Source organism: Hyphomonas atlantica corrig., from assembly GCF_000682715.1.
GTDB classification, from domain to species: domain Bacteria; phylum Pseudomonadota; class Alphaproteobacteria; order Caulobacterales; family Hyphomonadaceae; genus Hyphomonas; species Hyphomonas atlantica.
In genome coordinates this window covers 110,988-223,279 of record NZ_AWFH01000001.1, presented here as the reverse complement: position 1 = coordinate 223,279, position 112,292 = coordinate 110,988, and the positions used below count along the sequence as shown (strand labels likewise).

At 59.8% G+C, this 112,292-nt stretch carries 108 protein-coding genes and 1 other RNA gene (2 of these 109 cut by a window edge); 53 read left to right on the top strand and 56 right to left on the bottom strand.

Annotated elements, in window-relative coordinates:
• From HY36_RS01115 to HY36_RS01105, 3 genes are all read right to left on the bottom strand, one after another.
• Positions 1-692 carry the 5' portion of an SDR family NAD(P)-dependent oxidoreductase gene (locus HY36_RS01115; protein WP_035547161.1) on the bottom strand. Its footprint begins 82 nt before the window's first position, so 692 of the gene's 774 nt are visible here — the first part of the coding sequence; it begins with the start codon at positions 690-692; its stop codon lies off the left edge, out of view.
• A gap of 106 nt (positions 693-798) precedes the next feature.
• Positions 799-1,389, bottom strand: a complete 591-nt coding sequence (locus HY36_RS01110; RefSeq protein WP_035547158.1) for a fatty acid desaturase CarF family protein — start codon at positions 1,387-1,389, stop codon at positions 799-801.
• Positions 1,390-1,525: 136 nt separating this feature from the next.
• Positions 1,526-1,885, bottom strand: a complete 360-nt coding sequence (locus tag HY36_RS01105; protein WP_035547154.1) for a YbaN family protein — start codon at positions 1,883-1,885, stop codon at positions 1,526-1,528.
• A gap of 170 nt (positions 1,886-2,055) precedes the next feature.
• Here HY36_RS01105 and HY36_RS01100 point away from each other — a divergent pair, with 170 nt between their 5' ends.
• From HY36_RS01100 to msrA, 3 genes are all read left to right on the top strand, one after another.
• Complete coding sequence (locus tag HY36_RS01100) at positions 2,056-7,029, top strand: alpha-2-macroglobulin family protein (RefSeq protein WP_035547150.1); 4,974 nt, start codon at positions 2,056-2,058, stop codon at positions 7,027-7,029.
• 3 nt (positions 7,030-7,032) lie between these two features.
• Positions 7,033-9,090: a penicillin-binding protein 1C gene (gene pbpC, locus HY36_RS01095; RefSeq protein ID WP_035547147.1), complete on the top strand. Its 2,058-nt coding sequence runs from the start codon at positions 7,033-7,035 to the stop codon at positions 9,088-9,090.
• 163 nt (positions 9,091-9,253) lie between these two features.
• Positions 9,254-9,907: a peptide-methionine (S)-S-oxide reductase MsrA gene (gene msrA, locus HY36_RS01090; RefSeq protein ID WP_035547144.1), complete on the top strand. Its 654-nt coding sequence runs from the start codon at positions 9,254-9,256 to the stop codon at positions 9,905-9,907.
• Here msrA and HY36_RS18710 read toward each other — a convergent pair.
• The gene (locus HY36_RS18710; protein WP_035547142.1) at positions 9,901-11,622 is read right to left on the bottom strand and encodes an ArnT family glycosyltransferase; all 1,722 of its coding nucleotides are present in this window, start codon (positions 11,620-11,622) and stop codon (positions 9,901-9,903) included. The two genes, msrA and HY36_RS18710, sit on opposite strands and share 7 nt — an antisense overlap.
• A 263-nt stretch (positions 11,623-11,885) precedes the next feature.
• On the opposite strand from HY36_RS18710, the gene HY36_RS01080 reads away from it, so the two are divergent.
• The 3 genes from HY36_RS01080 to aguB all read left to right on the top strand — a co-directional run bounded on the left by HY36_RS01080 (position 11,886) and on the right by aguB (position 16,897).
• Entirely contained in the window at positions 11,886-14,963 is a 3,078-nt protein-coding gene (locus HY36_RS01080) for a TonB-dependent receptor (RefSeq protein WP_035547138.1), read from the top strand.
• 91 nt (positions 14,964-15,054) lie between these two features.
• The gene (locus tag HY36_RS01075; protein ID WP_051602444.1) at positions 15,055-16,038 is read left to right on the top strand and encodes an agmatine deiminase family protein; all 984 of its coding nucleotides are present in this window, start codon (positions 15,055-15,057) and stop codon (positions 16,036-16,038) included.
• 16 nt (positions 16,039-16,054) lie between these two features.
• A complete protein-coding gene (gene aguB / locus HY36_RS01070) occupies positions 16,055-16,897 on the top strand; it encodes an N-carbamoylputrescine amidase (protein WP_035547135.1) in 843 nt (280 codons plus the stop codon).
• Here the strand turns inward: aguB and HY36_RS01065 are convergent.
• Complete coding sequence (locus HY36_RS01065) at positions 16,894-17,451, bottom strand: hypothetical protein (protein ID WP_162175923.1); 558 nt, start codon at positions 17,449-17,451, stop codon at positions 16,894-16,896. The genes aguB and HY36_RS01065 overlap by 4 nt on opposite strands.
• A 198-nt stretch (positions 17,452-17,649) precedes the next feature.
• Between HY36_RS01065 and HY36_RS01060 the strand changes: the two genes are divergently transcribed.
• Together HY36_RS01060 and yghU are read left to right on the top strand one after the other, a co-directional pair.
• Positions 17,650-20,100 carry a sensor histidine kinase gene (locus HY36_RS01060; RefSeq protein ID WP_035547127.1) on the top strand — a complete coding sequence of 817 codons (2,451 nt, stop codon included), beginning with the start codon at positions 17,650-17,652 and terminating at the stop codon, positions 20,098-20,100.
• Between the two features lie 117 nt (positions 20,101-20,217).
• On the top strand, positions 20,218-21,090 hold the full coding sequence (gene yghU, locus HY36_RS01055; RefSeq protein ID WP_035547123.1) for a glutathione-dependent disulfide-bond oxidoreductase: 873 nt from the start codon (positions 20,218-20,220) through the stop codon (positions 21,088-21,090).
• Positions 21,091-21,105: 15 nt separating this feature from the next.
• On the opposite strand, the gene HY36_RS01050 is transcribed toward yghU, so the two are convergent.
• Both HY36_RS01050 and HY36_RS01045 read right to left on the bottom strand, forming a co-directional pair.
• Positions 21,106-21,897: a methyltransferase domain-containing protein gene (locus HY36_RS01050; protein ID WP_035547119.1), complete on the bottom strand. Its 792-nt coding sequence runs from the start codon at positions 21,895-21,897 to the stop codon at positions 21,106-21,108.
• Between the two features lie 20 nt (positions 21,898-21,917).
• Positions 21,918-22,889, bottom strand: a complete 972-nt coding sequence (locus HY36_RS01045) for an oxidoreductase (RefSeq protein ID WP_035547114.1) — start codon at positions 22,887-22,889, stop codon at positions 21,918-21,920.
• 156 nt (positions 22,890-23,045) lie between these two features.
• Between HY36_RS01045 and HY36_RS01040 the strand changes: the two genes are divergently transcribed.
• Positions 23,046-23,645 (top strand): tetratricopeptide repeat protein, encoded by a 600-nt coding sequence (locus HY36_RS01040; protein WP_035547112.1) that lies wholly within the window; start codon positions 23,046-23,048, stop codon positions 23,643-23,645.
• On the opposite strand, the gene HY36_RS01035 is transcribed toward HY36_RS01040, so the two are convergent.
• Positions 23,639-24,148, bottom strand: coding sequence for a bactofilin family protein (locus HY36_RS01035; protein WP_035547109.1), 510 nt, complete (start codon positions 24,146-24,148; stop codon positions 23,639-23,641). The genes HY36_RS01040 and HY36_RS01035 overlap by 7 nt on opposite strands.
• Before the next feature lie 175 nt (positions 24,149-24,323).
• Between HY36_RS01035 and HY36_RS01030 the strand changes: the two genes are divergently transcribed.
• Positions 24,324-25,010 carry a GH25 family lysozyme gene (locus tag HY36_RS01030; RefSeq protein ID WP_051602371.1) on the top strand — a complete coding sequence of 229 codons (687 nt, stop codon included), beginning with the start codon at positions 24,324-24,326 and terminating at the stop codon, positions 25,008-25,010.
• Positions 25,011-25,013: 3 nt separating this feature from the next.
• Here the strand turns inward: HY36_RS01030 and ilvC are convergent, their stop codons facing one another.
• The 5 genes from ilvC to miaA form a co-directional block, all read right to left on the bottom strand.
• The gene (gene ilvC / locus HY36_RS01025) at positions 25,014-26,033 is read right to left on the bottom strand and encodes a ketol-acid reductoisomerase (protein WP_035547106.1); all 1,020 of its coding nucleotides are present in this window, start codon (positions 26,031-26,033) and stop codon (positions 25,014-25,016) included.
• A gap of 52 nt (positions 26,034-26,085) precedes the next feature.
• Complete coding sequence (locus HY36_RS01020) at positions 26,086-26,733, bottom strand: hypothetical protein (RefSeq protein WP_035547101.1); 648 nt, start codon at positions 26,731-26,733, stop codon at positions 26,086-26,088.
• Positions 26,730-27,305 carry an acetolactate synthase small subunit gene (gene ilvN, locus HY36_RS01015; RefSeq protein WP_051602370.1) on the bottom strand — a complete coding sequence of 192 codons (576 nt, stop codon included), beginning with the start codon at positions 27,303-27,305 and terminating at the stop codon, positions 26,730-26,732. Before ilvN ends, HY36_RS01020 begins: the two co-directional genes overlap by 4 nt.
• Before the next feature lie 129 nt (positions 27,306-27,434).
• Positions 27,435-29,213: an acetolactate synthase 3 large subunit gene (locus tag HY36_RS01010; protein ID WP_035547097.1), complete on the bottom strand. Its 1,779-nt coding sequence runs from the start codon at positions 29,211-29,213 to the stop codon at positions 27,435-27,437.
• A gap of 171 nt (positions 29,214-29,384) precedes the next feature.
• On the bottom strand, positions 29,385-30,335 hold the full coding sequence (miaA, locus tag HY36_RS01005) for a tRNA (adenosine(37)-N6)-dimethylallyltransferase MiaA (protein WP_035548154.1): 951 nt from the start codon (positions 30,333-30,335) through the stop codon (positions 29,385-29,387).
• 53 nt (positions 30,336-30,388) lie between these two features.
• Here miaA and serB point away from each other — a divergent pair, with 53 nt between their 5' ends.
• On the top strand, positions 30,389-31,309 hold the full coding sequence (gene serB / locus HY36_RS01000) for a phosphoserine phosphatase SerB (protein ID WP_241764108.1): 921 nt from the start codon (positions 30,389-30,391) through the stop codon (positions 31,307-31,309).
• Here serB and HY36_RS00995 read toward each other — a convergent pair whose 3' ends face one another.
• From HY36_RS00995 to hflK, 4 genes are all read right to left on the bottom strand, one after another.
• Positions 31,310-32,767 carry a Do family serine endopeptidase gene (locus tag HY36_RS00995; protein WP_035547094.1) on the bottom strand — a complete coding sequence of 486 codons (1,458 nt, stop codon included), beginning with the start codon at positions 32,765-32,767 and terminating at the stop codon, positions 31,310-31,312.
• An 81-nt stretch (positions 32,768-32,848) separates the two neighbouring features.
• A complete protein-coding gene (locus tag HY36_RS00990; RefSeq protein ID WP_035547089.1) occupies positions 32,849-33,046 on the bottom strand; it encodes a DUF2065 domain-containing protein in 198 nt (65 codons plus the stop codon).
• 12 nt (positions 33,047-33,058) lie between these two features.
• Positions 33,059-33,955 (bottom strand): protease modulator HflC, encoded by an 897-nt coding sequence (hflC, locus tag HY36_RS00985; RefSeq protein ID WP_035547085.1) that lies wholly within the window; start codon positions 33,953-33,955, stop codon positions 33,059-33,061.
• Positions 33,955-35,082 (bottom strand): FtsH protease activity modulator HflK, encoded by a 1,128-nt coding sequence (hflK, locus tag HY36_RS00980; RefSeq protein WP_035547081.1) that lies wholly within the window; start codon positions 35,080-35,082, stop codon positions 33,955-33,957. The genes hflC and hflK overlap by 1 nt, the downstream gene beginning before the upstream one ends.
• A 98-nt stretch (positions 35,083-35,180) precedes the next feature.
• On the opposite strand from hflK, the gene HY36_RS00975 reads away from it, so the two are divergent.
• The gene (locus tag HY36_RS00975) at positions 35,181-36,356 is read left to right on the top strand and encodes an Mrp/NBP35 family ATP-binding protein (RefSeq protein ID WP_035547078.1); all 1,176 of its coding nucleotides are present in this window, start codon (positions 35,181-35,183) and stop codon (positions 36,354-36,356) included.
• On the opposite strand, the gene HY36_RS00970 is transcribed toward HY36_RS00975, so the two are convergent.
• Together HY36_RS00970 and HY36_RS00965 are read right to left on the bottom strand one after the other, a co-directional pair.
• Positions 36,353-37,450, bottom strand: coding sequence for a serine hydrolase domain-containing protein (locus tag HY36_RS00970; RefSeq protein ID WP_035547074.1), 1,098 nt, complete (start codon positions 37,448-37,450; stop codon positions 36,353-36,355). The genes HY36_RS00975 and HY36_RS00970 overlap by 4 nt on opposite strands.
• A 148-nt stretch (positions 37,451-37,598) precedes the next feature.
• Complete coding sequence (locus HY36_RS00965; protein WP_035547070.1) at positions 37,599-38,333, bottom strand: SDR family NAD(P)-dependent oxidoreductase; 735 nt, start codon at positions 38,331-38,333, stop codon at positions 37,599-37,601.
• Positions 38,334-38,442: 109 nt separating this feature from the next.
• Between HY36_RS00965 and HY36_RS00960 the strand changes: the two genes are divergently transcribed.
• Positions 38,443-38,778, top strand: a complete 336-nt coding sequence (locus HY36_RS00960; protein ID WP_035547067.1) for a winged helix-turn-helix transcriptional regulator — start codon at positions 38,443-38,445, stop codon at positions 38,776-38,778.
• Positions 38,779-38,832: 54 nt separating this feature from the next.
• On the opposite strand, the gene HY36_RS00955 is transcribed toward HY36_RS00960, so the two are convergent.
• The 3 genes from HY36_RS00955 to HY36_RS00945 all read right to left on the bottom strand — a co-directional run bounded on the left by HY36_RS00955 (position 38,833) and on the right by HY36_RS00945 (position 41,449).
• Positions 38,833-39,909: an MBL fold metallo-hydrolase gene (locus HY36_RS00955; protein WP_035547065.1), complete on the bottom strand. Its 1,077-nt coding sequence runs from the start codon at positions 39,907-39,909 to the stop codon at positions 38,833-38,835.
• Positions 39,910-39,933: 24 nt separating this feature from the next.
• Positions 39,934-40,842 (bottom strand): SMP-30/gluconolactonase/LRE family protein, encoded by a 909-nt coding sequence (locus HY36_RS00950; protein WP_035547061.1) that lies wholly within the window; start codon positions 40,840-40,842, stop codon positions 39,934-39,936.
• 70 nt (positions 40,843-40,912) lie between these two features.
• A complete protein-coding gene (locus HY36_RS00945) occupies positions 40,913-41,449 on the bottom strand; it encodes a dihydrofolate reductase (protein WP_035548148.1) in 537 nt (178 codons plus the stop codon).
• 252 nt (positions 41,450-41,701) lie between these two features.
• Here HY36_RS00945 and HY36_RS00940 point away from each other — a divergent pair, with 252 nt between their 5' ends.
• Both HY36_RS00940 and HY36_RS00935 read left to right on the top strand, forming a co-directional pair.
• Positions 41,702-42,277, top strand: a complete 576-nt coding sequence (locus HY36_RS00940) for a hypothetical protein (RefSeq protein ID WP_241764107.1) — start codon at positions 41,702-41,704, stop codon at positions 42,275-42,277.
• An 81-nt stretch (positions 42,278-42,358) separates the two neighbouring features.
• Positions 42,359-42,715, top strand: coding sequence for a carboxymuconolactone decarboxylase family protein (locus HY36_RS00935; RefSeq protein WP_035547055.1), 357 nt, complete (start codon positions 42,359-42,361; stop codon positions 42,713-42,715).
• Here HY36_RS00935 and HY36_RS00930 read toward each other — a convergent pair.
• A complete protein-coding gene (locus HY36_RS00930; protein WP_035548145.1) occupies positions 42,712-43,506 on the bottom strand; it encodes a thymidylate synthase in 795 nt (264 codons plus the stop codon). The two genes, HY36_RS00935 and HY36_RS00930, sit on opposite strands and share 4 nt — an antisense overlap.
• A gap of 226 nt (positions 43,507-43,732) precedes the next feature.
• Between HY36_RS00930 and HY36_RS00925 the strand changes: the two genes are divergently transcribed.
• The gene (locus tag HY36_RS00925; RefSeq protein ID WP_035547053.1) at positions 43,733-45,274 is read left to right on the top strand and encodes a TadE/TadG family type IV pilus assembly protein; all 1,542 of its coding nucleotides are present in this window, start codon (positions 43,733-43,735) and stop codon (positions 45,272-45,274) included.
• On the opposite strand, the gene recF is transcribed toward HY36_RS00925, so the two are convergent.
• The 5 genes from recF to HY36_RS00900 form a co-directional block, all read right to left on the bottom strand.
• Complete coding sequence (recF, locus tag HY36_RS00920) at positions 45,271-46,383, bottom strand: DNA replication/repair protein RecF (RefSeq protein WP_035547051.1); 1,113 nt, start codon at positions 46,381-46,383, stop codon at positions 45,271-45,273. The genes HY36_RS00925 and recF overlap by 4 nt on opposite strands.
• A 69-nt stretch (positions 46,384-46,452) precedes the next feature.
• The gene (dnaN, locus tag HY36_RS00915; protein ID WP_035548142.1) at positions 46,453-47,574 is read right to left on the bottom strand and encodes a DNA polymerase III subunit beta; all 1,122 of its coding nucleotides are present in this window, start codon (positions 47,572-47,574) and stop codon (positions 46,453-46,455) included.
• Positions 47,575-47,765: 191 nt separating this feature from the next.
• Positions 47,766-49,229, bottom strand: a complete 1,464-nt coding sequence (locus tag HY36_RS00910; RefSeq protein ID WP_162175922.1) for a DnaA ATPase domain-containing protein — start codon at positions 49,227-49,229, stop codon at positions 47,766-47,768.
• A 544-nt stretch (positions 49,230-49,773) separates the two neighbouring features.
• On the bottom strand, positions 49,774-50,037 hold the full coding sequence (rpsT, locus tag HY36_RS00905; RefSeq protein ID WP_035547047.1) for a 30S ribosomal protein S20: 264 nt from the start codon (positions 50,035-50,037) through the stop codon (positions 49,774-49,776).
• 129 nt (positions 50,038-50,166) lie between these two features.
• Entirely contained in the window at positions 50,167-50,949 is a 783-nt protein-coding gene (locus HY36_RS00900; protein ID WP_035547044.1) for an enoyl-CoA hydratase, read from the bottom strand.
• Positions 50,950-51,206: 257 nt separating this feature from the next.
• On the opposite strand from HY36_RS00900, the gene HY36_RS00895 reads away from it, so the two are divergent.
• The 7 genes from HY36_RS00895 (at position 51,207) to HY36_RS00865 (ending at position 59,130) form a co-directional block, all read left to right on the top strand.
• Positions 51,207-52,571 (top strand): ABC1 kinase family protein, encoded by a 1,365-nt coding sequence (locus HY36_RS00895; protein ID WP_035547041.1) that lies wholly within the window; start codon positions 51,207-51,209, stop codon positions 52,569-52,571.
• Between the two features lie 50 nt (positions 52,572-52,621).
• Positions 52,622-53,095 carry a PaaI family thioesterase gene (locus HY36_RS00890; protein ID WP_035547038.1) on the top strand — a complete coding sequence of 158 codons (474 nt, stop codon included), beginning with the start codon at positions 52,622-52,624 and terminating at the stop codon, positions 53,093-53,095.
• A gap of 266 nt (positions 53,096-53,361) precedes the next feature.
• The gene (gene hisS, locus HY36_RS00885) at positions 53,362-54,843 is read left to right on the top strand and encodes a histidine--tRNA ligase (RefSeq protein ID WP_035547035.1); all 1,482 of its coding nucleotides are present in this window, start codon (positions 53,362-53,364) and stop codon (positions 54,841-54,843) included.
• Entirely contained in the window at positions 54,840-55,970 is a 1,131-nt protein-coding gene (locus tag HY36_RS00880; RefSeq protein ID WP_035547034.1) for an ATP phosphoribosyltransferase regulatory subunit, read from the top strand. Before hisS ends, HY36_RS00880 begins: the two co-directional genes overlap by 4 nt.
• A complete protein-coding gene (gene hisG, locus HY36_RS00875; protein WP_035547031.1) occupies positions 55,967-56,701 on the top strand; it encodes an ATP phosphoribosyltransferase in 735 nt (244 codons plus the stop codon). The genes HY36_RS00880 and hisG overlap by 4 nt, the downstream gene beginning before the upstream one ends.
• Before the next feature lie 400 nt (positions 56,702-57,101).
• Positions 57,102-58,292 carry an aspartate aminotransferase family protein gene (locus HY36_RS00870; protein WP_035547029.1) on the top strand — a complete coding sequence of 397 codons (1,191 nt, stop codon included), beginning with the start codon at positions 57,102-57,104 and terminating at the stop codon, positions 58,290-58,292.
• A gap of 19 nt (positions 58,293-58,311) precedes the next feature.
• Positions 58,312-59,130, top strand: coding sequence for a carbon-nitrogen hydrolase family protein (locus HY36_RS00865; RefSeq protein ID WP_035547026.1), 819 nt, complete (start codon positions 58,312-58,314; stop codon positions 59,128-59,130).
• 30 nt (positions 59,131-59,160) lie between these two features.
• Here HY36_RS00865 and HY36_RS00860 read toward each other — a convergent pair whose 3' ends face one another.
• From HY36_RS00860 to HY36_RS00845, 4 genes are all read right to left on the bottom strand, one after another.
• On the bottom strand, positions 59,161-59,490 hold the full coding sequence (locus HY36_RS00860) for an excalibur calcium-binding domain-containing protein (protein WP_155841602.1): 330 nt from the start codon (positions 59,488-59,490) through the stop codon (positions 59,161-59,163).
• An 81-nt stretch (positions 59,491-59,571) separates the two neighbouring features.
• A complete protein-coding gene (nspC, locus tag HY36_RS00855; RefSeq protein WP_035547019.1) occupies positions 59,572-60,708 on the bottom strand; it encodes a carboxynorspermidine decarboxylase in 1,137 nt (378 codons plus the stop codon).
• 58 nt (positions 60,709-60,766) lie between these two features.
• Entirely contained in the window at positions 60,767-61,474 is a 708-nt protein-coding gene (locus HY36_RS00850; RefSeq protein ID WP_035547016.1) for a sulfotransferase family 2 domain-containing protein, read from the bottom strand.
• 124 nt (positions 61,475-61,598) lie between these two features.
• On the bottom strand, positions 61,599-61,991 hold the full coding sequence (locus HY36_RS00845) for an acyl-CoA thioesterase (protein WP_035547013.1): 393 nt from the start codon (positions 61,989-61,991) through the stop codon (positions 61,599-61,601).
• Positions 61,992-62,153: 162 nt separating this feature from the next.
• Between HY36_RS00845 and HY36_RS00840 the strand changes: the two genes are divergently transcribed.
• Entirely contained in the window at positions 62,154-62,483 is a 330-nt protein-coding gene (locus HY36_RS00840; RefSeq protein WP_035547009.1) for an ArsR/SmtB family transcription factor, read from the top strand.
• The gene (locus tag HY36_RS00835) at positions 62,480-62,923 is read left to right on the top strand and encodes a VOC family protein (protein ID WP_035547005.1); all 444 of its coding nucleotides are present in this window, start codon (positions 62,480-62,482) and stop codon (positions 62,921-62,923) included. The genes HY36_RS00840 and HY36_RS00835 overlap by 4 nt, the downstream gene beginning before the upstream one ends.
• On the opposite strand, the gene HY36_RS00830 is transcribed toward HY36_RS00835, so the two are convergent.
• Positions 62,920-64,137, bottom strand: coding sequence for a saccharopine dehydrogenase family protein (locus HY36_RS00830; RefSeq protein WP_035547002.1), 1,218 nt, complete (start codon positions 64,135-64,137; stop codon positions 62,920-62,922). The two genes, HY36_RS00835 and HY36_RS00830, sit on opposite strands and share 4 nt — an antisense overlap.
• A gap of 178 nt (positions 64,138-64,315) precedes the next feature.
• Positions 64,316-64,519 (bottom strand): hypothetical protein, encoded by a 204-nt coding sequence (locus HY36_RS00825; RefSeq protein WP_162175921.1) that lies wholly within the window; start codon positions 64,517-64,519, stop codon positions 64,316-64,318.
• Between the two features lie 178 nt (positions 64,520-64,697).
• Between HY36_RS00825 and argF the strand changes: the two genes are divergently transcribed.
• Complete coding sequence (gene argF / locus HY36_RS00820; protein WP_035546992.1) at positions 64,698-65,636, top strand: ornithine carbamoyltransferase; 939 nt, start codon at positions 64,698-64,700, stop codon at positions 65,634-65,636.
• Between the two features lies 1 nt (position 65,637).
• Here argF and HY36_RS00815 read toward each other — a convergent pair whose 3' ends face one another.
• Entirely contained in the window at positions 65,638-66,945 is a 1,308-nt protein-coding gene (locus HY36_RS00815) for a hypothetical protein (protein ID WP_035546990.1), read from the bottom strand.
• A 103-nt stretch (positions 66,946-67,048) separates the two neighbouring features.
• Between HY36_RS00815 and HY36_RS00810 the strand changes: the two genes are divergently transcribed.
• Positions 67,049-67,984, top strand: coding sequence for a radical SAM protein (locus HY36_RS00810; RefSeq protein WP_035548141.1), 936 nt, complete (start codon positions 67,049-67,051; stop codon positions 67,982-67,984).
• An 11-nt stretch (positions 67,985-67,995) separates the two neighbouring features.
• Here the strand turns inward: HY36_RS00810 and HY36_RS00805 are convergent, their stop codons facing one another.
• Positions 67,996-68,205: a hypothetical protein gene (locus tag HY36_RS00805; RefSeq protein WP_035546986.1), complete on the bottom strand. Its 210-nt coding sequence runs from the start codon at positions 68,203-68,205 to the stop codon at positions 67,996-67,998.
• The gene (gene yidD / locus HY36_RS18630; protein WP_206741132.1) at positions 68,202-68,573 is read right to left on the bottom strand and encodes a membrane protein insertion efficiency factor YidD; all 372 of its coding nucleotides are present in this window, start codon (positions 68,571-68,573) and stop codon (positions 68,202-68,204) included. The genes HY36_RS00805 and yidD overlap by 4 nt, the downstream gene beginning before the upstream one ends.
• Positions 68,574-68,701: 128 nt before the next feature.
• Here yidD and HY36_RS00795 point away from each other — a divergent pair, with 128 nt between their 5' ends.
• Positions 68,702-69,634, top strand: coding sequence for an Hsp33 family molecular chaperone HslO (locus tag HY36_RS00795; protein ID WP_035546983.1), 933 nt, complete (start codon positions 68,702-68,704; stop codon positions 69,632-69,634).
• A gap of 67 nt (positions 69,635-69,701) precedes the next feature.
• The gene (locus tag HY36_RS00790) at positions 69,702-70,358 is read left to right on the top strand and encodes a CDP-alcohol phosphatidyltransferase family protein (protein ID WP_035546979.1); all 657 of its coding nucleotides are present in this window, start codon (positions 69,702-69,704) and stop codon (positions 70,356-70,358) included.
• A gap of 368 nt (positions 70,359-70,726) precedes the next feature.
• Here the strand turns inward: HY36_RS00790 and HY36_RS00785 are convergent, their stop codons facing one another.
• A complete protein-coding gene (locus HY36_RS00785) occupies positions 70,727-71,200 on the bottom strand; it encodes an NUDIX domain-containing protein (protein ID WP_035546977.1) in 474 nt (157 codons plus the stop codon).
• A 265-nt stretch (positions 71,201-71,465) separates the two neighbouring features.
• On the opposite strand from HY36_RS00785, the gene HY36_RS00780 reads away from it, so the two are divergent.
• The 4 genes from HY36_RS00780 to HY36_RS00765 all read left to right on the top strand — a co-directional run bounded on the left by HY36_RS00780 (position 71,466) and on the right by HY36_RS00765 (position 74,979).
• Positions 71,466-72,455 carry a calcium/sodium antiporter gene (locus HY36_RS00780; RefSeq protein ID WP_035546972.1) on the top strand — a complete coding sequence of 330 codons (990 nt, stop codon included), beginning with the start codon at positions 71,466-71,468 and terminating at the stop codon, positions 72,453-72,455.
• Positions 72,452-73,204 carry an SDR family oxidoreductase gene (locus HY36_RS00775; protein WP_035546967.1) on the top strand — a complete coding sequence of 251 codons (753 nt, stop codon included), beginning with the start codon at positions 72,452-72,454 and terminating at the stop codon, positions 73,202-73,204. Before HY36_RS00780 ends, HY36_RS00775 begins: the two co-directional genes overlap by 4 nt.
• On the top strand, positions 73,204-74,226 hold the full coding sequence (locus tag HY36_RS00770) for a threonine aldolase family protein (protein WP_035546964.1): 1,023 nt from the start codon (positions 73,204-73,206) through the stop codon (positions 74,224-74,226). The genes HY36_RS00775 and HY36_RS00770 overlap by 1 nt, the downstream gene beginning before the upstream one ends.
• Before the next feature lie 90 nt (positions 74,227-74,316).
• Complete coding sequence (locus HY36_RS00765; protein WP_035546962.1) at positions 74,317-74,979, top strand: DUF2959 domain-containing protein; 663 nt, start codon at positions 74,317-74,319, stop codon at positions 74,977-74,979.
• 67 nt (positions 74,980-75,046) lie between these two features.
• Here HY36_RS00765 and HY36_RS00760 read toward each other — a convergent pair whose 3' ends face one another.
• A complete protein-coding gene (locus tag HY36_RS00760; protein WP_035546958.1) occupies positions 75,047-75,439 on the bottom strand; it encodes a hypothetical protein in 393 nt (130 codons plus the stop codon).
• 194 nt (positions 75,440-75,633) lie between these two features.
• Here HY36_RS00760 and HY36_RS00755 point away from each other — a divergent pair, with 194 nt between their 5' ends.
• Positions 75,634-75,981 (top strand): DUF1428 domain-containing protein, encoded by a 348-nt coding sequence (locus HY36_RS00755; RefSeq protein WP_035546954.1) that lies wholly within the window; start codon positions 75,634-75,636, stop codon positions 75,979-75,981.
• A gap of 200 nt (positions 75,982-76,181) precedes the next feature.
• Here the strand turns inward: HY36_RS00755 and rnpB are convergent.
• Both rnpB and HY36_RS00750 read right to left on the bottom strand, forming a co-directional pair.
• Positions 76,182-76,555: RNase P RNA component class A (gene rnpB / locus HY36_RS17610), an RNA gene on the bottom strand.
• 68 nt (positions 76,556-76,623) lie between these two features.
• A complete protein-coding gene (locus HY36_RS00750) occupies positions 76,624-77,469 on the bottom strand; it encodes an alpha/beta fold hydrolase (RefSeq protein WP_035546951.1) in 846 nt (281 codons plus the stop codon).
• Between HY36_RS00750 and HY36_RS18625 the strand changes: the two genes are divergently transcribed.
• Complete coding sequence (locus HY36_RS18625) at positions 77,468-77,668, top strand: hypothetical protein (RefSeq protein WP_035546947.1); 201 nt, start codon at positions 77,468-77,470, stop codon at positions 77,666-77,668. The genes HY36_RS00750 and HY36_RS18625 overlap by 2 nt on opposite strands.
• 67 nt (positions 77,669-77,735) lie before the next feature.
• Positions 77,736-78,620, top strand: a complete 885-nt coding sequence (locus tag HY36_RS00740) for a LysR family transcriptional regulator (protein ID WP_035546944.1) — start codon at positions 77,736-77,738, stop codon at positions 78,618-78,620.
• Positions 78,621-78,647: 27 nt separating this feature from the next.
• On the opposite strand, the gene HY36_RS00735 is transcribed toward HY36_RS00740, so the two are convergent.
• Positions 78,648-79,463 carry an enoyl-CoA hydratase/isomerase family protein gene (locus HY36_RS00735; protein ID WP_035546941.1) on the bottom strand — a complete coding sequence of 272 codons (816 nt, stop codon included), beginning with the start codon at positions 79,461-79,463 and terminating at the stop codon, positions 78,648-78,650.
• A gap of 68 nt (positions 79,464-79,531) precedes the next feature.
• Complete coding sequence (locus HY36_RS00730; RefSeq protein WP_206741131.1) at positions 79,532-80,188, bottom strand: TetR/AcrR family transcriptional regulator; 657 nt, start codon at positions 80,186-80,188, stop codon at positions 79,532-79,534.
• Between the two features lie 68 nt (positions 80,189-80,256).
• Here HY36_RS00730 and HY36_RS00725 point away from each other — a divergent pair, with 68 nt between their 5' ends.
• Positions 80,257-81,780 carry an amidohydrolase family protein gene (locus HY36_RS00725; RefSeq protein ID WP_035546939.1) on the top strand — a complete coding sequence of 508 codons (1,524 nt, stop codon included), beginning with the start codon at positions 80,257-80,259 and terminating at the stop codon, positions 81,778-81,780.
• 59 nt (positions 81,781-81,839) lie between these two features.
• Positions 81,840-83,018 carry an acyl-CoA dehydrogenase family protein gene (locus HY36_RS00720; protein ID WP_035546935.1) on the top strand — a complete coding sequence of 393 codons (1,179 nt, stop codon included), beginning with the start codon at positions 81,840-81,842 and terminating at the stop codon, positions 83,016-83,018.
• Positions 83,019-83,033: 15 nt separating this feature from the next.
• Here HY36_RS00720 and HY36_RS18700 read toward each other — a convergent pair whose 3' ends face one another.
• The gene (locus HY36_RS18700; protein WP_241764106.1) at positions 83,034-83,627 is read right to left on the bottom strand and encodes a low molecular weight protein tyrosine phosphatase family protein; all 594 of its coding nucleotides are present in this window, start codon (positions 83,625-83,627) and stop codon (positions 83,034-83,036) included.
• A 106-nt stretch (positions 83,628-83,733) separates the two neighbouring features.
• Here HY36_RS18700 and HY36_RS00710 point away from each other — a divergent pair, with 106 nt between their 5' ends.
• Positions 83,734-84,678, top strand: a complete 945-nt coding sequence (locus HY36_RS00710) for a YhjD/YihY/BrkB family envelope integrity protein (RefSeq protein ID WP_035548130.1) — start codon at positions 83,734-83,736, stop codon at positions 84,676-84,678.
• Here HY36_RS00710 and HY36_RS00705 read toward each other — a convergent pair.
• Both HY36_RS00705 and HY36_RS00700 read right to left on the bottom strand, forming a co-directional pair.
• Positions 84,657-85,406 (bottom strand): peptidoglycan recognition protein family protein, encoded by a 750-nt coding sequence (locus HY36_RS00705; protein ID WP_035546931.1) that lies wholly within the window; start codon positions 85,404-85,406, stop codon positions 84,657-84,659. The two genes, HY36_RS00710 and HY36_RS00705, sit on opposite strands and share 22 nt — an antisense overlap.
• Entirely contained in the window at positions 85,406-86,308 is a 903-nt protein-coding gene (locus tag HY36_RS00700) for a DMT family transporter (RefSeq protein WP_035546927.1), read from the bottom strand. The genes HY36_RS00705 and HY36_RS00700 overlap by 1 nt, the downstream gene beginning before the upstream one ends.
• Before the next feature lie 228 nt (positions 86,309-86,536).
• Here HY36_RS00700 and HY36_RS17515 point away from each other — a divergent pair, with 228 nt between their 5' ends.
• The 6 genes from HY36_RS17515 to HY36_RS00670 all read left to right on the top strand — a co-directional run bounded on the left by HY36_RS17515 (position 86,537) and on the right by HY36_RS00670 (position 92,919).
• Positions 86,537-87,256, top strand: coding sequence for a hypothetical protein (locus HY36_RS17515; RefSeq protein WP_051602368.1), 720 nt, complete (start codon positions 86,537-86,539; stop codon positions 87,254-87,256).
• Positions 87,257-87,318: 62 nt separating this feature from the next.
• Complete coding sequence (locus HY36_RS00690; RefSeq protein ID WP_241764105.1) at positions 87,319-87,879, top strand: class I SAM-dependent methyltransferase; 561 nt, start codon at positions 87,319-87,321, stop codon at positions 87,877-87,879.
• A gap of 9 nt (positions 87,880-87,888) precedes the next feature.
• Positions 87,889-88,722, top strand: a complete 834-nt coding sequence (locus HY36_RS00685) for a heme-dependent oxidative N-demethylase family protein (protein WP_051602367.1) — start codon at positions 87,889-87,891, stop codon at positions 88,720-88,722.
• Positions 88,723-88,749: 27 nt separating this feature from the next.
• Entirely contained in the window at positions 88,750-89,187 is a 438-nt protein-coding gene (locus HY36_RS00680; RefSeq protein WP_035546921.1) for an EVE domain-containing protein, read from the top strand.
• A 122-nt stretch (positions 89,188-89,309) separates the two neighbouring features.
• Positions 89,310-92,042, top strand: coding sequence for a glycoside hydrolase family 3 C-terminal domain-containing protein (locus HY36_RS00675; RefSeq protein WP_241764104.1), 2,733 nt, complete (start codon positions 89,310-89,312; stop codon positions 92,040-92,042).
• 289 nt (positions 92,043-92,331) lie between these two features.
• A complete protein-coding gene (locus tag HY36_RS00670; RefSeq protein ID WP_035546915.1) occupies positions 92,332-92,919 on the top strand; it encodes a TetR/AcrR family transcriptional regulator in 588 nt (195 codons plus the stop codon).
• Positions 92,920-92,927: 8 nt separating this feature from the next.
• On the opposite strand, the gene HY36_RS00665 is transcribed toward HY36_RS00670, so the two are convergent.
• Positions 92,928-93,590, bottom strand: coding sequence for a 2OG-Fe(II) oxygenase (locus HY36_RS00665; RefSeq protein ID WP_035546912.1), 663 nt, complete (start codon positions 93,588-93,590; stop codon positions 92,928-92,930).
• Between the two features lie 34 nt (positions 93,591-93,624).
• Entirely contained in the window at positions 93,625-94,806 is a 1,182-nt protein-coding gene (carA, locus tag HY36_RS00660) for a glutamine-hydrolyzing carbamoyl-phosphate synthase small subunit (RefSeq protein WP_035548122.1), read from the bottom strand.
• 131 nt (positions 94,807-94,937) lie between these two features.
• On the opposite strand from carA, the gene HY36_RS00655 reads away from it, so the two are divergent.
• From HY36_RS00655 to rpoD, 4 genes are all read left to right on the top strand, one after another.
• Positions 94,938-95,450, top strand: a complete 513-nt coding sequence (locus HY36_RS00655; protein ID WP_241764103.1) for a GatB/YqeY domain-containing protein — start codon at positions 94,938-94,940, stop codon at positions 95,448-95,450.
• A 94-nt stretch (positions 95,451-95,544) separates the two neighbouring features.
• On the top strand, positions 95,545-96,333 hold the full coding sequence (locus tag HY36_RS00650) for a PRC-barrel domain-containing protein (protein ID WP_035546909.1): 789 nt from the start codon (positions 95,545-95,547) through the stop codon (positions 96,331-96,333).
• Between the two features lie 123 nt (positions 96,334-96,456).
• Positions 96,457-98,364 carry a DNA primase gene (gene dnaG / locus HY36_RS00645; RefSeq protein WP_081805961.1) on the top strand — a complete coding sequence of 636 codons (1,908 nt, stop codon included), beginning with the start codon at positions 96,457-96,459 and terminating at the stop codon, positions 98,362-98,364.
• 412 nt (positions 98,365-98,776) lie between these two features.
• A complete protein-coding gene (gene rpoD, locus HY36_RS00635) occupies positions 98,777-100,729 on the top strand; it encodes an RNA polymerase sigma factor RpoD (RefSeq protein WP_035546901.1) in 1,953 nt (650 codons plus the stop codon).
• Between the two features lie 69 nt (positions 100,730-100,798).
• On the opposite strand, the gene HY36_RS00630 is transcribed toward rpoD, so the two are convergent.
• Together HY36_RS00630 and HY36_RS00625 are read right to left on the bottom strand one after the other, a co-directional pair.
• A complete protein-coding gene (locus HY36_RS00630; protein ID WP_035546898.1) occupies positions 100,799-102,082 on the bottom strand; it encodes an O-acetylhomoserine aminocarboxypropyltransferase/cysteine synthase family protein in 1,284 nt (427 codons plus the stop codon).
• A gap of 47 nt (positions 102,083-102,129) precedes the next feature.
• Positions 102,130-102,966 carry a neutral zinc metallopeptidase gene (locus HY36_RS00625; RefSeq protein ID WP_035546896.1) on the bottom strand — a complete coding sequence of 279 codons (837 nt, stop codon included), beginning with the start codon at positions 102,964-102,966 and terminating at the stop codon, positions 102,130-102,132.
• 121 nt (positions 102,967-103,087) lie between these two features.
• Between HY36_RS00625 and HY36_RS00620 the strand changes: the two genes are divergently transcribed.
• The gene (locus HY36_RS00620; protein ID WP_035546893.1) at positions 103,088-103,510 is read left to right on the top strand and encodes a secondary thiamine-phosphate synthase enzyme YjbQ; all 423 of its coding nucleotides are present in this window, start codon (positions 103,088-103,090) and stop codon (positions 103,508-103,510) included.
• Here HY36_RS00620 and HY36_RS00615 read toward each other — a convergent pair.
• From HY36_RS00615 to HY36_RS00605, 3 genes are all read right to left on the bottom strand, one after another.
• Positions 103,499-104,104, bottom strand: a complete 606-nt coding sequence (locus HY36_RS00615; protein ID WP_035546891.1) for an NAD(P)H-dependent oxidoreductase — start codon at positions 104,102-104,104, stop codon at positions 103,499-103,501. The two genes, HY36_RS00620 and HY36_RS00615, sit on opposite strands and share 12 nt — an antisense overlap.
• A gap of 69 nt (positions 104,105-104,173) precedes the next feature.
• Positions 104,174-104,839 carry an FAD-binding oxidoreductase gene (locus tag HY36_RS00610; protein WP_035546888.1) on the bottom strand — a complete coding sequence of 222 codons (666 nt, stop codon included), beginning with the start codon at positions 104,837-104,839 and terminating at the stop codon, positions 104,174-104,176.
• Positions 104,840-104,899: 60 nt separating this feature from the next.
• The gene (locus HY36_RS00605) at positions 104,900-106,237 is read right to left on the bottom strand and encodes a hypothetical protein (protein WP_035546884.1); all 1,338 of its coding nucleotides are present in this window, start codon (positions 106,235-106,237) and stop codon (positions 104,900-104,902) included.
• A gap of 272 nt (positions 106,238-106,509) precedes the next feature.
• Here HY36_RS00605 and panD point away from each other — a divergent pair, with 272 nt between their 5' ends.
• On the top strand, positions 106,510-106,866 hold the full coding sequence (gene panD, locus HY36_RS00600; protein WP_035546879.1) for an aspartate 1-decarboxylase: 357 nt from the start codon (positions 106,510-106,512) through the stop codon (positions 106,864-106,866).
• Positions 106,867-106,889: 23 nt separating this feature from the next.
• Here the strand turns inward: panD and HY36_RS00595 are convergent, their stop codons facing one another.
• Positions 106,890-107,873, bottom strand: a complete 984-nt coding sequence (locus tag HY36_RS00595; RefSeq protein WP_035548115.1) for an LLM class flavin-dependent oxidoreductase — start codon at positions 107,871-107,873, stop codon at positions 106,890-106,892.
• A gap of 162 nt (positions 107,874-108,035) precedes the next feature.
• Here HY36_RS00595 and HY36_RS00590 point away from each other — a divergent pair, with 162 nt between their 5' ends.
• Positions 108,036-109,994, top strand: coding sequence for an alpha/beta hydrolase family protein (locus HY36_RS00590; protein ID WP_035546875.1), 1,959 nt, complete (start codon positions 108,036-108,038; stop codon positions 109,992-109,994).
• A 5-nt stretch (positions 109,995-109,999) separates the two neighbouring features.
• Here the strand turns inward: HY36_RS00590 and HY36_RS00585 are convergent, their stop codons facing one another.
• Positions 110,000-111,046 carry a class I SAM-dependent methyltransferase gene (locus HY36_RS00585; protein WP_035546871.1) on the bottom strand — a complete coding sequence of 349 codons (1,047 nt, stop codon included), beginning with the start codon at positions 111,044-111,046 and terminating at the stop codon, positions 110,000-110,002.
• Positions 111,047-111,052: 6 nt separating this feature from the next.
• Positions 111,053-112,009 carry a prolipoprotein diacylglyceryl transferase gene (gene lgt, locus HY36_RS00580; protein WP_241764101.1) on the bottom strand — a complete coding sequence of 319 codons (957 nt, stop codon included), beginning with the start codon at positions 112,007-112,009 and terminating at the stop codon, positions 111,053-111,055.
• Positions 112,010-112,094: 85 nt separating this feature from the next.
• On the opposite strand from lgt, the gene HY36_RS00575 reads away from it, so the two are divergent.
• Positions 112,095-112,292, top strand: the 5' portion of a protein-coding gene (locus tag HY36_RS00575) for an accessory factor UbiK family protein (protein ID WP_035546869.1). The gene runs 54 nt beyond the window's last position; only the first 198 of its 252 coding nucleotides appear in the window; its start codon is at positions 112,095-112,097; its stop codon lies beyond the right edge, outside the window.

The window sequence follows — 112,292 nt, the reverse complement described above, 5'->3', positions numbered from 1 at the left end:
GATCCGATTTCTTCCGGTCTGCCGAATCGCTGGAGTGGCACTTCGCGCTTGATCCAGCGTTTCCAGGCGTCGCCGCGGTCGCCATTGATGCGCTCTTCCCATTCGCCATCCGGGAAGATGATGTTGCCGGGTGCAATGGCGTTGATACGCACATTGTTGCGACCGGACACCCGGGCGAGTTCCTTGGTCAGGTGATTCATCGCGGCTTTCGACGTGCCATAGGTAAGCGGCGTGCCGAGCCCGGTGAGGCCGGCGATGGAAGAGATCATCAGGATTGAGCCTTCGCCGCGAGGATCCATCCGTCGAAGGGCCGAGCGGGCGAGGAAGAATGCCGAATCCAGATTCTGGGAAATGCCTGCGTCCCAGGTTGAGTCATCAACCTCGAATCCCGGAGGGCAGGGGTGGAGGCCGACATTCGCGACGGCGCCCCATAGCTCGCCGAGTTCGTTCTCGATCGTGTCGATCATCGTCTCGACAGTGCGCGAATCTCTGAGGTCTCCCGCGCGGGCCCAGACATTGTCTTCGCCATACACCGCGGCAAGGCGCGCGCGTTCCTGTTCAAGTTTTTCCTCGCCGCGCGCTGCCAAGGCGACTTTCGCCCCTTCGGCCAGCAAAGCTTCTGCGATGCCCAGTCCGATGCCGCGGCTGGCGCCAGCAATGAAGACTGTCTTCCCGTTCAAGCCCAGATCCATGGTGTTTTCTCCCTGTTTTTGTTTGCTGCGCAGATTACGGGCTGGCGTCGCAATGAAAATCCCCGCCCTAGAGGAAGGCGGGGAGGGGTAGGCGCGCGGCTCTTGCTCAATTGGCCTGGCGGAAGCGGACATTTACGCTTTCGTCGAGGCGGGGAGTGCGTCCGGTCACGCGCTTCACAATTCGCTCCAGCGCAGGGAAGAAGCCGATCCGCTCCAGCACGGGATTGGTGTAATTGGTGATGACGCAATAATGCGTATCCTTGCCCAGGCGATGGTGCGCGGCGTGATGCTGGAAGGACTGGGCCAGGCCCGTTTTCTGAAGGGCTGTGATCAGCTTTCCGTTTTCTTTCGGACTGCGATGCGCCGCGCGGTGAAACTCGTTCGAGAACGCCCCGAACAGGACGGCTGAGCCGGTGAACAGGTTGAGCGTATCCGTTGCCCAGAAGGCGATCAGGAACAGGGCACCTATCACGAGCACTTCCCGGTTTCGCGACAGGAATGAGCCCTTCAAAAATGCACGCGGGCGGAAATGGTGCTCCTGGTTGGCGCGGATTGTGTGTCCGAGGACGGGCCAATTCGGGTTCCCATAGCGATCTTCGAACCAGTGAATAATCCCTGAGACAAAGTCGGCGAGCAGCAGCCCGCCAAAAATGGAAGCTACGGATTTGAAAGCTGTAACGACAATCGTGACCGGCATGGGCCATCTCCTTCTTGCTGTCGAACTAGGATAGCTGGACTAGCAAGTAAGCGTTTGCTAACTAAATGCGGCCAGAATGCGGCAAGTGAGGAAGTGAACACTTACTTCTTGCGTTTGTAAGTCCCGTTGAAGGCTCTCAGTCTCGCAAGGGTTTTCGCGTAATGACGAAAACGGCCCCGATTGCGATGAGGCCGAGTCCGAAACCCAGCATCCAGGGATTGCGATAGCCGAAGATGACAATGAGGCCGGCGGCAATGGACATGCCGATGAGGGCAGCAATCTTTGCTTCCCGCCCCATGGCTCCGGTCTCAATGAAGGCCTTGATGGTTGGTCCGACGCCGGGCTGTCGATAGATCCAATCGGCCCAAATGGGGTTGGACTTGGCGAAAGCGAGTGCGGCCACGATCCAGAAGATAGTGGTTGGCCATACCGGGATGGCCAGTCCAATCGCGCCGAGCACGAAGGCCAAACTTCCGATTGCGCGCCAAATCCACATACGGAACCAATTCCCCGCGCGTCACCGACTGGCAACCCCCAAATGCGGTGTCGGTCGCGGGATTGTGGTCGGAATTTGTAGAATTTTCTTTGATTTGACCCATTCGCGCCCTGTTCGCGCCGCGGCGAAGAGGTGTAAGAGTTGTAAGAAAGCTCAAAGGAGAGGGTTCCATGTCGTACTTCGTATCGGGCAAGCGGGGATTTGGTCGGACACTGGTTGCTGCCGTCTTGATCGCTGCGCTGGCGGCGTGCGGAGGGGACAAAGCTGACAAACCGTCTGACGTCGCCAGTGAGGAAGGGACGATTGTTACCCGGTCACCGGCAGACAATGTTGCGGCCCGCCAGCGCGAACGTCGTCGTCAGGCCGCGCAGGCAGAAGCCGAGCAGGATTTCTCCTATTTCCGGTACCGTATCGACACGTCGACCGAACAGCCTCTGGCCTGTTTTGTGTTTTCAGCGCCACTTGATCCGGAAGCGGACTATTCGCCCTATGTCGAGTTTCGACCAGCCTTCCGCCCGGCGCTGAGCGTCGAGGGACGCGAACTTTGCGTGGGTGGCCTGACATTTGGATCGGAACGGTCGGCCACTCTGCTGTCTGGGCTTCCTGCCGCAGATGGACGGACGTTGAAATCCGAAGAGACCGTGCCGATCGATTTTGCCGATCGACCACCCTATGTCGGCTTCAAGGGAGCAGGGGTGATCCTGCCGCGCGAAGATGCGGATGGCCTGCCGATCGAAACCGTGAATGTCGACGAAGTGGAAGTCACGGTCGCCCGCGTGAATGATCGCGCGCTGGCCTTCAAATCCATCTCTCAGGGGCGGACGAATGCTCAAGGCAGCTATGGATACACTTGGGGCGAAGACAATCCGGACGATGTTCAGGAAACACTGTTCACTGGACGCATGCCGATTGCGAACGAACAAAACGCACCGGTCATTTCGGTGTTTCCGTTGCAGGATGTCGTCGGCCCATTGGAGCCGGGCGCCTACTACGTGACCGTGAAGGACGCAGCCGATCTCAGCAGCGCTGAGCAGCCACCTGCCTCGTCGAGTCGCTGGATCATGATGACCGACCTTGCCATCACGGCGTATGAGGGCGGCAACGGGCTCGATATCACACTGCGATCCCTGCAGGATGGGCGACCTGTACCAGATACGACCGTGCAATTGGTCGCCCGCAACAATGATATTCTTGCCGAAGGACGCACAAACGAGGTTGGACGCATCGCCTTCGACGCGCCAATCACCAACGGGCAAGGCAATATGGAGCCGAAACTGATCCTGGCCTATAGCGCCAAGGGTGAGTTGGCCGTTCTGGATCTGACACGCGCTCCGGTCGATTTGTCAGAGTACGCCGTGGGCGGACGTCGTATGTCCGGTGACATCGACGCTTATATGTATACCGAACGCGGCATCTATCGTCCCGGCGAAACGGTTCGCCTGACAGCCTTGCTGCGTGATCATACGGGCAAGGCGATTGAAGACCGCAGCGGCAATCTGGTGATCTATCGTCCGAATGGGCTGGTTGCAGAAAAGATCCGCTTTGATGATCCAGAGGGATCGGCCGTTGTTGAAGGGTATGAACTGGCGAAGGGCGCATCGCGCGGCCAGTGGCGCGCAACAGTTGAAATGGATGGCGTTTCGGGCACATCTGGTTCGGTAAGTTTCTCGGTAGAGGATTTCGTGCCTCAGCGTATCGCAGTCGATCTGGATACGGACGAGGAGACACCGATTCTGCTGGGTGGAACGCGCGCAGTTGAGGTGGCTTCCCGCTTTCTCTACGGCGCACCCGGCGCGGGCCTTACCGTGAAGTCCGAAGCACGGATCGAAGCGCAGGCGAATCCATTCCCGGCTTTCAAGGGTTTCAAGTTCGGTCGTCATGACGAGAACTTCCGCGAACGCATTCTGGAAATGGATGATCGCACAACGGATGGGGCAGGGGTGACGACAGTCACGCTGGCACCTGGAAATGCCGGCAGCAATGCGGGCGTGCCACTGCGGATCAATACGGTTGTTAGCGTACTTGAGCCGGGCGGCCGGGCTGTGACGGAGAGCGTGCGTATTCCGTATCGTCCGGAACGGCTCTATGTCGGTCTCAAGCCCGGGTTTGAGTATTCGGTCGAGGAAGGCCAGGACGCGGCTTATGAAGTCGTGGCCATGAACGAGAAAGGCCAGGCGATTGCCCAGCGCCTAAACTGGAAATTGCTTGCCATCGACTACCATTATGACTGGTACCGCGATGGGGATCGCTGGCGCTGGCGTCGGTCCCGTACGGTGACCAAGGTCAATGAGGGAATTGTCACGACGCCAGAAGGCGGCAGCGCAGAGATTCGCGTTTCGGGTCTGGACTGGGGAAGCCACGAATTGGTGGTTGAGGGCACTGATGCAAATGCGTCTGCAGCCTCCAGTGATGATTTCTATGTGGGTTGGGGCGGCGGTGTCTCGGAAGATGGTGCGGAAGCGCCGGATCGTGTCCGAATCATCGGCCCTGAGAAGGCGCCGTCGGCAGGCCAGAGCGCTGACATCACCATTGTGCCGCCTTATGAAGGTCAGGCCCAAGTCGTGGTAGCGACAGACCGTATTCTGTCGGTTCAGAATTTTTCCGTCAGCGAGCAGGGAACGAATGTCACCTTGCCGGTTACGGATGAATGGGGCGAAGGCGCCTATGTCATGGTCTCGGTCTATACCGAGCGCGACCCGATCCTGCGGGCGAAGCCGCGCCGTGCTGTGGGTGTCACCCACATCCCCGTTGATATGGGAGAGCGTACATTTGAACTGACGCTGAATGCGCCAGAAATTGCCCGCCCGGTTGGCGAACAGGTTGTCGAGGTTGAGTTTGATGGTGGCCCGCGTGAGCCGGTCTTCCTGACGCTGGCGGCTGTGGATGAGGGCATCCTCAGCCTGACCAAATTCAAGAGCCCGGACCCTGTCAGCTACTATTACGGCAAGAAGGCGCTCGGTGTTGAGATGTATGACGACTATGGTCGCCTGCTTGATCCGAACATGGGGTTGCCAGCGGAAGTTCGCTCGGGCGGTGACCAGCTTGGCGGCGAAGGACTTTCGGTTGTCCCCGTGAAGTCGGTTGCTCTGTTCTCCGGCCTCGTGGATGTAGGCCGGTCCGGCAAGACGAAAGTCCGTCTGGAACTGCCAGAGTTCAACGGTGAACTTCGCCTCATGGCTGTGGCGTGGTCACGCTCTGGGCTTGGTTCGGCAGAGGCCAGCATGATCGTGCGCGAAAAAGCGCCGTCCGATCTGATCATGCCACGCTTCCTGGCACCGGGCGACGAGGCCCAGATCACGGCCAGTATCGACAATGTTGAAGTTGGCCCTGGCGCGTTTACCGCAGAGATCACTGCGGACGGCCCGGTTGATGTCGCCGACGGCAAGCTGACGCGGTCCCTGGCGACCGGTGTGCGCGCCGATGTGCCGGTGCGCGTCGATGCGACGTCGGAAGGGATTTCGACGGTACGTCTTGTTGTCAGTGGACCAAATGATTTCGAGACGGAGCGCTCCTACCAGATCCAGACGCGTTCGCCCTATCTGCCGGTCACGCGCATCAGCCGCGCGCTCATGGAGCCAGACGACACCTACACCGTGTCTGCCGATTTACTTGACGGATTGGTGCCGGGATCAGCGTCGGTGAGTGTTGGCTATTCGACGTTGCCTATGGATCCCGCGACGCTATACGCTTCGCTTGATCGCTACCCTTATGGCTGTACGGAACAGACGACGAGCCGGGCCTTGCCGTTGCTCTATTCGGAGCAGTTGATTGCAATGGGCGCACCTGAGCGCCGTGACGATCCGAAGACGCGTATCCAGACCGCAGTGAACACATTGTTGAACCGTCAGGGATCGGATGGAGCCTTCGGTCTGTGGCGGGAAGGGGACGGCTATGCGTCGCCTTGGCTTGGCGCATATGTGACCGATTTTGCCTATCGCGCAAAGCAGGCTGGATATGCAGTGCCGGATGAAGCGCTGGAGCGCGCCTATGGGGCACTTCGTGCGATATCGACCGGAGATTCCTGGCGCGTGTACGGCTACGACACGGATGTGTATGAGAGCCGCTATTCCAACGACACATCTGAAAAGATGATGCAACGCTCTGCCGCCTATGCGCTCTATGTGCTGGCCAAGGCGGGTAAGGCAGACATCTCTCGCCTGCGCTATCTGCATGATCGTGAGCTGACGGAAATCGACAGCCCGCTGGCGCGTGCACATATTGGCGCGGGACTGGCGATGCTGGGTGATCGGTCACGTGCAGCATCGGCCTTTGCGGCTGCGGAGGAGGCGCTCGGCTACGAGAATACGGGCGACTATTACCAGACGCCTCTGCGCGACGAGACCGCGATCCTCGCACTCGCCTCCGAAGCCAACATGCTGGATGTCGTTGAACGTCTTGCGGCGAAGTTGAGTGAAGATGCGCCTGACCCGAGTGGTCTGACCACGCAGGAGAAAGCCTTCGCGCTGCTTGCGGTGGACGCCCTGAACAAGGGTGGCGATGGCTTCCGCCTGAAAGTCGAGGGACTCGGCCGTGGCAATAACAATGACCGCCAGTATGCCCTGACCGAAGCACAGGCCGAGGAAGGCGTGACATTCACTCTTGAAGGCAAGGCGCCGATGTTCCGGACTGTAATGGTTTCTGGCTCGCCAGAAACTGCGCCGCCTGCCGCGACGTCGAAACTGAACGTCGACAAGAGCTTCTTCACGCTGACGGGTGGCCGCGTAAACCTGGCCCGCATCAGTCAGGGGGACCAGCTGGTCGTGCGTCTGACTGTGTCGCCGCAGGAACGCCGCCTCAATCCGGTGATCGTGGCAGACCTTCTTCCCGCTGGCTTTGAAATTGAGTCGGTGTTGCGACCCGCAGACGGGCGTCGCCAGTATGGCAGCTCAGGGGCGTTTGCATTCCTTGGTGAGATCGCCAACGCGCAGACTGCGGAGGCTCAGGATGACCGGTTCGTGGCGGCGGTAGATGCTTACGCCCAACCTGTAACGCTGGCCTATGTGGTGCGAGCCGTCACGCCGGGCGAATTCGCGATGCCGGGCGTGGTGGCCGAAGACATGTACCGTCCGGAAGTGTTCGCACGGTCGCGGCCGGGCCGGGTGACGATCAGTGCCCAACCGGGGACAATGGGGGGCGGCCAGTAAGCCATGCTGACGCCACGGCGGATCGTCATCGCGATCGCCGCATTGTTTGCGGCGGTCGTGCTTGCGGACCATGTTCTGCCGCCACCATTAGAACGCGCCGGAGAGATTTCGGCGCTTGTCACGGATCGCGAGGGAAAGCCGCTGCGGGCTTTCCCGACTGATGATGGCCGTTGGCGGTTTCGCGGCGACCTGGACAAAATTGATCCTGAATTCATAGAGGCGCTGATCCGTGTGGAGGACAAGCGCTTCTACAGTCATCGCGGAACCGACTGGGCCGGGCTCATGCGCGCTGTGGTCGATTCAGCGAGGGCGGGCCGTGTAGTGTCCGGTGGCTCCACGATCACCATGCAGACCGCTCGCATGCTGGAGCCGCGGGATCGCAATGTAGGCTCCAAAATAATTGAGATCGCCCGTGCCTGGCAGATCGAGCGCCGATTATCCAAGGATGAAATTCTTGAACTCTACCTGACGCTGACCCCCTATGGAGGAAATCTGGAAGGGGTTCGCGCGGCTAGCTGGAGCTATTTCGGCCATGAAGCAGATCGTCTGTCTGATGATGAAATTGCATTACTGATTGCATTGCCGCAATCCCCTGAAGTACGCCGACCTGACCGCCGCCCAGAGCAGGCCAGAAAAGCGCGCGACTGGGTTGCGACCAAGCTCAATCGGTACGGCGTTTTCAGTGATGCGGACGTGGAGGAGGTGATGCTGTCCTCTGTGCCCACACGCCGGAGGGACTTTCCGATGCGTGCCTGGCACGGCACGGAGAAGGCACTTTCGAGTGGCCCGCGCGAAGATGTGCAGTCCACACTGGATGCCGGGCTTCAGTCTGAACTTGAGGCGATCGCCCTGCGCAAGGCTGAAGCGGAAGGGACGGATGTACAGGTCTCCGCCATCGTGGTGCATATCCCCACGCGGGGCGTGCGGGCTCTGGTTGGGTCTGCGTCACGTGACAGGGCAGGGGGGTGGTTGGACCTGACAGCGCGGGCGCGATCTCCGGGATCGACACTGAAACCTTTTGTCTACGCCATGGCGTTTGATGACGGGCAGGCGGTGCCGGATACGCGAATTGCCGATTTGCCAAAGCGGTTTGCGTCCTATCAGCCAGAGAATTTTGATCGCTTGTTTCGCGGCGACGTTCGCGTGTCGGACGCGCTTCAGCATTCCCTGAATGTGCCTGCGGTTCTGATGCTGGACCGAGTGGGGCCAGAGCGCTTTGCGGCGCAACTCGCGCTGGCAGGTGCGCGCCCCCGGATCAGTGGCAGTGCCAGTCATGAAGCCGGGCTTGCCTTGGCGCTTGGTGGTGCTGGCCTGACGGCGCGGGAGCTTGCCGTGCTCTATTCGGCGCTTGGGGACGAAGGTGTGGCCAAGCCGCTGGTCTGGCGCGCCGACGGGGAAACGGCAAGTTTTGAGCGAACGGGGCGTAGGCTGGTCAGCGCGGAGAGTGCTTCAGACATCATCCGTATCTTGCAAAATGGTCCCATGCCTGAAGGGCGTATGCCGGGGCGCTTGACGGAAGGGGCACCGCAAGTCGCTTTCAAGACAGGTACGTCCTATGGGTTCCGTGACAGCTGGGCCGCGGGTGTGTCCGGTGAGCATGCCATCGTGGTGTGGGTAGGCAGGGCGGACGGAGCGCCACGGCCCGGAAAGACCGGACGGACCACTGCTTTGCCTATTCTGTTTGAAATCGCAGATCGTACTGCACACCATTTGCGGGACGAGGGCGAGGCCCGCACGCGATTGACCACTCAGAGCAAAATTGAAACGCGTGGTGCGTTGCATGACTTTTCGCCTGCGGCGCCGCCTGAAATTCTGTTTCCGCCAGCCAATGCGGAATTATGGGCCGGCAGTGTGGATGGCAGTTCGGCCCGGCCTTTCGTCCTTGCGGGGCGAGGTGAGGGAAAGCTCAGCTGGTACATCGATGGCAGTCCGGCCGAGACCGACGATGCCGGTGCGCCCATCTGGAGGCCATCGCAGGCAGGGTTCTATACGGTCACAGCGGTAGATGGCAGCGGCCGGTCCAGCCTGGTTCGTGTCCGCGTTTTAACGGGGCCGTCGTGATGACACAACTGCGCACACGACTGACACCAATCGGCAACACGGCTGAAACACATTTCTGTCAACACTGCCTTTGCGGCCTTCACGGCGACCGGGGGACAGCCATATGAGGGACTGGAAGCGGCGTGTGGTTTTGCCGCGAGAGTTTAGAGTACCGGGTTCAGATATGCGTTTACCGTCCGCCCCCACATTGACCGTTGCTGCCGGCCTGGCCGCAATGGCGCTTGCCTTCTTTTCCAATGCCGGCGCCGAGAATCAGCCTGTTTCAGAGCCAAGCGCGAAACGCTTGTCGACCGCGATTTTTGCGGGAGGGTGCTTCTGGTGTGTCGAGGCAGATTTCGACAAGGTTGAAGGCGTGTTTGATACGGTCTCGGGGTACACGGGTGGCGAGCTTGCCAATCCGACCTATGAACAGGTTTCAAAGGAAAACACCGGACATTATGAGGCGGTGAAAGTCACCTATGATCCGGACGTTGTGAGCTATGAAACGCTCGTCGATTTCTTCTTCCGGCATGTGGACCCAACGGATCCCTACGGACAGTTCTGCGACAAGGGCGACAGCTATCGAACAGCTGTGTTTGTTGCCACGGCGGATGAGCGCGCCATTGCGGAAGCCGAGATCGCCGAGATCGAGGAGTCCGAAATTCTGAAAGACCCTGTTGTCACGCCGGTGCTCCAGGCGAGCACCTTCTGGCCAGCCGAAGGCTATCATCAGAATTATTACAAGAAGAACCCACTCAAGTACCGCTATTATCGCGCGTCATGTGGCCGTGATGGCCGGGTTAAGGATCTTTGGGGCAGTAGCGCTTCTGATCACTGACCCGGAACAGGCGGGCAGGGGGCCGGCTTGAATTCGGTCTGTCCGTCAAATTTGGCTTCCCATTCCTGCGTGCGCTCCTGACGCGCATATCCCGTCCCGATATAGAGTTGGAATTCCCGAACGATGGGGCAGCCATTGCTGCGCGTGCCGAGTGGTATTGTCACCGCACCAACATGTTCGAAAGATCGGAAATCACTGCGCAGCTTGGGTCTCATGCCGGAGTGAAGTGAGGCGACAAGAACACGTTCGGCGAGGTCGCCTTCCAGAGGCTGGGCTTCGGAAAAGCTCTTCGGCCCCGCATAGCGCCGCCAGGAGATCATCGGCGTAGTCCGGTCACGGGCGTAATAGTCTAGCCCGTGCCATGCTTCGCGTTCATCCACGAGGACGGAAGTCGCGTTGAATTCGTCAGCGCGGGCAAATACCTGCTCCGCTGCGGCGTCCCAGCCGCGTGTGCGTTTCAGCGCATTGTCAAAGCCGAGCGCGGTCGTTGTCGATGCTGGCAATAGCGCGATCGTCATGAAGGTCACCATCAGAACGCCATGCAGTGCGAGGCTGGTCCAGAGCAGGCCTGAGGGCGAGTGGCGCATGAAATGACCGAAGCCAAGAATGGACACCGCGACAACCGAACCAATCAGCATGCGCGTGAGGAGCGACACGTCTGGCGCGAGCAGGAAAGCAAGGAAACTGACAGCGGCAATGATGTACCAAAGATTCCGGTTCGGCTTTGCGCGAGCGAGCCAAGCGGCAACCAGCACGCTGGCGGCCGGATAGGCGGTTGCTGCCCAATTCGCGTTTGCGCGAGACAGGACGGCTTGCCCGAGAATGATGATCAGGACTGGCAGGATGAAACAGAGCAACCAGCGATCCCGGCCCATGATGCCGTCATCTTCGCTGCGCATGACGAATATGCCGAAAAATAGTGCCAGGAAGCTGATCGGGCCGAATACGCCGAGTTGATCAACCAGGAAGGTGAGCGCGTTCTCGGGATTTATAAGGTCACCACCGAGATTTGCATTGTCGACCGTATGGCTGACGGTCTTGAAATCATTTGCCGCATTCCAGAGGAGGTGCGGCGCGAAGATGGCCGCTGCAATGCTGAGCGCGGCCAAGCCTTTAAACGATATTAGTGCGCGGCGACTCTGTTGATCAAGCAGCAGTACGAGCAAGGTACCGATCGCGAAATACAGCATGGCGTATTTGGACAGGAAGCCAAATCCGACCGCAGCGCCAAGGCCAACTGCGCTGATCCAGCCACCATTCTCGTTTCGCAGCCTCCAGAGTGCCCACAAAGCAGCGCACCAGAAGGGCATCAGCACGCCATCTGTCGAGATGACCACAGAGGAGAGAATGACCGCCGGCATGAGTGCATAGCCAAGGCTGGAGAACATGCCCACGCGGTGGCCGTACATGTCGCGCGCAAGGAAGTAGATGAAGACTGCGCCAGCCGTGTGAAGGAAGGCCGCGGGCAGACGCACAGCCCATTCTGCATTGCCCAATACAGTCGTGACCGCATGGATGACCCAGGCGATCATCGGAGGCTTGGAATAATAGCCCCATTCAAGAGTCTCTCCCCAGCGCCAGTACTGGGCTTCGTCCGCATAGAGATTTAATGGTGAAATACCTGTGAACGTGACCCGCACCACAAGCAGCACCGCCAATGCAAAAAAGGTGGTTGCCTGCCAGCGACGTGACGAATCGAATCCTGCTGCGGTCATGGGGCGCGATTCCTTCTCATCCTGAGACTTATATTGCCGCCGTAAAGCACACATTATCCCGGATCGCACGATATCTGCGCAGGGATGCCCTCAAACCGTGTCTTTTTTGCATCGCAACAAATCGATTGCCTGCTGGAATGGAATTTAGTGCTGAACCTTCAAGATCTTGTCACTAATCTGTCATCTGGTGTCGTTATCCGACCCGCAGTACCGGCGACCCGCAAGGGGCGGTTGCTGGCGCATCACCGACTAGGGGAATAGTCATGACAAATTGGACCACATTCGGGCGCGGGGCAGCCGTATCTGCTATTGCGCTCAGCATGGCCGGCGTCGCGATGGCGCAGGTTACAACTTCTTCCATTCGTGGACAGGTCACGAATGATGATGGTCAAGCCGTCGCCGGCGCGATGGTGACGGTTACTGACCCGACCACAGGACTTACACGTACGGCTACGACCAACCAGGTTGGCCAGTACACGATCCGCAGCCTGCCGATCTCCAACGACTATGTTGTGTCTGTCACTTCCACCGACCTGCAGGGTCAGTACCTGGAAGACGTTGGCCTGAACCTCGGCGACGCAACGCAGGTCGACTTCGTGCTTTCTGCTGACGCAGAAGCTCGCCAGGACACGATCGTTGTGACTGCATCGGCTGCAGACCTTGCACCGACCGCAACCGGTCCGTCGGCCTCCTTCGGTTTGGAAACGCTTCAGAAAGCGCCAGCGATCAACCGCAACATCACCGACGTTCTGCGCCTCGACCCGCGTATCTACGTTGACGAATCTCGCGGCGACATCAACGCTGTTCAGTGTGGCGGTAAGAACTCCCGCTTCAACTCACTGACCGTTGACGGCGTTCGCATGAACGACAATTTCGGCCTGAACTCCAACGGCTACCCAACCGAGCGTATCCCGTTCTCCTACGACGCTGTTGAGCAGGTTGCTGTCGAACTGGCACCGTTTGATGTTCAGTATGGCGGCTTCTCCGCTTGTAACATCAACGCTGTTACGAAGTCTGGTACGAACGAAATCCACGGCTACCTCTTTGGTGACTACACCAATGATGGCCTGCGCGCAGACACGCTCGAAGGCGACGACATCACGACCGGTGAGTATGACGAATACCGCTATGGTTTCGGCGTTGGTGGCCCGATCATCAAGGACAAGCTGTTCTTCTTCGCTGCTTACGAGAAGCTGGAAGGTGTGAACCTGTTTGACCGCGGACCGATCGGTTCTGGCGCCGTCAACGAAGTTGACATCACGCAGGCTGAAGTCGACGAAATCCGCAACATCGCCATGGAACTCTATGGCTATGATCCGGGCACGATCCCGACCAGCGCTGACAATTCTGACGAGAAGATCCTCGTCAAACTCGACTGGAACATCAGCAATGATCACCGCGCATCCTTCACCTATAACTGGAACGATGGCTTCAACATCGCTCAGTCTGACGGTGACTCCGATGAGCTGGAATTCTCCAACCACCTCTATGAGCGTGGCGCAGAACTGACCGCTTACGCTGGTTCGCTCTATTCCGACTGGACCGACAACTTCTCCACCGAGATTCGCGTTGCTTACTCCGAACTGGACAACCGTCAGGTTTCCGTTGGCGGCACCGACTTCGGTGAGATCACGATCGAAACCGACGATGTAGACGTCTACCTCGGCGGCGACGACTCCCGTCAGGCGAACAAGCTCTACTACGAAACCCTCAGCCTCGCGCTGAAAGGTTACTACTCGGCAGGCAACCACAATTTCAGCTTCGGCTATGAGCGTGAAGCCCTCGACGTGTTCAACATGTTCGTTCAGCACGTTGAAACCGAGATCGACTTCGACGCAAACAGCGGAGCGACCCTGCCAGGCGTGTTCGATCCAGCAATCGAAAACTTCCGTCTCGGCCTTGCTGACAACGTCAACTACAACAACTCGCCAACCGGTGACCCAAACAATGCTGCTGCTGATTGGGGTTACGAAATCAACACGCTGTACGGTCAGGACGAAATCGACCTCGGCAACGGCGTTATCGTAATCGCTGGCCTGCGTTACGACTGGTACACAACTGACGACGCTCCGGAAACCAACCCGGACTTCCTGGCTGACTACGGCTTCACCAACGGTCAGACCCTGGATGGTGAAGGTCTGCTCCAGCCGCGTCTTGGCTTCGAGTGGGACTTCTCTGACAATCTCGACCTGCGCGGTGGTGTCGGCCTCTACTCCGGTGGTAACCCGAACGTCTGGCTGTCGAACACTTACTCGGGCAACAACGTGCTTCAGTTCGGTGCTGACGGTGGTGCATTCGGTCTCGAAGACGGTGTGACGTCGCTCTTCGACATCGACTATGGTCTGTGTGAAGATGGCGTACCGACCGGCCCAGGTTATTGTGTTCCACAATCCATGATCGACGCTGTTGCTGCTGGCGAAGGTTCGAACTTCGAGATCAACTATCTTGATCCGAACTTCGAAATCCCATCCGAGTGGAAGTTCGCTCTCGGCGGTACGTACTATGCTGACGCACCTGCGCTCGGCGGTGAGTATGTCCTCTCCGGTGACATCCTCTACACGGTCAGCCAGGACAGCGCAGTCTGGATCCGTGGTGACCTCGAGCAGACCGGCACGACGACAGTCGACGGCCGTGTCTACCCGACCTACAGCAGCGTTCGTGAGCCAGCCTTCGTGCTGACCAACTCGAAGAGCGATGCCAAGTCGCTGCTCGTTTCCGGTTCGGTTTCGAAGTCTTATGACTTCGGTCTCGACTGGTCCCTGGGCTATGCCTACACAGATGCAGAAGACGTTCACCCGATGACGTCTTCCGTGGCATTCTCGAACTACGTCAACCGCGCATTCGGTGACCCGCAGGATGTCAGCGCTTCAACGTCTGACTACAACACGAAGCACCGCTTCACGGCGCTCGCCAATTACGAGCGTGCCTTCTTCGGTGACAATCTGACCACGTTCTCGGCCTTCGGCCAGGCTGTGTCAGGCCGTCCGTACAGCGTTGTGTTCGGTGGTGACCCGAACAGCATCACCGGCTTCACGCCTTACCTCGAAGGCAGCCCGTTCCTTGCTGCTGGTGCAGAGCGCAACGGCGAAGAAGGTTCCTGGTGGGGCAAGGTCGACATCAAGCTGGAGCAGGAATTCCCTGGCTTCCTTGATCACAAGGCTTCCGGCTTCATCGTGGTCGACAACTTCACCAACCTGCTGAACGACGAGTGGGGCATCCTGCGCGAGCCTGGCTTCCCGTCAGTATGCGCTGTTGATGACTTCCAGGCGGGTGACTGTGAATCTCGCCAGGGCGATGCATCGCGCTACGAAATCCGCTTCGGCCTGCGTTACGAGTTCTAGTCTTCTGAACTTCGTAATTTGAAATCGGGAAGGGCGGCTCTGCGAAGGGCCGCCCTTTTCCTTTGGAACAAGCTGTGGCATGGCGCGCTCAATGTCTGATATGAAACCTCACCTCCCGCCCGAATGGGCCCCGCATGCTGCTCTTTGGGTCGGCTGGCCCCGCCTTGTTGAGGAGTGGGGCGGCAATCTGGACGGGCCTCGCGCCGATATCGCCGGTTTTATCCGCGCGGCATCTGACTTCGTACCGATCCGCGTTGCAGTGGGCTCGGATGAAGCGGAAGAAACCGCGCGCGCAGCGGTGGGTGATTGCGCCGACATCTGCCGTATTCCGACAGGAGATATTTGGCTGCGCGATACCGGACCGATCATTACCGGCTCTGGCGATGCGCGAAAGGCGCAGACGTTCCGGTTCAATGGGTGGGGCGGGAAATACCTGATGCCCGGCGATACCGAAACAGCTGTGGCGATCGCAGACTTCGAGAACATTAATACAGAGTCTCATGATCTGGTTCTTGAAGGTGGTGGGATTGATGCTGATGGCACAGGCCGTCTGTTGACGACCGGGCAGTGCCTGTTGAACGCAAACCGCAATCCTGATCTCGACCAGTCCGAAATCGAATTGGCCATTTCGCACGCGCTTGGCGTCCATGAATACATCTGGCTGGGCGATGGCCTGCTCAATGATCATACGGACGGCCATGTCGACAATGTTGCACGTTTCATCTCTCCGGGGCATGCGATCTGCCAGCATCCCTCAGGCGATGACGATCCGAATGCGGAAACCTTGCAGGAGATTGAGACAACGCTACGCAGGGCCGGGCTGGAAGTAACGACCATACCGTCACCGGGTCTTGTGAAGGATGAGGATGGTAATCCCATTCCGGCAAGCCATATGAATTTCGCGATCACGAATGGGGTCGTTCTCGTACCGGTGTATGAGGATCGTTATAGCCTGGTGGCATTGGCCGAGCTGAGCGCCTTATTTGAGGGACGCCAGGTGATTGGCTTGCCGGCGCGGCACATCCTCAATGGCGGAGGCAGCTTCCACTGCATGACCCGCGAAATTCCAGCCTGACTTTCAGGAGACAGACATGACCCGCACTCTGACCCTTGCCAGCATTCAGTTCACGCCGTCAGACGATGAGCAGGACAATATCGACCGCGTGGCCGCCTTTGTGCGTGAAGCAGCAGAGAAGGGCGCAGATGTTGTTCTCCCGCCGGAGCTGTTTACCGGCTACTATTTCTGCAAGACGCAGGAAGAAGAGCATTTTGCGCGTGCCTACCCTTGGCGAGAACACCCCGCTGTTGAGCAACTGTCGGAACTCGCAGCGGAACTCGGCGTCGTCATACCGGTCTCCATCTATGAGAAGGATGGGCCGCACTATTACAATTCACTTGTCATGATCGATGCGGACGGAACACCGCTGGGGGTCTATCGCAAGAGTCACATTCCAGATGGGCCGGGCTATCAGGAAAAATACTATTTCCGCCCGGGCGATACTGGCTTCCGTGTCTGGGACACGATGAAGGGGCGTCTCGGCGTCGGTATTTGCTGGGATCAATGGTTCCCGGAAGCGGCGCGGGCCATGTCCCTCATGGGAGCGGACGCGCTGCTCTACCCTACAGCCATTGGCGCTGAGCCGCAGGATGCGAGCCTCGACACCGCGGCGCGCTGGCGCCGGGCCATGCAAGGTCATGCTGTGTCGAACACGATTCCGGTTGTCGCAGCCAATCGCGTCGGCGATGAGGAGGGGCAGGTGTTTTACGGCACGAGTTTCATTGCCGACCCGACGGGTGAGATCGTGATCGATTTCGGGCGGACAGAGCAGGGCGTACTCGTCGCCGAGTTTGATCTGGACGAAATAGACCGGGAACGAGCAGCCTGGGGCTTCTTCCGAGACCGCCGCACGGATCTCTACGACATCCTTACCTAGTTGCGTGGGGGCCGATCTGTTTCGGTCCGGGCAAATCTCGGTTTATCCTGCCTTTCAGGTTTCGGTGCCTTCAAGTCAGCGATGTTGATGCTGCCGGACTCGCTGGCGAAATCCGCCGCAAATCGCGTCAAAACCGTTTTGAATTCCTCAAAGCTGGCCTGGCGGTCCAGATTTGGATCGAACCGCGCCGGATTGCCGAGCGTGTCGTCTCGAATTGGTTGGCTCTCGGCCCAGGTGAGCTGTTCCAGCGGGCTGAGATAACCATCTTCATTCGTGTCCGCTTCTGCGAAGGCGGCCGAAATACCAGCCGCGAGCTCGTCTTGTGTCACCTCGCCATCAAGGTCAGTGTCAAAGCTCACGATCAGGCCGCCACCGGATACCAAGCGATCGGGTGCGTGCGCATTCGGCGGGGCTTTCCGTTTGGAAGGGCCGGGATAGGCCTGTCCGGGCAAGCGCACCAGTTCATCCAGATCATCATCACCTGCGCCCGCGGCAGTTGGAGCGACGAGGGCGCATACAGCGGCGGCGGACAAGGCAAAAATCAGGTTGCGCATCGACAACTCCATGAAGGTTTGACGATGCAGAGTAAGATGGTGTGGCGTTTTTGCAACATAACGTTTCAGTTATCTTGTCCCCGAAGCCGTCTCGCATTAGCCTCTTGTTAACGCCGCCTTAACGCAAAGGGAGCAATCCGTTAACCAGTTGCGGTCGCCGTATGGTGCCCGATTCGTGCGATTTGGATTGAAGACACTATGGCAATTACGGCGGACCAGGTACCACTCATCATGTCTGCCGGCGCGACGGCGCTGGGGCTTGCGGCCCTGCTTTGGGCCTTGCGTGTCTCCGACGGCGCCCGCGGTGCTGCCCGTAAATACAAGGATCGGTCTTCGGATCTGGAAACGCTTCTGGCGGAACACCGCTCAATTCTCGGTGCGCATCCAGGCGTCATTCTGGTCTGGCAGGGCGACGCGCTTGAGCCCGACAGCGAAGAAATGACCCCGCCAGAACTGTATGGATCTCCAGTGGCATTGGCTGGGCTGCTCAGCTTTACAGATGATGCCATTTCACCAGACCCGGCGGTCCGGATCATTGAAGGCCTTGCTGATCTGGAGGCGCGCGACAGTTCCGGTCAGGACACGACGCTGCGGATTCGGATGCGCGAACTGCGCGACACAGGACAGGCGTTTTCATTGACGATCATTGGTCCGTCCGGTCGCTTCCTTGAGGCCGATGGTCGAACAGCAGGCGCGCGCGCCGTGGTCTGGGTGACTGACACAACGATCAAGGGCCTCGAAGAAAGTTCCGCTCGCGGCAAGCTGGAAGAAGCCCGGCAGGTTATTGCGCGCGACCCTACAGCGTTTCTGGATATGCTTGGCAAGGCCCCATTCCCGGCCTGGCGCGTGTCCGGCATGGGCAAGCTGCAATGGGTAAACCCGTCTTATATTGAAGCCGTGGATGGCGTGAACCTTGACCGTGTTCTGGATCGCCAGCTGATGCTGGATCAGGCCTCGGCAGACCAAGCGCGCAAGACGATTTCAGATGGCGCCGATATCGATGAAACGCGGCATATGATTATCAACGGTGAGCGCCGGGCGATGCGTGTGCTGACCTTCCCGCTTTCCGGTGGCGCAGGGGCGATGGCATTCGATGTTACTGCGCAGGAGAATGCCCGCGAGGAACTGAACCGCCATGTTCGCGCGCATGACGAGACCCTCAACCACGTTGCGGATGCCGTGGCGATCTTTGGTGCAGACCGAAAGTTGACCTTCTACAACAAGGCCTTCCGCGACATGTGGGATCTGGACGAGAGCTTCCTGCTGGATCGTCCGAACCACGGCCAGTTGCTGGACCGCCTGCGCGAGCGCCGCAAGCTGCCCGCGCGGACCAATTATGCCGAGTGGCGCGCAGAAGAACTGTCTTACTATCTCGATATCGATGGCGTGAAAGAGGACACTTGGTCCTTGCCGGATGACCGGACACTGTCTGTTACGCGTCAACGCCACCCGATGGGCGGTCTGTTGTTGCTGTTCAAGGACATTACTGGCGAGCTTGATCTGAAGACGAAATTCAACGCCATCGTGAAGACGCAAGCATCAACGCTGGACAATCTGCATGAGGCAGTCGTTGTGTTCGGCGGCGACGGGCGGCTTAAACTGTTCAACAAGGCATTTGAGCACCTTTGGTCGCTTGATCATGACACGTTGAAGGATCACCCGGACTACAGCGCCGTGATCGAAGACTGTGTGCCGCTGTTCCACGACCTCGATGTGTGGGATGCCATCAAGCGTCATATCACTGACCCCTCTGCGCGGGCGCGTCAGTCCACGACGGGCGAGATGCGCCGGTCTGACGGGTCGATCCTGACATATCTGACCCATCCGCTGCCGGACGGGAACACACTGATCGCTTTCGCGGACGTGACGGCGACACGCCGCGTTGAGTCTGCCCTTCGCGATCGCGCCGAGGCCTTCGAAGCCGCGGACCGGTTGAAGACAGAGTTCGTGCGCAACGTGTCTTATCAATTGCGCTCGCCGCTCACCGTCATCTTCGGGTATGCCGAGCTGCTGGAAACCAAGCGCAATGGAGACCTGACAGAACGCCAGTCTGATTATGTCAGTGCAATCCTTTCAGCGTCTGACCATCTGTCCAAATTGATCGAGAATATTCTCGATCTCGCCATGATCGAGGCGGGCCGAATGGATCTCGACGTCAAGGATGTCGACCTGGCCCATGTCATTGACGAGAGCGTCGAAATGGTCGTGTCGAAAGCGGAAGATACGCAGATCAATGTACGCGCTGATATTATTGGCGACCTTGGCGTGATCCGCGCAGACGAACGCCGCATCAAGCAGATCCTGTTCAATCTGATCTCGAACTCTCTGCGCTTTACCGAATCTGGCGGCGAAATCGTCGTTGCGTCACAGCGTGTGGGCGACATGGTGACCTTGTCCGTTCGCGACAATGGCCGGGGTCTTGAGGCTGATAAACGCGCGACCAGTTTCGACAGTTTTGTATCCGGAGACCAGCGCGGCGCAGGCCTGGGCCTGGCTCTGGTGAAGCACTTTGTTGACCTGCATGGTGGTATAGTCGGCATGAAGCCGGTTGATGGCGGCGGCCTGGAAGTGACGTGCTGGTTGCCTGTGAAAGTGACCAAATCGGCTCAGAACCAGGAGCTTCTCCTAACCGAAAGCGTACCAGCCTGACTGTGGCTACACAGGCTGACCGTCATGCCGTTTAGGAATTCTCACAAAGAAGTTTGCTGACAATCCCGGCTCCCTTCCTACATGTTTGCAAGACACGTTGAAGGAAGGACGCGAAACATGGCCGACAATACTTACACGCCTCCAAAGGTCTGGACCTGGGACAAGGCCAGCGGCGGGCGATTTGCGAACATCAACCGTCCGATTGCCGGGCCGACGCATGACAAGGAATTGCCAGTCGGCAAGCATCCGATCCAGCTCTATTCGCTGGGGACGCCCAATGGTGTGAAGGTCACCATCATGCTGGAGGAACTGCTCGCGGCTGGGCATGAGGGTGCAGAGTATGACGCCTGGCTGATCAATATCGGAGAAGGGGACCAGTTCGGCTCCGGCTATGTCGATCTGAATCCGAACTCGAAAATTCCGGTCATGTTCGACACGACCACGAAGACGCGGGTGTTCGAGAGTGGCTCGATCCTGTTGTATCTCGCCGAGAAATTTGGCGCCTTCCTGCCGACCGATCACAACAAGCGCACTGAGGCGTTGAACTGGCTGTTCTGGCAAATGGGCTCAGCGCCGTATCTCGGCGGCGGTTTCGGCCATTTTTATGCCTACGCGCCAGAGAAGTTCGAGTATCCGATTAATCGCTTCGCCATGGAGGTGAAGCGCCAGCTGGACGTGCTGGACCGCAATCTTGCCGATCGCGAATATATGGCCGGGGACGAGTATTCTATTGCCGATATGGCGATCTGGCCGTGGTATGGTGCGCTGGTGAAAGGTCTGGTCTACGAGGCGGGTGAGTTCCTGCAGGTACATGAGTACAAGAACGTCATTCGCTGGACGGACCAGCTTGCTCAGCGCGAGCCGGTCAAGCGCGGCCGCATGGTGAACCGGACATTCGGTGATCCGGCCTCACAGCTGCGCGAACGTCACGATGCCAGCGATTTTGAAACGCGGACGCAGGACAAGCTGGAGCCGGAAAGCTCCAACTAGCACTTTCGTTAAGCGTTAGAGCTTTTCGAATTTGAGAACGTAGCGATCCGTCTGTCTTCGGATGGACGGATCGAACACGTTGACGGTGCCGTCATCGTCAGGATTGGAGAGCAGGTCACTTTCTTCGACCAGTTTCAGCCCGACATCTTCCATCATCTCCATCAGAACATCCTGTGCGAGCCGATGCGTGTCTCCGCCTGTCGTGGGCGGTGCGCCTTCAGGTGCGCGATGATCTATCACGACGAAGTGACCGCCTTGTGCGAGGACTCTCGAAATCTCTGAAAAGCAGACTTCCGGATCACCAAGCGCTCCGGGTTCAGACCCCTCCGGTGTGTACCAGAGCTCGTGTGGTCCAAGGAACCAGGTGACGAGGTCGACTTCCTGATCGCCTATCGGCTCAAAATCATCGAACGATGTCTGGATATGCGTGACATTCCGAAGGCGGCCATCCATCCGGCGTTCTACGGCGTCGCCCAGGAATACTTCGAATTCGGGCGGGTTCTGCAGATAGACCTTACCTTCTCCGCCCACGACGAGTGAGAACAGTTCCGTATAGATGCCGTCGCCAGCCTCCATGTCCAACACCGTCATGCCGGGCTGGACGCCGGTAAATGCGAGAATCTCCCTGGAGTGACGCAACTCGTACTGCTCGAAATCGCTTTCAGGCCGACCGTCTCGAACGAAAACCGAGTCGTAGTCGAAGGACTCCTCAGCCATCAAAGCGACCGGGGGCGTATCGCCATATTCCGGTGTGCAGGCTGTGACCAGGAGCGCCGCTGCAGTCATGATCAGAAATGCGTGTTTCATGCGAGGAGTCCTTTCCGAACTCAGGCCTTGCTGAGCATGGCCTCACTGATTTCCCAAAGCCGTTCGGCTTTTTCGTCATCACAGATCCAGGGCCGGGCATGTTCCCAACGCTGGCTGTCTTCGGTGGCGAGTTTTGCAATATCACAATCTTCGCAGTAAACGCCGCCCTTGTCGGCGAGGGCGGGGGCAGTTGCTGCCCAGACGCTTGTGGATGCGCCCTGTTCCGGGGTCTTGAACATGGCCTGCACCATTGGCGGGATCGTGCCGTCTGGATTCTTCCAGCCGAGTTCGGCCATTTCTTCATCTGTCAGGTGACGCTGCAGAGGCGTGAAGATTCCCCCTGGGTGGACTGAGAATGCCCGGACGCCAATGTCCTTGCCGCGATGATCCACGCCGAGCGCAAACAGGGCGCAGGCCGACTTGGACTGACCGTAGGCTTCCCATTTGTCATAGGGGTGGCTGTCATAATTCGGATCGTCCCAGATCACATCTGACCGAACGTGCGCGGTGGAAGACAGGGCCACAAGGCGGGCACCGTCTGCACGCTCAAGGGCCGGAGCCAGAGCCAGGCTCATCGCCATATGGGCCAGATGGTTTACGCCGAGCTGGCGCTCCCATCCCGGTCCAACACGTGTTTCGGGGCAGGCCATGATGCCGGCATTGTTGATCAACATGTCCAGAGCGCGGCCTGTGTCTTCATAGTCAGAGGTGAATTTCTTCACGCTGGAAATGTCTTCGAGGTCCATGGCGGCGATCTCGATCTCGCCGGGCACATTGGCCAGCGCTTCCTCGGCAGCATCCACCCGCCGGGCCGGAACTGTGACACGCGCCCCTGCGCCCGCAAGCGCCCGAACGGTTTCAAGGCCGATACCGGAATAGCCGCCGGTGACAATGGCATTGCGACCGGTCAGATCTACGTCTGCGACGACTTCCTGTGCGGTGGATTTGGCCTGAAATCCTGATCCGATTGGTTGCTGGTCTGATGCGGCCATGTGGTTCCCCTTTGAATGTCTCTTCTCATTGATGATGAGCAAGCCTTTCCTTCGGCAAGCCCAGCCGCGCGTCGTTACGAATCTGTAAGCAGCCAATTGCGTGGACGCACTACGTGACGACACTTATATCCTTAATCAAGCAAAGGGAGAAACCGAATGCGAACTCTTGCCATCGCACTGTCCGCCGTCGCCATGTCTGTTGCGGCGCTCCCCGCCATTGCCCAATATGGTCAGGTAGAACGAACTCAGGCGGAGATTGCGCTTGAGGAGGCCAGCGCAAATCTGAAAGAGAACCGTGCCAAGCGTACTGAAGCCATTCGGGCGTGCGGGACAAACGACTATCAGGCCTGTTTCGAGCTTGGAGATATGTACCGGCGCGGTCTGGGCGGACTACAGGATTATGAAAAGGCCGCTGAGAACTATCGCAAGGCGTGCAATGGCAGCCACGCTGAAGCCTGTTCCGGGCTTGCTTATCTGACGCTGCAAGGGCGCGGAATGGACGTGGACCACGTTCAGGCGCGGGGGCTCTATGACAAGTCGTGCGACCTTGGCGATGTCAGCGGCTGCGCGGCGCTGGGCAATATGGTTTATACGGGGCAGGGCGGTCGCAAGAATGTACCTGAAGGTACGCGCCTACTTCAGGAATCCTGTGATCGCGAATATGAATGGGCCTGTGAACGCCTGTCGACATTGGGCGCCTACCAGCCGGATGATTATACGTGGGAGCGTCTTGAGGACGTAAAACGCCGCTACTGATTTTCGTTCATTGCGGCCAGTTTGCGCGCAAGGTTCGATCCGGGCAGCGGGCGTGCAGGTTGAGACGGGTCTCTCTCCTGTTCGCCAGTCAGTGAGTCTGCGGCCTGTGTCGGGTCTGGCACTTCAGCGCTTTCATGTGCGGGCAAATTGCCCTCTGTGGCCACGACAAGGTCTGCTGTCAGCAAAGATCCAGCATCGACACGAATACTGCGGGTGGTCACTTTTCCGGTTACTTTTGCATCCGTCCAGATTTCCACGCTCTCGTGGGCTGTGATGGTTCCGCTCAGTTTACCGTGCACGATGATCACAGGGGCTTCCAGAGAGCCTTCCAGCTCGCCTGTGGCCTCAATCAGCACCATTGCATCAGATTTGACGGGGCCTTTCATGTGTCCAGCGATGGTGAGGGGGCCGGAGAAGGTGAAAGTGCCTTCCAGGGCGCAGTCGGCGGCGATGTAGCTGCCCTGGCCGGAGCGGCCCTTGCTGTCGGTCTCGGTTCTGGCCATCGCCCACTCTTTCCCAGTTTCCGGTCGTGTTAACTCTACCACGGCCAGAGTGTTGAATTTATTGCCCTGATAGCTTCAATTTGTTGTATCTCACAGACGCTGGGCGAAGAAAGCCATGCAAGAAGTGGGCAAGTTTTGCTCGCCTCAGTGCCTTATTCATGTGTTGAAACAATGTATGCGCCCGTTTCTGACTGTCGTCACCTTGTTGTTCTTTGTCGCCGCATGTCGCGATGTGTCGCCATCTGTCGCTGGAAACCGCGCCATGTTGCAACCCGGATTCACCGGTCTCGACCTGTCGCACCATAATGGCCGGATTGACTGGGAGGCCTTCGAGGCGGCGCCGGTCGACTTCCTCTATCTGAAAGCAACCGAGGGGACTGACTGGAAGGATCCGCGATTCCAGGATCATTGGCGCGAGGCCAAGGCGCGGGGCTGGCTGGTCGGCGCATATCATTTCTATCGCCTGTGTCGTGCCGGCGAGGCGCAGGCCGGGAATTTCATTCAGTCCGTCGAGGTGCGGGCAGGGGGCCTGCCGCCGGCTGTCGATCTGGAATATGCGCACAATTGCGAACCGCGCGGCAGTATGTCGGAGACGCTGGCGGAACTGGATGTGTTTCTGGAGAGGGTGGAAGCCGAGTATGGTCAGCGCCCGGTGATCTATACCACGCCGGAGTTTCATCGCGACTGGCTGTCAGACGGCTATGCCGATTATCCGCTCTGGCTGAGGGGGCTGGGCGAGGTCATGCCCCGAACCCGGGACGGCCGCGCACCGGACATCTGGCAATATACGATGTCCGGCCGCGTGCCGGGAATTGAAAGCCGGGTGGACATGAACCGTGTGCCAGACCGTCCACCCGAATAGGATTTAGTTGCGGGCCTTGTCGACCAGGCGGTCGTTCTGCGCCCAGTGCATCATGCCGCGCAGCTTTTCGCCGACTTCCTCGATCTCGTGGCTGTTCATGCGCTGGCGCATGGCGTTGAAGCCCGGTGCGCCGGCCTGGTTTTCCAGAACCCAGTTGCGTGCGAAGGTGCCGTTCTGGATGTCTTCCAGAACCTTCTTCATGTTTGCCTTGGCTTCGGAATTCACGACGCGTGGGCCGGAAACGTATTCGCCGTATTCGGCCGTGTTGGAGATCGAGTAGTTCATGTTGGCGATGCCGCCTTCATAAATCAGGTCCACGATCAGCTTGGTTTCGTGCAGGCATTCGAAGTATGCCATTTCAGGCGCGTAACCGGCCTCGACCAGCGTTTCGTAACCCGCCTTGATCAGTTCGACGATGCCGCCGCAAAGCACAGCCTGTTCACCGAACAGGTCGGTTTCGGTTTCTTCGCGGAAGGAAGTTTCGATCACGCCAGCGCGGGTGTTGCCGATGGCTTTCGAATAAGACAGGGCAACGTCTTTTGCGGTGCCGGTTGCATCCTGATGGATCGCAACGAGACCCGGCAAGCCAAAGCCCATCTGGTATTGGGCGCGCAGCGTGTGGCCTGGGCCCTTCGGCGCAGACAGGGAAACGTCAACGTCCGGACGCGGACGGATCAGGTTGTAGTGAACGTTGAAGCCGTGGCCGAACATCAGGTGCTGGCCCGCACGCAGGTGTGGCTCGATTTCGTTTGCGTACAGAACGGCCTGCTTCTCGTCCGGGATCAGGATCATGATCACGTCGGCCCATTGCGCAGCCTCTGCTGGCGTGACGACTTCGAGGCCTTCAGCTTCTGCCTTCTTGCGGCTTGGGGAGCCTTCATAGAGGCCGACCTTGACGTTCTTCACGCCGCTGTCGCGCATGTTGAGAATGTGGGCGTGGCCCTGGCTGCCATAGCCAATGACGGCGACTTTCTTGCTCTGGATGAGGGCGATGTCCGCATCCTGCTCGTAATAGATTTTCATGGGCCTCTACTTGCTCCGCTGGAAGATTGATTGTGGGGGATAAGACTTCAGATCAATTGGATTGGCATACCCAGTCATCTGAAAAATTGGCGACGCCGATGACGCTGCGGTTCAGTTCGGCAATGGGATCTGTGGCTTCGGCATGGCGGGAGAACTGGCGCAGGCCGCTGGTTGTCTCGATGCTTGTAACGATGTCGTGCGAGGACAGCAGCAGTTCAAAACTGCGCGAACCATCTGCGTTCGTGATCATCTTTTCGCGGGTGCCATAGGCTGGCAATTCTGCATCGCTGGCCGTGAGCAATGACAATGCAACCTGATTGGCGACATTGGCTGGCAGTTGAGTTTGCACGCGGCACATCGGGATGCGGACATTTTCTGCAACCGGAACGGTGCGAGCGTCCAGCATCATTGTTCCGGACCAGTCAACAATGTCATAGATGTAGGCCGCGCCGCTCGGCGCAGCAGTATCCACGATCCGAAGCAGGGGAGCCGGATCGGCATCAAAGATTGTGCTGGCGCGTGCAACCAGACGCTCAGCGCGGTCTATGTCGCACTGAAGGTCGGCCTTGGCGGCTTCGTCAGGTGCCATATAGGCCGCCGACGAAACATTCCCGCGGCACGTTTCCGGCAGGTTCTCCTGCGCGATGGCAGTGCCACCAAGACAGAAGGCGGCGATGGCAAGCAGGCTTGCTTTTCTCATCCTTTCACCTTTCCGCGCTTGATCGACAGGACACCTGTCCGGCTGACTTCGACAAGGCCCAGAGGCCGCATGAGGTCGACAAATTGCGAGATCTTGTCGGAGGCACCCGTCAGCTCGAAAATGAAGCTCTCATTGGTCGTGTCTATCACATTTGCCCGGAAAATCTGAGAGATGCGCAGCGCTTCGACGCGGGCCTCTCCGATTCCGGCGACTTTTACCAAGGCGAGTTCGCGCTCAATGCCGCGTTTCGACTTGGTGATATCGATCACCTGATCAACGGGCACAATGCGCAGAAGCTGGGCTTCGATCTGTTCGAGGATGTGAGGCGTGCCCTGGGTCACGATCGTGATGCGTGAGCGGTGTTCGTTTGCATCCACCTCGGCCACGGTGAGGCTGTCGATGTTGTAGCCACGGCCCGAGAACAGGCCTACGACCCGCGCGAGCACGCCGGGTTCGTTGTCCACCATGACGGCCAGCGTACGGCGTTCGACTTCCTGATCCTCATGGGACAGGAAATAGGCCGATTTCGGATTGCCGCCGCCGGGCGGTGTGCCTGTCGATCCGTCGCTCATGCCTGTGTCTCCGTCCGATTAACCCCGATCATGCCGCCTTTTAAAGGCAGAATGGACCCGTGCAAAAGATGTTTTGCTGCATGGCTCATGATCAAACCCCGTATTCGACGGGCCCCATTCCCCTGACCGTCAGACCAGCGTCTTGCCGGCCTCTCCGATTTCGTCACCTGTGATCTCGCCGAGGATCATCTCATTGTGGGCAGAGCCCGACGGGATCATCGGCAGGCAATTCTCTGCCTTCTCGACACGGCAGTCGAACAGGACAGGGCCGGGATGGTCAATCATTTCGCGGATCTTGTCGTCCAGCTCAGCCGGATTGTCGCATCGGATGCCATGTCCGCCCATTGCTTCAGCAAGTTTCACGAAGTCCGGCAGGCTCTCCGAATAGGTGTGGGAATAACGCTCGCCATGAAGCAATTCCTGCCACTGGCGCACCATGCCCATCCATTCATTGTTCAGGATGAAGACCTTCACCGGTAGCCGGTGCTGCAGCGCGGTGGAGAATTCCTGCATCATCATCTGGATGGACGCTTCGCCGGCAACGTCAATCACAAGACCATTCGGGTGCGCGGCCTGAACGCCAACGGCGGCGGGCAGGCCATAGCCCATCGTTCCAAGCCCGCCCGATGTCATCCAGCGGTTCGGTTCCTCGAAGTGCAGGAATTGCGCGGCCCACATCTGGTGCTGGCCAACTTCGGTGGTGAAATAGGTTTCCCGGTCGCGGGTCAGCGCGTGCAGGCGTTCCAGCGCATATTGCGGTTTGATCACCTCGTCGGAATTTGTGTAGGCGAAGCAATTTCGCGCGCGCCAGATGTCGATTTCCTGTTTCCAGGGCTTCAGGTCCGGCTTCTTCTCCTTGCGGGATTTGAACTCCTTCAGGAGTGCGGCCAGCGCCTCGGCGCAGTCTGCGATCACCGGAATGTCGACGCGGACGATCTTGTTGATCGAAGACGGGTCGATGTCGATGTGGACCTTCTTAGAGTTCGGGGAGAAGGCATCAATGCGGCCGGTCACCCGGTCGTCAAAGCGCGCGCCGACGCAGATCATCAGGTCACAGTCGTGCATGGCATTATTGGCCTCGAAACTGCCATGCATGCCGACCATGCCCAGCCAGTCCTTGTGAGAGGCCGGGAAGGCGCCCAGTCCCATCAGGGTGGAGGTCACCGGATACCCGGTGGCCTTCTGCAATTCGCGCAGCAGGCGGGAGGCTTCCGGCCCGGAATTGATGACGCCGCCACCCGTATAGAAGACCGGCCGCCGCGCATGGAGCATCAAATCCACGATTGCGGAGATGGCTTCTGGCTGGGGCGTGGTGTTCGGGTGGTAGGTCGGCTTGTGGACGCCATCCTTGCCGATATAGGTGCCGGTGGCGAACTGGATATCTTTCGGAATGTCGACCACGACCGGACCGGGACGACCGGACTTCGCAATCAGAAAAGCCTCGTGGATCGTGCGCGCCAGATCGTTCACATCGGTGACGAGGTAGTTGTGCTTGGCGCAGGTGCGGGTAATGCCAGTCGTGTCGCACTCCTGGAACGCGTCCGTGCCGATCAGATGTGTCGGCACCTGACCTGTCAGGACAACCATCGGAATGGAGTCCATCATCGCATCGGCGATAGGCGTGACCATGTTTGTCGCGCCGGGGCCGGAAGTAACGAGGCAAACGCCAGGCCGGCCGGTCGAGCGGGCATAGCCCTCGGCGGCATGGCCTGCGCCCTGTTCGTGGCGCACCAGAATGTGGCTGAGCCCTTCAGTGCTGTAGAGCGCATCATAGATGGGTAGCACCGCGCCGCCCGGATACCCGAACATGACTTCCACGCCTTGCTCCTTGAGGGCCGTGATGACGATCTCGGCGCCAGTCATGGTCAAGGTTTCAGCGGCGGGCTTGGTCTTGGTTTCGGTTGTCATGGGAATGTCTCTGGTCGGGCTGGGTCTGGACTGTATCGGAAAAGAAAAAGGGCCCCGATGGAGCCCCTTGATGTGCGCGCACCCGCAATTGGCTTACTCAAAGCCAATCACGGGTGCTTAATAACGAGTACCACATTCGTGCGCACGGTGCGTTTCCTCCAACGTCGGGGATCAGGAATAATCTGCCTCAACCGGGCTGTCAATCTCCCTATACAAGGCAAGAATAACCCTCAAACGGTCTTCCGGTTCGGGTGAAGGAATGCGCGGCCAGAAGGGAAATTGGCGACCAATCCACGTGAATTGTCGCTTTGCGTAGCGTCTTGTGTCGCGTTTGGCGTTTTCTGCGGCAAATTCTGCCGTTATCTCTCCGCGCGCAAAGGCAGCCAGCCACGGCATTCCATGTGCTTTCATTGCAGGAAGTTCGGGATCGAGGTCGCGTTTTATGAGCTGGCGGGCCTCTTCCATCGCCCCTTGCATCAGCATGCCTTCAAAGCGGCGATCGATCTTCTGATAGAGTTTTGCCCGAGGTGGGGTGAGCGCAAAGCCGATCCATTCGCCATCCTTCAGGACCGGCGGCTGGCGGTTCTTCTGGAAATCGGTGATCGGCTTGCCGGTGGCCAGATAGACCTCATAGGCGCGGGCGAGCCGCTGGCGGTCTCCCGTGCCGAGACGTGCAGCTGTTTCCGGGTCCACAGGGGTGAGGCGGTTGCGCAGGCCTTCTGCCCCTTCGGCATCGGCAATAGCCCGCACGTCCGCGCGCACATCCTCCGGCACAGGTGGGATGTTCGACAGGCCCTGCGTCATGGCCAGCAGGTAGAGTCCAGTGCCGCCCACCAAAATGGCGCGTTTGCCCCTCAGTTCCAGGTTGCGGATCGTGGCGCGCACTTCTTCCAGCCAGTCGCCGGTGGAATAGCGATGCGCCGCATCGACATGACCGAACAAATGGTGAGGCACGCCGTCCATCTCTTCCTCGGTTGGGCGGGCCGAGATCACTTGCAGGTCCCGGTAGACCTGCATCGAGTCTGCGTTGACCACTTCGCCGCCCAGGCGACGTGCAACATCTATGGCGAGCGCGGTTTTTCCGCTGGCTGTTGGCCCGTGAATAAGGATGGCTGGTGTCATCTTCATAACGGTAAGGGCTTGTCAGCGGCTAGGAAACCCGTGATGAGGCGGGAATGAACGAGAAAGCAGTGAATTCGATGATCCTTGTTGCCGCCGCAAATGCCCCTGAGGACAATATCGCCTCGCGTCTCAGCATGATCTTGCGCGACATTGCACCCGCAACCCGCGTGGAGGCGATCACAAGTCTTGGCCAGATGGGAGATGTTGCGGCCGTCGAGGCCACTATACCCACTCTGCCGTCAGAAATGCTTCAGCCTGTGCTCTCAGCATTGCATGACGCCGAGATGGACGCAGCGTTCTTGCCTGGCGAAAACCGGCGCAAGCGCCTGCTGATTTCGGATATGGATTCCACGATCATTGGCCAGGAATGCCTGGACGAACTGGCAGACTTCGCCGGTCTGAAAGCCGAAGTGTCGGCGATCACCGAGCGCGCGATGCGTGGAGAGCTGGACTTCGAAGGCGCCCTGACGACCCGCGTCGCGATGCTCAAGGGGCTGGACCTCAAAGCGCTGCAGGATGCTTATGATGCGCGCATCACGCTGAATACGGGCGCGAAGACGCTGGTTGAGACGATGAAGGCGAGCGGCGCTGTCACGGTGCTGGTGTCTGGCGGGTTCACTTTCTTCACTGGCCGCGTGGCGGAAGAGGCGGGCTTTGTCGCCCATCGCGGCAACACGCTGATTGATGACGGCGCCGCCCTGACAGGGGAGGTTGGCCTGCCAATCCTCGGCCGTGAGGCGAAGCTGTCGGCGCTGGACGAAGTGTCAGCCGAGAACGGGCTTGGCCGCGCGGATGCGATTGCGCTGGGCGATGGCGCCAATGATCTTGCCATGATCAAGGCAGCGGGACTGGGTATTGCCTACAAGGCCAAGCCCATTGTTGCGGCGGAGGCGCACGCCGCCATCACGCACACAGACTTGCACACGGCCCTGTTCTTCCAGGGCTATCATGTTGATGAGTTCGTAACCGGCTGATCAGGAATTGGTCAGGTCGATAGAGATGAACTGATCGAACCAGCCAGCTTCGCCGCGACGCTTCACACGCAGCAACAAGGGCTGGTGCGGTGTGGTCATGGCTGTTTCGACCTTGCTGATCGTGTCGGATACAGTCGAGACGCGCTCAAAGTTCACTTCCATCACCACATCGCCGCGGCGCAGTTTGCCGAAGGAGCGGCCACGTGCAGACACAGTGGTCACCGCAACGCCATCAACATCATTCGGAATGCCGTAGCGCCGTCGGACATCATCATCGAGGCTGGTAAGCTCTGCGCCGAGATCGTTTGAGCTGGCCGGGGCGTCGAGCGCCGCATTCAGTTCTTCCGTTGTGTCATCATCTTCCAGCTCTCCGAGCGTGACATTGACGGTTCGCGCCTTGCCATCGCGGACGAGCGCGATTGGCACGGTTCGGCCAATTTCGGTGTCAGAGATGAGGCGGGTAAGTTCGCGCACGCTGGTGACGGTCTGGCCGTCGAAGCGCAGCACGAGATCCCCAACTTCCATATCGGAGTTTGCAGCGGGGCCGTCATCAGTGATCCTTGTGATGATCACGCCGCCCTTGCCAGTGGCCTTGTAAGCGCGAACCAGCGTTTCATCTGCGTCCTGCACATTCACGCCCAGCCAGGCGCGGCGGACGCGGCCTTCCTTGATCAGCTGGTCGGAGATGCGCTTCACCAGATTGGCTGGCACCGAGAAGCCGATACCGACAGAGCCACCTGTTGGTGAGATGATGGCCGTGTTCACGCCAACAACTTCGCCACCAAGATTGAACAATGGACCGCCGGAATTCCCGCGGTTGATGGCTGCGTCGGTCTGAATGAAGTCGTCTGAGCGACCTGCATTGAGATCACGGTTGCGCGCGGAGATAATGCCGGCAGAAACCGATCCGCCAAAGCCGAACGGATTGCCGATTGCGATCACCCAGTCGCCAACTTCGGCCTTATCGCTGTCTGCAAGGTCCACAAAGGGAAGGGGGGTCGATGACTCGACCTTGAGAACCGCAAGGTCTGTATCGCTGTCGCGGCCGATCAGTTCAGCCTTCAGCACGCGGCCATTCGAGAAATTGATGTCGATCTCGTCGGCGTTCTCGATCACATGATTGTTCGTGATGATGATGCCGTCTGGCGAAATGACAAAGCCGGACCCGAGTGAGCCCTCACGGCGGAACCCTTCTTCGTCGCGCCCAAAGAACTCATTGAAGCGCTCCATTGGCGACCCTTCCGGGAAGGTCGGCATGCCGTCAGGCGCAATGGTTTGCGAGGTGGAGATGTTCACCACGGCGGGCATCAGTCGTTTCGACAGATCCCGGAAACTTTGCGGCTGGACCTTCTGGTCAATTCCATCAACGCGTTCAGACAGGCTCGCCTGTGCATGGGCAGGCAGGGCGGCGGACGCCGAACTCATCAGGATCAAGGCAGCAAGGGCCGAAATGCGCATAGGCCGCTGAGCCTCCTTTCGAAGCACAATCTACAGCAATATTTTTAAACTATGGCGCTTTGCGGGCGTGTTGCAACAGGTTCAGAGGACGCGGACTGCAATGACAATGAGGATCGCGCCCACAGCGGCCGATCCGATGCCGGCCAGAGCGATCTCCCGCGGGGGCATGCGGGAGAGATATTCTGCCAGGCGCCGCATGAAGTCGGGGGCGGCCGCATAGGCCACCCCCTCCAAAAACAACCACATGCCGATCCCGAGCAGGATCAGTTGCAGGCTCATCTTCGCCGGGCCCTAACGGGAGCCGCCATTTGCACGGGCCCGATTGATGAACTCGTCGCACAGGCCGAGAGAATCCGGGCCAACCACGATGCGTGTGCCTTCACGGAGAGACTTCTCGCAGGCAATGAGGGCTCTCTGGAACCGGAAGAATTCCGGGTCCTTGCCATAGGCGTTGGCGTAAATCTCGGTGGAGAGGGCGTCGCCTTCACCCCGGATGATTTCCGACTGTTCGCGGGCCTGGGCTTCAATCACGGTCTTTTCACGTTCAGCCTGGGCGCGGATCAGGCGGGCACGTTCTTCGCCCTCGGCCCGGATACGTTCGGCTTCCTGCTTACGCGCTGTCTGCATCCGGCTGTAGACACCGTTTGCCACTTCGCGCGGCAAGTCTGCCTGACGAATTCGTACGTCTACGATGGAAATACCATCATCGGCGAGTTCAGCGGCCACTTTCGAGCGGATATTGTCCATCAGTTCGGCACGCTGACCGGAGATGATTTCCGGCACCGGCACGTCACCCATGACTTCACGGATAGATGCTTTGGTCACATCATTCAGCTGGGTCGAGGCGCGGCGAATGTCGCGAAGGCTCTGATAGAATTTCAGCGGATCGCTGATGCGCCACCGGACGAAAGCGTCAACATCCAGACGGCGCTGGTCCGACGCCAGGACTTCGATGTTCTCGATGTCGAGGCCGAGATTCTTGCGGTCCAGCTTTTCGACGGTCTGGATGACCGGGATCTTGAAGTAGAGACCGGCTTCATCCGTGCCGGGTGGGTTGATGACTGCGCGCGGTTCACCGACCTGAAGGATCAGGGCCTGCTCATCCTGGCGCACGACATAGAAAGAGTTCACGATGGCGACCACGACAATCGCGATCAGGGCAAGTGCCAGCCAGCTAAGGTTACGCATCAGTTCTGTCCTCCGCGGTTACCGGACTGCACCCGATCCAGCGGCAGATAGGGCACTGCGCCGGACTGGCTGTCGAGAATGGTCTTTTCAGTGCGTTCAAGCACGCGTTCCATGGTTTCGAGATACATGCGTTCCCGCGTGACGCGCGGCGCCTTGCGGTACTCCTCATAGATCTGTTCGAAGCGGGACGCTTCACCCTGGGCGTCCGCGACGATCTGGTCACGATAGCCTTCAGCTTCCTGGAGCAGGCGCTGGGCCGTACCCCGCGCCTGAGGCACGATCTGGTTGGCGTACTGCGTGGCCTGGTTGATGTTGGTCTCGGCGTCCTGTTCGGCGACGTTCACATCGTTGAAGGCCTCGATGACCTGCTGGGGCGGGTCAGCCTTGTCGATTTGGATACTCAGGATGCGAATCCCGGCGCGATAGTCATCCAGCAAGGTTTGAACCTGTTGGGCGACCTCGTTCTGAACAACGTCCCGCTCTGTGGTGATCACGCTTTGCAGTTTCGTCTTGCCGACGACTTCGCGCATCACCGATTCCGCGACCATTTCGACGGCAATGTCCGGTTGGCGCACGTTCAGGATGTAGTCCTGGGGCGCATCCGGGCGCACGCGCCAGAAGACGGAGAATTGCAGGTCGACGATGTTCTCGTCTTCGGTCAGCATCAGGCTTTCGTCGATGGTCTGGCCGATTTCGGTTTTCCGGCGCGCCTCAACTTCTACCAGTTCGTGCTGTTCGAACGGAGCGGGCAGGTGGAAGTGCAGGCCGGGCCCGAAATTCGTTTGCCATTTCCCGAAGCGGAAGACAGAGGCCTGCTGGCCCGGATCCACCATCACGACGCTGGTGGACAGCCATGCGAGCAGGGCGATACCGGCAATGACGAGAAAGCCTAGCGGACCGAAATTGGTCCCGCCACCGCCTCCGCCGCCACGGCGGTTTCCACCGCCACCGCCGCGCTGGCGAAAGCGTTCCTGCATGCGCCGCATCTGTTCTTCGAGGTCATTGCCCCCGCTGCCGCCAGAGCCGCCAGGCCGGTTCCATGGAGAGTCGCCATCCTTGCCGCCTCCATTGTTTCCACCCTCGCCGCCCCAAGGGCCGCTGGATTTAGTCTTGTCATCCCAGGGCATGTGCCCTCCCTGTATTGCTGTGCATGGGTTCTATATAGGCGCTTTGATGATAAGTGCATGCCTGTTTGCAGGCATCAAGAGCAGCGGAGTCGCAGATTTTGTTCGGATCAAAGGATAAATCACGCCGGAAACTCGAGGAAAAGATCATCCAGGCCCTCGGGCAGCCCGATTGGTTGGAATCGGTGACCATTGGTGAGGACGGCCGGGTGGTGCTGGTGATCAAGGCCGATCCGGCTCAGCCAGAGGCCGCCGAGGCGCGCCGAATCGAAGCCGAGGGCAAGGTTGAACTGATCTCGGGCGTGAGCTCTGTCAGCAGCGTCCTGACGGCTGAGCGCGCCGCCAGCGCCCCTTCAAAGGAAGTTCACTTGTCTCACACACCCGCCTCGAAACGCGTGCGGAAAGGCGCCCGGCTGTCTGACGACGCCCTGCAGCAGGGCAAGGTGCCGTCTGCTGCGCCTAAATCTTCCATTCCCGGCATTTCCCGCATTCTGGTCGTCGCCAGTGCCAAGGGCGGTGTGGGTAAGTCCACAGTCTCGGTCAATCTGGCCGTGGCCATGGCGAAGGCGGGCATGAAGGTCGGGCTGATGGATGCCGACATTTATGGGCCGTCCATTCCCACCATGCTGGGCACGGTTTCAAGCGAGCCAACCACGTCTCAGGAGAGCGGAAAACTGCTGCCCGTCGAGGCGGCAGGCCTGAAGACCTTGTCGATCGGCTATTTGTCCGACCCGGACGCACCGATGATCTGGCGCGGACCGATTGTCATGTCAGCGATCACGCAGATGCTGAACGATGCCGAATGGGGCACTCCGGAAGACCCGCTGGACATACTCATCATCGACACTCCGCCGGGCACGGGCGATGCACAATTGACCATTGCCCAACGCATTCCGGTGACCGCGGCGCTGATCGTCACGACACCGCAGGAAGTTGCCTTGGCTGATGTCCGGCGCGGCGCTGCCATGTTCGCGAAAACCGAAGTGCCGGTGCTGGGTATTGTCGAGACGATGAGCTGGTTTGAAGACCCGGCCGGCAACCGGCATTACCTGATGGGGCAGGGCGGCGGTTCGGCCACGGCCAACGCCCTCGGCTTGCCTCTGCTGGCTGAACTGCCGATGCTTCAGGCGGTCCGCGAAGGCGGCGATTCCGGCCAGCCAGCGGCGTTGACCGACGAAACAGCTGGCCAGCTGTTTCACGAACTGGCCCGCAAGGTTGCCATCGAACTGGACGGACTGGCGACCAAGCCGACACCCGACATTGTGTTCGAAGACTAGTTCTCGTTGCCGAAATAATTTGTAGCCAATGTCGCAGCCAGACCGATCATGTTCTCGTAGCCGACTGTGTTGTTGTTCAGGATGACGACTACGCCATCCTCATCCGGGACCAGCATGATCAAGCTGAGATATCCGATCAGACGTCCATTATAATAGGTGACACTAACGCTCTGTTCTTCAGAGACGGGGAGCTCCGCAACGGTCCAGGCCATTGGCGTGTCGGTATGGAACGCTTCTGCTTCCGCCGCCTCCGAATAGATCTTGCCATCGATGACAGCGTGTCCCCATGTGTTCAGGTCGTCCGCAGTGGATACCATGGAGGCAGTGCCGCGAAACAGAACCGGGTTCACGACGGGGATAATTTCGTAAGTGCCGTCACTATGCTTGAGGTAGTTTACGGCAAGTCCGTCTGGATCCTGATAGAGTTGACCGGTTGCCGTCATGCCGAGCGGATCCAGGATCTGCTTCTGCAGACTGGCCTCGTAGTCCATGCCCGAATAGCGATCAATGATGAGCGCCAACAAGAAGTAATTGACGTTGGAGTACAGATAATCGCTGCCGGGTGTGAACTTCAGATCCAGCCCTTCGACTGCTTTCATGAAGGACTTGTCTGTGAAGGCGCGCTTCACATCATTGTCGAACCAGCCGGGTATGTCGATGTAGTGTGGAATGCCAGACCGGTTTTGCAGCAGGTGGCGGACCGTGACCTTGTCAGCGTAGGGTGCGTCAAAGTCCGGCAGCAATTCAGCCAGCGTCTGATCTAAACCGAGCTTGCCCTCGTCAACCAGCGTCAGAACCAGCGCCGCCGTGAAGCTCTTTGTCATGGAGGCGATGGGAAAACGGGTTTCCAAAGTGATATCTGTGGTGTCTTCTATCGAAGACGTATTTACAGCTTCACGCAGCAGGGTGTCGTCACCCTTGCTGACGATGAGCGTGCCAGAGAAGGAGAGCTCCTCCAATAGCGTGGAGAGTTCGCTCGAGTCGGCAAACTCGACGCCGTGCGTAGTGGCGTGCGTGTCTGGCGCAGGGAGTTCGGCGGTGCAGCCGGACGCCAGCAGGGCTGCGGCGATTGTCGCGATCAGTCTGTGTTTCATGACGGTTGCAACTAGGGAATGCTCGCGGCCTAGTCCAGCCCCTGGCGTTCGGATTGCCGCTGTTTGCCGGTGGGGGCATTGAGGGCCGGGGGCCGATCCTCGGATATGGAGCAACTAACCACGTTTGAGAACCGGCCCCTGGGGCGGCTTAAACTTGTGCGAGGCCGCCATCCACGAAGACTTCGCCGCCCGTCATGTAGCTGCTGTCCTCCGACGCCAGGAAGGCGGCAACAGCAGCCGTTTCTGTCGGATAGCCCAGCCGGCCAAGGGGGCTGGAGGCACCAATCTGGTTCATGGCATCGGCCCCGATGTCACGCATGACAGTTTCGGTTTCGGTTCCGCCGGGCACGAGGACGTTGACGCGAATGCCGGATCCCCGAAGATCCTGTGCCCAACTGCGAGCGAAATTCCGAATAGCGGCTTTCGACGCACTGTAGACACTGAAGGCTGGGGTTCCCATCACGCCGGTGGTCGACCCTGTCAGGATGATTGAGCTGCCAGCTTTCAAGAGCGGTAGCGCTTTCTGAACCGTGAACAGCGTTCCTTTCACATTGACGCCGAAGGTGAGGTCGAACTGTTCCGGCGTGATATCGCCCAGCGCCGCCAGATCGCCCAGCCCGGCATTCGCAAACAGAATATCAATCTGGCCGTGCTCCTTCTCGACCTGAGCATAAAGATGATCGAGATCCTCCTGCCGGGTAACGTCGCCGGGGATGGCACGTGCATTGGGCCCCAATTGCTGAACTGCGTTCTCAAGCACGTCTATCCGACGTCCGAAAAGGTAAACGATTGCGCCGTCATCTATGAAGCGCTTTGCCGTGGCGAGTCCGATGCCGGACCCTCCGCCCGTAATGACTGCGACTTTTCCTTCAAGCTTTCCCATGTCCAATCTCCTTTTCCGCGTTGGAGATGGCTAGCTGGGGAGCAGCTTACTTTTGGACAAGTATGCACTATTTGGTAAGTATCAAAGAAACTTTGGGAGGCAGTACTCGATGAGACCCTTTATTTGCGGACTGGACGCTGCACTCCGTCTGATTGGCGGCAAATGGAAACCGCTGATCCTGTTTTTTCTTGCGCGCCAGCCCATGCGGTATGGCGAACTGAAACGCAGTATCGACGGGGTCAGTGACAAGATGCTGATCCAGCAACTCAAGGAGATGGAACGCCATGGCATTGTCAGCCGCACGGACCATGGCGAAGTGCCGCCGCGCGTAGATTATGCCCTGACCGATTTTGGAAGAGGTCTCAGTGCGGCGTTCGTTTCTTTGTGCGAGTGGGGCGAAGCGCACCAGACCGAGATCACGGAAGCCTTGTTGGAAACAAGCTAGTCTGGCGCTTGTGAAATTGAGACGTCGCAAAGGATGAGCGCGTCCCGGTGGCGTTCAATTCAATCGCCTGCGTTCAATCTTGTCAGATCCCGCTGGCAGCGTGAACATCATTCCGTCTTCGCCCATGATGATCGGGCCGTCATAGGCTTTGGCCGTGCCTTTCAGATAGGCGGGATAAAGCAGGCGGCTCGGCTGCGCCGGCACGATATGGCTGAGTGCCAGCATGCGAACATTGGCGGCGTGGGCGACTTCTGCGGCTTCAACTGGCGTCGTGTGATAGTCCAGAATGTCGTTCATGATTGCGGCCAGCCGCGTCTCTCCATTGGCCGAGAGTTCGTCGCGAACCACACTGACCATGTCGGCGTTCAGAGCTTCGTGGATCAGGAGGTCCGTGTCGTTTGCCAGCGTCACCAGCCGGTCATCTTTCACTGTATCGCCTGAAATCGTGACGGATCGACCCCGATAATCAAAGCGGTAGGCAACTGCAGGCTCAATCGGACTGTGATCCACCGAGACGGCTGAGACGGTCAGCCCATCTTTTTCGTAGACGATTTCCGGTCGGCCTGAAGGCGTGAAGGCGACGGCCTCAGCGCCCTGGCCAGAGGGTGAGATCACTTCGGCGCCATGATGCGCGATCCGATATGTCGTATCCTGAGCATAGGCGTGCGTGAATCCAGCGGCGATCCGCTCGACCCCGTTCGGGCCATGCAGCGCCAAAGGTGTCTTGGTGCCGCCTGCCGCCCAGTGCTGCAGCATCACTTCACCGAGTCCGTCGATATGGTCGGAATGGAAATGCGTCAGGAAGACGGCTTCCACATTGCCCCATGGCAGACGAAGTTCTCCAAACCGCCGGGCCGAGCCGGAGCCAGCATCTATGATGAAGATGCGATCTCCGGCGGCAACAACAGTCATCGGGCCGACGCGTCCCGGATCTGGCAGGGGAGAGCCGGTGCCGACCAGAATGGCGCTCAATCCATCAGGTGCATCGGCCAGCGCGCTCTGCCCGAGATTCGCCTTTACGGCTGAACGGAACAGGGCTTCGCCGATCTGCACGCTGAACACGGCGCGCGCACCGAGCAGCAAGGCGATCAGAATGCCTGTACCGATCAGGATGTACTTCACGATTTTCATGACCTTTCCTCCCCATTTGTCATATCAGGCATTGAAGTTCAGCTTCAGGCCGGGCTCTGGCCAACGACATTTCGCCAGCTGTCCGGTGCTGGAGAAGGTGACATAGGCATCCTGCATATCATCGCCGCCAAACGCGATATTGGTGACGATCAGGTCGGGAAAGGCCGTATGGTGATAGTCTCCGCCGGGCGTAATGGTGGTGATGCCACCATTCAGGATGGTCGCGACACAGACATTTCCTGCGGCGGTCATCGCAAGGCTGTCAAAGTATTGCAGGCCGGGCATCGTGGCCACGACACGGCCGCCATTGAAAGGCGAAGCAGGCTTGATCACACCAGGACTTTCCAGATCGAAAGCCCACATGCGACCAGTTAGCGTGTCGGCCATGTAGACCGTCTGTTCGTCAGGGGAGAGGCCGACACCGTTCGGGCTTGTATAGTGAAAGTCGAGTTCCTTTGCTTCGCTTGCCCCCCTGGCAAGGAAGAACAGGCCGCCAAAATCCCGGTGCCGGGAATAGGTCTTGCCGTGATCGGTGAAATAGAGGTTCCCAGCCTTGTCGAAGACAAGATCGTTCGGGCCCTTCAGCTTGTGGCCATCGACCGTGTCGAGCACGCGCTCGACCTTGCCGGTGGACAGATCGATCCGCTCGATCCGACCGCCATCATAATCATCCGGGCAATTGCCGGGGATGAGAAGCCCGTCCATTTCGGTGTAGATGAAGCCGCCATTGTTGCAGACCCAAAGCGCACCATCCGGCCCGATGGCCAGCCCGTTCGGGCCGCCCCCGGTGTGCGCGATGATCTCTGTCTTGCCGTCTCCCCAGCAGCGGGTGACGCATTTCTTCTCGATTTCAACGACGATGACGCTGCCATCTGCCATGACAACCGGACCTTCCGGAAAGCGCAGGCCGGTGGTGATGATCTCGAATTCCATTGGCTGTTTCCTCCTCGCCATTTTTTTGGGAGAAGGTTAGGCGTCTGATTTTCGAAGAACAATGATTGTCCTAGCGGGAAGTGAAAACACTTACCCGGTCGAGTTGGCGGATCTTGAAGGCGAAATCATTGCCATTGCCGGCGTCATACTGCTCGGCGCTGGTCTCCTGCCAGTCATTGGCATCGAGTTCCGGGAAATAGGCATCGCCGTCTGGTTCTGCATCGACTTCGGTCAGGTAGATGCGGTCGGCCAACGGCAGGGCGAGCTTGTAGATGGCTTCCCCGCCAATCACGAAGACCTTGTCGGCATCTGTACGGGCAGCGACTGCGCGCGCGGAATTGGTGGCGGCGGCAAAGCTGGAATACACGCGGGCGCCATCGGCATTGTAGGCCCAATCGCGCGTCATCACGATATTCTCGCGGCCTTTCAGCGGGCGCACAGGCAGGCTTTCCCATGTCTTGCGGCCCATGATGATCGGACAGCCCAGCGTCGCCGTCTTGAAGAACGACAAGTCGCTCTTCAGTTTCCACGGCAAGTCACCTCCGGAGCCGATCACATTGTTACGAGCTCGAGCGGCAATCAGGCATAATTTCACATCTGCCGACATACTGATCGGTTCCAATCTACTTGCATGTAATTTGGCGGCCAGCTCTTGTGACCCCATACGTCTTTGTGACTACATGCAGAGCCGAGTTTGTAGGGTGAATGCAACCTTATTTCTTCAGTTTTCAGGCAGTGAATGACAGTTCCGTTGGGGATGGTTTGGATGCAAACGTTTGTAGGAATTTTAACCAACGGGAACCCTGGTCAAATCGGCTGGGCGTTGCCTGCCATCCTGTTGTCATTATTGGCGATCTGGATGCTGAGAGGACGCGGGTGGGCGCTGATCTATGTCGCCCTGATTCCCTTCCTGAACTGGTCGTTCGGCATCATTCCGGAGTTCCAGATCATCGAGCCAACAGGTAGCGGCCTGACGGCGCAGGGGGTCTCGCTACATCCGATGACGATGGTGACCGGCATGGTGTTCGTGATCCGGGATTTCGTACAGCGGGAAATGGGCCACCGCGTGCTGATCGTGATGTCAATGGCGATTGCCTGGTCATTCTATTATGCGTGGCCGGTCATTGCGCTGGCCAGCGGGATCGCCTTTGCGATTTCTGAAGGCGTGGACTGGCTGCTCTTCACTTTCACCAAGTATCGCCTCTCCACGCGTATCCTTCTGTCCAGCGCGCTTGCGGCGCCTGTGGATACAACTGTGTTCCTGTATGGCGCGGACCTCGCCAAGCAGATGGAGTTGGGTATGGATCCCGGAAACTCGCTGCACGTCTGGAACTGGGTCGTGTTCGTGATCGGCAAGATGGTTGGCGCGGTGATCGTCTCGGCCATCATCCGACGGCGGGAAGATCTGGGAAAGGTCGACCCGGCGGCCGCCTGACTGCGCTATCCGGTAATCTCCATATTGCATGAGCCGATAGAGTTCGCATATTTGCGCAAGTATGCAAATAAGGAGTCGAGCATGGCAGACGGCAAAAAGGACTATGGCGCGATAACGGGCGCGATCAATTCGGGCATTACCGGGCTTCGCAATACAGGCGCGAAGGAAACGCTCAATCAGTTCAGCGCCATGTCCAAGGCCGCCTTGGCGGATGGCGCGCTGGATACCAAGACCAAGGAACTGATTGCCTTGGCCATTGGTATCGCAAAACAGTGTGATGGCTGTATCGGCTTTCACACCAAGGCGCTGAAACGGCTTGGCGCAACCGATGAGGAAGTTGCCGAAACGCTCGGCATGACGGTTTACATGGGCGGTGGCCCAAGCCTCATGTATGCAGGCGATGCGTGGACAGCCTGGGAGGCGCTGAAAGACGCCTAGACCGCGACCGGCGCCTTGATATGGGCGTGCGGCTCATAGCCCTCGATCGTGAAGTCTGAATATTCCCAGCCAAACAAATCAGTTTTGTCGGGGTTGAGGACAATGCGGGGCAGGGCGCGAGGGGCGCGCGAGAGCTGCAGCTGTGCCTGTTCCATATGGTTCAGGTACAGGTGCGCGTCGCCGAATGTATGTACGAACTCGCCCGGCTCCAGTCCGGTTGCGCGCGCCATCATCATGGTCAGCAACGCATAGGAAGCGATGTTGAACGGCACGCCAAGGAACACGTCTGCAGAGCGTTGGTAGAGCTGGCAGTTCAGTTTGCCGTCCATCACGTTGAACTGGAACAGGCAGTGGCAGGGCGGCAGCGCCATCTCATTCACATCGGCCGGGTTCCAGGCCGACACGATCAGGCGGCGGGAATTCGGATTGGTGCGGATCTCGTCCAGCACCCATTGGATCTGGTCGATCACGCGGCCGTCTGGCGCGGCCCAGCTGCGCCATTGCTTGCCATAGACCGGACCAAGGTCGCCATTCTCGTCGGCCCACTCATCCCAGATCGAGACCTTGTTGTCCTTCAGGTATTTGATGTTGGTATCGCCCTTCAGGAACCAGAGCAGTTCGATGATGATCGAGCGCAGGTGCAGCTTTTTCGTGGTGACCATCGGGAACCCGTCGGACAGATCGAACCGCATCTGGCGGCCAAACACGGCGCGTGTGCCTGTGCCGGTTCGGTCGGCGCGCTCATGGCCATTGTCCAGAATGTCCTGAAGGAGATCGAGATATTGCTGCATGTCAGCCTCTGTCGGGAATCGGTCTTCGGCGTCCATCGTATCACGAAATGATCCCCCACAGGCAAGTCGGCGCAGCTTGATTGCCCGGGTTCGCGGGCATGTTCATGGTAAACGCAGTCTTGTTCTGCAGGGAGCATTTAACGTCTGAACCTGAAGGCACCGGAAATCAGTTCTGCCCACTATCAGCAAAAGGCCACACCGGGCTGGTGACCATGAGGCTGGGGCAGTGAAAACCGGGCGTTTCGGGACATTCTTCAATCGCTTCGCGCGCGATGTGCATGGCAATCTGACCATGCTGACGGCGTTTATCCTGACGTCGTTGATGGTGCTTGTCGGACTGGCAGTCGACCTGGAGTTCATCTTTCGCCAGAAAGCCCGCGTGCAATATGCGATGGATTCTGCCGTCCTCGCAGGCGCTCTTTCCCGTCAGGCGGGCGCAACAAATGCAGAAGTCGTCTCCGATATACGGCAATACGTGTCGCCCCTGATCGACTCGGCAGGCGGTGGCATGAGTTGTACGACCGTTTCAGTCACATTCAGCGATGACAGCGAAGACATTCTCGGCCGCATGAGGTGTACTCAGCCGACCTTCCTGTCGAACCTGATCGGGAATGACGATATGAGCTTCACCGTCAGCTCAACCTCGACTTTCTCGGTAGGGCGGATCGACGTGTCTTTCGTGTTCGACGTGTCAGGGTCGATGAACAGCAACAATCGGCTGTCGTCTCTGAAGACCGCTGCGATCACGGCGTTCGACGAGTTGCTGCCCGATGATCAGGTAAGAGACGGAACGGTTCGTCTCGGCATCGTCACCTACAACAATGCAGTCAATGCGGGGGCCTATTTTGACAAGGTCACCCGCGGCGTGACCATTCCGGCTGACGCCACGAACAGCGGGGCCATCAGCAACTACAATTCCTATAACAGCGCCCGAATGTACGATCAGGCGACGGGCAAGCGTTTCATGTATTATCAGGACGGAACTTGCACAGAGTCCGATCCTGACGAGTGTGACCAGCATGGCGACTATGATTGGGATGTGGCCCGCTGGTTCTGGGAAGATTCAACAGCGAGAGACACCTGCGTTTACGAACGCACCGGAACCTATGCAGACAGCGACGCGGCTCCGGGCAGTTTCGCCTGGATCGGGGCGGGCAATCCGCGCTGGAACTTCTATGACAGCGACCGCGACAAGTATCGCGGCGAAAACGAGATCGAGAATGGCGGTGCGAACAGCTCGACCGGCGCGCTGGATTTCTACTACGCCACGTGCCGGGAGTCCGGACCCGTTCCTCTTACGGAAGACAAGGACGCGTTGAAGGCACATGTTCAGGCCATGACGGCAAATGGCGGCACGGCGGGTCATCTGGGTGTGGCCTGGGGCTGGTATCTGTTGTCGCCGAATTGGCAGAGCGTGTGGCCGGAAGTCTCAAAGCCGTGGGATTATGACGAAGTGAATGTCACCAAGGCGGTCATCCTGATGACGGATGGTGACTTCAACGTGAACCATCCGACTGCCAGCAAGAATTCGTTCCGCCAGGCGATGGACCTCTGTGATGCGATGAAGGCGGAGCCCGCAAATGTGCAGGTATACACAGTTGGGTTTCAGGTGCCGTCCTATGTCCAGAAGACATCCGATGGGCGCACGATCATGGAGTATTGCGCGACCAGCCCATCCTTCGCCTTTGATGCCTCCAACGGGGAGGAGCTGAAGGATGTGTATCGGGAGATTGCTCAGTCGATCTCCGATCTCCGGATCAAGAACTAGGCCTCACTCACCGCCTGGCCGTCCTCGACGCGCACCTTCTGCGCGCGGTCGCCAAAGGCTTCGAAGAGGAAGGCTTCCGTGCCAGTCAGCCAGGCCTGACCGCCAAGAGCGGACAATTCATCAAACAGCGCCGCCCGCCGGTCTGCATCAAGATGCGCCGCTGCCTCGTCTAGCAGGAGCAGGGGAGACGGCCCGGTACCATCCGCGCGAAGCGCTGAAGCCGAGGCAAGGATCAGGCCGATCAGCAACGCCTTTTGTTGCCCGGTCGACGCATCCTTCGCGGGCGCCCCTGTCGGGCGGTGGATCACGGTCAGGTCGGACCGGTGTGGGCCATCGATTGTTCTGCCGGCGGCGATGTCGCGGCGACGGGTTGTGCGGAATGTATCGATCAGCGCTTCGAAAATGGATTTGAAATCCTCGCCGCGCAGGGCCGCTTCTTCAGACTTGCCCTCAAGGGCGAGGTCAGCCTTCGGGAAATAGCCTTCAGGCCGAGCATTGATGGCGTCTTGCAGCGCTTCGAGAACGTGCGCCCGGTTGATAGCCATTTCTGCGCCGGCTTCGGCCATACGCGCCTCGATGGCATCAGCCCAGGCCGGGTCCACATGGCCCCGTTCGAGCAGGGCGTTGCGCTCACGCATCGCCTTTTCATACCGGCTGGCGGCGGTGCCATGTGTCGGCATGTGCGCCATGACCTGCCGATCAAAGAAGCGGCGTCGGTCTGACGTGCTGCCCCGGAACACTCCGTCCATCGCCGGGGTCAGCCAGACGATGCGGACAAGTTCTGCGAGATCTGAAGCCGTAGCGGATGCGCCGTCGATACGAACAGTACGCTTCGTACTTGGGCTCAGCTCAAGGCCAACGCCGATGCGCTGCTCGTCCGCCAGTATCGCCGAAACGGTCCATCCTGCTGGCGCGTCCTTCCGGACCATGTCCTGCAGCGTTGCCGAGCGCAGGCCGCGACCGGGGCCGAGCTGGCTCACCGCTTCAAGCAGATTGGTCTTGCCTGCGCCGTTCGCGCCATACAGGCAGACATGACGCCCATCCAGCGGCAGGCTGAGCGACGCGTAATTGCGAAAGTCAGTCAGGGTCAGGCGGGTGAGGGCGGTCATTCAGGCTGTATGGCGTGGCCGGGTGTCATGAGTCGAGACCGTCGTGCCGCCGGAAACGCCGTTGTTCCTTTAGACGCGCAGCGGCATCAGCACGTAGCGCGCGCTGTCATCGGACGGGTCCAGCACGAGGGCAGGCGATGCCGGATCGCTGAACATGAATTCCGCTTCGACCGCTTCGATCTGACCCGCAATATCGAGCAGGTACTTCGCGTTGAAGCCGATCTCCATTGCGTCCGAACCATATTCTGCTTCGAGCTCTTCATTGCCGACGCCGGTTTCGGCATGGTTCACCGCGAGGACCAGCTTGCCATCAGACAGAGACATCTTCACGGACCGCGAGCGCTCTGCCGATACGGTGGACACGCGGTCCACAGCCGCTTCGAAGGCCTTGTTGTCGATGGTCAGCTTCTTGTCGTTCCCTTTCGGGATCACGCGGCTGTAGTCAGGGAAGGAGCCATCGATGAGTTTTGAGGTCAGCACCGCGCGACCGGCGCGCACGACGATCTTCGTGTCGGACACTTCCACATCGATGTCGTCCTCGACCCCATCTACCAGGCGGCGCGCTTCCGCGATCGCCTTGCGGGGCACGATGATGCCTTCCAGGTTTTCAGATCCAGCCGGGGCAGGCAGCTCAGCCAGCGCGAGGCGGTGACCATCTGTGGCAACGGTTCGCAGCACGGCGCTGCCATCATCGGTTTTGGCGCCATGCAGGTACACGCCATTCAGATAGTAGCGGGTCTCTTCGGTGGAGATCGCGAAACGTGTCTTGTCGATCAGACGCGCAAACTCCTTGGCGCCGAGGGAGAATTTCGTCGGCGTGTCGTCAGAGCTCATTGTCTGAAAGTCTGAGGCGGGCAGGGTTGGCAATTCGAAGTGAGACCGGCCCGCCGTGATGGCGAGGCGCTGGCCTTCAGGCTGGACTTCCAGCTCGACCTCGGAACCTGCAGGCAGCTTGCGCACCACATCGAACAGCGTTCCGGCCGGGGCGGTCACGGCACCTTCGCGCGACACGCTTGCATCGGCGCTGTCGACGGCTTCGATATCGAGATCGGTCGCGGTGAGCTTCAACTCTCCATTGCCTGCCTGGAGCAGTACGTTTGAGAGGATCGGGATCGTGTTGCGGCGCTCCACCACATTCTGCACATGAGACAGTGCGTTCAGCAGGTCGCCGCGTTCAATCGTCAGTTTCATCGTCCGTTCCGTTCGTGGCAGGCCGCCAGAAGCGGCCCTGAATTCTTCATACTTGCTCCCGGCTCCGCCCGGAACAGCCATCCGGAACGGAATCGGCCCGCTCTGCAGGGAGAGCGGGCCGAGCACACTTACTCAAACAGGGGCAAAAGCCAAGCGCTGATCATGTTTTCAGCGTGATTGGCCTCACCTGCCTAGTTCATACCCGCTGCCTGCAGCTCGAGGATCGCTTCGCTGACGGCTTTGATGTGGGCCTTGAGCTCGACATTGTCCTTCAGGGCTTTGGTCACCTTGCGGTGCGCATAAAGGATGGTTGTGTGATCGCGCTTGCCGAAGCTGTAACCGATCTGCGGGAAGGATTTCCCGGTCATCTCGCGGCACAGATACATGGCGATCTGGCGTGGGTACACCACAGCGCGCGCCTTGCTTGGGCTCTCCATGTCAGTCTTTGTCACGTCGAAGACTTTCATTGTCGCCTTCTTGACCAACTCGATGGATGGCTGGCGTACGTCGCCTTCTGTCCGGCGCACGATCTTGCGAACCATGTCCAGCGTAGGCGTGCGGATGCCGAAGGCCGCCTCTGTGTAGAGGTTCCAGATCGCCCCGGTCATTTCACGGGCCTGACCTCGGATGCCTGCATTGAATTCAGCGATCATCTCATCTGTGACGACAAACTCTGGATGGCCCGTCTGAATGTGGTCAGCGAGGTCGCGCATGATCTGGTAGCGCATGTTGGCGTCCGGCTCGCCAACCTCGACGGTGGTCGCGCCTTTCAGCTCACTGATCATGCGGGGGCTGAACCCGGTGACGTCACCAGGGGCCTTGTCACCCGCCAGAACGACATGGCCGCCATTCGCGGTGACCTCACGGATGTTCTGGAACAGCTCCGTCTCTGTGCCCGGCTTGCCGCTGATGCGATGCAGGTCATCGATCATCAGGATGGTGGCGGCACGCAGACGCTTCTTCAGGGCGCTGGTGTCCTTTACCTTCACACCGTCTGTGTAAGAGGAGAGAAATTCTTCCGCAGTGAGGTAGACGACATTGCACTCGCCATCCCGCGCTTCAGCGGCAGATTTCAGCGCGTGAAGGATGTGCGTCTTGCCGGTGCCCTGCAGGCCATAGAACAAGGTTGTCAGCGTGCCGACTGGCAGGCCGGCCGCAATACGCTTCGCCATCTCGACGGCCAGCTCGTTTGCCTCACCCGTGACGAGGGTGCCAAACGACATGACAGGGGCGCCAGTACTAGCGGTGGAGGTCTCGGTCTCTGCCTTTGGCGCTGTATCGGCGGCCGCCTCAGTCGTTGCCCAAGGATCGTCGACGATCTCCAGCAGTTCGGCAGGCGCAGTGCGCCAGCAGACCAGCTTGATCGCGCGGCGGGCCGGGTCATGCTCACGCCAGATGCGCTGGATGGCATGGCGGTGGGCCCCATAGACGCGGTCGAATGACAGCGGATCCCGCGCCGCAATGATCATCTCATTGTTGTACTCGGCAACCAGGCGCAGACCATCGATCCAGCGATCATAGTCAGCCGTGTTGAGGATGGTCGCGAGATGCGCCTTTACGGTCAGCCAGATCTCCTTGCCCGGAGCATTCTTGCCGCCCTGTTTTTCAGTGAAGTCTACGCCAGTTTCTGAATCAAAGAGTCTGTTCCCGTCCATGCCGAGCCCCATTTTCTAGTTATATTTCACCCTGACCAACTGGCACGCAGTCCCCGCCCGAACCGTAGTCCGGTTACACATAAATACTCCGTGTCGGGAGAACTTTTCTGTTGGTGAATTCAAATTACTCAAAGGGGGTTTTGCTGACAAGTGCAACTTTTATGCGACAACAGGTTTTGCTCGCTTGACTCTTAATCCTCTTCCTCAAATCGCAATCAAATCAGGCGTTTGAGAACTGATCTTTTTTTGTGAGTGAGTCGCTCCACACTTTTGTTCGCGCCTGTTCTGTCAACAGGGGGCGGGGCATAAGCCTGTGAAATTCCTCTGAATAAGTGCGAGTTTTTTTCTTCCTCTGACAAGCCCTAACATTACTGCAACTCGGACCCTCACAGTCAGGTCAATTTCGCAATCCTTACGAGAAACCTCCAAGTGCAATGAACTTGTTTTTTGGCGGGCTACATTTTATTGTATTGAGTAGTTGACATGAAAAAAACCCGCCTGAGCAGTCAGGCGGGTTTCAAATTTTTACGCAAGAAAGTGTCGCTTAGCCCATTGCCTTGACGCGGGCTGACAGGCGGGAAACTTTCCGGGCAGATGTGTTCTTGTGCATCACGCCCTTGGTAACCGCGCGCATCAGTTCCGGCTGAGCAGAGCGCAGCGCTTCCTGAGCAGCAGACTTGTCGCCAGCCGCGATTGCTTCCTCAACCTTGCGGACAAAGGTGCGCACGCGTGAGCGACGAGCTTTGTTCACTTCGGTGCGGCGCGCAATCTTGCGGACCATTTTCTTGGCAGAACGAGTATTAGCCATATTAAACTCCTGTGGCCCGAAGGGCTCCCTTCAGGCTGAAGGCGGGGGAATACATAAACGGCGCGGGGGCGTCAACAGCCCAGATGGACCCCGGCGCAGGAAAATGCAGGTATGATCGGGTGTCCTGCATTACTTGTCTTTGAAGTGGGCCGAGCGTTTCTCGACATAGGCCGCCATGCCTTCCTTCTGGTCGTCTGTCGAAAACAGCGACTGGAACATGCGGCGTTCGAACTGGATGCCCTGGGAAAGGGGGGTCTCGTAGGCGATCTTCACTGCTTCCTTGGTCAGCATTGCAGCGGCCAGAGGCATGGAGGCGATGGTGCGCGCCAGTTCCCGCGCGGCGTCCAGCAGGTCGTCTGCGGGCACGACGCGGCTGACCAGTCCGCAACGTTCGGCTTCTTCGGCGTCCATCATCCGGCCCGTCAGGCACAATTCCATCGTCTTTGACTTGCCGATAACGCGGGCAAGGCGCTGCGTGCCGCCTGCACCGGGCATCACGCCAAGGCGCACTTCAGGCTGGCCGAACCGGGCTGTATCAGCCGCCAGGATAATGTCGCACATCAGGGCCAGCTCACAGCCGCCACCAATTGCATAGCCTGAGACGGCCGCCACAATGGGCTTCCGCGCCCGCGCGGCGCGTTCCCAATTCCGGCTGATGAAGTCTTCATAATAGGATTCAGGATAGGTCTTCTCCTGAATCTCCTTGATATCGGCCCCTCCGGAGAAAGCCTTCTTGCTGCCGGTCAGGACGATGCAGCCAATATCCGTGTCACTCTCGAACCGGTCGAGGGCGTCGGTCAACTCGTTCATCATCTCTTCGCAGAGGGCGTTCAGGCTCTCCGCACGATTGAGCGTGATGATGGCAAAGCCAGCCTCGGCATCAATCTCGGTGAGCAGCGTATTGTAAGACATTCAAAAAAATTCCTGCTGGTCGCGGTTCGGCGCTGGCATTTCTGTTGCCGCAGCCTGTAATAACAAGGACACTCTACACCCCGTGCCCATGACCGGGAAACCTCCGGGCGTTGTTCCTTTTTCGTCGCGGATATCTCGCGAAGGCGGGCCTATACATCAATCATGACGCATTTGTCATCCATTGCGAGTCATATCGGGCTGACACCTGCGACAAGTGCGGATTGGCTGTTTTCTAGGCAGAGACCTATATCTTGCCCATGACAGATGGCAGCCAAACATCGCGAGACCCGGAACGCAACCGCCTGTCGGGTCGTCTTGCACGAACCGCCAGGGTCGGGGCCAATTTGTCCGGCGCAGGTCTGACCTTTGCCACGCAGAGCCTGTTTGGCGGGGATCAGGGCGATGAGAAGATCGCACGCGCGCTGGCGGCGGCGCTTGGCAAATCCAAGGGGCCACTCATGAAAGTGGCGCAGATGGTGTCGACCATTCCGGATTTCCTGCCGCCGGAATATGCCAACGAACTCAGCCAGCTGCAGGCCGAGGCCCCGGCCATGGGCTGGCCATTCGTCAAGCGGCGCATGCGGGCTGAGCTTGGCGCGGGATGGCTGGAGAGGTTTGCCGAGTTCGAGAAGGAGGCCGCCCATGCTGCCTCGCTCGGCCAGGTTCATCGGGCCACACTGCATGATGGTCGCCAGGTCGCCTGCAAGCTGCAGTATCCTGACATGGCGAGCGCCGTGGAGTCGGATGTCGGGCAGCTCAAGACAATGCTCGGCCTGTTCAAGCGGATGGACGGATCGATCGACCCAAGCGCCATGGTCGATGAGATCACAGACCGGCTTCGCGAAGAACTCGACTATGCCCGCGAGGCGAAGCACATGGCGCTTTATGCTCATATGCTGGCAGATCGGGACTTTGTGACAGTGCCGGACCCGGTCCCTGACCTTTCGACTGATCGGTTGCTCACCATGAGCTGGGTATCGGGTCAGCGGCTCGATGCGTTCGAGGATGCGCCACAAGAGGTGCGCAACCGGATTGCGGAAATGCTGTTCTGGACATGGTGGGGGCCGTTTAACGCCTATGCCGTCATTCATGGCGACCCGCATCTGGGCAATTATCAAGTGACGGGGGAGGGCACCGGCCTCAACCTTCTGGACTTTGGCTGCATCCGCATCTTCCCGCCGCAATTCGTCAGCGGTGTCGTGGACCTCTATCGCGCCATCCTCGCGGATGATTTCGACGCAGCCTATGCCGCCTATGAAAAATGGGGCTTCAGCGGCCTGTCGAAGGAATTGGTCGAGGTGCTCAATATCTGGGCGCGCTTCATTTATGGTCCATTGCTGGATGACCGCGTGCGCTCTGTCGCCGATGGAGTTAGCCCCGGCGAGTATGGCCGCAAGGAAGCCTTTCAGGTGCGCAGGCTGCTGAAGGAGAAAGGGCCGGTGAAGATCCCGCGGGAGTTTGTGTTCATGGACCGCGCGGCCATTGGCCTCGGCGCGGCATACCTCCGGCTGGGGGCAGAGCTCAATTTCTACCGATTGTTCAATGAAAGCCTTGAAGGGTTTGAGGTGGATGCGGTGGCCGCGCGCCAGGCGAGCGCCAAGACGGCGGTCGGCCTCGACTGACGCATGGTTAGTTCTGGCCCTCGCGCAAACTTGGCGCTAATCCGCACTGCATGAGCGACGACCTTACCAGAAACCAGACTTTCGAGACGCCGGAAGGCTATTCCATTCTCCCCTGGCATCGCGGCTTCGGGCGCCAGATTGGCCCGCTGTTCGAAAAGCGGGACGAAACCGGCGTTTACCGCGCGTTCCGCGTGGAAGAATACCACACCAATGGCATGATGAACGCGCATGGCGGCATGGTCATGACCTTTGCCGACATGGCCTGGGGCGCGGCCGTCGAGAAGGATGAGGACACCTGGTGGGTCACCGTTCGTCTTCTGTGTGACTTTCTCTCCGGTGCGCCGATGGGCAGCTTTGTCGAGGGCAAAGGCGAAGTCGTCGGCCGTCAGGATGATGTCTTCACCGTTGAGGGGCGCATCTGGACGGGCGACAAATTGCTGATGCGCGGTACGGGCATCTTCAAGGTGATCGAGCGCCGCGATGGCGCGCAGAAGCCTTTCACGCGACCGACGGAAAAAGCCTGACGCCCGCCTGAAAGGTTGACTCTGTCGGGGCGTCTCAGTATCCGCCAACGCGATGAACATTGCACTGCACCACCATCACCATCATTCGTGACGCGCCGACGAGGCGCGAACCGGTCCGGCTGCGCCTCCTGCAAGTGTTCAATCTTCCGAACCAGATCAGATGAGGCAGGCCGACCTCCGGTCCGCGCTGCGTTGACGTGTTGCCTTTCCAATTCTGGCGTCTCCGTCTATGCGGGGCGCGTCGGCAACCAGGACCAGAGACGACCATGAGCGACAAGGACACACCGCCCCTCACAGGCAAGGACCTCGCCCGCAAGCCGCGCGGCTTCCCGGACAAGCGCGAAAGCCTCATCCATGCGCAGGCCGGACTGGTCGAGACCATTACTGGCGTCTACCGCCAATGGGGGTTCGAGGCGCTGGAGACTGGCGCGTTCGAATATGCCGATGCGCTGGGCAAATTCCTGCCAGATGATGATCGCCCGAATGCAGGCGTCTTCGCCATTCAGGATGACGATGAGCAATGGATGGCGCTGCGCTACGATCTGACGGCCCCGCTCGCGCGGTTCGTGGCGGAGGCGGGCCAGTCACTGGGCAAGCCGTTCCGTCGCTATGCCGCCGGGCCGGTCTGGCGCAATGAAAAGCCGGGACCGGGCCGCTTCCGTGAGTTCTGGCAATGCGATGCCGACACGATTGGCGCGCCGGGCTTTCACGCTGATGCGGAAATGATCGCGATGGGCGCTGAGGCGCTGCGCGCGGTCGGGATGGAGACGGGCGAGTTCGTGATCCGCGTGAATACGCGCCGCCTGCTGAACGGTGTGCTGGACGGCGTGGGTGCGACACAGGGCGAAACCCGTCTCGCCATCCTGCGCGCCCTGGACAAGCTGGACCGACTGGGCGTCGAAGGCGTTGCCGATCTGCTCGGCGAAGGCCGTATGGATGAAAGCGGTGACTATACAAAAGGCGCGGGCCTCGGCGCAGCTGAAGTGAAGCGCGTGCTCGCCTTCGCGCAGGCGGGCGCGGACACACGTGCCGAAACGCTCGAGAATCTGGCGACGGCTACCGGCGACACAGAGGAAGGCAAAACCGGCCTTGCCGAACTGGAAGCCATTGCAAAGGCGCTCGAAGCGCTTGGCGCACCTGAGGGCGATGTCGTGATCGACCCGTCCGTGGTCCGCGGCCTCGAATATTATACCGGCCCTGTCTATGAGGCCGAGTTGCTCCGTGAAGTGACGGGAGAAGATGGCAAGACGTACCGCATCGGCTCCATTGGTGGGGGCGGCCGCTATGATGATTTGGTCGCCCGCTTCACTGGCGAGACGGTTCCGGCGACTGGTTTCTCCATCGGAATCTCCCGGCTTGCTGCCGCGATGCAGATCATGGGCGAGACCGAGAAGCTGGACGGGCCGGTGGTTGTTCTGAATTTCGACAAGGAAGACCCGTCCGTCGCGCTGCAGATCGCAACAGAGCTGCGCCGCGCCGGTATCCGGGCTGAGGCCTATATGGGGTCCTCCGGCATGCGGCCGCAGATGAAATATGCCGACCGCAGATCGTCTCCGGCCGCCATCATGGTGGGCGAAGATGAACTCGCCAAGGGCACGGTCACGATCAAGGATCTTGAGATGGGCGCTTTGAAGGCGAAGGCCATCAAGTCCAATGAAGAATACCGCGAAGCCCGCCCCGGACAGTTTGAGGTCCCGCGTGCAGAAATGGTCGAGGCCATTCGCAAGATCGTCGAGGCCCAGAAATGACACATGATGCACTCGTCGCGGCAGCGCGCGGCGTGTTCGAAGCGACCGGGGCAGAGCGCGTAGATCCGGCCTATATTCTGCCGTCTGATATTCCGCTGGAACTGTCGGGTGAAGCCGTGCGCGCGCGTCTGTGCGTATTCTCCGATCATCGCGGGAATGAGATGGTCATGCGGCCGGACCTGACCCTGCCTGTCGCCGGGCAGGAGGCTGAACGCCGGGCCGCAGGTGGTGATGGCGCCAAAGCCTATACTTACGCGGCCCGAGCATTTCGACTGCCCGCCGCTGAAAACGACCCGATGGAGTTCACACAGGTCGGCTTTGAATGGTTCGGCAAGGACAGTAGCGCTGATTCAGATGCCGAGGCATTCGCGCTTGTCCGTGAGGCCGTTGCCGCGTGTGACGTCACGCCAGCCGCGACCGAGATGGGGGACTTGTCGATCTTCCCTGCTTTTGTGGACGCGCTTGGTTTGGCCCGGATCACAACCGATCTCTTGAAGCGGGCATTCCGGCAGGAGGGCGGGGTGAGCGATTTGCTGGCTGCCGCGCCTGAGGCTCTCGCTGATGACTTGCAACCTGTGCTGGAGGCTCCCAGCTCAAAAGAGGCCGAGGCCGCATTCCTGAATGTCTTGTCCGAACGCGGCATTCCCATGATCGGTACACGCAGTGTCGTTGAAATCGTGGCAGGTTTGCGGGGCAAGGCGGCGGTTCATGCTGCTGGCGGTGTTCCCGAGGCTGCGCGGGCGGCGTTGTCTGATCTTGCCGGCGTAAACTGCCCGGCAGGGGAGGCAGCACATGTGCTTGGCGCGATAGCGGGCAAACATGGGCTCGACAGGATGAGCAGCGCAATCGAGCGCGTTGCAAAGCGCATGGATGCCATTCTCGCTGCCGTGCCGGGTGTCGCGACAGGGGCGCGGTTCCGGTCAGGCTTCGGGCGTCGGTTCACCTATTATGATGGCTTTGTCTTCGAGACGTTCGGGCAGAATTTGACATCCCGACAGCCCATTGCCTCGGGTGGCCGGTATGACGGGCTGATCGAAGGCTTGTCCCGGTCCAGGGCCGCTGCATCCGGCATTGGCGGTGTCGTCCGCCCGGACCGCATCCTGCGCGCAAAAGGAGAGACGGCATGAGCGTCCTGTCACTGGCGATTCCGTCCAAGGGGCGGCTGAAGGAAAAGTCCGAAGCGTTCCTGATGGAGCAGGGCTTCGAAGTGCGCCAGATCGGCGGCGAACGGGGGTATCAGGCGGAGATCACCGGCCTCGGCGAAGTCGACATGCGGCTCCTGTCAGCGCGAGAAATTGCGCAGGGCATCATCGACGGCACGATCCATGCGGGCGTGACCGGGGAAGACCTGCTGCATGATCTTGCGCCGACCGGGCCGGAAGATTTTCACGTGGCAGAGCGGCTCGGCTTTGGCGGGGCGGATGTCATTGTGGCCGTGCCACAGGCCTGGATCGATGTGGACACGATGTCGGACCTGGAGGCTGCGGGCGCGGCCTTCCGGAAGGCCCATCATCGGCGTTTGCGCGTTGCGACCAAGTATATGCGGCTGACGCGGCGCTTCTTCGCGGCGAAATCGGTGGGCGAATACCGGCTCGTCGAAAGTGCTGGCGCCACCGAAGCCGCACCGGCGACCGGGGCCGCAGACGTCATCGTGGACATCACCTCCACAGGGGCCACGCTGAAGGCGAACGGGCTCAAAATTGTTTCAGATGGAATAATTTTGAAAAGCGAGGCCGTTTTGGCAGTGTCTGCGAATGCCTCCTGGAGCCCGGCGGCGCTGAAGTCCCTGTCGTTATTGCGCGGTGCAGCAAAAATTGAAAAACTGCTCACATTGAAAAATTTGAATTCACATTCTTGACACACGCCCAAAAGCGCGGCCTTATGACACGGCAAGTTTCTGGGAGGAAACGCTGCAAACGGTGGAAGGCGCGGAAGCTGGTGGAAGCTCTCCGCGCCTTTTTTCATTTCCGGTAATCAAGAGAGTCCACCGAGGCGACCCAGAGCAACGGCTCAGGTGAGGTAGGGGGCGTTTTAGACATTGACCCCGGGCCGCCTCGGCTTCTTGAATAACAATATGCATTTATCGAAAAACGTCAATCAAAATTATCGTTTTTCGATTAAATAATTTTCATGGTTCAAGATAGCTTCACTCAAGTCCGTTTCGGAAAGGGGGCTGCTGCCAGCCCGTGTGTTGACTTCGCCAGGCGGCGCGGCCAAGCGTTGGCCAAATCAGATTTTGCGAACGCATGGGAGTTATCATGAGCGATCCGCGCCAGCACATCATGCCTGTCTACCGGCCACCGGAAGAAGTTTTCGAGAAGGGAGAGGGTCCATACCTCTTCACCGAAAGCGGTACGCGATATCTCGACTTCATTGCAGGCATTGCTGTCAACGCCCTTGGTCATTCGCATCCGGCCATGGTCGACGCGCTGAAAGGCCAGGCGGAAAAGCTGTGGCACACCTCCAACATGTTCCGTGTGCGGGGGGCCGAAGAACTGGCCGACAAGATTTGCCGGGACACGTTTGCAGACCGGGTCTTCTTCACCAATTCCGGCACTGAAGCGGTTGAGTGCGCCATCAAGTCTGCCCGGAAATATCATTGGGCGAATGGCAATGAAGAGCGCATCGACATCATTACCTTCACCGGTGCATTCCACGGTCGCTCACTCGGCGCCATCAATGCTGGTGGTAACCCGAATTACCTTCAGGGCTTTGGTCCAAAGCTGCCGGGCTTTGTGCATTTGGAATGGGGTGACCATGACGCGCTGAAAGCCGCAGCGGCGCAGCCGACGACAGCGGCGGTGTTCGTCGAACCGGTACAGGGTGAGGGCGGTGTCCGCGCCATGCCGGATGCCTGCCTGAAGGGTCTTCGTGAACTGTGCGACGAACACGGCATTCTGCTGATTTATGATGAAGTCCAGTGCGGCATGGGGCGGACCGGAAAACTGTTCGCCCACGAATGGGTAGACGGCGCCGCGCCCGACATTCTCTGCTCGGCCAAGGGCATCGGTGGCGGCTTCCCGTTCGGCGCCTGCCTGACAACGGAAACCGTCGGCGAACACATGCAACCGGGCAGCCACGGCTCCACCTATGGCGGCAACCCGTTGGCGATGGCGGTTGGCAATGTCGTTTGGGATATCATTTCTGATGAAGATTTCCTCGCCGAAGTGCGCCGTGTTTCGGCTACGTTGACCCAGGGGCTGAAGAGCCTGGCCGACAGCCATCCGGACAAGGTCGAGGCCGTAACCGGCAAGGGCCTGCTCACCGGGCTCAAGATGAAGGCGAACCCGAAAAGCCTGCAGGGCGTGTGTCGCGACAAGAATCTTCTGGTCGGCGTCGCGGGTAACAACGTGCTGCGTCTGGCTCCGCCGCTGGTGATCACGGACGAACATGTCCGTGAAGCGACCAATATCATGGATGCAGCGCTGTCTGAGTGGGTGCCGGAGTAAACTGCCGGAGGCCAGCCGAATGACAAAGCTCCGCGTAGGGTGCGCCCAGCTTCGGACGGGCGTTGAGATTGAGGCGAACATTGATCACGCCACGGCCCTGATCCGTGAGGCGGCGGGGAAGGGTGCGCGTTTCATCGCAACGCCGGAGATGACCAATCTGCTGGATATTCGCCCCGGCAAGGCGCGGCCCAAGATCGTTGCCGAGTCAGATGACAAGACGCTGGCAGCGCTCCGTGCGCTGGCGGATGAATTGGGCATTTGGCTTTTGATCGGGTCCATCGCCGTGCCGGTGGAGGGCGAAGAACGGCTGGCCAACCGGTCATTCCTGATCGCGCCCGATGGTTCCATCCGCGCGCGCTACGACAAGATCCACATGTTCGACGTCGAAGTAGGCGACGGGCAGAGCTATCGCGAAAGCCGGTCCTATCGTCCGGGCGAGCGCGCCGTGCTGGCGGAGACAGAGTTCGGCAAGCTTGGCATGACAATCTGCTATGACGTCCGCTTCCCACATCTCTATCGCAAGCTTGCGCAGGCGGGCGCGGAAATCCTCACCATCCCGGCCGCATTCACGCGCGTGACGGGCGAGGCGCACTGGCACACGCTGGTTCGGGCGCGCGCCATAGAGACCGGCAGTTTTGTCCTCGCGCCTGCGCAGGGCGGGAAGCACGAGGATGGCCGCGAGACCTTCGGCCACTCCCTGATCGTTTCGCCTTGGGGAGACGTGCTGGCGGAGAAGGCAGATGATGAGCCGGGTGTGATCGTGGCGGACATCGATCTGGATGCCGTGGCGAAAGCGCGGGCGCGCATCCCTTCGCTCGGGAATGATCGGAAACTCTGACGGCATCACACCTTACTACTGAAGAGTATATTACTCGCAGCCAATTCCATCATTGTCTCGGTCAAGGTGAGGGCCATAGCCAGGATCACCCCGACGTACGGGGGCCGCACCTGCGGCGCGTGCTTCCGAGCAATTGCGAAAGGCCCTGACCTGTGGGGCGGGCGGCAAAGTATTCGTTGTCGCGCGTTGAGGTCTGGGCGCTGGGGTGGCTGAGGATGAGGATGTTTTGCCATGACAATGGTAGTCACCTGTTTTGCGATTTGTGTGACATCCTTGCGCATTGAGCCCGCCACCATGAGCAAGGGCCTCTCCCGCGGTTGGCAGTAGCATCAACAGAATTGCAGGTAACAATCTACGCATCAGTCTATTCCTCCGAAAACGGAGAATACCTCATCGTGCGCAATCATCGGTTAAAAGTGAACCGCAAATTTTTGGTGCGGGTTAGCGCCCCAACCGCCGCCGGAATTCCTCATAGCCGAAATCGGACAGGCTCTCGATGATGCCGTCTTCCCAGCGCACCGCGAGGTTTGCCAGCGGGGTGCCGTTAAACGTGTTCGTCTTGACGAAGGAATAATGCATCTGGTCGGTGAAGATGATCGTGTCGCCTGGCTTGAGTGGGGCGTCGAAGGAATAGTCTCCGATCACGTCACCCGTCATGCAGGTCTTGCCGCCGAACCGGTATGTGTGTGCCTTCTGGCCGGGCTGGCCTGCGCCGATCACGTCTGGCCGGTAGGGCACTTCCAGCACGTCCGGCATATGGGTCGAGGCGGACGCGTCGAGGATCGCCAGATCGACTTCGTTCCAGTGCAGGGCGAGGACGGTGGCATAAAGCTCGCCCGTATTGACGACAAGGCCGGCGCCCGGCTCCAGAACAACCTCGACGCCAAAGCGCGCCTTGAACACCTTGATGGCCGCGATCAGCGCGTCAACATCATAGCCATCCTTGTTGAGGAAGTGTCCTCCGCCGAAATTCACGGTACTGACCTGTTCAATGTATTGCCCGAAATTGTCGGCCACGAATTCGATCAGTCCGACAGAGCCTTCGTGCAGGCTTTCGCACAAGGCGTGCACATGGAAAATGTCGATGCGGGACCAGTCAACCTGATCCAGCTTTGACGGCACTTCGCCGAACCGGCTTCCGGGCGCACACGGATTGTACAGGTCTCCGCCCAGCGTCGCATTGGAATAGCCGGGATTGACGCGCAGGCCGACCTTGGCCCCGGCATTGCGGGCAATGTCGGCGAACCGGTCCAGCTGTTCGAGGGAGTTGAAATAGATGTGCTCGGCCACTTCGGTCAGGCGTTCCACCTCGGCCTTTGTATAGGCGGGCGAGTAGACATGCACTTCCTTGCCGAAGCTCTCATGCCCCATGATGGCTTCCTGCTCTCCGCTCGCCGTGGTGCCGTCCAGATAGTCGGTCATCATCGGGAAAGCGGCGGGCAGGGAGAACGCTTTCGTTGCCAGCAGGATCTTGCACCCGGCTTCCTCGCGCACACGTTTCGCCGTTTCCAGGTTCGCGCGCAGGCGCGCCGCGTCCAGCACGAAAACGGGCGTCTGAATATCCGTACTCTGTGTCATGACTCGCGTTCCCTTGGTCTATTTTGGTGTGTGGTATCGATAGGTGAATGCATTTGGGTCAGGCCGAACCGCTCCCAGATGTGCGCAGTTCTAGTGACTGGTCATTGAGGCGTCTGCGACAGTAGTCGTACACCAGATACTCTAGCTGTTGCCGCTCAATGAAAGATTCCCGTGTGGCTTGCGAGATTTGCTGATCACGCGGAGTCTCATTTTCTCTTGGAATGGTCATTGGCTTGAAGCCTAAGCGGGCCGCAAATACTTTAATGGTCGCTTCCAAGTGCTCAGTGGTGCCTACGGAGATGAATTTCTCCTCAATCAGATCTCGATAGTTGTCCTGCGTAACAACCGCTGGAAAGTGGTTGAGAAAATTGGGGCTCGCGGAAGCAAGGTGGCTTTCCAGGGGGACTTTTGGAACTCGGCTTTGGTCTTTCCAGTTTTGGCCCACTTTGCGTATGTAGAAGTATTCTGAGATTGCCTGTTCAATTGGTTCGCGGACAATCGTCAGATACTGTCTAACGAAATCGTACCGGCCGGGAATTCCAAACCCTCGAAGTTGGTTGAAGTGGCCGAAAAGACAGACCGGCCGTCCGCTCTCCCGCGGATGAGTTAGTTCGGTGACTTCCGGCAATGCGCCGGTGGAGGCATTGGCGTAGTGCGGCAATAACCCGTCGCCAAACCATGAATTGAAGATTTGCCGGACGGATGTTCCTGCCGTTTTCGGCACATGTATGAATATTGCAGGTTCGTGCCTTTGATATTCGATCATTCCGTGCCCCGAGCTGCCTGCAGACGCGCAATACATCGCGCGATACAGAGCGTGGAGATATTGCCAGGCAGAAGGGGCAGGCTCATGAGGGTAATCCTTCAGATGTCGCGCCTTGAAATGCCGATCAGACCGTTGGCGGGTTCACCGGCCGGGGGCGGCCATCCTCATCGACAGCCACCATGGTGAAGCGCGCTTCAGTCACCTTTTCTCGGACGGCCGTCAAGGCACGACGCGCCCATGTTTCGATGCGGATGACCATAGAGGTTCGCCCGACTTTTTCCACTTCTGTGTAGACGCAGAGTGTATCGCCGATCTGGACCGGTTTCTTGAAGATGATTTCATTCGCCGCAATCGTGACGGTGCGCCCATTGCAACGCTCATTGGCGCGCACGGCGGCGGCCAAATCCATCTGTGACATCACCCAGCCGCCGAAGATGTCACCCGCGGCATTGGCGTCGGCGGGCATGGCGAGTGTGCGCAGGGTCAGTTCCATGCCGGGCGGTGTATGCGATTCCATGAGGGCGTCCTTGTGTCGGCGTTTTGCTGCCGGGACAGATAGGACACCCAAAGGCATGCAAAAACACATGATTACGCATACGCGCGTTGCGGGGATGCGTAGGTGAGCGAACTTAGTTCAACAGGTCTTGAAATAACTAAAAAACTAGATATATAGATCTGTATGAACGACGAGATAGCCTCTTCTGCCTTCGCGGCCCTTGGCCACCCCAATCGCATTCGCGTGCTGCGTATGTTGGTGCGAGCGGGGCCGGATGGACTGACCGTAACCTCTCTACGGGAGCGGCTCGGCGTTCCGGCCACAACCTTTGCCCATCATTTGAAAGCCTTGGCAGAGGCAAAGCTGGTCATTCAGGACAAGCGTGGACGGGAGCTTTATTCCACCGCGAACTATCCGCTCATTCGCGATCTGGCGTCCTTCCTGATGGTGGAATGCTGCGTTGATTCTGCCTGTCCCCCTCAAATCATGGAAACCGAAAAGAACCTCTCATGAAACGCCTTCATATCCACGTCCGTGCGGCGGATCTCCTTGCCAGCAAGCAATTCTACACAGCGCTGTTTGGCGCGGCGCCCATCGTGTCAAAGCCTGACTATGTCAAATGGATGCTCGATGATCCGCGGATCAATTTCGCCGTCAGTTCAATGGAGGGCAATGCGCCCGGCATTGACCATCTTGGCATTCAGGTCGAAAGCGACGACGAACTCTCCGAGGTTAATGACAGCCTGCGCGCGGCGGAACAATCCACCGTGGCGGAGCCGGGTGCGCATTGTTGTTATGCGAATGGCAACAAACACTGGGCACGTGACCCACAAGGTGTGGTCTGGGAAATGTTCCACACGATGAGCGCCGCCACGACATATGGCGACACACGGGTCGAGTTGGACGCGGCAGCGATGGATGCCGCGCCCAAATCAGATGCGTGCTGTGGCTAAGTCTCGACTGCGAACAGGTCTTCCTGGTCGCCGCCGTCCACATCAATGACGTGCCAGGGCAGGCCGCGCTGGGCGACATCTTCCAGGAAAGGCTTGGCCGGGAACTGCTCAACGTTGAACACACCGTGTCCGGACCATTCCCCGCGGAAGAACATGGCCGCGCCGGAAACCGGCGGAACGCCTGTAGTGTAAGATACCGCCTGTGCTGAGACCTCATCATTGGTCTTGGCGTGGTCGGAGACATTGTAGATCATCTTGGAGACCGGCTGGCCGTCTTTCGTGCCGCGCAGGATGACGCCGATCGACGTCTTGCCGGTATAGTTCTCGGCCAGCGAGGAAGGCGGCGGCAGCAAGTCCTTCAGGAATTCCATCGGGATGATGTCCATGCCCTTGTGCTTGATCGGCTCCAGACCGATCAGGCCGATGGATTTGAACACTTCAAGGTGCTTGATGTAGGCCTCGCCAAAGGTCATCCAGAAGCGGATCTGCTTCAGGCCCTTGATGTGCTTGACCAGGCTTTCCTCTTCCTCGTGATAGATCAGGTAAGAGGCTTTCGGGCCAACTTCCGGATAGTCGATCATCGTCTTGATCGACAGGGCGGGGATCTCGATCCACTCGCCATCTTTCCAGTATTTGCCGTCCTGCGTCACTTCGCGGAGATTGATCTCCGGATTGAAGTTGGTCGCAAACGTCTTGCCGTGGTCGCCGGCGTTGCAGTCCACAATGTCGATGAATTCGATCTCGTCGAACAGGCCTTCCTGCTGGGCATAGGCACAATAGATATTGGTCACGCCCGGATCGAACCCGCAGCCGAGAATGGCGGTCAGGCCGGCATCCTTGAAACGGTCCTGATAGGCCCACTGCCAGGAGTATTCGAATTTGGCGACATCGCGCGGCTCATAGTTCGCGGTGTCCATGTAATTGCAGCCCGCTTCGAGACAGGCATCCATGATCGGCAGGTCCTGGTAAGGCAGGGCCATGTTGATCAGCAGGTCCGGCTTCACCTTGTTGATGAGCGCGACAACCTCTTCAACATTGTCGGCATCAACCTGGCTAATCTCGATCGGTGTCTGGCAGAGCTTGGCCACTTTCTCGCAGCTCTCGATACGGCGCGAGGCAAGATGGATGTGTTTGAACGTGTCGCGGTCCATCGCGCATTTCTGGGCGACGACGGATCCGGCGGCACCGGCACCGATGATGAGAACATTGTCCATGAGTGATGAGACTCCCTGTCTGGATGGGCACTGATCTGCCCGTCACATAGGGCAAACAGCGTGTGTTCGCCAGTACAGATCTGCGGGGAGCCGGGGGAGGGGAATGCCGCAGCGCAGGAGAGCGAAGGGGGAGGAAACGAGGTGGGCAAACCTCGCCCCGCGCTGCGGCAAAGCAGGATCAGGCGGCTTGCCTATGAACGTCGAGGCGAGAGATTTCCTCGCTGAGCCAGGTATAGTGCTGCTCAACGCGATTGATCATCGTGTCGGTTGTGTCAGGTCGCTCCGTTAACTCGTTCCGCCACGCTTCCAGCACGCTCTTCTGGCTTTTCAGCCAGCACAGCATGGCGGCATCATCGATCGGCAGGCACATGGGACGCTCCATCAGTTGTTTGCGAGTCGTTCTCAAAACTCTTGTTTCACACCTTGCGGCCTCTTGCAAGTCATTCTCAATTAGATTTCGTCCATGTTTGAGGATTCAGGGTGAAATCCCCCGCCGTCACTGGAATAATTGTTCAAAACGGAGTATCTGGCCCGCTTTCCCGTTTCAGGAGTTTCTCTGAATGACCTCATCCGCCACCCCGCGCCATTTCATTGACCTTTGGCATCTGGAATCCGCAGAATTGCGCGAAATCCTGGACATGGCCCATGCGATGAAGAAGGCGCGACAAGGCTGGCCGAAGGGACGGGTCGACAAGGGCGCCCCGCTGGAAGGGCACACGCTGGCAATGATTTTCGAGAAATCTTCGACGCGGACTCGCTTTTCCTTCGACATGGCCATGCGTCAGCTTGGCGGGTCGTCCATCACGGCGACATCCAACGACATGCAGCTTGGCCGCGGCGAAACCGTTGAGGACACAGCGCGCGTTCTGTCGCGTTTTGTCGACGCGGTGATGATCCGCGCCAATGATCATTCAGACGTTGAGGCCTTTGCCGAGAATGCCAGCGTACCCGTGATCAACGGCCTGACGGATCGGTCTCACCCCTGCCAGATCATGGCGGACCTGCAGACGCTGGAAGAGCACGGCCTGACCCTCAATGGCGCGCGCCTCGCATGGGTGGGTGACGGCAACAATGTTTGCGCCAGCTTCATTCATGCGGCGGCGAAGTTCGGGTTCTCACTGGCCGTTGGCACGCCGCCACGCTTTGCGCCGGATGACGAGGATATCGAGATCGCCCGCGACCTGCAGGGGCGCATCGATTTGTACGACACGGCGGAAGAGGCTGTCGCTGGCGCGGATGTGGTGATTGCGGACACATTCGTGTCGATGGGTGACGCAGATGCCGAACGCCGTCTGGAAATCCTCGAGCCATATGCCGTGACCGAGGAGCTGATGGAGCTGGCTGCTGGCGGTGCGAAGTTCCTGCACTGCCTGCCCGCGCACCGGGGCGAGGAGGTCGACGCCGAAGTGATCGACGGGCCGCAAAGCCTTGTCTTTGACGAAGCCGAAAACCGTATGCATGCCCAGAAGGCCGTGCTGCGCTGGTGCCTCGGCAAATAGCCTAGCTGTCCTGCACTTCTTCGAGACCGAAGGCGACCGGAATGGCCAGCGCGCTCATCAGGGCGAGCAAACCGATTACGACCGTTTCTCCCGCCATGTGCGCCACAACACTGAATCCGCCGCCAAATATCAGCAGCGTTCCGATGATCGTGTTCGACAGCGCCGTATAGGCCGCGCGGTTGTCCTGGCTGGCCATGTCGACCAGATGGGTCGAACGTCCCAGGCGCACGCCCTGATACGCGATCATCAGCACGAACAGGACCAGCGGCAGCGCCCAGATATCCTGCAGCAATCCTGCCGCGTTGAGGCCGAGTGTCGCGAGCAAGGCGAGCGTGGCCGCCGCAGCCGTCAGGATCAGCACTTTCCGGCTCGACCGGTCTGCCAGCCGTCCCCAGACATAGGAGCTGAGCAGGCCCGCCCCGGCTGAGGCGATGACGAGCAGTCCCAGACCCCCAAACATCTGGCTGGCCTCTTCAGTGTCCGTGCCGAGCGCCACCATGAAGGGCGGGGCCAGCGCCGTGGAGATCAGCAGGCCGCGCGTCAGGATGAACCGGCGCAGCTGCTTGTCCTCGGCGAGCAGCTGGAAATTGTCCCGGAAGGATTTGATCGGGTTGCCGCCGCCTTCGGTGGAGCCCGGCTCCTCTTTCAGCGTCGTGAACAGGGCCGCGCCCGTCATCCAGAGGCCACCGGCGAGCAGCAAGCCGCCAATGACGAGGCTCATCCGGTCGATCCAGCCGACGGTGAGCAGGCCGCCATAGACCAGCACAGCTGCGGCGCCGACCGTGCTGGCCGTTCCCGTGGCCGTGCCCCGACGCGATTTCGAGACGGTCTTTCCGAGCACATCCTTGTAGGTCACCGAGCAGACCGAGCGTGCGAGCGCCAGCACGGCCAGGGCGATCAGGATGACATAGCCTGCCGCTGCCCCATCGAGAAAGAAGGCGGCGAGGCCCATGCTGGCCGCCGCGAGGCCCTGTACCGCAGAGCCCGCCGCCCAGGCCCATTTGCGCTGAGGCAGCTCGCGCAGGGCGGCGGCGGTGAACAATTGCGGCAACAGCGCGCCAGCCTCCCTGACCGGCACGAGCAGGCCAATCAGCCAGGTTGGGGCGCCAATGGTGGTCAGCAGCCAGCTGAGCACGAGTTTGGGATCAATCAGCCCGTCGGAGATCTTGCTGGTCGACAGGCTGGTGACATGCGTGAAGAAATTGCCCGCTTCTTCCTTGCAGGCGCTGTCAGGGATGTCCTTGCAAACGCGCCCCTCATCTCCAGAGGTGAGCATTTCAAAGACAAGTTCCTGAGTGTTTTCAGCCATGAAGCGCAAAATAGCGCGGCCCTGTCAGGTGGCAACATTCACGATTGAGTGTGTTCAGACAAAACTGCTGGAAGGGCGCGCAGATCACGCTACACATGGAAGCATGGCCGATAGCGAATTTCACCCCGCCAAATTCTCTGATCCCGATGTCACCGCCAAGGGCGAGACGCGCGCCAGCGTCGGCTGGACAGGTTTGAAAACGCTGTGGCTGAACACGGGCACGCTCTGCAACATCGAATGCGTGAATTGCTACATCGAGAGTTCACCGCGCAACGACCGGCTCGTCTATCTCACCCGCGCGGATGTACGGCCGTTTCTGGATGAAATCGACAAGCCCATAGAAATCGGCATCACGGGCGGTGAGCCCTTCATGTGCCCGGAGATATTGGGCATCATGGAAGACGTGCTGGCAGACGGGCACAGCCTACTGCTGTTGACCAATGCGATGCGTCCGATGATGCGCCCTCGCATCCAGCAGGGCCTGGAGCGTTTGGCCGAGACCTATGGCTCCAGAATGATCCTGCGCGTGTCCCTCGATTCCCACGAGGCGGTTGTTCATGATGAGGAGCGCAGGTCGGGAGCTTTTGAAGAGGCGTGCAAAGGCCTCCGATGGCTTGGTGAACGCGGCGTACAGGTGGCGATTGCCGGACGCCAGGCCCTGACAGAGGATGATGCAACCGCCCGCGCCACCTATGGCGCGCTGGCCCAATCTCTGGGGCTGCGCCTCGACCCGTCCGACACCAAACAGCTTGTCCTGTTCCCGGAGATGATCGCGCGCGATGATCCGCCCGAGATTACAACAGATTGCTGGGGCATCCTGAACAAGTCACCAGACGACATCATGTGCGCCAACCAGCGCATGGTGATCCGCCGCAAGGGCGCGGGCAAGGCCACGGTGACCGCCTGTACGCTCTTGGTGGACGACCCTGCGTTCGAGCTTGGCGATACGCTGTCGGACGCGACGGCTGATCCGGTCAAGCTGAACCATCCCTGGTGCGCCAGTTTCTGCGTGCTGGGCGGCGGCAGTTGTTCGGCCTGACTTCTGCGCCTTTACGTATACGTGCTTGGCTCGTGCTCTTGTTCGAAGATGGCCAGATAGGTGATAGAGGGTGCTCCAAAACCAGCGCAGCCAGGCTGGGACACTTCCATCACACTGTGGAATTTATAGCCCTTCTCGTGCGCCGCGTTGAGCTTGTCCTCAAGCGCTTTCACGGCCTTGTCTGAAAACTCTTTGCCGATGGGTTGGATGCGATATTTCATTCAGGAAACTCCAGGTCTGAAAGGTCGGTGCCGCCTTGGTCGGGCTTGCATTTGTGAAGGCGCCTCAGGGTTAGGTGAAGGGCGGTGAAAAAGGGCTTCGTGCGAAACGCCAGCTCGCTGTAGCGGGAACAACTCGGCTCAAACACACAGCGATTGCCAATGAAATCCGGTCTCACGCGCCGATACAGGCGAAGCATCGTAACAGGCAGGAACGCACGATGGGTCAGGCCCAATTTTGGCGCCTGATCGATTTTGGCATCAAGTGCGGGTTTGACGCCCAGGCGCCTCAGTGTAGATGGGCGCAAGGTCTCTGGAATATCGAGATCGATCTCACTGATGTGCACGTCGTACCGTCCCCCAATCCCCACTTTCAGATAATGTCTTCCTTGGGTGGAATGTCAATTCCCGTTCGGCCTGATCGGGCTCGCGCAGGCGTGCCTCTTGCGATAGGGGCGGGGCGCTGCCACATGGGGACACCAATTCGAGGTGTCCTCCCATGACTGACGCAACCTACGCCGTCACCGATTTCGTCACGAACTTCCAGATCGTGGACCGTCCCATTCGCGGGCGCGCCGTTCGCATGGGCGAGGGCAGCCTGTCGGGCATCCTGCATCGGCATGACTATCCGAAGAATTTGGCCCGCATACTTGGCGAAGCCGTGACGCTTGCGACGCTGGTCGGCGCGTCCCTGAAATTCGAGGGGCGCCTTCTGGTGCAGGCCGAAGGCGATGGCCCGGTGTCCATGCTGGTCGGCGAGTATCGCTCTGATGGCGGTGTGCGCGGCTATGCCAAATTCGATGCCGAGGCCTGGGCCCATCTGGACAAGGTGAACAAGGGCGATGCCCCGCACATGCCCCAGCTGTTCGGCCCGAACGGACGGCTTGGCCTGATCATCATTCAGGACAATCCGGCGATCCAGCCCTATCAGGGCATCGTGCCGCTGTCGAAGGGCACGCTGAGCGAGTGCGCAGAAGACTATTTTGCCATGTCAGAACAAGTTCCGACGCGCCTGAAACTGTCCGTCGCCGAGCTGGACCGCAAGGATGGAAATCCGGTCTGGGTATCCGGCGGCATGATGGTGCAGCGGATCGCAGCAGATGAAACGCGCGGTGAAACCGAAGAGGCGTGGCGCGAAGCCGAAGCCCTGTTTGCAACGCTGACCGATGGTGAGCTGGCCGATGCGGACCTGCCGATGGAGCAGCTGCTCTACCGTTTGTTCCACGAACAGGGCGTCACGATGGAAACGCCGCAGGCGCTGGATGACCGTTGTACCTGCAATCAGGAACGGCTGGTCGAGACGCTGAAACAGATGCCGGATGACTCCCTGCGAGAGATGACCGAAGCGGATGGCACGCTGGGCATCGATTGCCAGTTCTGCAACCGGCACTACGACATCGCGATTGAGGATGTGACCGGCAATACGAATTAGGCTGGGAGGGCAACCTCCACAGTTTCGTGATTGCGAAGGCGCGCGGGCACTGGCAGAGGTGGCAGCCATGACTTTCAAATGGCTCCCCAATGCGCTGACCATTGCCCGCTGCGTCTTTGCCGGTTTCGTTCTGGTCGGCTTCTGGCAGGCGGGCAGCCTGGACCTGACGCTGACCGGCTTGTCGCCAGAGGAATTGTCTCGGCGGGCAACCCTGCAACAGCTCTGGTACCAGTTTGCGTTCCTGGCATTCCTCGCGGGAGCCATCACCGACTTCCTGGATGGCTGGCTGGCCCGGAAACTGGAGGCGCACAGCCGGTTCGGTGTGTGGCTGGACCCGATTGCCGACAAATTGCTGATTGCCGCAGCGCTGTTCGGGCTCGCGCTCGAATTCAGATCCTGGCTGATTTATGTGCCTGCAGCGATGATCATCGCGCGGGATGTGTTCATGACATGGTTCCGGGCAACGCCGCGCGGGCGCTCCGCGATTGTCCCGTCCAATCTGGCAAAGTGGAAAACCGGATTCGAGTTCGCGGCGATCATCGGCCTGATGCTGCCACTGGCCACGCTTCGCCCAAGTCTTGATGGCGACGTGGCGACGGGGTCCGATGTGCTGGCGATCGTGGCGATTGTGACCGTGGTTGGCCTGCTCTGGGTTGCAGCGGCGCTGTCCTGGTGGACGGCTGGGCAATACATGAAAGCTGCCGGATCGGGCTCACCTGACTAGACCCAAAGAAAAGGAACGCTGACTCAAGGGGGAGAAAGCCAGCGTTCCACACTCGGTCCGGAGCGGGAAGAGGGGGGACCCTGCTCCGACACGGGGCTCGTCTTGTAGTGGAATGCTCTGCGTTCCCATCCCACCACGATCAAGCAATAGGCGACGCGAGCAAAGGTTCCCTCAATCTGCGAATCTTTCCGCTGAACTGCAATTCCACGAAGTTTCCGACAATCTGCCCGCATTGAGACTCAATCCGCGCCGACAAGGTGTGCATGAGATCACGGCTCTCCCCCACGACCCGCCTGGTCATTGTTGCGCTGGCCGCTCTGGCTTTCCTGTGCCTACCGGCGCTGTTGGCAATGGCGGGGGCGTGACGGTTAAAGGGCCTTGCCCGACCAATAAGGTGACCGGGCCTGCCCCAGATAGAATTCTGCCAGCCTGAGCCGTGTGCCATTGGTCGTGCCGTCAGGGACATCATCAGGCGGGCACCAGCGGATTTCCGCAATCTCGGCCAGCGCCGTTGCCTTGCCTTGTGTCCAGATACCTGGGGGCACGTGATACAGCATGACGTGATCGTTCGGGAATGAGGCGTGGTTGGAATAAACGCCTGCCAGTACCGGCGCGCCATTCATCAGGATTCCCGCTTCTTCCTCGATTTCGCGCCGCAACGCCTCGACACAGGGCTCGTTCCGCTCGACCCCGCCGCCGGGCATGTGCCAGCCGGAAATGTAGGTATGGCGCACCAGAAGGATATGCCCGTCCTCATTCTCGACCAGTCCACGCACACCCATCGTCATGGGGCGGCGCAGGCGGGCATAGGCATGAAAAAGCCGGGTTCTGAGCCAGGACATGAGGTCTCCTTACGCCGTGGGAATTACAGGTGTAATGTGAAAAAACTCGCAAAGGGAATGCAAACTTCCTGAGAATTCGGGCTCGCCAAGCCCGGCAACGCACGCTAAGAGCGGTGCGAAAGCATGGAAATGCTCAAGAAAACAACAGCGAGACGGCGCCATGATCATCCATCCCTCTCTGATTGCCATTGCCGCAATTGTAATCGTATTCGGCATCCTGAACTTCATTGAATACAAGCGTCTCGACTAGGAGCGAGCCCGGCGCATGCCTGATTTTTCCCTGATCGCCGCCCTGATCGGGGGGCTCGTCATATTGGCGTTTGCGGGGGATTTCCTGGTAAGCGGCGCAGTCGCCGTGGCCGAACGGTTTGGCGTCTCCAAGCTGATCGCGGGTATCTTCATTGTCGGGTTCGGCACATCGGCCCCGGAAATGGTCGTGTCCCTGAATGCTGCGCTGGAAGACCGGGCCGGTCTCGCGCTGGGCAATATTGTCGGCTCCAACATTGCAAACATCTTCCTGGTGCTGGGCATCCCGGCGCTGATCATGCCGTTCGTGGCCGGCGGTCACGGGCAGGGACGCGCGCTGACGGCCATGCTGGTAGCGACGGTTGTCTGGATGTTGCTGACGGCGATGGGACCGCTGACCTTCCTGGGGGGCGTCCTGTTCCTGACCATTCTCGTGGCGTATTGTGTCATCACCTTCTACATGGCGCGCAAGGCCGTGGCGTCGGGCGAAGATCCCGGCATTGAGATTGAGGAACACGACCCGCTCAGCCTTGGCCGGTCGCTGGCCTATATCGTGCTCGGCATTGGGGGGCTCGTCCTCGGCGCGCATCTGATCATCGCGGGCGGTGTGGGCATCGCCGAATTCTATCACGTGCCTCAGGAATGGATCGGCCTGACCTTGCTGGCGTTCGGAACCTCCCTGCCTGAAATCGGCGCGGCCATCGCGGCGGCGCTGCGCCGGCATGGCGAAGTGGCCATCGGCAATGTGCTTGGTTCCAACGTGTTCAACATTCTCGGAGCGGGTGGAATCATCTCTCTCTTCGGGCCGATTGAGATTGCGCCGACTTTCACGCAATATGATCATTGGGTCATGGCCTTTGCGGCGCTGCTGATCGGCGGGTTCATCCTGACGCGCGCGCGCCTTGGCCGCCTGATGGGAGTGTTGATGCTGCTGATCTATGCCGCCTATATCTACGGCCTGATTCACGGGGTGAACCTGCTCGGCCTGTTCCAGAGCGCGCCGGCATGAAGCCGGGCGCGGCGCTGGTCACGGGCGCCGGGGCGCGGCTGGGCCGGGCCATGGCCGAAGCGCTGGGCGCTGATGGCTGGCAGGTAATCGTCCACTACAATTCCTCCGCTGACGGCGCAGAGGAAACCGCCAAGGCCATTCGTTCGGCCGGCGGGGACGCCGTCACAATGCAGGCTGACTTGTCGGATGAGGTGGCCACCGCCGAGCTGATCCTGCACGCTGCGGAGAAAGTCGGACAGCCCGTATCCCTGCTTGTGAACTCGGCCTCGGTCTTCGATGAGGACACGGTCTCCAGCCATACGCGGGAGAGCTGGGACAAGCACATGAATGCGAACCTCCGCGCGCCGATCCATCTGGCCCAGACCTTTGCGGATGCCCTGCCGAAAGGTGCGCCGGGCCTGATCGTCAATCTGATCGATCAGCGGGTCTGGAAGCTGACCCCGAATTTCTTCACCTACACGCTGTCCAAGGCCGCGCTCTGGCAGGCGACGAAAACCATGGCGCAGGCCCTGGCGCCAAACATCCGCGTCAACGCCATCGGGCCGGGGCCGACGCTGAAGTCGAAACATCAGAGTGAAGACGAGTTTGCAGCCGAGACCGCGGCCACGCTGACAGGGCAGGGCTCCAGCCCGGACGAGATCGTCAATGCGCTGCGATACCTGGTTTCAGCCAGCAGCGTCACCGGACAGATGATCGCCAGTGATGGCGGCCAGCACCTGATGTGGCAAACACCGGACACGCAGATCTGATGAATTTCTCCTCCGACACGTCTGCGCCCGCGCATCCGAAAGTGCTGGAAGCGGTGCTCGCCGCGAATTCCGGCCTCGAGTCGAGCTATGGCAATGACCGGGTGACAAGATGTTTGCGGGGCCAGTTGGCGACTGTGTTCGGTACAGACGATTTCGACTATTGGCTGACGGCGTCCGGCACGGCGTCGAATGCGCTGGCCTTGTCCTGCTTCTGCCCGCCGACTGGCGCAGTGCTGTGCCATGCCGGGGCCCATATCGCCGTGGATGAGCGCGGCGCGCCGGAATTCTTTTCCGGCGGAGGCAAGCTGCACCTGCTTCGCGGGCCGGATGGAAAGATCGGCCCTGCGCAGCTGGATGAGGCCCTGGCGCGCATCAATCATGACTTCGTGCATGAAACCCCAGCGCATGTCCTGTCCCTGACGAACCTCACCGAAAACGGTACGGCCTATAGCGTGGCAGAGGTGACGGATTATGCGGCCAGGGCGCATGCGTCGGATTTGATCGTGCATCTGGATGGCGCGCGTCTGGGCAATGCACTGGTCTCAACCGGAGCGAGCGCGGCGGAGATGAGCTGGCAAGCTGGCGTGGACGTGCTGACCTTCGGCCTGACCAAGACCGGGGCGATGGGGTGCGAGATCATCCTGTTGTTCGGCAAGGCGCGGGAAAAGAAACGCGAGCTGGAGGCGCGGGCGAAGCGGTCCGGCCACATGCCGCCCAAGATGCGGTACCTTTCCGCGCAGGCCGAGGCGATGCTGGCAGACGGCCTCTGGCTGGATCTGGCGGCGCAGGCAAACGGGATGGCCCGGAAGCTGGCCGATGGCCTGGTGGCGCGCGGTGTGTCTCTGGCGTTCGAGCCGCAGGGCAATGAAGTCTTCGCGATGCTGCCCGACGATCAGGTCACGGCGCTGCGCGCGGCGGGCGCGGTGTTCTATCCCTGGATGGGTGGCAGCCAGCGCTTCGTCTGTTCCTGGGCCACCGAGGACACAAAGATCGAGCGTTTCCTGAGCGTTCTGGACGCCTGACCCCCGCTTTTCCTGTCCGGACTGGACGGATGGGGCGACGCACGGCAAAGAGGGCCGGCTGGAATCTTCGGGAAGGGGTTTTTGTCCATCATGTCCAATCGCATCCGCGCGGCCATGCTCGCCGCTGTTTTCGCCACCACGACACTCTCTGCCTGTTCGACGGCCTATTATGGCGCGATGGAGCAGTTCGGATACCAGAAGCGGGATCTGCTGGTGTCGCGCGTGAACGAAGCATCGGACGCGCAGGCGGAGGCCAAGCAGGAATTCACCAATGCGCTGGCAGCGTTCCGCGATGTTGTGAATTTCGATGGCGGCGAACTCGAAGCCTCCTATGACTCCCTGAACCGGGCCTATGAACGGTCTGAAGCGAAGGCCGATCGGGTGCGTGACCGGATCAAGGACATGAAAGCCGTCTCCCGCGACCTGTTCGTGGAATGGCGCAAGGAGCTGGAAGAATATTCCGATCCCGGCCTGCGCCGCGCCTCGGCGGACCAGCTGGAAGCCACGCGAGAGCGCTATTCCGTGCTGGTCGACAAGATGGACCGGGCGGCGGCTTCGATGGATCCGGTCCTGGCCGTGTTCAAGGATCGCGTCCTGTTCCTGAAACACAATCTGAACGCCCGGGCGATTGCCGCCTTGGGGGATGAGACGCGCGACATTGAAACCGATGTGGCGGCCCTGATTGCCGAAATGGAGCGCTCGATTGCCGAGGCGGATGCCTTCATCGCGGAGATGCAGGCAGGAACCGTGTAACAAGCTGCACGTTTGACGCCAATCAAGGCGCTTTTCCGGGAACCGAATTTCAGAACACGCGTTTCTGTCACGTCTCTGGCAGGGGCAGATTTGCCGTGTTCTGCTCATTCCGGCTTAGCCCGGGATTCGGGATTGAGGGGACCATGAAGTCAATCCCGGGCTTCGTCTTCGGACGGGGCGAGCAGATCCCCACTGCCACATCCTCATCTTCGGACATGGCCATGCGAAACGCTTTTGACGGCGTGAAGCGCCACGGCGCAGCGCGGCGCTCTGCCAGGGTGTCGCCAATCGCGACGATGTGGACATTTCCGTTCCTGTCAATTCCGGTCAGGAAAGATGCCCGCGCGCCTTTCACAGCGCGGACATACAGGCGCAGCATGACCAGCTGCAGCCAGATCCAGACGCGAAAGCGCTGGAGGTGCGGTGGCAATTGCGCAGGAGGGGCAAGCAGGCCAGTCATGCGGTCAGGATACACCGGATTTTCAGGAGGGGGATAAAGTTCCTGTCCGGATCAATGCGCGCTGCAGGATGCGACCGGAATTCAGGGGGACAAGGCGTGTATGGACCGGTGAACGACACAATCGTCGCCTGTCGCCAGATGTTGCGCTATGGTGTCGTCCGTGGTGCCGGGGTGCGCCTTGAGGAGGAAATGAGATGACATTTGTCGATGGGTTTCTGGCGGCGGTGCCAGTGGCGAACAAGGCGGCCTATCTGGAACAGGCGAAGATGATGTCGGGCATGATGAAAGAGCTTGGCGCGCTGAGCGTGATGGAATGCTGGGGCGTCGATGTGCCGGAGGGCAAGAAGACGTCCATGCATTTGGCCGTCGCGCGCGAGGAGGGGGAGGGCATTGTCCTGTCCTTCGTGACCTGGCCCTCGAAAGAGGTGCGGGATGCGGCTTGGGCGAAGATGGAAGCAGACGAACGCATGCAGGGCATGTCCATGCCGTTTGATGGCTCGCGGCTGATTCATGGCGGGTTCGAGGCGATGCTGGAGGCTTAGGGGCGAAATGTCCAAGCTGCCGCCTTGCGGTATGGGCAGCAGCCTTCGCTTGCGCTTCAGGCCTTTTCTTCCTGCATTCGATCCTCGATCGAATGATGACGCGAAGCGTCACCGGGGTGTAGCCCTTGCTTACGCTGCGGGCCTTTTTCCCCTCAACTCGATCCTCGATCGAATTGTCGCGCTTTGCGCGACCGGGGAAAAAGACCAGACGGCCTGTAAGCCGGGTTCTGTTCGCCTGATTGCTCAGGTCTGGCAGCCATTCCTCTGGGATGCCTGTTGCCAGGCACCTCACGCGACACACCCGGGGCGCGGGCGGAAAACGGCCCATGCGCGCCCCCTATTCGGTCTTGCTCCGGGCGGGGTTTACCGTGCCGGTCCTGTCGCCAGTCCCGCGGTGGGCTCTTACCCCACCCTTTCACCCTTACCGCTCCATGAAGAAGCGGCGGTTTGCTTTCTGTGGCACTTTCCCTCGGCTCGCGCCGGGCGGCCATTAGCCGTCGCCCTGTTTCCCTGGAGCCCGGACTTTCCTCCAGTGCACAGTTACCCGCGCACCAGCGGCTGCCCGGCCGTCTGGTCAAGGAGCGGTATATAAGGGCAAACGCGGCCCGGCGCCAGTCGGGGAAGCTGCGCCGGGTCGGTCGATTAGGCGTTGATGAAGGCCAGCAGATCCGGATTGAGGATGTCGGCATTGACCGTCAGCATGCCGTGCGACAGGCCGGGATAGACCTTGAGTGTGCCATTGGGCAGTAGTTCGACCGCCCTCAGGGCCGAGTTGGCAATGGGAACGATCTGGTCGTCATCGCCATGCAGGACGAGCGTCGGCACGGTCATCGCCTTGAGATCTTCAGTCTGGTCGGTCTCGGAAAAGGCCTTGATGCCTTCATAATGGGCCTTGGCGCTGCCCATCATGCCCTGGCGCCACCAATTCTGGATCACGCCCTCCTGCGGGGCTGCGCTGTCCCGGTTGAAACCGTAGAAGGGACCGGAGGGCACATCTCGGAAGAATTGCGCGCGATTGGCGGCCAATGCGGCCCGGAAGCCGTCAAACACGTCCAGCGGCAATCCATCCGGATTGGCCGGGGTCTTCAGCATCAGGGGCGGCACGGCGGCCACCAGCACGGCCTTCGCCACGCGCCCGCTGGGCACGCCATGTTTCGCGACATAGCGAGCCACCTCGCCTCCGCCGGTTGAATGGCCGATATGGATCGCATTCTTCAGGTCCAGATGCTCAACGACGGCAAAGGCGTCACTGGCATAATGGTCCATGTCATGTCCGCTACTGACCTGATCGGATCGGCCATGGCCCCGGCGGTCATGCGCGACGACGCGATAGCCCTTGTTGACGAAATAGAGCATCTGGGCGTCCCAATCGTCGGAGGACAGCGGCCAGCCATGATGAAACATGATCGGCTGGGCATCGTGTGGGCCCCAATCCTTGAAGAAAATCCGTGTACCATCTTTAGCGGTTGCAAAGGACTCGGTGGTCATGACTGTATCTCCTGTGACGGGTGGGGCGGAATGCGCGGGGGTCTGGCAGCCGGACGTCATGGCGAGGGGAGCGGTGAGCGCTGCCCCGCTGATCGCGGCGCCGCCGGACAGGGCATCGCGGCGCGAAATTCCGGCAGTGGACTGTTTGGAATGGGGCATGTTCGATCACCTCGCGGGAAACTGGCTGGCGAGCGACTAACTAGTTTGCAAATGCGACACGCTGTAGTCTGATAATGTGATAGGCTGGCATATAGGATTCCGATATAATGCATCTTGGGGATGTAGCCGTCTTCGTTCTGGCGCATGATCGCGGCAGCCTGGCGTCTGCGGCGCGGCATCTGGGCATTTCTCCGATGATCGCCTCGCGCCGGCTGTCATCCCTGGAAGACGAACTGAGTGTTCGGTTGATCCATCGGACCACGCGGGCTCTGTCGCTAACAGCGGAAGGCGAGGCGTTCCTGCCTCATGCGCAGGCGATGCTTGAAGGTGAGGCGCATGCCCGTGCTTCTGTCGCCCCGGCTTCGGCCAACGCGACCGGATTGCTGCGCGTGACCGCGTCCGCGCCATTCGGACGGAAAGTGATATCGCCCATGTTGCCCGGTTTTCTGGCGGCTCATCCGAACCTGCGTGTGGACCTACTGCTCACGGACAGCCTGATCGACATTGTGGCGAATGGACTGGACCTAGCCATTCGGATCGCGAACCTGCACGACAGCACATTGGTGGCGCGCAGGCTGGCGGACAGTCCGCGTGTCCTGTGCGCTTCGCCCGACTATATTGCCCGCCATGGCCGGGTGCAGACGGTCGATGGTCTGGCAAGACATGAATGTCTTGTCCTGACGGGGACAACGCACTGGAAATTTACCGGGCCTGAAGGCGGTTTCCGTCAGCGGGTATCAGGCCGACTGACGTCAAACACGCTGGAAGCCCTGCATCAGGCTTGTCTTGACGGGATGGGCGTGGCGATCCTGTCAGGCTGGAGCGTGCGGGATGATCTGGAGGCCGGACGCCTCGTCGCCATGGCATGCGAGTCTGTCCATCCTGTTCCGGTGGATATCTGGGCTGTCTATCCGACCAATCGGCTCGTTCCGCCCAAGGTGCATTTGTTCATTGCTGCCCTGAAAGAGGCGCTTGCGCCGATCGAGGCCTGACACGGACGAGGGCGCGCCAGTCATGCGTCAGTCGCCGGCGAAATCGGGGGTGCGTTTTTCGAGGAAGGCGCGGATGGCTTCGGCCTGGTCATGGGACTGGCTGGTCAGCAGGAACTGGTCGCGGTCCATATAGCTGGTCGCGTGGGCCAGTGGCTGGGCGGCTGTGTCGATGGCCTGTTTCGTCATGCGCAGCGCGATCGGGGGCAGGGCGGCATAATCACGGGCAAGGTCTGTCGCGGTGCTGAGCGCTTTGCCGGGCGGGGTCATTTCGTCCACAAGGCCCCAGTCCAGCGCGGTCTGCGCGGTCAGCTTGCGACCCAGCATGATCAGCTGTTTCGCGCGCGACGGCCCCATCAGCGCAACAAGGCGCGGCACGGACCGCCAGCTCATATTCATGCCGAGCGGCACTTCCGGCAGGCGAAAATAGGCCGTATCCGCACAGATGCGATGGTCGCAGGCGGCGACAAGGGCAAGGCCGCCGCCAATGCAGAAGCCTTCAATGGCGGCCACGGTCACCTGTTCAAGATCGGCCCAGGCCTGGCACATGTCCGGGCCGAGCTTCAAGGCGCTGCGTTGTTCCAGCAGGGTCATCTCGCCCCGGTCCTTGCGGTCAGGGTCTTTCAGGTCTGCGCCGGCGGAAAAGACGGCCGCGCCGGTCAGCACAATGGCAGAGCTCGTATCGTCATCGGCCAGCGCGCGGGCAACATCGCGAAGTTCGGTCATGCCCTGAACGGAGAGTGCGTTCAGCCCGTCGCCGCGGTCATAGGTGACGGTGACGAGGCGGCCTGCGCGCTCCAGCGTGATGAAGTCGCTGAAGCGTTCTGTAATTGGTGAGTCCGGCATGTTCCCTCCCGTCCGGTGTCTTGTTGGAGGCAGGATCAGGCGGCGAGCGGCGTGAAGTCAACCATGCGTCAGGAGAGCAGCTGCCGACCCATCATTTCTGACAACAGGGCATCGCGCTCTTTCTTGGAGAGATTGCTGAAATTCAGGGGGCGTTCGGCCCGGCCGGAAACGATGAGGTCGGCCAGCCCGTGCGCCGTCGCCCAGGACGCCATGATGAGTTTCATCGCGCCCGGATCATCCGGCGGGTTCTCTCCGACAACGCTGCGCACACCGGATTGCAGCTTTTCGTAAGCGGCGATGGAGGCGTCTCCCAGATCCGGCACGGTGCGGTCAGGTTTCTCCGACGTGAACATCAATCGGAACAGGGCCGGGTTTTCCAGCGCGAAGTCGATATAGCCGAGGCCTGCCGCGATCTGCTGCGCATGCGCGTCGCCGCCTGCCTCAGCCTGGCGGATCTCCTGCGCTTCGACCAGTCGCCGGAATCCAGAGGCGGCCAGGGCGGTGAGCAGGCCTTTCGCATCCTTGAAATGGTGCGCGGGTGCGCCGTGGCTGACGCCGGCCCGTTTGGCAACAGCACGCAGGGAGAAGGATTCGATGCCATTCTCCGCCAGCTCTGCCTCAGCAGCGCGCAAGAGCGCCATTTTCAGGTCGCCATGATGGTAGCGGTCTTTCGAGGCGCGGCGCGAAGCGGTCTTTGATGCGGTCATGTGCTTACCATAATTCATAACTTGACACTGTCTAGATGTTTTGACTAAAGGAAAATCTAGACAGTGACAAGATAGATGGGTCTGTGATGTTGAAATGGATTGTTCGAATTGGTCTGGCGCTTTGCGCGATTGCTCTCGTGGGCATGGTGTCGACCTATGTCTTCATCGATCGCGAGCTGAACCGGATGTATGGGGCCTTTGTCAAAGTGGCCGAGCCTGACCTGCCGCCACCGGGGCCGGATGCCTATGCGCTGGTGGATGTGAACGTGCTGTCGCCGGAGGGGGATGCCTTCGTGCCGGGGCAGGCGGTCGTGGTGGATGCAGGCCTGATCCGGTCTGTCATGCCCGCAGATTCCGTGCCGGCGGGGCTGGAGACGGTCGACGGGCAGGGGCGCTATCTGATCCCCGGCCTGACGGATTCCCATATCCATCTCTGGCAAAGCGAGAATGACCTTCTGGTATATGTCGCCAATGGCGTGACACAGGTGCGCGACATGAACACGGTGCCGGTCAATCTGCGCTGGCGGGCGGAGATTGAAGACGGCCGGATCGGGCCGGACATCTTCGCTGTCGCGCCGCAATTTGCGACCTTCGGACCGATGGAGGGCGCCTTTGTCGGCTGGACCCAGCGCAAAACCATCGTGCGTACGGACGACCAAGTGCACGATGCCGTGAAGGATTTCGCGGCCAAGGGATATGACGCGCTGAAGTCGAGCAGCTATCTCGACAAGGCCGGCTATGAGGCGATGAGCGAGGCGACCCGCGCGCAGGGCATCAAACTGGTCGGGCATTTGCCGATTGCCGTCGGTCTGAATGACCTCTGGGCGTCGAACCAGAGCGAAGTGGCGCATGTTGAAGAGTTCGTGAAGGCTCTGGACCGGGAGTTTGGCGGGTACGGACCTGACGAGGCGGAGGCCTTCCTCGAATATGTCCGGGAGCGGAGCGACGAGGTGGCAGGCCGCATGATCGAACATGGCATCTCCGTGACCTCCACGATGGAACTGGTTGACAGTTTCCAGCGCCAGAAGCTGGACTTGCACACGGAACTCGATGCCGCGGAGCTCGCCTACGAGAACCCCGGCATTGCCGAAGGCACGGTGATTACCTCGCGCGGGATGGGGTGGATGCCGGAGGTGAACATCTATCGCTGGCCTGACCAGTGGGATGATGATCGCAAGGCCCGCAGCCGGATCTATTGGCAGGCCTATGCCGAAGCGCAGCACATCCTGTTCGACACATTCCGTGAGGCGGGTGTACCGATCATGGCGGGGACGGATGCCAATGTGCCGGTGCGTGTGCCGGGCTTCTCCCTGCATGAGGAATTCCTCGCACTGCAGGAGGCCGGGATGAGCCCGGCGCAAATCCTGGCGTCGGCAACGTCCGTGCCGTCTGACTATATGGGCACGAATGCCGGGCGTATCCAAGCCGGGCGAGAGGCAGATCTTGTTCTGCTGCGCGACAATCCCCTTGAGGACATTGCCGCGACGCAGGAGATCGACATGGTCGTGTTGGATGGCCGCCGTCTGGATCGCGCCGCGCTGGACGGGCTGCTGGAGTCGGTGAAAGCCGCCAATGATGAGAGCCGGAAGGTTCCGCTGGAGCAATTCTAGGGTCCCATCGCCCAACGTCAGGGCTGTGCAGAACAAGGGCGGCTGGTATAGCTGTCCCTATGTTCGATATTGAAAGTTACGACTCGATGATGGCAGCGCTGGGCGCGCTGGCACCGGAATTGGCCGAGCGGGCCGCCGAGATGGAAGAGGTGCGCCGCCTGCCAGCAGACCTTGCGGAAAAGATGGCGCGGGCCGGGGCGTTCCGCATGATGACGCCAAAAACCTATGGCGGGCTGGAGCTGTCGGCGCGGGAATTCGTTGAGGGCGTGGAGCGAATCGCGCGGGCCAATGCGAGCGCGGGATGGTGTTCCATGATCGCCTGCACGACGTCCATGAATGCGGCCTACATGGCGCCGGACATGGCGGCGGAGATCTATGCCTCGCCGATGACGATCACAGGCGGCGTGTTCGCGCCGATGGGCCGGGCCGAGGTGGAAGGCGATGGCTATCGCGTCACCGGCCGTTGGCAGTGGGGCTCCGGATCGGCCAATTGCAGCTGGCTGGCCGGGGGCTGCATGGTGTTCGAGAATGGTGAGATGAAGCGGCTGCCCTCCGGCGCGCCGGACCAGCGGATGATGGTCTTCCCGGCAAGCGATGCGACGCTGCACGATACCTGGCATGTCATGGGCCTGAAGGGGACGGGCAGCGGTGACCTGTCCGTGGACGGTATTTTTGTGCCGAAGGCGCGCTCAGTGTCCCTGGTCACGGATACGCCGCACGAGACCGGGCCGCTCTATACGTTCCCGCCCTTTGGCTTGTTGTCACTGGGCGTGTCGGCGGTGGCGATGGGCAATGCGCGGGCCAGCCTTGATGCGTTCAAGGAGCTGGCCGCCGGAAAGAAAAGCCAGGGCAGCAAGAAGACGCTGGCCGAGCGCCAGACCATTCAGGCCGCGTTTGCGGAGGCCGAAGCGAAATGGCGGGCCGCCCGCGCCTACATGATGGCAGAGCTGGACGAGACCTGGAGTGTGGCGCGTGACGTGAAGCCCGGCGAGGGCATTCCGGTGGAGCGCCGGGCGGCTCTGCGCATGGCGTGTACGCACATGACGCGCACCGGCGCGGATATCTGCCGCGCGCTGTATGACCTTGGCGGCGGCGCGGCCCTGTTTGAAGCCTCTGACCTTCAGCGCCGGTTCCGGGACTCCCACGCCATGACGCAGCACATTGTGACGGCGCCTGCGACATGGGAGCTGACCGGCCGTTTGCTGCTGGACCTGCCGACCGAAGCCGGAATGGTGTGAGCACGGCGCGCGCCCTCAGCCATTCGGGAAGATCAGCGGCTCTGATTTGTCTCGGATCAGGTCGATGAGGTCTTCGTCCATATACTGATAATCGTCCGGAATATCGAGCACGTGCAGCCGCTTGTAGGCGACCTCCTGGCGGAAGTCTGCGCGCAGGCGGTTGGCATGCTTGTCTTCCATGACAAGGATCACGTCAGCCCAGCGGATATCGCCCACTGAAACCTGCCGACGGGCGGACTTCGCCGTGCCGGCAGACCGGGTGGCCACGCCGTCCACGCGCGCGAAAACGGCCTCGCCCGTGGGGCTGCGCCATTGGTTCTTCGAGCAGATGAAGAGCACGTTGACCGGTTCGATGTCTGCCATCAGTTTCTTCCATTCCTTTGGCGGCCAGATTTTTCCGAGCTGGCGTGCACGATGCAGCTTGTTATGCCGCAGATACAGCAGTTTCCAGTTCTTTTCCTCAAAGCCACGATGGGTCGGCGCGCGCTTGCGGTCGCCATGCTTGCGAGCGGCCACGCGTCGCGCAGCCCGGTTTTCGGGGTGTGTCATTTGCTTGTCCTCGATTGTGCGGGTCAGCAGCCGCGGCAATACGAGGAATAGGCGCGTCATAGCCCGGAACAGGGCATTTCGGCAAGATGGGCAGGCGAAATCTCCCATGCAGGCTGGGAGCGGCCGGCAAATTGCCCCATATAGAAAGCGTCGCGAAGGAGGCCGCATGCTGAACTGGATCAAATCCCTGCCAGTGCCCGCGCCGATCCGGCATTGGGTGTTTGCGCCGCTCTGGTGCGCCATTGTCCGCCTGTCCAAGCCGGAAGTGCGGATCGTGACCGGGGGCATCAGCTTTTACGCGCTGTTCTCCATCTTTCCGATTGTCTATCTGACGCTGACCTTGCTGTTCGCGCTGTTGCCGGCGGATCTCAGCCGCCAGTTGGGCGATACGGTGGACCAGGTTCTGGTGTCGGCGGTTGCGCCGCTGAGCAAGGCTGATCTCGACGTGATCCATGAGTCCACGCCGCAGGGCGTCACCTTCCGGGCGTTGCTGGCAGTGATCGTCGTGTTCTACACGGCCAGCTCCGGGGCGAAGGCGGCCATCACCGGTATCCGCATGGTGGCGGGCAGTGAGCGACGGACACGGATTATCCGCTTTCAGGGCGTTTCGATCCTGATGACCGCTCTGCTCATCCTGTCCGTCTGGATCCTGGGCGCGTTGCAGCTGATCCTGTCCCTGATCACCGAGCGTGATGGTTACATTGCCTATGATGTGGCGCAGACGATTTCTGACATTGCCTCAACGCTGTGGCTGGGGAAGGGGCTCGCCTGTTTCGCAGTCTTTTACCTGATCATCGCCCTGTCCCTGCATGGGCGTATCTCCGGCAACCGGGCCAAGGCGATGGGCGCGGCGGCAGGCGCTCTGGCCTGGCTGGTCGCAACCTGGGGGTATCACCTCTACCTGAAGTTCAGTTCGCTCGACACATTCTATGGCGCGCTGGCCTCGGTCATCCTCGGCTTCATCTGGCTGTCGGTTTCGGTGTCATCGCTCTTGTTCGGCGCGGCATTGGCGGTTGAGTGGGCTGCACGCATGCAACGGGAAGAGGTGATTGCGGAGCTAGACGAGGAAGACCTCGATGCGCCAGCTGATCAGGCCGCAAACAATGCGTGAATGACGCCGATGCGGCGCAGCGTGGTCAAATCCGCCTGACCGGTGACTTGTTCTGGCAGCCAGCGGCGCTGGAAGGCGGTGACCACGTTCTCGCAGGTCTCGCCATAGATGTCTGTCACGTCGAAGCCATAGCCGATTTCTGACAGCATGGTCTGGAGACGCCAGACGCTGGAGCCGGACGCGCCGCGTTCGAGCCCCTTGCCGATGACCTCCTTCGTCGTGCCGTCGAAATCCGGCCAGAGGCTGATGCCGGCGCGGGCGAGGCGCTCCCACGGGAAGTGTTCGCCGGGATCCTGCTTGCGCAGGGGGGCGATGTCGGAATGGCCGAGAATGCGCGTGGCGGGGATGGCATGGCGGCCGAGAATGTCGTGGACGAGATCCAGCACGGCATGGATCTGCGGTCGGGGATAGGGCGGCAGGCCGCCATCCGGCGCGCGGAAATCATGCCCGCCATTGACGATCTCTATGCCGATGGAGCGGGAGTTCAGATCCTGCTGTCCCTGCCAGCTGGCGACGCCTGCATGCCAGGCGCGCTTGTCCTCTTCGACGAGCTGCGTGATGCGGCCATCTTCCCAGACCATGTAGTGCGCAGAGACTTCTGCCTTCGAATCGCACATGCGCTCCAGCGCGTCTTCCCCCGTCGCCATGCCGGTATAGTGCAGCACCAGCATGTCGAGCGGGTGCTTGCGCTCGTTGAAGTTCGGGCTGGCGACGTGTTCGATCTGCATCAGCTGCCTCCGGAGCCGAGCTTCTTGATAATGGCCGCGTCCGGCAGGGTCTTGTTCTGGCGGACTGCGATGACGAGCACACCGCTCAGCGAAATGACCGATCCGAGCACCAGCCGGGCGGAAATCGGCTCGTTCAGCAGGATGATGCCGAAGACCACACCCCAGATTGGCGTCATCAGGGTCAATGGGGTCAGGAGGGATATGTCGTACTTCTTGATGAGAGAATAGAACCCGCCATGCCCGAAGATCGACACGCCGACCACAGCGAACAGCCAGGCAAGCCCGAATTGCCAGCCGCCGCGCATAACGGATTCCAGCTGACCAGTCTCCAGCAGGCCGGACGTGATGAAGAGCGGTGCAAAGCTGAACAGGCCAACCCAGGCCTGCAGGCGAAGCGCCTTGATCGGGGGGAGCCGCTTCATCAGGATTCCGCCCACCGAGCCCACAAAGGCCGCAACGACGATGTAGATGAGGCCGATCGAGATTGAGAAACTGGACGGATCAAAGGCGATCAGCACGACGCCCGCAAAGGACAGCATGATGCCGAGCCCCCTGCGCCAACCAATCTTTTCGCCAAGGAACGCCATGCTCATCAGGGTCGAGAAGGGCGCGCCGAGCTGTCCTGTGATGGACGCTGCGGACGCCTCTGCGCTCTGCAGGCCGATAAACAACAGGGAGAAATGCACCGCGCCGATGAACATGGCGATGAGAAACAGCATTTTCAGGTCTTCAGGCTTCGGCCTCAGGAACATGACCAGTAGCGCGGCGACGCCTGCAAAACGCGTGGCCGCAAAGAAGATGGGCGGCACGCCGACATCGGCGACGACCCAGCGTGTGAAGACGATATTTAGGCCCCAGACGAGGCAGACGGCAAAGAGAAGGACGAAATCGCGAAATGACATATTCTGGGCGTTAGCAGGATTTATCCGGACTGGGCAGGGGAAATAGAACTTTCCTTTGCGTCGTTTTCGACTGCTTCAAAAATGACCATGTTCAGCTTTCAGTCAGGTGGGGACTGCGAGGGAACGGAAGGCTGCGCGATGCGCTAAACAAACGTTAAGAAGCTGTTATAGTCATTGGCAGGTGGAAGGCGGGGCCGATCCGGACCTGTTATCAGGAGGTGTGGTTGAATGGGACTGATCTGGTGGATATTGCCAGCAATCGCGGCCGTGATTGGCCTGATGCTGCTGTTTGCGGGCTTCGGAAAACTGGCAAAACTGAAAGCGGGTTCCGGGGCGTTCCGGCTGACCTTCGGGGTCGCATTTCTGGCGCTGGCGGGCGTCGTGGCCTTTGCGGGCTTGAATCTGCAGACTTATCAGCGCCTGACCAAGGAACGCTATGCAGCGAACATCAAGTTTGAAGCCGTTGAAGGCGAAGAGAACGCCTATGTGCTGGACCTGACCTTCTCGGATGGCCGCAAGCTGCTTGAAGAGAATGGCGCCCAGCCGATCCTGCGTGGCAATGAATTCGAAATCGGCGCGCAGGTGATCAAGTTCAAACCCATGGCCAATATGCTTGGCTATGACTCGATCTACCGCCTCGACTTCATCGAAGGCCGCCTGTCGCGCCGGTTCACGCCGGAAGCGGTGACCGAGGCGACGACGAATGGAATCGCGCTGGCCGCCAATCCCGGCTTCGACGTGCACCGCATGGCACAGGAGCAGGGCGGGCGGTTTGGCATTGATGCGCAATACGGCTCAGCCACCTACCAGCCGATGGGCGACGGGTTCGAGTATGTGGTGAACATCTCTCAGGACGCATTGATTGCGCGCCCCAGCGAAGCGACGAAGGTGTTGATCCAGAAACAGCGCTATCCGGGTTACAGCTCGACGCAGGAGTCTTCCCAGTGAACCCGTGGGACCGTTACGTTGTCCCGCACCTGGTCTCGTGCGCTTGCCAGACGAAGCCGATCATGAAGCAGCGTGAGAAGGTGGTGCCGCAGGCAAGCGGCCGCGTTCTGGAGATCGGGTCAGGGTCCGGCACGAATTTCGCGCTGTATGATGCCAGCAAGATTGACCATCTTTACGCGCTGGAGCCATCCGAAGTTATGCTGGACAAGGCGCGGCGAGCCGCTGGCAGCCTTGGCATTGGACACCATATTGACTTTCTCCAGACCGGCGCGGAATCCATTCCGCTCGAAGACAATTCGATCGACACAGTCGTGATCACCTTTGTGCTCTGCACCATCCCGGATTGGGAAGCGGCGCTGAAGGAAGTCCGCCGTGTGCTGAAGCCCGGCGGGAAGATCCTGTTCTCTGAACACGGTCTCGCGCCAGATGAAGGCGTCGCGAAATGGCAGCGCCGGATCGAGCCGATCTGGAAGCCCCTGGCGGGCGGCTGTCACCTGACGCGCGATACTGAGGCCATGCTGGCGACGGCGGGGTTCCGACTGGACGAAGCTGAAACCATGTATCTGCCATCGACGCCCAAGATTGCTGGCTTTGTCAGCTGGGGCAGCGCCGTCGCGGTGTAGAACACGGGCGTGCGACAGCCTCCCTACCTGCCTTTCCTGGATGGTCCACCCGGCATTGCGCCGGGGCTGAAGCCAATCGCGCCGGAAGCCTGGTTGCTGCCGGATACAGAGGCCGGGTCATGGCTCACCGAAAAACGCGCCCTGATGCGGGAGCAGCGCGATGCCGTGTTCGCGGCGCGCGATGCGGATGCGGAGATGGCAGAAGTGGCGGAGGCCGTGCTGGCCGTGGCCGGCCCTGCGCGCGATGACTGGCCCACGGCGCTGGAGGCGGCATCTTCCACCGTGTCAGATGATCTCTGCGTGATGATCCGCAGCGAAGACGGGCTATGGCGATTGAGAGCCGCCAGCCTGTGCGCGCCGACCTATTGGCGCTTGTCTGAAAAGTTCGAGCAGCCGCTCGGCGGCCTGCACAGCCCGGTGCCCGGCGGCGATCCCGGACTGGCAAAGCGCATCTCACGCATCTTTGACGGCCTGCGCCCGGATTTCATCCTTGAGCGGTGCAATTGGTCGGTCCAGCCGGGCAAGGCGCGGTTCACGCCCAGCTCTGCGCCCCTGAAGGAAATGGCGGCGGAGATGGCCGAGGCGGATGCGCTGGACCAGCTTCATCTTCGGGTGGAGCGCCAGACGATCCGCAAGATGCCGGAGACAGGCGCGGTGCTGTTCACCATTCGCGTGGTGAATGATCCGCTGCGGGCCGCGCTGGCCACGCCGGGCCATATCGACGCCTTTGCCGATGCGTGGGCGCGGGTTGATCCTGACATGTATCGCTACAAGGGCTGGCAGCTGTATGACCGGCTGATCGGCGCAGCACTGGACGCTGCCCGGAATCCCGTTAGTTCCTGATGTGACAGAAAAGACGAGGCAGGACCGATGAAATACTGGCTGTTCAAATCCGAACCCGACGCCTGGAGCTGGGACGAGCAAAAGGCCAAGGGCGATGAGGGCGAAGAGTGGAACGGCATCCGCAATTACCAGGCCCGCAATTTCATGCGCGACATGAAGATCGGCGACCGCGCTTTCTTCTATCATTCAAACAAGGGGCTGGAAGTGGTTGGCGTGGTGGAGATCTGCGCCGAGAGCGCGCCGGATTCCACGACCGATGATCCGCGCTGGGACTGCGTACACGTCAAGGCGTTGGCCGACATGCCCAAGCCTGTGAAGCTGAAGGATGTGAAGGCCAATCCGAAGCTGGAAGATATGAGCCTTGTGACCTCGTTCCGCCTGTCGGTGCAGCCGGTGAAGGCGAATGAGTGGAAAGAGGTCTGCCGCATGGGCGGTCTGGACCCCAAGACGCTGAAGCCCGTTTGAGGCCGCTTGAAAAAAGCTCGAAAAAGCGTCTGGCGCAAAAAATGTTAGCGTGCAACAATGCGCATCGATAAGGGGCGTTTTGATCCATTTCGCCCCGTGAGAAACGTCACAGGGAGAACGGCATGGCTATGCGTCGGCATGGAATACTCAACAAATTCAACCTATTAGGTGCTGTGGCCTCTGTCGCATTGCTTGCGGGCTGCGCGACGGCCCCGGCCGAGGAAGCCCAGGCAGACCTTGTCGAAGCGCCGGTCGAGGCGACGCCACAGATTCCGCCCTATATGGACGCCTCCCTCAGCCCGGAAGCGCGGGCGAAAGACCTCGTCAGCCGCATGACGCTGGAGGAAAAAGCCAGCCAGATGTATGACAAGGCCGCTGCCATTCCGCGCCTTGGCATACATGAGTATAATTGGTGGAACGAGGCGCTGCACGGCGTCGCGCGCGCAGGCCACGCCACGGTTTTCCCACAGGCCATCGGCATGGCAGCCACCTGGGATGAAGACCTGATGCTGGATGTGGCCACCGTCATCTCTGATGAGGGTCGCGCCAAGCATCACTATTACGCCTCTGAAGATGTCTACGCCATGTATGGCGGCCTGACCTTCTGGTCTCCGAACATCAACATCTTCCGCGATCCGCGCTGGGGCAGGGGACAGGAGACCTATGGGGAAGATCCGTTCCTGACAGGCCGCATGGCCGTGAATTTCATCAGCGGCATTCAGGGCGATGACGAGAAATACCTGAAGGCGATCGCGACCGTGAAGCATTACGCTGTGCATTCCGGGCCGGAGCCGTCGCGCCACCGCGATGACTATCACGCATCTGATGCCGACCTCTGGGAAACCTATCTGCCGGCCTTCAAGATGGCGTTCGATGAGACCGATGTCGGCTCTGTCATGTGCGCGTACAATGCTGTCTGGGGCGCACCAGCCTGTGGCAGTGAACGCCTGATGGTCGACCTGTTGCGCGATGAGCTGAAGTTTGACGGCTATGTCGTCTCTGATTGCGGCGCGATTGGTGACTTCTACTATGATGAGGAAAAGCATGCAGCGGGTGAAGCGCCGTATGCGGCACATGATTATGTGAACACACGCGCCGAAGCGGCCGCGCTCGCCGTGAAGATGGGCACGGACCTCAATTGTGGTGATGGCGAAGGCAACAAGATGGACGCCCTGCCAGACGCCGTGGCGCAAGGCCTGATCGATGAGGCGACCATCGACCAGTCGGTTGAGCGGCTTTACACCGCCCTGTTCCGCCTTGGCATGTATGATGACCCTGCCGATGTGCACTGGGCGCAGACACCGCACGAGGTCGTGGCCAGTGAGCCGCACATCAACTTGTCTGCAGATGCTGCGCGTCAGTCCCTCGTCCTGCTGAAGAATGATGGCATTCTGCCCCTTGCAGCGGATACAAAAGTTGCCGTGATTGGTCCGAATGCCGACAATTGGTGGACGCTGGTTGCCAATTATTATGGTCGCCCGACGCAGCCCGTCACGGCGCTGGAGGGCATCAAGGCAAAGATCGGCGAAGAGAATGTCACCTATGCGGTGGGATCTACCATCGCTGGCGACAATTACTCGGACTACAAGCCTGTGCCAGCATCGGTGCTCTTCCACGAAGACGCGGATGGCAATCTCGTGTCCGGCGTGAAGGCGGCCTATTACGACAACAAGGAGCTCGAAGGCGCACCGACGCTGGAGCAGGTCGAATCGAACATCGATTTCTACTGGGATCGTACGCCCAGCACGGGCGGTCTGAATGATGAGTTCAGCGCAACCTGGGAAGGTGTGATCGTTCCGGAGACGGATGGTGTCTATCGCTTCCAGCCCTCACGCTGGACCGAGGTGACCATCAATGGCGAAACCGTCGGCGAGATGGACAATGTCGAGATGCAGGCCGGCGAATCCTACGCTGTCCGCATGGTGCTGAAGTTCGACAGTGGCTGGCCGCGCGATCAGCTGGACAAGTATGCCTATCTCAACTGGACGGATGTTTCGCGCGATCTTGAAGCCGAAGCCCTGGCGGCAACCGAAGGCGCGGATGTGATCCTGTTCTTCGGCGGCATCGATGCCAATCTGGAAGGCGAGGAGATGGGCGTGGAGCTGGACGGCTTCCTTGGTGGTGACCGTACGCACATCAAGCTGCCGGAAAGCCAGGAAAAGCTGCTGAAGAAACTCCACGCCACGGGCAAGCCGGTCGTGATGGTGAACTTCTCAGGCTCCGCCATAGCGCTGAACTGGGAAGATGAGAACCTGCCGGCCATCGTGCAGGCCTTCTATCCGGGCGAGCAGGCCGGCAAGGCAATCGCCGAATTGCTCTGGGGCGATTTCTCGCCGTCTGGCCGTTTGCCGGTAACGTTCTACAAGTCAGTCGACGATTTGCCGGACTTCCTCGATTATTCGATGGCGAACCGGACCTACAAATACTTTGAGGGTGAGCCGCTCTACGCGTTCGGGCATGGCCTGTCCTACACCGACTTCACCTATGGTGGCTTGTCGGTGCCGGACACGCATGATGCGTCCGAGCCGCTGACGGTCAGCGCAACGGTGACGAATTCCGGCGACATGGCGGGCAAGGAAGTGGTGCAGGCCTACATCCAGCATCAGGACCGCGCGCATGAGGGTGTACCGCGCATTGAACTGGTCGCCTTTGACGTGGTGGAGCTGGCACCGGGCGAGAGCGCGGAGATTCAGTTCGATCTCTCGCCAGACCGGATCGGCTATTACGACACCGACGGCAATCCGGTGACGCCAGAAGGCAGCACGGCAATTCTCTCAATTGGTGCCGGCCAGCCTGGCTTCGTGAGCGATGAAGATGCCCTGACAGCTGAAGTGACGTTCACATCCGCCGAATAGGCGACACCCAATTCTATCCGGAAAGGGCCTGCCATCACGGTGGGCCCTTTTGTCCAAATGGCCATGTTTGTGTGCAAGAAAGCCTGAAATGGAAAAGACGATCATGGAGCCAGACAGGGTGTCTGTCTCCACAATCGTCCCGCGTCCCACTTTGGCAATGCAGTATCGGTATGCCACCCAGCCTGGTGTCTTGATGGTGGTACCGATCCAGAAACTCAGTGCTTCTGAACCTCCACATTGGTGTTTTTACATACCACTGGTATGTTAGCTCGACAACCGCAAAGCTAATATGCCCAGATCAAGAACGAGAAATGCTCCCGAAACGCGCGCCGCCATCCTGGAAGCGGCCCGGCAGCGCTTTGCCTCGGAGGGATTCGACGCGAGCCTGTCCAGCATCGTCGCTGATGCCGGAATTACGAAAGGGGCGCTGTTCCACTATTTCGAGAACAAGCAGGCCCTGTATCTTGAAGTCTGGACCAATCTGCAGACCGACATGGCGAGGGATACGCAGAAAGCTGCGCTTGCCAACCGGTCTCCGGACGATCCCTACCAGGCGATCCTGGCAGGGTGCCGTCGCTATCTGGAATGGACCACGCGGCCGGATTTCCAGCGCATTGTCCTGATTGAAGGGCGGGGTGTGCTCGGCATGACGGAATGGATGTCGAATGAGAGAGATGTCGGACGAGAAGTCGTGCGCTCGGCGATCGGGTATCTCGTTCAGCGCGGGTTGATCGCCGACGACCGCGCTTCAACGCTTTCCGTTATTGTGCAGGGGGCGTTGCACGGGGCAGGCCTGGCGCTTGCCCGCAACATAGACGGCGTTACCGTGGATTCGATTTGCTGCGCGCTGGATAGCATGCTGCGCCAGATGAAATAGTCTGTCGCTTACGATATCGGGATCGGTATGCCATCGGTCGCGGGATTGACGCGCCACCAGCCCGCAATCGCGTAGCGCAGGCGCTCGGTGCGCTGCACGGCGTGAGGGATTGTCTCTGATAGCATCATCACGACCCCGCCGCCTTCCGGCACGAGCGTGGCGACATGCGGCGCGTCTTCGCTTGCCCCTTCCGGCCAGACGAGCAGGGCGCCGCCATCGGCTGCGTCCCATGTGTCATTGAGATAGACAACCAGCGACACGATACGGTTTCGCGCGCCTTCAAAACTGTCGAGATGGCGATCATAGAAGCCGCCTTCCGGATAGACGGCGAAACAGGCTTCGAATTCGAACAGGCCCAGCATCAGATGGCGATTGAGCGCCTGTCGCCAGGTTTCGGCCCAGGCCGAGAAGGCGCGCTGCGCATCGCTTGAATCGTCCAGCCAGGTAATGCGGGTCTTGCGAATGGAGCGGTCGACCTGAAAGGCATCGTCGCGGCCAATACCGGCAGGCGCCAGCGCGGCCTCCGCATCCAGCGTCTCGATCTCTTCGCGCAGGGCCCGCAACAAGGTGTCCGGCAGCAGGCCGGGCTGCCATGACCAGCCTTTGTCGGCGAGGTCATCCACCACGCAGCCGATACGGTTGTCACCCGGGAGGGGAGGAGGGGCGATCATCGGTGGGTCAATTGTCGGGAGCGCGTTGGCCGGATCAGGCCTTGTGCGCCGCCATCAGGTCCGCAAAGCGCTGGAACAGGTAGAAGCTGTCCTGCGGGCCGGGGCTCGCCTCCGGGTGATGCTGCACGGAGATGATCGGGCGGTCTTTCACGGCGAGGCCGGAATTCGTGCCGTCGAACAGCGAGCGATGGCTTTCTTCCACGCCTGCCGGAAGCGTCGACGGATCAACTGTAAAGCCGTGATTCATGGACACGATCTCGACCTTGCCGGTCGCCAGGTCTTTTACCGGGTGGTTCGCGCCATGATGGCCTTGCGCCATTTTCATGGTCTTCGCGCCCAGCGACAGGGCCAGCAATTGGTGGCCAAGACAGATGCCGAGGATCGGCAGGCCCTTGTCGATGACGGCGCGGATCATGTCGCCGGAACGCGCGATGGTGGCCGCCGGATCGCCGGGGCCGTTCGAGAAGACCACGCCATCAGGGTTCAGGGCGAAGATCTCTTCGGCGGTGGCATCGCCATTCACGACGCTGGTGCGGATGCCGACCTGGGCGAGGTTGCGCAGGATGTTCTTCTTCACGCCGAAATCCACGACCACGACGTGATGGTCGGCGTTTTCCATGTCGCTGAAACCGCCGGCTACTTGCCAGAGGCGCTGAGCGTTTTCAAAAGGTGTGTCGGTGTCGACATCGGCCGCCAGATCGGCTGTCTCCAGCCCTTGCCAGCCGCGAGCGGCTTCAACCAGAGCATCAAGATCGATATTGCCGTCTGGCTTGTTGCAGATCGCTGCCTTCTGCATGCCTTGCTCGCGTACGAGGCGAGTGATGGCGCGCGTGTCGACGCCGGACAGGGCCACGATGTTGCGGCGGGCCAGCCAGTCGCCGAATTCCTCGCCGGAACGCCAATTGGAAGCCGGTGTGATGGGTTCGCGGAAGATCGTGCCGCAAGCGCCATTTGCGCCCGGCGCCGAGGATTCCTCATGATCGTCAGGGTTTGAGCCCACATTGCCGATGTGCGGGAAGGTGAACAGCACGATTTGGGAGGAGTAGGAGGGGTCTGTCAGGATCTCCTGATAACCTGTGATCGCGGTGTTGAAGCAGAGTTCACCCACATGAACACCTTCGGCGCCTGCGCCTGTCCCCAGGAAAATAGTGCCATCAGACAAGGCGATGGCTCCCGTGGCGGTTGTGCTGGCTTGCTTTTTGCTCTGTTCGGACATATTTGGCTTGCCTTCCGGGATCATTGTCAGACGGTTAATACCTTCTGACGACATATTTTCCGGGTAATGGGACTGAGTCCCCGCAACGTCAAGCATAGTAAGACGTTGTTGGTGTGAAAGGCGTATTTTGAATGGGCCACGAAGACAAATCTGACATGATGACCTTGAAGGCTCGTGTTGCGCAGGCGCTGAATGCGGAACGTGAGAAGGACGAAGGGTGCACGACCCGTTTGTCCACGCTTCGTCTCATCGACGCTGCCATTCGGGACAGGGATGTCTGCGCGCGTGGGCGCGGCGACACCGAGGGTTGCCCGGACGCCGATGTGCGCAACGTGCTGGAAACCATGATTGCCCAGCGTGAAACAGCCGCGCGCGAGCATGATGAAGCCTGCCGCATTGAAGATGCGATGCGCGAGCGCGAAGAAATCGAGATCATCCGGAAATTCCTGCCGGAGCCATTGTGCACCAAGGCGCTGGAAGCCGCCGTGGAAGAAGTGGTCGAGGATCTTGGCGCGACCAAGCTGAAGGACATTGGCCGCTGCATGTCTGCGCTGAAAGAGCGTTATCCCGGCAAGATCGAATCCGGCCCCGCCGGAAAGGTGATGCGCAAGGCGCTCACGGCAAACAAGGAAGCGGCGAAATAAGCCGTACAGAGCTGGTTAATTCTGCGAAAGGTTGGAACTAAGGCCGGGAGCGGTCCGTTTGTTGTGTGTTGATAGACAACGAAAGGACTTTGAAATGAAACGGCTTTTTCCGACTACGAGTGCTGCTGCCCTGATGCTGGGTGCTGCAGCGTGTTCCGGTGCTGAAACCCACACGAAAACCGCTGACAATGACTCGGCTGTGATGACCGAAACAGCGGCTTATGACGCTGAATATGCGAGCGGCGACGCAACCGAGGACGATTTCGATGTCGATACGCGGGTCGCTATGGGCGATGCAGACCAGGCTGAGATCGAGCGTGACGATTACGTGCTCGCCTCCGACGAATTCCTGACATCTGAGCTGATCGGTGAAGACGTCACTGATGCCAATGGCGAGGAAGTTGGCGAAGTTGAAGACGTGCTTCTGGCGTCAGGCAACATGCAGCCAATGCTGGTCATCCGCGATGGATTTGCCGGCGATCTCCACACGGTTTCTTTTGATCAGGCCGAGATCTGGTTTGACGAGGAAGGCGAGCCTGAAGCCCGCATGGACCTGACAGAGGACATGCTGGACGATCTGCAGGAGTTCGAACAGGAAGGTCTGAACGATTATCGTCTCGCGTCCGAGCTGACCGGTACGAATGTCCGCCTCGGCTTCAATGACAAGGATGTTCGCGTGACGGACATGATCATGAAGACGGATGGTACGGCCAAGTACGCCGTGGTTTCGAACGGCATCGTCGATGCTGTCACGGATGAGCGCTTCCTGATCAACCCGGCGAAGATCGTCGTGTCGCAAGGCGACAGCGATGGTGAAATGATGATCGACCTGTCTGAGGAAGAATTTACCAACGCGATGAGCTTTACCGCTGACATCGACTAATTGATCTGACATTTGATCAAAGAAGAGGGCCCTGCTGGCGCGGGGCCCTTTTTCTGTTTTTCCACCGACACATCTGGGCGAGAGCGTTTCCCCGCCGCGCCAATGAAGGTAAACTGCCAAACCATGAGTTCGACTGTCCGCATCCCTGATGGTTTTGTTGATGAGCTGAAGGCCCGTATCCGGCCTTCGGACGTGATCGGCCGCAAGGTGAAGCTGACAAAAAAGGGCAAGGAATGGGTCGGCCTGTCGCCATTCACCGCAGAGAAGACGCCAAGCTTTTACGTCAACGACCAGAAGCGCATCTTCAAATGCTTCTCGTCCGGCATGGGCGGCGACGTTATCAGCTTCGTGATGGAAACTGAGCGCCTGTCCTTCATGGAGGCGGTCGAGAAGCTGGCCGAGGAAGCCGGCATGGAACTGCCCAGGGCAGATCCGCGCGCTGCCGAAGCCTATGATCATCGCAAGCGCCTGCAGGAGGTCTGCGAGGCGGCGGCGGCCTATTTCGAAGAGAGGCTGCAATCCTCTGAAGGTGCCGGCGCGCGGGAATATCTTGAAGGGCGCGGGTTGAAGCCTGCCGCCTGGAAGCGTCACCGGCTGGGCTATGCGCCGGATGATTGGCGCAAGACAAGCGCACACTTGAAGGCCGAAGGCTTCACACAGGCCGAGATTCTTGAAGCGGGCCTGACCAAGGAAAGTGATCGCGGCGGTGAGCCCTATGACGCATTCCGGGGGCGCCTGATGTTCCCCATTCCGGATAGCCGGGGCGGGATCATCGCCTTTGGTGGCCGTGCGCTGACGCCGGATGCGAAGCCGAAATACCTGAATTCTGGCGATACGCCGCTATTCCACAAATCCCGCGTGCTCTACCGCTACAAGGCTGCCCGTGAAGCTCTGGGGCATGGCGAGGGCGGCGGCCTGATTGTCTGCGAAGGTTATATGGACGCCATCGCATTGACCGAAGCCGGTTTCGGACAGGCGGTTGCCCCGCTCGGCACGGCGCTGACCGAGGAGCAGATCAGCCTGCTCTGGCGCGCCGGTCCGGAGCCCGTCCTGTGTTTTGATGGCGACCGGGCGGGGCTTGGCGCAGCCTATCGCGCGGTGGATCGGGCGCTGCCGCATGTCGAGCCGGGGCGGTCATTGTTTTTCGTGCTGCTGCCGGATGGCATGGATCCGGACGACCTGATCCGTGAACGCGGGCCCGTGGCGATGGGCGAAGCGCTGGAGGCGCGCATTCCATTGTCAGAACTGCTCTGGCTGCGCGAGCGCGATGCGGAGCCGCTGGACACGCCGGAGCGTCAGGCGGGACTGGAGGCGCGCCTGATGCAGGCAGCGGCACAGATCAAGCATCCTGGCGTGAAGGCGGCCTATGAGCGCGATCTGAAATCGCGGATGCGAGACCATTTCTGGCAGCTGCGCCAAGCCAAGCGGCAGAATGGATTTACCAAGGGCAAGCCCGGTGGCCGGGGGCAGGGCGGCGCGCCGGCCTTTGGATCGCAGCCTGGCATTCAGGCAAATAAGGGCGGCCGCCAAAACCCCGGCGTGCTTCTGCTGATGCAGGCGGTGATGAGCCCTGCCATCCTGTCCGGCATGGAGGAGATCCTGATTGCAGCCGATTTCCGCAATCCGATGTCGAACCGGCTGCGCGACGTGATTGTCGACTTCCTGATCGAGGATGAGGAGCTCAGCCTGCAGGCCGTGTGTGACCTGCTGGTGCGCGAGGGGCATGAGCATGAGCTGTCGCAGATCGACATGACCCGCATTTCTCGTATTCGCACAGACGAGCCAGCCTACAAGTCCTGGAAGGCTGCCATCGAGGTCTTCATTCCCGTCGACACGGCCCCATCTGCGGACGACGAGGTGCGCCGCCTGAAACTGAAGCGGCGACTGGTGGCAGAGCGGCGCAAGGCGCATGAGGAGCGGGTGCTGGTCGACCAGCAGGAAAAGGCGATGGGCAAGGCCAATATCGGCGATTTCTGGAAACAGTTCGAAGAGAAAAACCCCTGGTTCAAGCAGGATGGGTCCAACGAGTAGGCAATCCGGACCGAAACGCAGGAAAACCTATTGACCGCAACGCATTCCGTGCCCATTTATCGTAACCTGGGAACATGCGCGCTGCCAAATTGCTCAACGACGATCCAAAGACGCCTCTGAACGCGGTCAAAGAACCCGAGGCAAAGGACTGGCCCAAGGCCACCGAGCACCACATGGTAGACGGACGTTCACACGCGGCTGGTTCTGACCGTGGCATGAAAGATGCTGCGTGCGATGGATCGACCCTGTTGTCACCGGTATGGCACAGGCGTCTCAGGCCCGTTGAGAACCGAACGGCCCCACGGGGCCGCATGAACAAGGCAGCAGGATCAGTCAGCGAAAGCTAACAGGGCAGGCAATATTTCGGGAGGGTTCCGGCAGGCGCAGCCGGTTCCTCACAGGAGAGAATTGAATGGCAACAGCCACCAAGAAAAAGAACGTCTCAGGTGACGGCGACCGTGAAGACGACAAGGACAATGAAAACGGCCTGGTCGACTTCAGTGCGACAGACGTCAAGAAGGTCCTGAAACGCGCTCAGAAGCGCGGCTTCATCACGCATGATGAAATCAATGCCCTTCTCCCCAATGACGAGATGACCTCGGACCAGATCGAGGACGTGATGTCCCAGATTTCCGAAATGGGCATCGCCGTGGTCGAGAACGAGGAAGAGGCCGAAGCCGAGGGCAAGGCGCTCACCAAGATCGAAGACAAGAAGGTCGTGGCCAAGAAAGGCAACGCCCGCGGTTCTGACCGGACCGATGACCCGGTGCGCATGTACCTGCGCGAGATGGGCGCGGTGGAATTGCTGTCCCGCGAAGGCGAGATCGCCATTGCCAAGCGCATCGAGGCTGGCCGCGACGCGATGATCCGCGGCCTGTGCGAAAGCCCGCTGACCTTCGAAGCCATGATGGTGTGGCGCGACGAGCTCGTGAATGAGCGGATCCTGCTGCGTGACCTGATCGATCTTGAGGCGACCTATGGCGCGGAAAACCCGCCGCCTGAGCCCAAGCCCAAGGAAGAGGAAGACGAAGCCGACGAAGCGAAAGCCGAAGGCGAAGACTCCTCAGACGATGATGACGAGGATGAGGATGATGCTGCGGCAATGTCCATGTCCGCCATGGAGGCCGAGCTGCGCGATGGCGTTCTGGCCAAGCTGGACGAGATTGCTGACGACTTTGCGAAGTATCGCAAGCTGCAGGACAAGCTCGTTACCCGCCGGCTGGAAGGCAAGGACCTGACGCCGAAGGCGCAGGAAGAGTATGACGAGCTTTCCAATTCCATCGTCGAAAACCTGAAAACGATCCACATCAACAATGCCCGGATCGAAGCGTTGGTCGAACAGCTCTATGCCATCAACAAGAAGCTGATGGGCATGGAAGGCAAGCTGATGCGCATGGGCGATGCCTATGGCGTGCCGCGCAAGGAATTCCTCGAAAACTATTTCGGCCGCGAGCTGGAGCCCGACTGGCTGGACCAGGTCAAAGGCCTGTCTGCCAAGTGGAAACGCTTTGCCGAGGGCAAGGAAGCCGAGATCACCGAGAGCCGGGACAATATCTCCGAGATTGCCCAGGAAATCGGTATTCCGATTGATGATTTCCGCCGCATCGTCCAGACGGTGCAGAAGGGCGAGCGTGAGGCCCGTATCGCGAAGAAGGAAATGGTTGAGGCGAACCTCCGCCTCGTGATTTCCATCGCGAAGAAGTACACCAATCGCGGCCTGCAATTCCTCGACCTGATTCAGGAAGGCAATATCGGCCTGATGAAGGCGGTGGATAAGTTCGAATATCGCCGCGGTTACAAATTCTCGACCTATGCGACCTGGTGGATCCGTCAGGCGATCACCCGGTCCATTGCGGACCAGGCGCGCACGATCCGTATCCCGGTGCACATGATAGAGACGATCAACAAGATCATCCGTACCCAGCGCCAGATGCTGCACGAGATTGGCCGCGAGCCGACCCCGGAGGAGCTCGCCGAGAAGCTGGGCCTGCCGCTGGAGAAGATCCGCAAGGTTCTGAAGATCGCGAAAGAGCCGATCTCCCTGGAGACGCCAATTGGCGACGACGAGGATTCAAACCTTGGCGACTTCATTGAGGATAAGATGGCGCTTCTGCCCGTCGACGCCGCGATCCAGTCAAACCTGCGCGAAACAACGACGCGCGTGCTCGCCTCGCTCACCCCGCGTGAAGAACGTGTGCTGCGCATGCGGTTCGGTATTGGTATGAATACCGACCACACGCTGGAAGAAGTCGGCCAGCAGTTCAGCGTGACCCGCGAGCGTATCCGTCAGATCGAAGCCAAAGCGCTCCGCAAGCTGAAGCATCCGAGCCGCAGCCGCAAACTGCGGAGCTTCCTGGATACTTAAGAGCAGAAGTGTGCCGAACATGAAAAAGGCGGCCCGTCGAGGCCGCCTTTTTTGTGTTTTGTGAGGCGTCTAAGCCTTCAGCGCCTGATCCAGATCTGCGATCAAATCGTCGGCGTCTTCGATGCCGATGGAGAGGCGGACCGTGTCAGGGGCGGCGCCCGCGGCGATCTGCTGGGCCTGTGTCAGCTGGCGGTGCGTGGTCGAGGCTGGGTGGATGACCAGGCTGCGCGCGTCGCCAAGGTTCGCCACGTGGCTGAACAACTGAAGATTGCCGACAAATTTCGTGCAGCCCTCATAACCGTCCTTCAGCTGGACGGTGAACAGAGCCCCTGCGCCTTTCGGGCAGATCTTCGGCACGCGATCTTTGTAGGGTGAGGAGGCCAGCCCGGCATAGGTGACGCCTGCCACAGCGTCATGGCCTTCCAGCCAGGCGGCAATCTTCTTCGCATTTGCGACATGCTTTTCCATCCGCATGGAGAGCGTTTCGATGCCCATCAACGTATAGTGCGCAGCTTGCGGGTTCAGCGTCATGCCAAGGTCGCGCAGGCCGATGGCGATGCCGTGGAAGGTGAAGGCCGCCGGGCCGAACGTCTCGTGGAAATTCAGGCCGTGATAGGCCGGTTCCGGTTGCGACAGAGACGGGAACTTGTCAGAGGCGGACCAGTCGAATTTTCCGGAATCGACAATCGCCCCGCCGGTCACCGTGCCATTGCCGGTCATGTATTTCGTCAGAGAGTGAACAACAAGCGTCGCGCCATGTTCGATCGGGCGGCAGAGATAAGGCGTGGCTGTCGTATTGTCGACGATCAGCGGGATGCCTGCGCCGTCGGCGATTTCGGCAATTGCGTCCAGATCAGTGATGTAGCCGCCGGGATTGGCGATGGTCTCACAGAAGATGGCCCGCGTGTCGTCATTGATCGCAGCCTTCACGGCGTCGAGATCGTCAAAGTCCACAAAGGTGGCGGACCAGCCGAAGCGTTTGAAGGTCTGGCTGAACTGGGTGATCGTTCCGCCATAGAGGCGGGTGGAGGCGACGATGTTGCGGCCCGGCGCCATCAGTGGGAACAGCGCCATGATCTGGGCCGCGTGCCCAGAGGAGCAGCAGACTGCGCCAGCGCCGCCTTCGAGCGCGGCGATCCGGTCGCCAAGCGCGCCAACCGTCGGGTTGGTAAGACGGGAATAGATGTAGCCAACTTCCTGAAGGCCGAAGAGCGCGGCGGCATGGTCCGCGTCGCGGAACACATAGGCGGTCGTCTGGTAGATCGGCACCTGGCGGGCGCCGGTGGCCGGATCCGGGTTTGCTCCGGCGTGAATTTGCTGGGTGTCAAATCCCAATGGCTTGCCGTCGGTCATCGCGGCGTCTCCCTTCCTGTCTCGGCCCTCCGCCGAAACGGGTGGGCTCAGTTGAATGTGTCACACTGGCGTGGATCGCCGGTCTGATAGCCTCGGCTCAGCCACTCCATGCGCTGTTCGGCAGAGCCGTGCGTGAACGCTTCTGGGGTGACGCGACCCTGAGAACGCTTCTGCAGCATGTCGTCGCCAATGGCATTGGCTGTTTTCAGTCCTTCTTCCATGTCGCCGCGCTCCAGCGCAACCCTTCCATTTGATGCCGTGGCGGCATGGGCGGCCCACACGCCTGCATAGCAGTCTGCCTGCAGTTCCAGTGCGACAGAATACTTGTTCGCTTCTGCCTGGCTGCCGGCGCGCTGTTGCGCCTGGCGCACTTGCTGGGACGTACCCGTAAGGGTCTGAACGTGATGACCAAACTCATGCGCGATGACATAGGCGCGGGCGAAGTCTGCGCCGGATGCGCCAAGCTGGGTCTCCATCTGCTGCCAGAAAGACAGGTCCAGATAGATGGTCTGGTCAGCGGGGCAGTAGAAGGGGCCCATCGCGGCCTGACCATAGCCGCAGCCCGTGCCCGTGCCCTGGGAATAGATCACGACATTTGGCTTCTTGTAGCCATCATAGAGGTTCGCCCAGACATCGTTCACATTGGTGCCGACAACATCCACGAACTGGCCGGCCTCATCTTCCGGTGTGCCGACATCGCCGGTTTGCTGCTGGCTGGACATGCCGCTTCCGGCTTCGAGGAGCGGCTGTGGGTCAATTCCGAGAAAATAGGAGACAACCAGGGCGATGAGCACGAAACCGATGCCGCCACCGGCCAGCTTGCCGCCGCTCATGCCGCGCCTGTCTTCAACGTTCCCGCCGCGACGTCCATCTTTCCAGCGCATGTCCCACCTCCGAGCTGATCCAACTATCGTTACTATCTGGATACAGGCTGCGCCAAACCCCGTCATCCTGCAAATTCACGTCGCGATTGATCCTCCGGGTCGGGCGCGATATCCGGAAGGCATGCAGACACAACTCACCATTCAGAGCCGGGGTTCCGGCCTTTACGAATTTACACGCGATGCCGCGGAGTTTGTGGCAGGGGCAGGCGACGGCTTGCTGACCCTGTTCTGCCAGCACACATCCTGCTCGCTCGTCATTCAGGAAAACGCAGATCCCGATGTGCAGCGTGATTTACAGGCATTCTTCCGGCGGCTCGTGCCGCATGCGAATGACCCGTCGATGAGTTACCTTGTGCACCGCACCGAGGGACCGGACGACATGCCCGCCCATATCAAGGCAGCCCTGACACAAACGTCGCTCTCGATTCCGGTGACGGGCGGACGCATGGCCCTTGGCACCTGGCAGGGTATTTACCTGTTCGAACACAGGGACGCGCCGCATAAACGGCGTGTGGTGGCGCACTTCCTGTCCTCAGGCGGCTGATCCGCCCGGCGAAAACGCTTGTTTCAAATGATCATCGAACCGTTCGAAATCGGCTTCGATGTTGGGTGCCTTTGACACGTCGTGCGCAGCAAAGCTGGGGCGGGCTTGCATCCCGAAAAAGCGGAAATTCAAATGGATTGGCCAGAGCAGCTCTTCGACTGACCGACCTTCGAAGAAGACCTGTTCAGGATTATTGAAGGCGGACCCGGGCGCATTCAGGGTCAGTGACAGCATGTAGCGTGTCTCGGTCATCCGACCGCCACTGCCATACTGACGGGAGGGGTCTTTTCGGCTTCGTCCGTCGCCCTTCGACAGGCGTCCGTCCATGCCGGCCGTGTACACTTCATCGAGATAGCGCTTCAGCGGCCAGGGAAGGCCCATGGAATTCAAAGGAAACTGGAACAGGATGGCATCGGCCCAAAGCTGGTTTCGGACTTCTTCTTCCGTGTCCCATCCATCGGCAACACGCCTGGACCGAACAATCCAGCCTGAGTCTTCGAACAGCCTTTTCGCGCGCTCGACAAATGCCGCGTTGAGTGATCCGGAAGACGTTGGAAAGGGCTGGTGCCCATTGATGATCAGGACGTGGTGCATGAAGAGGTTCTGGCATTCCGGAAGACGGGTCTCAACTTCACGGCCTTGTCAGTATCGCTAAGCGAGGTCCTATTCCTCGAATGTAATGCCGTCTGCGTCCGCGCCCAGGTCTTTCAGCGTGCTCTTGATGTCGTCGATCATTTTGTCGGGGCCGCAGACATAGAATTGCTGGTCAAAGTCTCGGACATGGTGTTGGAGGAAACCCTTGTCGATCTTCCCGCGATCAAGCGGCGAGCCGTCCTGGCCCGTGACTGTCCAGATGCAGTCGAGCCCGTCCATCGCCTCGAATTCTTCACGCAGGATAATATCCTTCTCGGCCTTGTGAGAGGCGATCAGGGTGTGCCCGTTCAGCTTTCCGTCGGCGGCGAGCTTTCGCAAGATGGCGATGAAGGGTGTGACGCCCGCGCCGCCTGCAATGAAGACGCCGGGGCCCTTGTAAGTGATCGTACCCCACGCTTCGTCCAGCAGGAGGGCGTCTCCTGCTTGCATCGACCATAGCTCGTGCGTGACACCGTCATGATCGTGGTAGGATTTGATGGTGAATTCGAGCGTGTCCGCATCGGGCAGGGCGGTGAATGTGAAGGGGCGCGTTTCGTCCCGCCAGCCATCCTTGTCCAACGCAATTTCGGTTGCCTGACCGGGCTCGAACTGGAATCCGTCGGGTTTCTCAACACGGTAGCGACGCACATCGTGCGTGACGGGTTCGGTGTGCAGAATTTTGACGGATGTTGGCATGAGGCGCTCCTGAAGGGATATTCGCCTCTATTGACGTGGCCCGGGCCGATTTGTTCCGGTTCAGCCGCCGAGCGCGTGCCAGCGGATCATCGCTTCGCAGGTGTTTTCGCCCTGGAAGGCTGCCTTTGCGCTGCCATTGAATTGGTCTGAGACGGATGCGGCCCACACAGCAGCGGCCGCGTCGTAGGACGTGAAACCGATTTCGGACAGGCCGCGCTCGATCCGGTTGCAGATCAATCCGGCAACATCCGGGTCTGCCGTGTCATTCAGATAGGAGATGCGGTCAGCGAGATCGAGCCGGGAGAAGATGTAATCATACACCGTCAGATCCTCTCCCACATCAAAGGCGAGAATGTCGCCTGACGTCACGCCAGTATAATCCGGATACCCGGCATCGGACACGCCAGCTGTAAAGATCGACGGGATGGGCTGGTCGAGATAGACGGCCCATTGGCCGATCGCGCCCTTCTTGCGTGTATCCTTGATATCGTTCGCATCTGGCATCTGGGCGGACACGACAAGGATGGGTTTGTCCGTCCACGACTTTACGGAGAAGGCGCTGACGGATTGCTCGGTAATGGATTGGCCGAACAATGTGCTGGTGGAGGTGTTCAGGAAGGTCGAGGCCTCCTGCATCAGTGGCGCGTTGAAATAGGTCACCAGCGTGGATGTCGGTGCGATCAGGTTCGCGGCCGTCGTCAATGCGCCCATGACATTGGCACTGGCGGACGATTCCTTCTCGTCCGACAGTTGAAGACGAAAGCGGGCTTCAATCGTCGTGTTCGGACCAACCTTGAAATAGGGGGTTGCATAGACCGAGAGGCTTTCATTCGTCGTCCAGCTTTCCCCCTCGCGATTGTTGGAAGAAAATGTGGACGAGAAGAGCGCATTGGTTGCGGTGATATCCGGCTTCGCCACGTCAAACTCAGCGATCAGTGTGCGGGTGATGCTCCGCGAGGACATCATGCGGGAAATCCAGTTGCGGCTTTCCTTGTCGTAATTGCGGCTTTCGGTTTCCTGGCTGCGCACGCCGGATGTCACACCATCCATGTCGTAGGCGTCCGGTTTCAGCGTCACGATCTGTATTCGAGTGTACCTGTCCTGCAGCATGTCCCCGAACTCGGAATAGACGGCCGCCTCATCAATCGCGACGTCGATATAGGGCAGGTAGTCCTTGGCCGGTACAGCGCCGCTGCTCGCGCGACCGGTATGCCGATTAACGGTCGGGGTAGGGTCGCCAAGGAAATCATTGTCATTCGGGTTCGGGATTCCGCGAACGGGTCCCGAAGGGCTGGTGGGCGAGGTGGATGGCGGCGAAGAGGAGCCGGACGTCGGACTGGAGGCGCACCCGGCCACGATGAGCGATGCGGCCAGGACTGCTGCTGACGTCTGTTTCATGGTGTTGGTCCCCTTAGAAGCTCTCCCCGGCCTTACCGATAGTTAACAGAGGGTTTCGTGGAAGGCGAGCGGTTTACAGGTAAAATCCAGCGATAGGGGAATGTGAGCGGGCACATGATTGACCTCGCGCAAAGGTGAAGCCTGTAGCGGCCAATCCGTCTTTACTCATATTTGCTGCAATGCAATAAGCGCCCTTGCGCGAGGGGGCAGGCCCACCTATATGCTCAATATGAGCAAAAACAGCGCTCATCATAATTCCGGAGGGTACGTCCTTGCTGCTCAATATGCTGAAAGCCAAGCTTCATTCTGCAACCGTTACGCAGTGTGACCTTCACTATGAAGGTTCGGTCTCGATCGACCAGGATCTGCTGGACGCATCCGGCATTCTGCCGAATGAGCGTGTGGATATCTGGAACGTGACCAATGGCGCCCGCATTCAGACCTACGCACTCGAAGCGCCGCGCGGCTCCAAGACGATTGGTGTCAACGGCGCCGCAGCCCGTCATTTCGCCGTCGGCGATAAAGTCATCATCGCGGCCTTTGCGGGCGTAGACGCTGACAAGGCTCGCCAGCATGCGCCGAATGTCGTGCTGCTGGACGATGACAATGTGATCAAGCGCCCGTCCTGATTCAGGCCGGACAGGCTGACGGATCAATTTTTAACGACATCCGCGATAATCTCGAATGAGCGCAGGCGCTTGTCGACATCATACATGTCCGAGACGATCATCAACTCGTCGGCATTCGTGCGTTCGAGCAGCGCGTCGACACCGCGTTTAATCTCGTCACGGTCCCCTATGATGCTGAAATTCAGCATATGCTGGGCGCGGAGTTTCTCTTCCGGTGTCCAATAGGTGTCGATGTCGTCAATCGGTGGCTGGGTAAGCTTCCGCTCGCCGCGCACCAGATTGGCAAATGACATTTGCTGAGATGTAGCGAGATATTTCGCTTCTTCAGTCGTTTCCGCGGCGATGATGTTCACGCCGATCAGCGCATAAGGCTTTTCAAGCTGAGTTGAGGGCTGGAAATTGGCGCGATATGTGGCGAGCGCGTCATCCAATGCCTGCGGTGCAAAATGCGATGCAAACCCGTAAGGCATGCCATAGGCGGCTGCAACCTGGGCCCCGAACAGGCTGGAGCCCAGAATCCAGAGTGGCACATTGGAGTTCGAGCCCGGCACGGCTTCGATCTTCTGGCCGTCTTCGACCGGGCCGAGCCAGGCTTGCAATTCCAGCACGTCCTGCGGGAAGCGGTCGGCGCTGTTCACGTCCCGCCGCAAGGCGCGCAGCGTCATCTGGTCCGTGCCGGGCGCGCGGCCAAGGCCGAGATCGATCCGACCCGGATACAGCGCCTCCAGCGTGCCGAACTGTTCGGCGATGATGTAGGGCGCATGGTTGGGCAGCATGATGCCGCCCGCGCCGACGCGGATCGTTTTCGTGCCCGCCGCGATATGCGACACGACGAGGGAGGTCGCCGCCGTGGTGACCGCCGCCATGTTGTGGTGCTCGGCCACCCAGAAACGCTTGTAGCCATATTGCTCCGCATGCTGGGCGACGCGTCTGGCATCATTCAGGGCGTCCGCGCGGGTAAAGCCCTGGCGCACACGACCAAGTTCGAGAATGGAGAGTTCAGCCACATCAAGGCCCTTTGTCTTGCTCAGCCAAGACATGGGGGCCGCACGCCCGATGCCAAGCCCGCCTCGCGCAGCGGAAGGGGGTGTGTTCAGGGAAAGGCGCGTCCAGCGTTGCCATTCGGCTCCATCATAAATAGTGCGATGTGTCACTTAGAGGGGTTTTATATGCGGGTTTTGATTCTGGCCGTTCTGTCGGCTTGGCTGGGTTTTGGACAGATTTTTGCCAGTGCTGATGTGAGCCACCCGCCGCTTGAATCTTATGGTGAGTTGCCATCTGTCCGCTATATGGATTTGTCGCCGAGCGGAGACCGTGTCGCCTATGCCGAACGACGTGATGGGTCAGATTATCTGGTGACCTTTGATTTTCATACGCGTAAGAAATCGTATCACGTCAAGATTGATGATGTGGCCACGCGTGGCATTTGGTTTGCGGACGAAGACAATATCATCATTCGGGCATCCGAAACGAAATTCGTGATCGGATTCCGCGGGGAGTTCGACTATTCCGGTGCCTTCTCATACAACCTCAAAACCAAGAAACTGAAGTTTCTGTTGCGGGGTACGGACAATATCTATCCAGCGCAGGGTGGGCTTGGAAAGATTGTCGGCGACGACGCAGACCCCGGCTACATCTTCATGCCGGCGTGGATGGGAGACCGCTACTCTGACCCGAACTACAGCCTCGTGCGCGTCAACATGAAGACGGGCAAAGGTCGCCTCTTCAAAAGCGGGACGGGAGATACAGTCGACTGGTTTGTGGATACGGACGGCACCGTGCTCGCGCGGGAGGATTACGACAACGGTTCCGACACTTACAGGGTCTATACGTACCTGAACGGAAACCGGGAGCTGATCTATGAGCTTGAAACGTCGCAGCCGCCGCCGGGTGTAACCGGCATCAAGTCCGACAAGTCTGCACTGATCTTTTCCGACGGCGAAACACACGAGGAATCCGGAAACGTCTACGAACTGGATTTCGACGGCAACAAGACGCCGATTACTCTCGGCGGAAGAGGCGGTATGATCGAGCGGGTCATCCGTGATGGGAACAGGTTCGTTGTGGGTGTCAAATATTCCGGAGCGGTTCCATCCTACACGTTTTTTGATCCAGATGTGGATGCAGCCGTTTCGGGACTGGTGAACCAGTTCTCAACGGCTGCAGTACATCTTGTTTCGTGGACAGATGATTGGTCGAAATTGCTGTATCTGATTTATGGAAGCGATACGCCGGGTAGTTATGTCCTGCAGGATCTGGAGACCGGTCAGATGACGCTGATTGCCGATGAGCGCGCCGACATTCCTCCCGAGGCGATCAGTCAGATGGTGGCCGTCAACTACACCGCCCGTGATGGACTGAACATTCCAGCTATCCTGACCTGGCCCGCCGGCGCCGACCTCCACACTGCCAATACGCTACCGCTTATTGTCATGCCGCATGGCGGTCCGGCATCCCATGACCGGGTGACGTTTGACTGGATGGCGCAGTATTTTGCCAATCGCGGCTATCTCGTCCTGCAACCTAATTTCCGTGGATCGACCGGGTATTCTTCGGAGCATGAAGACCTTGGAAAAGGCGAATGGGGCGGCAAGATGCAGGATGATATAACCGATGGCCTGAATGCGCTGGTAGAGCAGGGATTGGCTGATCCGGACCGTGTCTGCATCGTGGGAGCCAGTTATGGAGGATATGCGGCGCTGGCAGGCGGGGCATTCACGCCGGAACTGTACAGCTGCGTCGTGGCGATTGCGCCAGTGACCGATCTGCGCCCTTTCCTGAGGAATGTGAAATGGGACTATGGGCGCGACCATTGGGTGATCGATTACTGGCAGGAAAATGTCGGCCATCTGGATGACGAGCGCGAGAAGTTGAACTCAATTTCTCCTGCGCGGTCTGCAGATCGCTTTCAGGCGCCAGTTCTGATGATCCACGGCAAGGATGATACAGTTGTGCCAATTAAGCAGAGCGAGATCATGAAGCGAGCGCTCGAGAAAGCTGGCAAGGATGTGACTCTCGTCGAGTTGAAAGGTGAGGATCACTGGCTCTCTGATGGCGATACACGGATCGAAACGCTGCGTGCGATGGCCGGGTTTGTCGATCAGCACATTGGGGCAATTGCCAACTAGGCGCCTTAAAACCCGACAGGCTTGGGCAGGCCCGTGGTGGAGAGGCAGATTGCCTTGAAGCGGCTGCCCATATCCTTTGGATCGATCAGGCGCTGCGCGTTGTTGAAGATAGCCTCGGCATGGTCCGGATTGGCCTCGACCAGTTGGTTCAGGCGCGCTTGTGCGCCGAGCCCCATGAGAAACATGCCTTGCGGGGTTGGGCCTGCCACGTCGAGGCCGATCTTTGTGGCCAGACGTTTCAGGCGACCGAAATCGACATCGACGGTCAGGTCTGTCTCGCCGGGACGGGCGAGGGGGGAGACCTGTTCGCCATTGCTGAAGGCACGCAGGCTGTCGCCAGGTGTCGCGTCGGCGGGCCCATAGTCGACAAAAAGGGCGCGCATCGGCCCAGCGCGCGAAACGAGATCAGCCACCAGCAAATCAAACCCGATCTGGACCTCGACCGCCTCTGAGGTTTCGGCCGCCCCTTCGGGTGCACGTTGTTCGTCTGCCGCCAGGCCGAATGTCAGCTCGCCCTGATCATCCAGCCCGACCACGCATTCGCGCCACTGGCCATCCGCCTTGCGGAACTGGCGGACGGGCAGGCAGTCCAGATACTCGTTCGCGACGAGTATCATTGGTCCGGCAGACACCTTGGCCAGCGTGTCGACGAAGACCGGGTCGTAATCCTTCAGTTTTTCGCCCTGCTGGCTGCGCAGCTCAGGGCTCGGCTCCGCCAGGGTCAGCTGGGCGGCATCAGCGAATTCGCGACCGCCGGCGACGTAAGCAAGGCGCAGCGCATCTGCCATCAGCGTGCCGCGACCGGGGCCGATCTCGACCAGATGGAATGGGTTCGGCGTGCCCATGGCGCGCCATTCATGCACGACCCAGAGGCCAATCAGCTCACCAAACACCTGGCTGACGTCCGGTGCGGTGATGAAATCCGTGCCGAGACCGGGCCGCGTGGCGTAATAGCCTTCCTGCGGATCGTGCAGGGCCAGCTGCATGAACGTTGAAACCGGAATGGGGCCGCCGGTCTCGATCAGGCGGATGATGCGGTCTTTCAGGGTCATGGCAGGTCAGTTCTGGGCAGAGGGCTTTTTCTTGAGCGCGTTCCAGACGAGCCATGCGCCACCGATCCACATCGGGATGGAAAGCAGCTGGCCCATCGTGATCCATTGCGGCAGGCCGTCGACGAAACTGTCGGGCATGCGGAAATTCTCCACGATTGTGCGTCCCGTCGCGTAGATGAGCAGGAACAGGCCGGCGACGAGGCCGGGGCGTTTCAGTGCGCCGAACCGCCAGATCAGCACCGACAACAGGATCAGGGGCAGCCAGCCTTCGAGGACGCTTTCGTAAAGCTGGCTCGGATGTCGCGCCATTTCGCTGCCATTATAGACCCAGTCGCCTGTCTCCCAATTATAGGAGGGCGGGGTTGAGCCCGGAACATAGCCTTCCGGAAACACCATGCCGATGGGCGCGTCGGTGTGGCGGCCATAGAGTTCTGCGTTGACGAAATTGGCAAGACGGACAAGCGCAATGCCAATGGGCGCCACGACGCCCGCCATGTCCCCGATGGAGAGGAGGGATACTTTCCGGCGTTTTGCAAACAGGACCAGCGCAATGGTTACGCCCAGAATACCGCCATGAAACGCCATGCCGCCATCCCAGATCTTGAAGATGGTCAGCGGGTTCTGCGCGATCACGTCAAACTGGTACGGCACCATATAGAACAGGACATAGCCAAAGCGCCCGCCCAGAATGATGCCCAGGATGATCCAGAACATGATGTCATCGAGCTGGTCCTTGGTCAGCGGACTGGTGCCACCGAACAGGTGCGGTCGGCGGATCATGGCCGCGCAATACCACCAGGCGAGGCCGATACCGGCCATGTAGCCGAGGGCGTACCAACGCAGATGGAACGTGCCGAGGCCGAGAAAGCCAAGGTCCAGAGAGACCAGGGCCGGGCTGACATCCGGAAAGGTCAGCGCCGCGGCGGGCAGGAGGGTGGCAGCGAAGCTCATCATATCCAGCATGCAGCGTCTTTTCCCTGTATGGATGAGGACCTATCTGATAGGGGAACCAAACCTTGTCCGCCCGATGCCGCGAAGGAGTAGCCGCATGGCCACAACAAATCCACTGCTAGATGACATTGCTGGCCTGATGACGGGCGCGATGGGCGCTGCACGGGCCGCCAGCGAGGAGGCGAAAACAGCCGCGCAGGCGCGTGTGAAGGGCCTGATTGCGGATATGGACCTTGCGGGGCGGGACGAAGTCGAGGCCCTCAAAACCCTCGCGGCAACCGCGCTGGAGCGGGTG

Bases quoted from the DNA above. Each gene is read 5' to 3' on its own strand.
- HY36_RS18700 (WP_241764106.1), bottom strand. From the start codon at position 83,627: ATGACGCGCCTATTCCTCGTATTGCCGCGGCTGCTGACCCGCACAATC.
- HY36_RS01075 (WP_051602444.1), top strand. From the start codon at position 15,055: ATGTCTGATATGAAACCTCACCTCCCGCCCGAATGGGCCCCGCATGCT.
- HY36_RS00790 (WP_035546979.1), top strand. From the start codon at position 69,702: ATGACTTTCAAATGGCTCCCCAATGCGCTGACCATTGCCCGCTGCGTC.
- HY36_RS00935 (WP_035547055.1), top strand. From the start codon at position 42,359: ATGGCAGACGGCAAAAAGGACTATGGCGCGATAACGGGCGCGATCAAT.
- HY36_RS00865 (WP_035547026.1), top strand. From the start codon at position 58,312: ATGACAAAGCTCCGCGTAGGGTGCGCCCAGCTTCGGACGGGCGTTGAG.
- HY36_RS18710 (WP_035547142.1), bottom strand. From the start codon at position 11,622: ATGACCGCAGCAGGATTCGATTCGTCACGTCGCTGGCAGGCAACCACC.
- HY36_RS00665 (WP_035546912.1), bottom strand. From the start codon at position 93,590: ATGATCGCCCCTCCTCCCCTCCCGGGTGACAACCGTATCGGCTGCGTG.
- HY36_RS01050 (WP_035547119.1), bottom strand. From the start codon at position 21,897: ATGAAACACGCATTTCTGATCATGACTGCAGCGGCGCTCCTGGTCACA.
- HY36_RS00705 (WP_035546931.1), bottom strand. From the start codon at position 85,406: ATGCAGATCGAACACGTCGCCAGCCCGAACTTCAACGAGCGCAAGCAC.
- HY36_RS00615 (WP_035546891.1), bottom strand. From the start codon at position 104,104: ATGCACCACGTCCTGATCATCAATGGGCACCAGCCCTTTCCAACGTCT.
- HY36_RS01060 (WP_035547127.1), top strand. From the start codon at position 17,650: ATGGCAATTACGGCGGACCAGGTACCACTCATCATGTCTGCCGGCGCG.
- HY36_RS01105 (WP_035547154.1), bottom strand. From the start codon at position 1,885: ATGTGGATTTGGCGCGCAATCGGAAGTTTGGCCTTCGTGCTCGGCGCG.
- HY36_RS00610 (WP_035546888.1), bottom strand. From the start codon at position 104,839: ATGCCAACATCCGTCAAAATTCTGCACACCGAACCCGTCACGCACGAT.
- HY36_RS00655 (WP_241764103.1), top strand. From the start codon at position 94,938: ATGGGCCACGAAGACAAATCTGACATGATGACCTTGAAGGCTCGTGTT.
- HY36_RS00620 (WP_035546893.1), top strand. From the start codon at position 103,088: ATGCAGACACAACTCACCATTCAGAGCCGGGGTTCCGGCCTTTACGAA.
- hflC (WP_035547085.1), bottom strand. From the start codon at position 33,955: ATGCGTAACCTTAGCTGGCTGGCACTTGCCCTGATCGCGATTGTCGTG.
- HY36_RS00760 (WP_035546958.1), bottom strand. From the start codon at position 75,439: ATGACTGGCCTGCTTGCCCCTCCTGCGCAATTGCCACCGCACCTCCAG.
- HY36_RS00630 (WP_035546898.1), bottom strand. From the start codon at position 102,082: ATGACCGACGGCAAGCCATTGGGATTTGACACCCAGCAAATTCACGCC.
- HY36_RS00950 (WP_035547061.1), bottom strand. From the start codon at position 40,842: ATGGAATTCGAGATCATCACCACCGGCCTGCGCTTTCCGGAAGGTCCG.
- HY36_RS00970 (WP_035547074.1), bottom strand. From the start codon at position 37,450: ATGAAACACAGACTGATCGCGACAATCGCCGCAGCCCTGCTGGCGTCC.
- HY36_RS00625 (WP_035546896.1), bottom strand. From the start codon at position 102,966: ATGCGCTGGAAAGATGGACGTCGCGGCGGGAACGTTGAAGACAGGCGC.
- HY36_RS01010 (WP_035547097.1), bottom strand. From the start codon at position 29,213: ATGACAACCGAAACCAAGACCAAGCCCGCCGCTGAAACCTTGACCATG.
- lgt (WP_241764101.1), bottom strand. From the start codon at position 112,009: ATGCTGGATATGATGAGCTTCGCTGCCACCCTCCTGCCCGCCGCGGCG.
- HY36_RS00710 (WP_035548130.1), top strand. From the start codon at position 83,734: ATGCTGAACTGGATCAAATCCCTGCCAGTGCCCGCGCCGATCCGGCAT.
- HY36_RS00830 (WP_035547002.1), bottom strand. From the start codon at position 64,137: ATGGACAATGTTCTCATCATCGGTGCCGGTGCCGCCGGATCCGTCGTC.
- ilvC (WP_035547106.1), bottom strand. From the start codon at position 26,033: ATGAAAATCTATTACGAGCAGGATGCGGACATCGCCCTCATCCAGAGC.
- HY36_RS00730 (WP_206741131.1), bottom strand. From the start codon at position 80,188: ATGAATTATGGTAAGCACATGACCGCATCAAAGACCGCTTCGCGCCGC.
- carA (WP_035548122.1), bottom strand. From the start codon at position 94,806: ATGTCCGAACAGAGCAAAAAGCAAGCCAGCACAACCGCCACGGGAGCC.
- HY36_RS00930 (WP_035548145.1), bottom strand. From the start codon at position 43,506: ATGCAGCAATATCTCGATCTCCTTCAGGACATTCTGGACAATGGCCAT.
- HY36_RS00890 (WP_035547038.1), top strand. From the start codon at position 52,622: ATGAGCGACGACCTTACCAGAAACCAGACTTTCGAGACGCCGGAAGGC.
- HY36_RS00895 (WP_035547041.1), top strand. From the start codon at position 51,207: ATGACAGATGGCAGCCAAACATCGCGAGACCCGGAACGCAACCGCCTG.
- HY36_RS00945 (WP_035548148.1), bottom strand. From the start codon at position 41,449: ATGTCGGCAGATGTGAAATTATGCCTGATTGCCGCTCGAGCTCGTAAC.
- HY36_RS00860 (WP_155841602.1), bottom strand. From the start codon at position 59,490: ATGCGTAGATTGTTACCTGCAATTCTGTTGATGCTACTGCCAACCGCG.
- HY36_RS00585 (WP_035546871.1), bottom strand. From the start codon at position 111,046: ATGACCCTGAAAGACCGCATCATCCGCCTGATCGAGACCGGCGGCCCC.
- HY36_RS00735 (WP_035546941.1), bottom strand. From the start codon at position 79,463: ATGCCGGACTCACCAATTACAGAACGCTTCAGCGACTTCATCACGCTG.
- HY36_RS00770 (WP_035546964.1), top strand. From the start codon at position 73,204: ATGAATTTCTCCTCCGACACGTCTGCGCCCGCGCATCCGAAAGTGCTG.
- HY36_RS01030 (WP_051602371.1), top strand. From the start codon at position 24,324: ATGCGCCCGTTTCTGACTGTCGTCACCTTGTTGTTCTTTGTCGCCGCA.
- HY36_RS01110 (WP_035547158.1), bottom strand. From the start codon at position 1,389: ATGCCGGTCACGATTGTCGTTACAGCTTTCAAATCCGTAGCTTCCATT.
- HY36_RS01040 (WP_035547112.1), top strand. From the start codon at position 23,046: ATGCGAACTCTTGCCATCGCACTGTCCGCCGTCGCCATGTCTGTTGCG.
- serB (WP_241764108.1), top strand. From the start codon at position 30,389: ATGAACGAGAAAGCAGTGAATTCGATGATCCTTGTTGCCGCCGCAAAT.
- msrA (WP_035547144.1), top strand. From the start codon at position 9,254: ATGCGTTTACCGTCCGCCCCCACATTGACCGTTGCTGCCGGCCTGGCC.
- HY36_RS01020 (WP_035547101.1), bottom strand. From the start codon at position 26,733: ATGAGAAAAGCAAGCCTGCTTGCCATCGCCGCCTTCTGTCTTGGTGGC.
- HY36_RS00955 (WP_035547065.1), bottom strand. From the start codon at position 39,909: ATGAAAATCGTGAAGTACATCCTGATCGGTACAGGCATTCTGATCGCC.
- HY36_RS00870 (WP_035547029.1), top strand. From the start codon at position 57,102: ATGAGCGATCCGCGCCAGCACATCATGCCTGTCTACCGGCCACCGGAA.
- HY36_RS01080 (WP_035547138.1), top strand. From the start codon at position 11,886: ATGACAAATTGGACCACATTCGGGCGCGGGGCAGCCGTATCTGCTATT.
- HY36_RS00990 (WP_035547089.1), bottom strand. From the start codon at position 33,046: ATGAGCCTGCAACTGATCCTGCTCGGGATCGGCATGTGGTTGTTTTTG.
- HY36_RS00765 (WP_035546962.1), top strand. From the start codon at position 74,317: ATGTCCAATCGCATCCGCGCGGCCATGCTCGCCGCTGTTTTCGCCACC.
- aguB (WP_035547135.1), top strand. From the start codon at position 16,055: ATGACCCGCACTCTGACCCTTGCCAGCATTCAGTTCACGCCGTCAGAC.
- HY36_RS00960 (WP_035547067.1), top strand. From the start codon at position 38,443: ATGAGACCCTTTATTTGCGGACTGGACGCTGCACTCCGTCTGATTGGC.
- HY36_RS18625 (WP_035546947.1), top strand. From the start codon at position 77,468: ATGACTGTATCTCCTGTGACGGGTGGGGCGGAATGCGCGGGGGTCTGG.
- rpoD (WP_035546901.1), top strand. From the start codon at position 98,777: ATGGCAACAGCCACCAAGAAAAAGAACGTCTCAGGTGACGGCGACCGT.
- HY36_RS00775 (WP_035546967.1), top strand. From the start codon at position 72,452: ATGAAGCCGGGCGCGGCGCTGGTCACGGGCGCCGGGGCGCGGCTGGGC.
- HY36_RS01065 (WP_162175923.1), bottom strand. From the start codon at position 17,451: ATGCGCAACCTGATTTTTGCCTTGTCCGCCGCCGCTGTATGCGCCCTC.
- dnaN (WP_035548142.1), bottom strand. From the start codon at position 47,574: ATGAAACTGACGATTGAACGCGGCGACCTGCTGAACGCACTGTCTCAT.
- HY36_RS00720 (WP_035546935.1), top strand. From the start codon at position 81,840: ATGTTCGATATTGAAAGTTACGACTCGATGATGGCAGCGCTGGGCGCG.
- rpsT (WP_035547047.1), bottom strand. From the start codon at position 50,037: ATGGCTAATACTCGTTCTGCCAAGAAAATGGTCCGCAAGATTGCGCGC.
- HY36_RS00680 (WP_035546921.1), top strand. From the start codon at position 88,750: ATGAAATACTGGCTGTTCAAATCCGAACCCGACGCCTGGAGCTGGGAC.
- recF (WP_035547051.1), bottom strand. From the start codon at position 46,383: ATGACCGCCCTCACCCGCCTGACCCTGACTGACTTTCGCAATTACGCG.
- yghU (WP_035547123.1), top strand. From the start codon at position 20,218: ATGGCCGACAATACTTACACGCCTCCAAAGGTCTGGACCTGGGACAAG.
- HY36_RS00840 (WP_035547009.1), top strand. From the start codon at position 62,154: ATGAACGACGAGATAGCCTCTTCTGCCTTCGCGGCCCTTGGCCACCCC.
- HY36_RS00605 (WP_035546884.1), bottom strand. From the start codon at position 106,237: ATGAAACAGACGTCAGCAGCAGTCCTGGCCGCATCGCTCATCGTGGCC.
- hflK (WP_035547081.1), bottom strand. From the start codon at position 35,082: ATGCCCTGGGATGACAAGACTAAATCCAGCGGCCCTTGGGGCGGCGAG.
- HY36_RS00825 (WP_162175921.1), bottom strand. From the start codon at position 64,519: ATGGAGCGTCCCATGTGCCTGCCGATCGATGATGCCGCCATGCTGTGC.
- argF (WP_035546992.1), top strand. From the start codon at position 64,698: ATGACCTCATCCGCCACCCCGCGCCATTTCATTGACCTTTGGCATCTG.
- HY36_RS01045 (WP_035547114.1), bottom strand. From the start codon at position 22,889: ATGGCCGCATCAGACCAGCAACCAATCGGATCAGGATTTCAGGCCAAA.
- HY36_RS00700 (WP_035546927.1), bottom strand. From the start codon at position 86,308: ATGTCATTTCGCGATTTCGTCCTTCTCTTTGCCGTCTGCCTCGTCTGG.
- HY36_RS00910 (WP_162175922.1), bottom strand. From the start codon at position 49,229: ATGGACGGGAACAGACTCTTTGATTCAGAAACTGGCGTAGACTTCACT.
- HY36_RS00780 (WP_035546972.1), top strand. From the start codon at position 71,466: ATGCCTGATTTTTCCCTGATCGCCGCCCTGATCGGGGGGCTCGTCATA.
- HY36_RS00850 (WP_035547016.1), bottom strand. From the start codon at position 61,474: ATGATCGAATATCAAAGGCACGAACCTGCAATATTCATACATGTGCCG.
- HY36_RS00995 (WP_035547094.1), bottom strand. From the start codon at position 32,767: ATGCGCATTTCGGCCCTTGCTGCCTTGATCCTGATGAGTTCGGCGTCC.
- HY36_RS00815 (WP_035546990.1), bottom strand. From the start codon at position 66,945: ATGGCTGAAAACACTCAGGAACTTGTCTTTGAAATGCTCACCTCTGGA.
- HY36_RS00835 (WP_035547005.1), top strand. From the start codon at position 62,480: ATGAAACGCCTTCATATCCACGTCCGTGCGGCGGATCTCCTTGCCAGC.
- hisS (WP_035547035.1), top strand. From the start codon at position 53,362: ATGAGCGACAAGGACACACCGCCCCTCACAGGCAAGGACCTCGCCCGC.
- ilvN (WP_051602370.1), bottom strand. From the start codon at position 27,305: ATGAGCGACGGATCGACAGGCACACCGCCCGGCGGCGGCAATCCGAAA.
- HY36_RS00940 (WP_241764107.1), top strand. From the start codon at position 41,702: ATGCTGAGAGGACGCGGGTGGGCGCTGATCTATGTCGCCCTGATTCCC.
- HY36_RS00650 (WP_035546909.1), top strand. From the start codon at position 95,545: ATGAAACGGCTTTTTCCGACTACGAGTGCTGCTGCCCTGATGCTGGGT.
- nspC (WP_035547019.1), bottom strand. From the start codon at position 60,708: ATGACACAGAGTACGGATATTCAGACGCCCGTTTTCGTGCTGGACGCG.
- HY36_RS00670 (WP_035546915.1), top strand. From the start codon at position 92,332: ATGCCCAGATCAAGAACGAGAAATGCTCCCGAAACGCGCGCCGCCATC.
- HY36_RS00785 (WP_035546977.1), bottom strand. From the start codon at position 71,200: ATGTCCTGGCTCAGAACCCGGCTTTTTCATGCCTATGCCCGCCTGCGC.
- dnaG (WP_081805961.1), top strand. From the start codon at position 96,457: ATGAGTTCGACTGTCCGCATCCCTGATGGTTTTGTTGATGAGCTGAAG.
- HY36_RS00675 (WP_241764104.1), top strand. From the start codon at position 89,310: ATGGCTATGCGTCGGCATGGAATACTCAACAAATTCAACCTATTAGGT.
- HY36_RS00810 (WP_035548141.1), top strand. From the start codon at position 67,049: ATGGCCGATAGCGAATTTCACCCCGCCAAATTCTCTGATCCCGATGTC.
- HY36_RS00690 (WP_241764105.1), top strand. From the start codon at position 87,319: ATGAAGCAGCGTGAGAAGGTGGTGCCGCAGGCAAGCGGCCGCGTTCTG.
- hisG (WP_035547031.1), top strand. From the start codon at position 55,967: ATGAGCGTCCTGTCACTGGCGATTCCGTCCAAGGGGCGGCTGAAGGAA.
- HY36_RS01035 (WP_035547109.1), bottom strand. From the start codon at position 24,148: ATGGCCAGAACCGAGACCGACAGCAAGGGCCGCTCCGGCCAGGGCAGC.
- HY36_RS01100 (WP_035547150.1), top strand. From the start codon at position 2,056: ATGTCGTACTTCGTATCGGGCAAGCGGGGATTTGGTCGGACACTGGTT.
- HY36_RS00725 (WP_035546939.1), top strand. From the start codon at position 80,257: ATGTTGAAATGGATTGTTCGAATTGGTCTGGCGCTTTGCGCGATTGCT.
- HY36_RS00880 (WP_035547034.1), top strand. From the start codon at position 54,840: ATGACACATGATGCACTCGTCGCGGCAGCGCGCGGCGTGTTCGAAGCG.
- HY36_RS17515 (WP_051602368.1), top strand. From the start codon at position 86,537: ATGGGACTGATCTGGTGGATATTGCCAGCAATCGCGGCCGTGATTGGC.
- HY36_RS00750 (WP_035546951.1), bottom strand. From the start codon at position 77,469: ATGACCACCGAGTCCTTTGCAACCGCTAAAGATGGTACACGGATTTTC.
- HY36_RS00740 (WP_035546944.1), top strand. From the start codon at position 77,736: ATGCATCTTGGGGATGTAGCCGTCTTCGTTCTGGCGCATGATCGCGGC.
- miaA (WP_035548154.1), bottom strand. From the start codon at position 30,335: ATGACACCAGCCATCCTTATTCACGGGCCAACAGCCAGCGGAAAAACC.
- HY36_RS00755 (WP_035546954.1), top strand. From the start codon at position 75,634: ATGACATTTGTCGATGGGTTTCTGGCGGCGGTGCCAGTGGCGAACAAG.
- pbpC (WP_035547147.1), top strand. From the start codon at position 7,033: ATGCTGACGCCACGGCGGATCGTCATCGCGATCGCCGCATTGTTTGCG.
- HY36_RS00805 (WP_035546986.1), bottom strand. From the start codon at position 68,205: ATGAAATATCGCATCCAACCCATCGGCAAAGAGTTTTCAGACAAGGCC.
- HY36_RS00590 (WP_035546875.1), top strand. From the start codon at position 108,036: ATGCGGGTTTTGATTCTGGCCGTTCTGTCGGCTTGGCTGGGTTTTGGA.
- HY36_RS00845 (WP_035547013.1), bottom strand. From the start codon at position 61,991: ATGGAATCGCATACACCGCCCGGCATGGAACTGACCCTGCGCACACTC.
- HY36_RS00965 (WP_035547070.1), bottom strand. From the start codon at position 38,333: ATGGGAAAGCTTGAAGGAAAAGTCGCAGTCATTACGGGCGGAGGGTCC.
- HY36_RS00900 (WP_035547044.1), bottom strand. From the start codon at position 50,949: ATGTCTTACAATACGCTGCTCACCGAGATTGATGCCGAGGCTGGCTTT.
- HY36_RS00795 (WP_035546983.1), top strand. From the start codon at position 68,702: ATGACTGACGCAACCTACGCCGTCACCGATTTCGTCACGAACTTCCAG.